Below are 114774 nucleotides of genomic sequence, written 5' to 3'. Positions count from 1 at the left end.
CGCCTGGCAGGCCGTAAACTGGCGATCCTGACCCTGCTAGGCGACCTGTGCAAGGGCCTTTTGCCGGTATTGCTCGCCCGCGCTGCCGGGCTGGACCTGCACGCGCAGGCCTGGGTGGGCATATGCGCAGTGCTGGGCCACCTGTTCCCCCTGTACTTCCGCTTCAAGGGCGGCAAGGGCGTGGCGACGGCTGCCGGCATGCTCATGGGCCTGTATTTCCCGGCCGCGCTGCTGGCCATCGGCGCCTGGCTGCTGACCTTCTACCTCACGCGCACCAGCTCACTGGCCGCACTGATTGCCACGCCACTCACCTTGCCATTGCTGGCCTGGCGCGAGCCCGAGGCCCTGCTGCCGATCAGCGTACTGACAGTGATGATCGTGTGGCGCCACCGCAACAACCTGCGCGACCTGTTTGCAGGGCGCGAACGGCACTTCTGAACCTTCGACGCGCTACCTTACAGCGGCGGCAACTGTTCCATCGGCCAGCGTGCCTGCACGCTGATCGCCAGGTCTTGCTGCTGCCCGGCCAGCAGGCGCTGGCAACCGGCGTAGGCGATCATCGCACCATTGTCGGTACAGAATTGCGGGCGCGCGTAGTACACGTTGCCCTTGATGCTACCGAGCATGTCCTCCAGAGACGCGCGCAGGGCCTTGTTGGCACTCACGCCACCCGCGATGACCAGCCGCTTGAGGCCGGTCTGCTTGAGCGCCCGCTTGCACTTGATGGTCAAAGTCTCCACCACCGCCTGCTGGAATGCCAGGGACAGGTCGCAACGGGTTTGCTCACTGTCGTCGCCAGCATTCTTGCATTGCTGCCAGGTGTTCAGGGCGAAGGTCTTGAGGCCACTGAAGCTGAATTCCAGGCCTGGCCGATCGGTCATTGGCCGCGGGAACACGAAGCGCCCAGGCACACCTTGCTCGGCCAGACGCGCGATTTCCGGACCGCCCGGGTAATTGAGGCCGATCAGCTTGGCGGTCTTGTCGAACGCTTCACCGGCAGCATCGTCCAGGCTTTCGCCCAACAGTTCGTACTGACCGATGCCATCGACCCGAACCAGCTGGGTATGGCCACCGGAAACCAACAAAGCGACGAACGGAAACTCGGGCGGGTTTTCTTCCAGCATGGGCGCCAGCAGGTGACCCTCCATGTGGTGCACACCGATCGCCGGGATGTCCCAGGCAAAGGCCAGCGCCTGGGCGCAGGAAGCGCCCACCAGCAAGGCGCCGACCAGGCCGGGGCCCGCGGTGTAGGCGATGGCGTCGATTTCGGTGGCAACGCAGCCTGCCTCGTCCAACACCTGGCGGATGAGCGGCAGCATGCGCTTGACGTGATCACGCGAGGCAAGCTCGGGCACCACGCCGCCGAAGAGGCGGTGCAGGTCGATCTGGCTGAACAGTGCATCGGCCAACAAACCGCGTTCACTGTCGTATAATGCGACGCCGGTTTCGTCGCAGGATGTTTCCAATCCCAGTACTAGCATGGGCTCGTCCCTTGTGGGGGCTGAATTCGAAGCCGCGCATGATAGTCCCCGTGTCGGGTGCCGACCAGCGGTTTTCGATCAGAGGCTTTGCATTCCGGCTTGCTAAGGGTTAACATCCGCAACCCTTGAAAACCGACGTTCTCCAGCACACCTTTGTTTTGCCAGGAGCACGTCTACCCCGGTAATGAATTAAGGTAGCCCTGGATGCCAGCCGTCAAAGTTAAAGAGAACGAACCCTTCGACGTAGCTCTGCGTCGTTTCAAGCGCTCCTGCGAAAAAGCCGGTGTACTGGCTGAAGTTCGTAGCCGCGAGTTTTACGAGAAGCCGACCGCAGAGCGTAAGCGCAAAGCAGCTGCTGCTGTTAAGCGTCACGCCAAGAAAGTTCAGCGCGAACAGCGCCGCGCCGTTCGTCTGTACTAATACAGGCGTTCAACGCAAAGCTTCTGCCCTGCCCGGCTAACCCCCGGGCGATGGCAGTGGTCGTTTCAAACTTGAGCAGCTAGCTCAAGGCCCTGCACAAGCTTCATGCGAACTGCATCATGGGCAACCTGCCTGAAACGTCAGAGCTGGTCCTCCTTGCTGTATGACCAGACGTGCACGTCCGACTGACGAGCCCTTAGGGGCTGGCGACGAGCACACATTCCCTCGCACTTCCCCAAGCAGCACTCGCCCCCTTCGGCGCGTGAGCGATTAGACTTGCCAGTTGCCAGATAACGAGACTGCCATGGCCGGGCTGATTCCCCAGAGTTTCATTGACGACCTGATCAACCGCCTCGACATCGTCGACGTGGTGAGTTCGCGCGTCCAGCTGAAAAAAACCGGCAAGAACTACTCCGCCTGCTGCCCGTTCCACAAAGAAAAAACCCCGTCCTTCACGGTCAGCCCCGACAAGCAGTTCTACTACTGCTTCGGCTGTGGCGCCGGTGGCAACGCCTTGGGCTTTGTCATGGACCACGACAACCTGGACTTCCCCCAGGCCGTCGAGGAACTGGCCCGCGCCGCCGGCATGGAAGTGCCCCGCGAGCAAGGCCGCCGCGACCAGAAGCCGCGCCAGCCCACTGACTCGCCACTGTACCCGCTACTGGACGCCGCCTCGGAGTTCTACCGCCAGGCCCTGCGCAGCCACCCGTCCCGCAAGGCAGCGGTGGACTACCTCAAGGGCCGTGGCCTGTCCGGGGAAATTGCCCGCGACTTCGGCCTGGGCTTTGCCCCACCCGGCTGGGACAACCTGCTCAAGCACCTGGGTGCCGACACCCTGCAGCAGAAGGTGATGATCGATGCCGGCCTGCTGATCGAGAACGCCGAGAGCGGCAAGCGCTACGACCGCTTCCGCGACCGGGTGATGTTCCCGATACGTGACAGCCGCGGGCGCATCATCGCCTTCGGTGGCCGGGTGCTCGGCGACGACAAGCCCAAGTACCTGAACTCCCCGGAAACCCCGGTGTTCCACAAGGGGCAGGAGCTGTACGGGCTGTACGAGGCGCGCAAGCACAACCGCAACCTCGACGAGATCATCGTCGTCGAGGGCTACATGGACGTCATCGCCCTGGCCCAGCAAGGCCTGCGCAATGCCGTGGCCACCCTTGGCACCGCCACCAGCGAAGAGCACCTCAAGCGCCTGTTCCGCGTGGTGCCCAGCGTGCTGTTCTGTTTTGACGGCGACCAGGCCGGGCGCAAGGCCGCCTGGCGCGCACTGGAATCGACATTGTCGAACCTGCAGGACGGCCGTCGCGCGCGCTTCCTGTTCCTGCCCGAAGGCGAAGACCCGGACAGCCTGGTGCGCGCCGAAGGTACCGACGCCTTCATGGCCCGTATCAACCAGCATTCCCAACCGCTGGCCGACTACTTCTTCGAGCAACTTGGCGTGGAAGCCGACCCGCGCTCGCTGGAAGGCAAGGCGCATATGGCGACCTTGGCCGCACCGTTGATCGAAAAGATCCCCGGCGCCAACCTGCGCCAGCTGATGCGCAACCGCCTGAAGGAAATCACCGGCCTCGATCCGCAGCAGGTCGAGCAGCTGGCGCAACAAGCGCCGGCGACCAGCAGCATGCCGGACTACGACCCTGGCTACGATTACGACGCTATGGCCAGCTACACCCCCGACTACGGCGACATGCCGCAGCACGACTATGCCCCCGCTCATCAGGAGCAGGCATGGAAACCCAACAAGGGGGGCAGCAAGAAGCCGTGGAGCGACAAACCCTGGGACAAGAACCGCAAGGGCGGCAAGCCCTGGCAACAACGCGACGAAGCACCTCCGCGCGTGCCAGCACCGGTCGAGCCACCGACCCTGGCCGCCCTGCGCACCCTGCTGCACCACCCACTGCTGGCCGGCAAGGTGGAAGATGCCAGCCACTTCGCCGACGAAGAACACCTGTACAGCCAGCTGCTGGTGGCATTGATCGAAGCCGCGCAGAAAAATCCTGGGCTAAGCTCAATGCAGTTGATCGCACGTTGGCATGGCACCGAACAGGGTCGCCTGCTACGGGCTCTGGCGGAAAAGGAATGGCTTATCGTGGCCGACAACCTTGAACAACAGTTTTTCGACACTATAACTAGCTTGTCCGCCCGCCAACGCGAGCGCAGCCTGGAACAACTGCTCAGGAAATCACGTCAAAGCGAATTGACCAGCGAGGAAAAAACCCAGCTCCTCGCCCTGCTGAGTCGAAATGTTCCCGCACAAACGCCGACCTCATCTGGCGCGTGAGGCCCATGCTCGGGTATAATCCTCGGCTTGTTTTTTGCCCGCCAAGACCTTCAGTGGATAGGGTGTTATGTCCGGAAAAGCGCAACAGCAGTCTCGTATCAAAGAGTTGATCACCCGCGGTCGTGAGCAGGGCTACCTGACTTACGCGGAGGTCAACGACCACCTGCCTGAGGATATTTCAGATCCGGAACAGGTGGAAGACATCATCCGCATGATCAACGACATGGGGATCAACGTATTCGAGAGTGCTCCGGATGCGGATGCCCTTCTGTTGGCGGAAGCCGACACCGATGAAGCCGCGGCCGAAGAAGCCGCTGCTGCATTGGCGGCAGTTGAAACCGATATCGGCCGCACGACCGACCCGGTGCGCATGTACATGCGCGAAATGGGTACTGTCGAGCTGCTGACCCGCGAAGGCGAGATCGAAATCGCCAAGCGTATCGAGGAAGGCATTCGTGAAGTCATGGGCGCCATCGCCCACTTCCCGGGCACTGTCGACTACATTCTCGGCGAATACGACCGCGTCACCACCGAGGGTGGCCGCCTGTCGGACGTTCTCAGCGGTTACATCGACCCTGACGACAACATTGCCGCGCCAACCGAAGAAGTGCCGATCCCAGGCGCCAAGGCCGCCGCGGCGAAGGAAGAGTCCGACGACGACGAAGAAGAATCCGAAAGCGGTGACGACGAGGAAGAGGCCGAGAGCGGCCCGGATCCGGTCGTCGCAGCCCAACGCTTCGGTGCGGTATCCGATCAGCTTCAGGCAACCTCCAAGGTCCTGAAGAAAAATGGTCGTAACCACAAGGAAAGCATCGAGGCCCTGCAGGCCCTGGCTGACCTGTTCATGCCGATCAAGCTGGTACCGAAGCAGTTCGAGGTACTGGTCGAGCGTGTCCGTGACGCCCTGAACCGTCTGCGACAGCAAGAACGCGCCATCATGCAGCTGTGCGTACGTGACGCCCGCATGCCGCGAGCCGACTTCCTGCGCATGTTTCCAAGCAACGAAACCGACCAGACCTGGAGCGGTGACCTGGCCAAGCGCAACACCAAGTGGGCTGCCGCCCTGGGTGAAAAGAACGCTGCCATCGTCGCTTGCCAACAGAAGCTGATCGACCTTGAGACCGAAACCGGCCTGACCGTTGCCGAGATCAAGGAAATCAACCGTCGCATGTCGATCGGTGAAGCCAAGGCCCGCCGCGCCAAGAAAGAAATGGTCGAGGCGAACCTGCGTCTGGTGATTTCCATCGCCAAGAAGTACACCAACCGTGGCCTGCAGTTCCTCGATTTGATCCAGGAAGGCAACATCGGTCTGATGAAAGCGGTGGACAAGTTCGAATACCGTCGCGGCTACAAGTTCTCGACCTATGCCACCTGGTGGATCCGTCAGGCGATCACCCGTTCGATCGCCGACCAGGCACGCACCATCCGCATTCCGGTGCACATGATCGAGACGATCAACAAGCTCAACCGTATTTCCCGCCAGATGCTGCAGGAAATGGGTCGCGAACCGACTCCGGAAGAGCTGGGCGAGCGCATGGAAATGCCTGAGGACAAGATCCGCAAGGTACTGAAGATCGCCAAAGAGCCGATCTCCATGGAAACCCCGATCGGTGACGACGAAGATTCGCACCTGGGCGACTTCATCGAGGACTCGACCATGCAGTCCCCGATCGACGTGGCCACGGTCGAAAGCCTCAAGGAAGCCACCCGTGACGTGCTCTCGGGCCTGACCGCACGTGAAGCCAAGGTGCTGCGCATGCGTTTCGGTATCGACATGAACACCGACCACACCCTCGAAGAGGTGGGTAAGCAGTTTGACGTAACGCGTGAGCGGATCCGTCAGATCGAAGCGAAGGCGTTGCGCAAGCTGCGCCACCCGACTCGCAGCGAGCACCTACGCTCCTTCCTCGACGAGTGATGACAAAACCCCGGCCCAGGCCGGGGTTTTTCTTTAGTGGCCCGTGACATAAAGCCCGCCTTCCGTTGCACACCTGCGGCAATGCCCGTCTACACTCGACTTCAGACCACCTGAGTGCGAGGCTGCCATGTCCTTGAAGCCGGCCATTCTGTTGCTGATCCTGATTTTGTGGAACACAACGGCCGGCGCCCTGACCCTGACAGATGAGGAGAACGCCTGGCTGGCTGCCCACCCGCAGCTGAAACTGGGCGTAGACGCCTCTTGGCCACCGTTCGAGTTTCGCGACCAGGAGGGCCGGTACCAGGGATTGGCCGCCGACTACATCGCCATGATCCAGCAGCGCCTGGGCGTGACGTTCAAACCGGTCGAACCCAGCAGCTGGACCGAGGTGCTGGCGCAGGCGCGGGAAAGCCGTATCGACCTGCTGCCCGGCATCATGTCCACCCCCGAACGCCAGGGCTTCCTGGCCTTCACTCGCCCGTACCTCGACTTCCCCATTGTGATCCTCGCGCACAAAGGCGGCGCACAACCGCGCAAGCTGGCTGACCTGTACGGCTTGAAAATTGCCGTGGTCGAGAACTACGCCCCGCACGAGTTGCTGCGTACCCACCACCCGGACCTCAACCTGGTTGCCCTGCCAAACGTCAGCTCCACGCTGCAAGCCCTGGCCACCGACCAAGTGGATGCCGTGGTCGGCGACCTCGCTTCCAGTATCTGGAGCCTGCGCCAACTCAAGCTCGACGGCCTCTACGTCAGCGGCGAAACGCCCTACCGCTACCAGTTGGCGATGGCCGTTCCCCGCGACAAGAGCGTGCTGGTCGGCATCCTCGACAAAGTGATGGCCGACATGAGCAGCAGCGAAATCAGCCAGATCCAGCAACATTGGGTGGGCAATGTGGTCGACCAGCGGATGTTCTGGTCCGACCTGCTGGTGTATGGCCTGCCAACGGTGCTGCTGCTGATGGCTGTGCTGGCAGTGGTCATTCGCATCAACCGCCGGCTCAGCTCGGAAATTTCCCGGCGCATCGCCCTTGAGCAAGAACTGCGCAGCAGCGAGTACCACTACCGCGGCCTGGTCGAGAGCCTGTCAGCCATCGCCTGGGAAGCCGATGCCAACGACTTCACCTACAGCTACGTTTCACCCCATGCCGAAGACCTGCTTGGCTACCCATTGAGCGACTGGCTCAGGCCCGGTTTCTGGCGCAGCATCCTGCACCCGGAGGACGCGCTCTGGGCTCAGGCCTACTGCGACAGCGAGACCGCAGCGGGGCGCGACCACAGCCTGGACTACCGGGTGATCCGGGCTGACGGTCAGCCCCTCTGGGTACGCAATATCGTCAGCATGATCGAGCACGGCCACCAGCCAGTGATGCGCGGGCTGATGATCGACATCAGCGAAACCAAGCGCACTGAGGACGCCCTGCGCCTGTCCGAACAGAAGTTCGCCTCGGTATTCCAGCAGTGCCCCGATATCTTGCTGATCGCTCGCCACAGCGATGGCTGCCTGCTGGAGGTGAACGAGGCTTTCGAAGAGCAGATCGGACTGCCCCCAGACCAGGTCATTGGCCGCACTGCCACCGACCTTGACCTGTGGGGCGTAGAGGGCAGTGGCCCGGTCCTGCTTGAAAGGTTGCACCAAGGTGGTATCCGTAACCTGGAAATGAGCTTCCGACGCAGCAACGGCCAACTGTTCACTGGCCTGACTTCGGCTGAAACCTTCGAACTGGACGGGACGCCCGCGCTGGTAGTGGCAGTACGCGACATCAGCCAGCTCAAGGAGACCCAGCAACAGCTGCAAACTTCGGAAGAAAAGTTCGCAAAGGCTTTCCACGCTTCGCCCGACGGCCTGCTGCTGTCGCGCCAGAGCGACGGTTTGCTGCTGGAGGTGAACGAAGGCTTCTGCCGCCTCACCGGCTACGACCTCAACCCAACCATCGACCAGACCTCGCTGGACCTGGGTATCTGGGTCGACCTCAACGAGCGCAAACGCCTGGTCGACCAGCTCAACCGCGACGGCTTCGTGCGCGACTTCACCTGTCATATCCGCCGCAGCGACGGGCAGATCCGACTGTGCGAGCTTTCCGCCCGGCCCCTGCCGATTACCGGCGTCGACTGCATGCTGACCATCGCCCGCGACATCACCGAGCGTCACCTGATGCAAGAAAAACTGCAGCTGGCCGCCACGGTGTTCGAGAACACTGCCGAAGGGGTGCTGATTACCGACATTGACCAACGCATCAGTGCCGTCAACCGTGCCTTCAGCGAAATCACCGGCTACAGCGAGATCGAGGCCCTCGGCCAGACCCCGCGCCTGCTCGCCTCTGGCCAGCACGACAGCGCTTTCTACCTGGCCATGTGGCACCAGCTTACCGCCGAGGGCCACTGGCAGGGCGAAATCTACAACAAGCGCAAGAACGGCGAACTTTACCCCAGCTGGCTGACCATCAGCGCCGTGCGCAACAGCGACCGCGAGATCACCCACTTCGTGGCGGTTTTTGCAGACATCTCCAGCATCAAGCACGCCCAGGCCAAACTCGACTATCAGGCCCACCACGACCCGCTGACCGGCCTGCCCAATCGCACCTTGTTCGAAAACCGGCTACAGGGCGTACTCACCTGTGCGCAGGTGTCCAACCGCCAGGGCGCAGTGCTGTTCCTGGACCTCGACCGCTTCAAGCACATCAACGACAGCCTTGGCCACCCGGTCGGCGACCTGCTGCTCAAGGGCATCGCCCAGCGCCTGAAAGAGCAGGTACGCGACGTTGATACCGTAGCCCGCCTGGGTGGCGACGAATTCATCATTCTGCTGCCCGGCTTGCACAAGCCCAGTGACGCCAGCACTATCGCCAACAAACTACTGGCCTGCTTCAACGCACCGTTCCAGGCCGGCGAGCATGAGTTTTTCACCAGCGCCAGCATCGGCATCAGTCTCTACCCACAGGATGGCACCGACGTCTCCACACTCATCCGCAACGCCGACGCCGCCATGTACCGCTCCAAGGCCAAAGGCCGCAACCGCGTCGAAGCCTACACCCGCGACCTCACCGCCCAGGCCAGCGAGCGCATCGCCCTGGAGCATGAGCTGCGCCGGGCCGTCGAACGCAACGAAATGAGCCTGTGCTTCCAGCCCAAGCTCAGCCTGAAGACCCAGAGCCTCGTGGGTGCCGAAGCGCTGATCCGCTGGAGCCACCCGACCTTTGGTGAGGTACCGCCGGAACACTTCATCCACTTGGCGGAAGAGAACGGCACCATCCTGCAGCTCGGCGACTGGGTACTGGAGCAAGCCTGCCGGCAGATGCAGGCCTGGAAGCAGCACTACGAACCCTTCGGCCCGCTGTCGATCAACCTCGCCGGCGCCCAGCTGCGCCACCCACACCTGGCACGGCGCATCGAACAACTGCTCAAGCACCATCAGCTGAAGGCCGGTGACCTGCAGCTGGAAATCACCGAGAACTTCATCATGAGCCAGGCAGAAGAGGCCCTGGCCGTGCTGTACCAACTGAAGAAACTCGGCGTACAGCTGGCCATCGATGACTTCGGCACCGGCTATTCCTCGCTCAGCTACCTCAAGCGCCTGCCGCTGGACATCCTCAAGATCGACAAGTCCTTCATCCGCGGCCTGCCCGACGATCCACACGACGCCGCCATTGCCCGGGCGATCATTGCCCTGGGCCGCAGCATGCAGTTGACCATCATTGCCGAAGGCGTTGAGAACCAGGCCCAGCAACGTTTTCTGGCGGCCGAGGGCTGCGAGCAGATCCAGGGCTACATCGTCAGCCTCCCGCTACCACCAGAGGAATTCGCGGCCGCGTTTCTTCGCATAGCACTATCGGATCTTTCAGATGGCACAGGTGCGAAACCCTCGTTATAATCCGCCCACTTACTGAGGGCCTATAGCTCAGTCGGTTAGAGCAGAGGACTCATAATCCTTTGGTCCACGGTTCGAGTCCGTGTGGGCCCACCAATAGAATCAAGGACTTAGCCTCACCTTTCGGGTGGGGCTTTTTCGTTTCTGGACCTTTCGTGTCTGTTTGGAGTCTATAGACCGTTTGGGTATAAAAACCGCCCCACCCTTTCCCTCCATCCAGCGCTGCCACCTACTGTTTCGTCACCCTGAAAATTCTGGCAACCTGCCATCTTCAACGGTGAGGGTGCTGGCATGACCGGTCTTGTTCTTGAGCTTCAAGCGGATGCGCTAGATGAAAGTGTTTCAGTCCTTAGCCTGCTCAGGAAGGCCAAAGTAGTCTCGGTGAAATTGGGGGTCACTACGATCAACGAGTGGCTGGAGCACGAGTTGAGTGGCTACCCGACACGCTCTTCTATCCCTGAGTATCGCCATGTCTTTGGACGCACGGTGTGTCACAACCCATACATAGGTTGGATTCCACTCGAAATTAGGAATCTGGAACACCAGAAGCTCTTGAGTGAGCGCTACCTTCATCAGCCGCTAAGCGAGCTCTGCCAATTTACCGATGCCAAGTCTTCCGGGAAATCCGTGCTCCTTTTTTTCCCAGCCCACATCGCTGCTGAGCTCAAAAGTGGCTCTGGCTTTGAGCCAGCCCTTGAGGTTGCGGTGAATTTGATCCACGGCGTCATTGCTACGGTTCGCAACAAGATTCTCGACTTTGCACTGGAACTCGAAAGGCAAGGCGTCCTAGGAGAAGGCATGACATTCACACCGAAAGAGAAAATGACCGCGAGCAACATTAACTACAGCATCAACATCGAAAACATGACGGGCTCGCAGCTCCAGCAGGGCACAACCAATTCGTCTCAATCCTACAACGCGCAGGGCACTGACCTGAGTGCGGTAGCGGCATTTGTTGAACGACTATTGCCTGCCATTGGTGAACTGAGCGACGCTACAGATCGCGAACAGGTCCAGAGTGACTTAGAGACGATCCGTAGTCAGCTAAAGGCGCCGAAGCCAAAAACTGGAATGATTCGGGAATGCTTAAACTCCGTCAGAACAGTTCTTGAAGGTGCGGCTGGGAATGTTGGCGCCACCTACTTACCTCAACTGACCGCCCTGCTCGCCTCAATTCCTTCCTGAGATTTCGGGGGTTCACAGCAGGCTGGGCACACGATTAGCTAAATGCCGCTGGTGGACAGAATAGTGGCAAATAGGTAGCTTTAACACGCTGCGCTAAATCGTGCCCACCGATAATCTTTGAGAAACAAGTATGAGCAAGCCAGGTGATGACCTTGAAAAAATCGTAGAGATCATTGAGCGCTCTACCTCACCTACGGCACGTATAGAGCAAAACGTATTTCTTCCGGTACTGACTTCAACACAAGGTCACACTGCTCAATGTGACATTGTAATAAGAAACGGACCACCTCATAGAGAGACGCTTACGATTGTAGAGGTTCAGGATCGAAACTCCAAAGTAGATATCAATACTTTTCGTGGCTGGCTAGGAAAAATTGACGATGTTGGTGCGCAGCACCTTATATGTGTTTCCAGAAAAGAATTTGCCTCAAGCATTAAAGAAAAAGCTGCTCAATCAGGCTCAAAGATATTTCTTGTAACCTTAAAAGATCTTTCACCAGAAAGCATTCCGCTCGACTTTATAAAGTTTATATTCCTTTATCAACATATAAACATTAAGCGCCTGAAAAACCTCAGAGCGTATGTTGGGCCAGGTCAAATTGAAAAACTAGGGCTAAAATCATTTCAATTTGAGCTTTCGGACAAATTGTGGTCTGTAGATAAAATAAATATAATATCACTATTAGAAATATGTCGAGACACAATCAAAAGAAGCCATGACTTACTTAGCGAGACCTCCATCAAGGATGCCGTGGGAAGCTTATCGTTTAGTCGCACCGGTGAAAACGCCCTTTATTATTGCCACAATAATGACTTTGTACGTATCGATCTGGATTGCGAGTTTGAGTGGGAATCCGAGCATGCTGAGATTCCAATGTCTGTCGCCTCCTATGAGCAAGATCAACATGGCGCATTGGCATGGCTTTTTGAGGTAACACATAATAGTAAAAGCGGTCCGGTCTCGATCAAAACTCCTGTAGTTAAGCTGCCTGACGGAAACTACAAACTTCTCGATAGCATTATAAACACTCAGTTTGAGTATACCTTTGACATTGTACCGAAGCCAAACGACTAACACGCCGCTCATCTATTTACGACTGCATTCCTAGCATCCTCAAATTATTTAGCACGGAGTAGCTTATGCCTATACAGCCAGAGACAACTTGGATCCACCTCCTAGCGGTCATAGGCGCTATAGCTGTAATGCTATATGGCATGAACATTGTCTATAAGCGCATGAAAGCAAAGGACCAAGGCTTTGGCCCTAATAGTTTAAAAGCGATTGGTGTGACCCTCTTCATTCCAGCAATACTGATTCTAGCTATAACTACTAATTTCCAATCTGAAACGTTGGCAGCCCTGCTAGGCACTGTCGCCGGTTATGTGCTGTCCACTAGCAAGCCCGAAGAGTAGGCGCATAACAAACGGTCTAAAGCAAATCACGCCCGCGACGGCTCAGTGTACGGCACCGCTCGCCGGGGGATGGCTGGCACGATGACGGCCGGGCGGGGGCGTCGTGCTGTTCGGCGCTCGATCCTCGGTAGGTCTCGATACTGCATTCCCGCGTTTCGCGCACCACAGCGGCATCACGGCGCTGCTCGGGGGTGAGGGGCAGTTCCTCGACCCAGCGTTTGCGTGCGGGGTCCAAGGCTTCCACAGGCTCGGGCTGAAGGTCGGGGTTGGGGATGTCGGGCGCATCAGTAGGCGGGCGCCACATTCGGGGGGAGAATTCGGGTTCGGGTGCTGGAGTCCGACCTGTGACTTCGATTGCTGGTGGCAGCTGTTCCTGACACGCATTTGCCAAGGCAAAAGCGACCCTGCGGGCCGCTTCCATGGGGCTGAGGGCAAAGTAGTTATTTTGCGTGTTATTCACCGCGTCGGGGTCTTCCTTGAAGGCAGGGGGCAGCAGTTTTGAAAGGCACTGGTTGATGAACAAATCCGGCCGCTCAGTGGCTACCTTGAACAACCAGTCGGCACCGAGCTTTTCATAGGTTTGTAAAATATCAAACGCCAAGCGCTCGGATATGAGCAAGCGCGAAGTACGATCAAGGCTGCCCTTTTTACGGCCACTGCCCGGCACTTTGCCTTGCCCTGGCGGTCTGCCTCGCGTGGCCATGTTAGTCACCCTCTAACGAAACAACGATAGCGGTCAGTTTGCCGTCCTCGTCGTACTTGCAATGCCCACTGGCCGGTGGTGCAGACTCTGGACGTGGCTGACTGGCTAGCCACAGCGACAGCGCCGCCATGGCGGCTCGGGCTGCCGCTACTTGGTCTTCTGTGTTGCTGAACGTTATGACGGCCATGGCTTACACCTCGTCGTTGCCGTACAGCTTGCGATTGATCCTGGCTGGCGCAACAGCAGGCGGCATGGGTGTGGTATCGCTTGGCACCATGCGAACGATCTGGCCCAACTCGTTGCGCTGGCAGTAGAGCGTGAAATTTCCACAATGGGCTGCACTCACGCGCCCGAACTCATCTCGATCAAACGATACCTCACGGGGCTTGGGCGTGACTGCCTTGGGTGTCGGTGGGATCTGCCTGAAGTCGTCGAAGCGCGGTTTGGGCTGCTGTTCAGCCAGCATCTGTTTCTGTGCGGCCAGTGCCTGGGCGACACGCTCTTCCACCGCCTGCTCGATCATGTTTTCGATGGCGCCGCCAATGCTCGAAGTTTCCACAGGGGCTGGGGCCTGTTGCTGTTCTCGCCGTTCAACTTGTCGAGCGATCAATTGCAGTCGCGGGGTGGTCATTTCAGTTTCTCCAACAAGCGCTCTAACTTCAATTGCTCACCGCCATGGAGCCCGACACCCGATGCCTTTTTTATCAAGTCATCCAGTTTGCGCAGCGACACTTCATCGGCGCCGGTCAGGACAAGTTTATCGCGGGCTTCTATTGCGGCCTGGATCAAGGAGTTACCTGTGTGTATATGGTCCATGGTGTTAACCCTCTGACAGTACAAGTTTGAGTGTCCGCACAGCTGCTTGCGCCACCGCTACACCGGCAGATGTTTCAGATACGATCTTTATCAACTGAAGGCCCGAGGTATCCGCTGGATCAAACACCACAGTCCGGTTTGCTGACGTGGCATAAGTCAGATGGTCGCCAGCGGCGTTATAAACGCTCTGGAAAGTAGAGCCGTCGATGGAGCATTGAATTCCGATTTTGGCGTCCGTCCAGGCGGCGGGCATACTGATACCGGCCAGTGTCAAGCCGGTTAAGTTTATCTGCTCGGACGCGCCATCAGCAGCGGTGCTTAATGAGATTGTCGCGGAGGTCCGGCTACTTGACTTGGGCCGTAATACGTTTGCCATGATTATTTCACCGTCGATTTGTTACGTTTCTGCCGTTTGAGCCATTTCGCTCTCTCACGGGCAAGCTGACTGTCAATCTTTCTTACTTTCTTGGATTGCATGTTAGCCCCTGCCACTAAGGCGAAGCAGTTCACGATAACGAGCCTGGAGCCTATCGTCGGATAACCAGGCCTTCCGATTGGTGCGCATCACACGTTCGCACTCGGCTATTTCCGCTGCCAAGCCACCACCGGTTGGAATCGAGTGAACACCGATGGCTTGCTTATAAAGCCCGAGTATGACTTCCTTTGTGTTTAGGGCCTTGACCCACCCCGTGGTAAATACATCTAAGGCTCGCTGTTCATGTAATGGTAGCGACTGAAAATAAGCGTCCACCATCTTCATGTTGGCTTGATAACTTTGACCCCACAGATTCTCAAGGTAAACATACGTCTTGGCCTTGGCCGCGTCGTTCGCCTTCACCACGGCTTCGAACTCGGCGTCGTTAAGGCTATCGGTCGGGTCGGAATTAGATGGAGCCATCCTTGGCGGGGTATTGCCACCATATTGTTGGGCCAGCTTACGACCCGCTTCACTGACCCACCAGCAACAATCGGATAAAAACTTGTCGCTAAAACCGTTATCGTGCGCGTAGTTTGCGAAGGCCTGAAACAGTGGGTCGTTAACGTGCTCGTATAAGTTGTATCGATGCCGTGGCGTTTGTTTGGCGGGTGGGTTTGTGATCGCATCTAAAAACCACTTCACCGCCTTTTGTGGATGGGTGATGTTGTGCCCGAGCTTTAAAAAATCCGCGCAGAAAACCGCCCCCAACTGGTTATAGGCTTGTGTGACTTGTGCAAGTGTGACACCGGGCGGCAAGGGCTGTCCGAAGACTAGCTGTCCCCCGCCGGTGTAGCTGTTAGTGGACTCGCGCAGCAGATCGAGTTCATTACCGCCAAAGTCCGGGGTTGGTGCAGGCGCCAGCGGCTGGCTATAAGGCTGAAGATCGCCAGCGCCGTACAGGTCGCCAGGGTCGTATAATTCGTTACTCATGACTCGCACCCGAAGTCTCGAAGAAGTGCGTCAGCGCCTTCATCCCCTAAATAGCGCTTCACATCCATGAAAGATTCTTCGCACATAAACAACCCAGCGCGGTGCATGATCATCTGAATCATGTGGTTCTTACCATGGAAGCGCATGTTAGGTTCCGCGATCAGGCTTTTAATGGCTTCGTCAATTTTATTTACGAACATGACGACGGCCTCAACAAGCAGATAGGAGTTTAGGGTGTGTTTATAGGTCGGCAATGGAAGTTTCATATCATTTGCCCTCGGCAATCAGCTTCAGCCGTTGCCAATATAGTGAGCACCGAGGGTGAACCCGCTCGCTTTGGATCGGAATACCCACTGGGCTTTTGGCTACTGTCAGCTCGATGGGCGCGAAACTGTTTTCCACCAGTCCACAGAACGCGCAGGCTTCGCGAGAGTTGATCAGTCGTCGAGTAACTAGGGTCTGGGCATCTTTGACATTGTCAGGTAATGCGGTGCAGATCAGCACATACTGGCCGGTAGTGTGGCGATATAAAATCGTCTCCCAGTTAAGAGCCAACTCCCGTTGCGTTGCTTCGCGGCGCAAGATGTTGGAAATTTCGGCCTTGTCGACTGTGACACCACGCCAAGCTAGACCGATTAATTGATCGAGCGGTCGGCGGATCGCCTGGACTTCGCGGGCCAGGCGTTGCATGGCGCGCAGGATGTCTTGAGTGTCCATATCACGAGGCCTTGAATGCGGCGTGCGCTTTCAGTTGCTCAACGGCCTTTTCTTTAGAAGAGGCTCCCTGCACCAACAGCACGTTATCAGAGATACGGCGGGCACAATATCCGTCGAGTTGCGAGAAGAAGACTTCGAAGTTGATCAGGGCTTCGGACCCGTCACTGATAATGCCCGGCAACTTGCGGTAGTCGAGCAGCACGGCGCTTATGAACGACTGAGAGGCTTCGAGGATCATCACATCGGCCACGGCAGATCTGTCGTCGTATACACAGACGATACGGTCCAGGGCATGGAGCCGGTGCGCAACAGAAAGCCAGAACGCGGACTCGGTCAGCAGTGCTGGGTCCGTGTCACGCGGCACGATGGCGCAGTGGCGGACAAAGCGATAGTCCTCAAAGTTGAGGCACTCGGGCGACAGTGGTTTGATTTTCTTGTTGGGGGTTTCAACGGCTACTTCTGGTGAAACATCGACCTTCGGCATTTGTGCGTACTCCGGTTGGATTTAACCGTAGTGTGCGCTTGGTGTTACGACGTTCAATAGTTGGCGGGCGTTAAGAAACTAACTTGTGGTCACAAGTAACCATGTTGTTGTAATACCTCGTGGACCTTCTTCCGGCAAGGCGCCTTCTCGATGTTGTAGCGAGCGCTGTAGCGGTTCAGGTGCGAGATAACTTTGCTAACCCGATAACAGGGTGCCACAGCGGCGAGGTCGGCGCGCAGGGTGGCACTGTCCAGCGCTTTCAGGATCAAGGCTTCGATGCTGGCCGAGCGGGCAGCACGGGCGTGTGCCGGGTTTGGCTGGGCGGCCTCAAGCGCCTGGAGTCGTGCCTGGAGCCGGGCTACCTCGCCCCGCGACCAGTCCAGTTCATCGAGCAAGGGCTTCGTGCGACCCCACAGCTCGCTGCCTAAGCGACGTTCGCGGTTCTGGTCGTCATAGGCGGTGGATGGTGTAGTCGTTTTCATTTCGTCATCGCCTCAAATATGCCCGCAGCGGGCCGCCGCTTGCGCCCACGACGCGTTTTCGTTCTTTTCCGCTCACACCCACAGGGGCTAGCGGCCCTCACCAACGTCACCTCATCGGGTGACAGCCAGAACTTCACCGACAGCCAGCCAGCGGCCAAGCGTGCACGCCGCATAAGCCGCATACGCTTGGCGTCCTTGCCCCGAGCCTTGAGCCTCGGCATCACCCGCAAGTAGTCAGTAGACAGCATCCGCTCAGCATCAGCCGAGCTCAGCACCGACACCACGGCACTCTGCCGCGCCAAAAGGAACTCTTTCATTTCACCACCTCGCTGCGGCGGGGGGATGAGTACTCATTCCACCGCCCCCATTTTTAAATAGACGCCTAATCAGACAGCCCGCGTCTAGCTCTGTAACCCTTACACCGCATGGCCTCCTTGCCGTTAAGTAGACAGTAGACATAGACCACCCATATACACGCAAAAAAGGCTTTGAATGATAGGTATGTATATATAGTGTCTATATGTCTATTTAAGAGAAAAAACCCATCTAGGCCGGGCATTCCAGAAGTAGACAACCCCCTGTCTATCTAACGTCTAGCGTCTCGTTAAAGAGCCCTGTTTGGCGCGCTTTTATCCAGCATCAGCGCTAGTAGCTGGTAGCCTTTACCACCCCGGCTCATCTTGGCTGGCAATAGCACGCCTTCGTCTTCCAGGGCCTTCATGACGGTGGCGCGCTCCTTGATATTTTCCTTGAACGCACGGCAGTAGTTCGTCAGATAGCTTTCCGGCAGCGCGCCCATTTTCTGGTGCACCGTGATGGTTTTTTCTTTCTTGAACAAGGCGAGCAGCGCGTTGCGCATCTTGCCTGCGGTGTCTGCCGCGCCACCACCCTCAGCCTCAAAGTGCGCGGCAAACCTAACCACGGCCCAGCGCACCAGACGTACCGCCCATGCAAAGCCCTCCGGTGTAACCTTCAATCCTTCACCGGTGAGCGCATGGAGCATGGCCACTTGCAGAACCTTTTCCGCGTACCGCCCCCATATACCGGGCAGATCCTGCGCCAGATCGGCGCCATATTGGCTTTCACACTTCCAGTCGGCGTAAAACGCCGGGTAGACATCCAGCACTCTCGGTTTTCCGAGCGTCGGCCCGTCCGTACCGGGGTCGAAGAACTCGACGAACTTTTCCGCTTGAATGGCCATCGCCCACTTCATCACTTCGGCGGGTAGTTCCGTGGTCGGTAAACCACTCCCCATCGGCGGCAGACCTTCCACCACAAACGGCAGGAACCGGTTGAGCAACCCGTCATCCGACGCCGCTGCATTGAGCAAACCGATGTTGCGCGTGACACCCGTTCCCACGGCTGAAAAGAACGCATATTCGAGCGGCGGCATGTCCTTCCCGCTCTTGTTGTGGCCGGTGTAGTCGATGGGCGCGATGTACGATTTTGTCGCCGCGTCATGCAGTTCCAAAAGCGTGGTCAGTTTGTTGTAGGCCGCCGACCCTTGCGCCGACCCCATCATGCCGATCAGTTCCTTGACCATTTCCTCGTTGGCCCACACGACTTGCGAAACCTTGGCGAACTTCCAGAGCATCCCCTCGGGCGACCCGAAACGGTTTGCGAAGTGCAGTACGGCGGGAAATACCTTTTTATCGTTAAGCTGTCTCAACGCTTCGGTGGCCAGCCCGATGGTGGCGCCTTTGCCGGATTCGGACGGGGCAAACAGCAACATCCAGAGATTGATCCGCAGATCACGCGGCAACCTGACGTTGCGTCCGATAAAGGCTTGAAAAAACAGCAGCGCACTGAATAGCGCAAAGGCTGGATGCACCCGAAAAGCATTATCCATCTGCCATCGCATGTAGGCTTTCATCACCGGCGGCGCGGTGTCGATGATCTGTTCAAGTTCGTCGTCAAATACTTGTTCCGGGTCATCGAGCAGAACTTTATCCACGTTGATGATCTGGCCGTACAACCTTTCGGTAAAGCCGGTGGGCTCGGGCTGCATATAGTCGGCGCCATAGGCCGCTGGATCGAACGTTACATCGGCGTCAACTTCTTCACGCTCTACCGCCTCTTCCACGAGGCGCCCGAGCACTTGGCGTTCATCCGGTGTAACCTCGCGATTCAATACGATTCTCGCATGAAAGTGCTGGAACTTTTGTGCGTCATCGGCAGCATGCCAAGCAAACCCGGCGTATTTATCATCGATGACCGCCAACGCCTTATGGGCGTCCGGCCCTTTGAAGTCGAGAAACAGAAAGTAGTGCGTGGAAGCGTTCATACATATAAACCCCCAGTGAATTTGAATTCAATCCACCGGGGGTTTATAATCAAGCCCCCAGTGGTGGTTGTGTCGGTGGTAATGCGCCGGATCAAGAGCCAATCACCTTTTTGAGAGCCCTTTCGTCAATATGCTGCGAAAGGGCTTTTTTATTCCCTGTCCGCTTCAAGCCTTGCCGCCTGTTCTTCATCGGGCACGCCAAGATAATCCAGCCATATCTTTGCCGGAACAATATAGATATCGTCTTGATCCTCGTTAAAAGCGTGCGGGAAGACGGGGTAAAGTAAATAGTTATCGCCATGGCAGGAGCAGGTAGCGGTGGCGTAGACGATATGGTCAACGTTTAAGTAATCGCCGTTAAGACTGCGCAGAAAAGTAGCCATTATTTATTCCTCCACCTTAAATGAGTTCGGCTTTTTTAGCCTTGGTGGAGGGAATGCCTTCTTTGGACAGCCGCTCGATTTCCGAGGCAGGGATACGCCGGTCAGCGCCGAATTGCACCCAAGCTACGTCGCCATTACGCATCAGTGCGTAAATCGAAGTGCGCGAAATTTCGAGTTTCTTGGCGGCACTGTTAGGGGAGTACAGAGCGGGAGTTTCGTAGGTAGCGGTCATGACTTATAACTCCAATAAATTGAAATTTATAAGTCGCCTCCAGCATTGCCGACTGCGGATACGCTTTTGAAAGGCCGTTGTCACCAACGGTGCGCTACCTATGGCCCCTAAACTACGCCGTTGATTGTGGTCGTCAATAGATATGGAAGTTCTCTAATGTGCGCAACCCGATTTAAACGGAGACGAATTAAAGTACCGGTAAATCCTGCCAATAACCAACTACTAAATGGCAGGACGCACCCGCGAAAAAGCTTTCACCGGTGAATTCTGCCAAGAAACCGCTGCCTATACCGCTTATCGAATGCTCACGACCTTGGACGGTTCACCGGACAGTAGCCCGTCCAAGTAGCGTGCCCACTTCTCTAGGTCGGCCTTCTTCTCGGGCAGATACGAATATCTGTCGTAGTGCTTGGCTTGCACACCGCTGCGACCGTGCGAAAGCAGCCAAGCACGACGCTCTTGGTTGACCTTCAACGACGCCAGATGGGTTTCGCAGGTCGCCCGTAGATTCCGCCAAGTGAAGCGACGGGTCTTGCCCTGCCCGGCCAGCAGGTCGCCCATGTCACCGAAGATTGATTGCAGGCTGCCGGGCGTGGCGGTGCGATCTCCGCGCAGGCTGAAGGGGCCAGGGGCGCCAGTACCTCGAAGCGCCAGCAGCGGCGCCAGTATCTCGGCCAAGCGTGCTGTCATCGGCAGCAAGTGCACCCGAGGCGGTGTGCCCTTCCCTCCTTTCAAATCGAGCAACTGCATCACCGGACCGTGCTCTGCATCGTCGTAGAAATCCGCCCAGGTGACGCGGGTGAGCATTTCGGTGCGCTGGCCTGCCAGATACAGCATGCTCTTGGCGATAGCACGGTGACGCTCGGGCAAGCCTTCGATGGCTTCGAGCACCGCTTTCAGCTCTACCTTGTCCAGCGCCCAGGTCTCGGCACGGTCGGCGCCTTCGATGGTGGGCACATCGCGCACCGGGTTGGCGGCCAGTCCGAACAGCACGGCATCGGCAGGGCGAAGGGGATTCAGGTCGAAGCCCAGGCCGAAGGCGAAGGCGGCTTGCAGGTAGGCTCGCAGCTTCGCAGTCTGCCGCAACTTGCCATTGGTGGCGCTGGCCGGGGTCAGCCGCTTACCCCGCCCCTTGTTGGCCACGGGTCGCGTCAGGCAGTGGCGCAGGATCGCAGATACGTCGGTAGGCTGAATTTCCTTGGCTGGCTTGGCCACCAGCTCAGGAAACGGCGCCAGCACATTGAGATTGAGCGAGCCCCGAACCTCCTTGGTGCTGGTCTTGCTGCGCCTGTCCATGTCGGCGGTGTAGGCATCGAGCAGCTGGGCAAAGGTGCCTTGACGGGCCCTTGCGGCTTCTGCCTGCTTCAGCACATCCAGCTGGGCAGCTTCCACCGCCAGTCGTGCCTGCTCTGCCTTGGTTTCCAACTCCACATGCTGGTGCAGGTCGGTGATGCCTTTCCGGTAGAGAGTGGTGTAATCCCTCGCTCTGTCGCGAGCTTCGGTGAGAGTCAAATCAGTCCTGCCGTCGATATCAAGACGCAATTGACGCTGCTTACCGTCAAGGGAATATCTGAAGAAGTAGGCAATGACCCCATGCGGCGAGGCGCGCAGGCGCAACCTACCTTCGCCACGGTTGCCGTCTTCGGTTTCCCACACGTCGCACTTAAGCTGCTTGGCTTTAGCTTTCGCCGCATCAACAGTCAGGTTCGTGAAAATGGCCATGGCCTTTTCTCCCGTGTCTGTACCGTGTCTATATAGAGCCCGGTCATGGGCACACATACATGCACATCTGTAAAACAAAGGATGGGCGCGGGTGCTTGATCTGCAAAGGAATTTTCTGGACTTAAAATCCGTCAGTGTCCGCTTATGTAGCATTGTTTGGGCCTCATAATCCTTTGGTCCACGGTTCGAGTCCGTGTGGGCCCACCAGATACGACAAAGCCGCGCGATTGCGCGGCTTTTTCATGCCCGCAAGAAATAAATGGGCAGGGGCGCGTACATCCAGCGCAGCGGCGCCGAGCGCATGACCTTGGAAGTAGCGCTGAAACGGTATCTCAGCGAAATCAGCCCACCAAGAAGCCGATCACCCAGCACGCCGATAATCGCGGAAAGGTGCCCTATCGATACTTCAAGCCAAACATCCTAGCTTGAGGATCGGACAATGAGCCGAATAGCCACCATTATCAGCTCACAAAATGAGCCGAATATGCTCGCTAATCGGCTCACAGATGAGCAAACCTATGAATGAACCTGGGCCTGCCCCGTGACAACGGACGCCAGGAAGCTGGCTACAGAGCCAACTGCCTCAAGCCTTTGCGTATTCGTTCGGTGCGCTCATCACTGGCGCGGCGCCTGGGGATAAACGAAGAAGGCCGCACCACTGCACGATCCAGTCCATCGGGCGAGGCCATCAACCATGGGCAACCCCATAAGAACCCTCCCAGCCTGCTCCACCATCCCCTCTGCCAACGTCCGCAAATGTACCGCTGTTGGTTAATCCCCTCCCGGACGCATCTCGACCTGCCGTGGGTTGTAGAAGGTCATGCCAGACGGAATATCCCGCGTAACCAACGACATCGCGCCAATCACCACGTCATCGCCAATGTCGATGCGATCAGCAACGATGCAACTGTTGGCGCCCATGCTCACGTTGTCACCAATGCGCAGTGCGTACTCCTGCAACCCCAGGGTCTTGATGCCAATCGAGCAGTTCTGCCGGATGAAGAAGTTGCGCCCGATGCTTACATACCGGGTAATGACCACCCCCGGCAGGTGCGCGATGCGCAGGCCGGGGGCAATCTGGGCGCCGATGTCGATGTCCACCCCATACTTGAGGTTGAGCCGCTGTTGCATGCGCCGGGCGTGACGCCGGGCAAGGCCGCCGCGGGCGTCGAGGTACTGGGCCAGGCGATAGGCGAAGAGGAAACGCAGTTTGTTGTCCTTGCGTGCGCGGCGCAGTACGTTGAACAGCAGGCTGATAGGGCGTCCGGGCTTTTTCTTGTTGGAGACTTCCAGTCGCCAGCATTCGAGCAGATGGTCGAGGTTCACGCTGAGGTTCCCGTTGGACTAGCACTTCATCATGCCGAATTAGTGCCGAAGACGCAGCCTTCGGACATGCACGGCCGTTCTCACCAAAAGTGCCAAGCCGACGCCGTCAACGGTGATCGACTGTACCTGGCCTTGCCCTGATTGGCACAGGCTGGCTAGGCTAGCGGGCCAACCGTAGAGACTCGCCATGTCGGATTCCCGCTCCATCACGCTGGATGAAATCGATCGCCAGCTGATCGCCCTGCTGCAGATCAACGCCCGCGAAAGCGTCGCCACCCTCGCCCGCCAGTTGGGCATCGCCCGCACCACCGTCAATTCGCGCCTGGAGCGGCTGGAGAAAAACAAGGTTATCTCCGGCTATGGCGTACGCCTGGGCCAGAGTGTGATAGGCGGCGGGTTGCAGGCGTATGTCGGGATCAAGGTGCAGCCGCGTTCCGGCAAGGACGTGGTGCGGCGCCTGAGTGCCATGGGCCAGGTGCAGCAGCTGTGTGCGGTAAGCGGCGAATTCGACTATGTGGCCTGGCTGCGTACGGACTCGCCCGAGCAGCTGGATCAGTTGCTCGACCAGATTGGCAGTGTCGACGGGGTGGAGAAAACCACCACGTCGATCATTCTCAGCAGCAAGGTGGACCGTGGACAGCCGCTTTGAACGGACTGGCGCTCGGGTGAGGTTAGCGGGCGTGGGTCAGTTCTAGATTTCACGGCAGGTGCCGGTTGTAGGAGCGGGTTTACCCGCGAATAGGACAGAGAATCTACCGACGCATTCGCGGGTGAACCTGCCCCTACAAAGGGCCAGGGCGGTTTCTGAACTACCTCGACCGCCTGCCTCGTCTTAATGAACATGAGCTTAATCATTACGACGAAACTAACTACATTCAGACAACACTCTGCACCTTAATAACGAACACCCCACTCCCTAAAATGACAGCCAGGCATCTCCTATACTCAGGCTCCGCTCCTCGCGCAGCCTCTCTGGCAAGGTCATTTCATGAACAAGAAGAACCGCCACCCCGCCGACGGCAAGAAGCCGATCACCATTTTCGGCCCGGACTTCCCTTTTGCTTTCGACGACTGGCTGGAACACCCGGCAGGCCTGGGCAGCATTCCGGCTGAGCGCCATGGGGAAGAGGTGGCCATTGTCGGTGCCGGTATCGCCGGCCTGGTAGCGGCCTACGAGCTGATGAAGCTGGGCCTCAAGCCGGTGGTGTACGAGGCTTCCAAGCTGGGCGGCCGGCTGCGCTCGCAAGCCTTCAATGGCACTGACGGGATCGTTGCCGAGCTGGGTGGCATGCGCTTCCCGGTGTCGTCCACCGCCTTCTACCACTACGTCGACAAGCTGGGCCTGGAAACCAAGCCCTTCCCCAACCCGCTGACCCCGGCTTCGGGCAGCACGGTGATCGACCTGGAAGGCCAGACCTACTACGCCGAGAAGCCCACCGACCTGCCGCAACTGTTTCATGAGGTGGCCGACGCCTGGGCCGATGCGCTGGAGAGCGGTGCGCAGTTCGCCGATATCCAACAGGCTATCCGCGACCGTGATGTACCGCGCCTGAAGGAACTCTGGAACAAGCTGGTGCCACTGTGGGACGACCGCACCTTCTACGACTTCGTCGCCACCTCGCGCTCTTTTGCCAAGCTGAGCTTCCAGCACCGAGAAGTGTTCGGCCAGGTCGGTTTCGGCACCGGCGGTTGGGACTCGGACTTCCCCAACTCGATGCTGGAAATCTTCCGCGTGGTGATGACCAACTGCGACGACCACCAGCATCTGGTGGTCGGGGGCGTGGAACAAGTGCCACAGGGCATCTGGCGCCACGTACCGGAACGCTGCGTGCATTGGCCGGAGGGCACCAGCCTGAGCACGCTGCATGGCGGCGCACCGCGTACCGGGGTCAAGCGCATTGCCCGCGCCGCCGATGGCCGCCTGGCGGTCACCGACAACTGGGGCGATACCCGCCACTACAGCGCAGTACTCGCCACCTGCCAAACCTGGTTGCTGACCACCCAGATCGACTGCGAGGAATCGCTGTTCTCGCAAAAGATGTGGATGGCCCTGGACCGTACCCGCTACATGCAGTCGTCGAAAACCTTCGTCATGGTCGACCGCCCGTTCTGGAAAGACAAGGACCCGGAAACCGGCCGTGACCTGCTGAGCATGACCCTCACCGACCGCCTCACCCGCGGCACTTACCTGTTCGACAACGGCAACGACAAGCCCGGGGTGATCTGCCTGTCGTACTCGTGGATGAGCGACGCGCTGAAGATGCTGCCGCACCCGGTGGAGAAGCGCGTACAACTGGCCTTGGATGCGCTGAAGAAGATCTACCCGAAGACCGATATCGCCGGGCACATCATCGGCGACCCGATCACGGTTTCCTGGGAGGCCGACCCGTACTTCCTCGGCGCCTTCAAAGGTGCGCTTCCGGGCCATTACCGCTACAACCAGCGCATGTACGCGCACTTCATGCAGCAGGACATGCCGGCGGAGCAGCGCGGTATCTTCATTGCCGGTGACGACGTGTCTTGGACCCCCGCCTGGGTTGAGGGCGCGGTGCAGACGTCGCTGAACGCGGTGTGGGGTATCATGAACCACTTTGGTGGCCACACCCACCCCGAAAACCCCGGCCCGGGCGATGTGTTCAACGAAATCGGGCCGATCGCCCTGGCGGATTGAGACAAGGAGGCACCATGCGCATCGCTCTGTACCAGGGCGCACCCAAGCCACTGGATGTGCCCGGCAACCTGCAACGGCTGCGCCACCAGGCGCAGTTGGCAGCCGAACGCGGCGCACAGTTGCTGGTGTGCCCGGAGATGTTCCTGACCGGCTACAACATCGGCCTGGCCCAGGTCGAGCGCCTGGCCGAGGCCGCCGATGGCCCGGCAGCCATGACCGTGGTAGAGATCGCCCAGGCGCACCGCATCGCCATTGTCTATGGCTACCCGGAGCGCGGCGACGACGGGGCGATCTGCAACAGCGTGCAGTTGATCGATGCGCATGGCCGCAGCCTGAGCAATTACCGCAAGACCCACCTGTTCGGTGAACTGGACCGCTCGATGTTCAGCCCAGGTGCCGACCACTTCCCGGTGGTGGAACTGGAAGGCTGGAAGGTTGGCCTGCTGATCTGCTACGACATCGAGTTCCCGGAGAACGCCCGACGCCTGGCGCTGGACGGCGCCGAGCTGATCCTGGTGCCGACGGCGAACATGACGCCGTACGACTTTACCTGCCAGGTGACCGTGAGGGCACGGGCGCAGGAAAACCAGTGCTACCTGGTATATGCCAACTACTGCGGCGCGGAAGACGAGATCGAGTATTGCGGGCAGAGCAGCATCATCGGCCCGGATGGCAGCTTGCTGGCCATGGCCGGGCGGGATGAGTGCCAGTTGTTGGCAGAGCTCGAACATGAGCGGGTGGTACAGGGGCGCAGGGCGTTTCCCTACCTGACCGATTTGCGCCAGGAGCTGCACCTGCGTAAAGGCTGACAGGGGCCGCTATGCGGCCCATTCGCGGGCACGCCCGCTCCCACGGGATCTGCGCTGCCTTTCATACCGGCGCCATACCCGCGAAAAGGCCGGGCCTGCAAACAAATCGGTTAGCATGGAGAGCAGCCACCGGAGCCCCCATGCCTGACGCCATCCGCCAACTCACCCTCGCCAACGGCTTGCAACTGACCCTGCGCCACGCCCCTCGCCTCAAGCGCTCGGCCGCCGCACTGCGGGTGCACGCGGGCAGCCACGACGCGCCTGCCAAATGGCCCGGTCTGGCGCACTTCCTCGAACACCTGTTCTTCCTCGGTACCCCGGGCTTCCCGCTGGAAGACGGCCTGATGCGCTACGTGCAAGCCCTGGGCGGCCAGGTCAACGCCAGCACGCGCGAACGCGCCACCGACTTTTTCTTCGAGGTGCCACCCAACGCGCTCGGTGGCGGTCTCGAGCGCCTGTGCCAAATGCTGGCAGAACCGGATCTGGGCATCGAACGCCAACGCCGTGAACGCGAAGTGATCCATGCCGAATTCATCGCCTGGTCGCGCAATCCAACGGCCCAACAGCAGTTCGCCTTGCTGCAGTCAGTGTCGGCCAAGCATCCACTGGGCGCTTTTCATGCTGGCAATCGATACACCCTGGCCTTGCACGACGCGGCTTTCCAGCAAGCGCTTGCGGGCTTTCATCAACGCTTCTACCAAGGCGGCCAGATCTGCCTGAGCCTTTGCGGTCCGCAGCCGCTGGATGAACTTGAACACCTTGCCCGGCAGCATGCCGAACTGTTCGCCGCAGGTGAGCGCGTGCCGCAAATGCCGCCGCCGCCACTGCCAGCAATCGCTAGCTCCCTGACCTTCACTCACCAAGGCCTCCCCAGCGGCGCCGAGCACGCCCTGGAACTGCTGATCGCTTACCTGGAGGACAGCCGCCCAGGTACCTGGCTGGGCGCGCTGCGCGAGCGTGGCTGGCTACAACGTTTCACAGCCGAAAGGCTGTATGCGTTCGCCGGTCAGCTGCTGTGGCACCTTGACCTGAAGCTCAGTGCCGACGCTTGCCCGGACGAAGCCAGCGCCCTGCTGCAAGGTTGGTTCAGGTTCATCCGTCAGGCCGACCGCGAACAGTTGAACCATCAATTCGGCTTACTGCAGCACAGCCGAGCGCACAGTGCCAGCGCGCTCGAGCTGGCCCGCCGGGACAGCACTGGCCAGCCGTTCGCCAAGCTGGATACCCAAGGGTTGCAGGCGCTTGGCGCCTTGCTGGAAAGCCTGCCAGGTGGCGACCATGGCGATTGGCAGCTTTTGCCAGTCGACCCATTGCTGATGGCTGACCTGCCCCATGCCAAGGCGCAGCCGCTGCCGGCAGCACTGAAGATCAGTGACCAGCTCCCGCCCGCGCGCCAATACGCTGCGCTGTACCTGCGCTGGCATGTACCTTCGCCGTTGCGCCAGCAGCTACAGCGTGTGCTGGAACTGGCCCTGGCACCGCTGCAGGAACGCTGTAACCGCGCCTCCGTGCAACTGCAGTACAGCAGCGCCGGAGAATACTGGCAGTTGCACTGCGCCGGCCTGCCAGCAGCAGTGCTGCGGGCAGTGGAACAAGCCTTGGCCTTGATGCTCAAGCCACCTGCCAGTTGCTGGCTGCCCTGCACGGCGCTGCCCCCGGCCCTTATCCCCATCAGGGCCCTGCTCAAGCAACTGCCAGACGCGGTACGGGGTAGCCTGCCCGCAGCGGTGCCTGCCTGCACGCTTACCCAGCAGCAACTCGACAGCCTGTGGCTGCACACCGAGTGGCATGGCATGGCCGCAGGCTTCGAGGATACCGCGCTAAAGGCCTTGGGCAATGCGCTGCAGCAGTGCCCTGGGCATGGCTCGCGACCTGGCCCCCTGCCAACCTGGGCAAACCACCGCTGGCAGCATGCCCAAGTGCCAGGCAGCGAACATGCCCTGCTGCTGTTCTGCCCGTTGCCGGCGGCAAAAGAGGCCGCGGGCCGCCTGTTAGCCCAATTGCTGCAAGGGCCGGTTTACCAGCGCCTGCGGGTAGACTTGCAACTCGGCTACGCGGTGTTCAGCGCCTTTCGTCAGGTCGAGGGGGTCGGTGGGCTGTTGTTTGGTGTGCAGTCCCCCCACACCGGTCAGGCACAGGTGCTCGACCACCTGCTCAGCCTGCTGCGCCATGGCGTCACCCTTGACCCGGCCGCTCGCCAGGCATTGGCTGGGCAATTCGACGAGCCCGCCATGGCCAATGCCGATGTCGCCGAATGGGCGTGGCAGACACACTTGGCCACACAAGCCGATCGGCTGGATGTGCTGCGCAGGTCTATCCTGACTACGCGGCAGACGGATCTGGACCACCTGCTGAGCGCCCTGCTCGACCCAGGTTCCGCTTGGCTATGTTTGGCCAACGCTGCCGCGCCAGACACTTCCTGGCAGGGCGAAAATCAATGATTATTACGCCAACTGCAACGGCGCTTCTCGAATAATTAACCTTCCGGTTCAAATTTTTCTTGTAAGATAGCGCAATCCCGTTTTCACGGAACTGCCAACGCATGGCGGTACCCAAGTAGTAGCTGAACAACCCAACCCTCATTCGGAAGGAGTAATTCCATGTGGACCAAACCTGCATACACTGACCTGCGTATCGGCTTCGAAGTCACCATGTACTTCGCTAACCGCTAAGCCAGGCTTAGGGTTTCACGCCTCGGCCTGCCGGGGCGTTTTCGTTTTTTCGATCCGGTTTCTGCATAGAGAGTGGCCATGTACATCCAGGTTCTCGGCTCCGCCGCCGGTGGCGGGTTCCCGCAGTGGAACTGCAACTGCGTCAACTGCAAGGGCTACCGCGATGGCACCCTGAAAGCCACGGCGCGCACCCAGTCATCCATCGCCCTGTCCGACGACGGTGTGCACTGGATATTGTGCAATGCCTCGCCCGACATCCGCGCCCAACTGCAGGCCTTTGCGCCGATGCAGCCGGCCCGGGCACTGCGCGACACCGGTATCAACGCCATCGTCCTGCTGGACAGCCAGATCGACCACACCACCGGCCTACTCAGCCTGCGCGAAGGCTGCCCGCATCAGGTGTGGTGCACGGACATGGTCCACCAGGACCTGACCACCGGTTTCCCGCTGTTCAACATGCTCAGCCACTGGAACGGTGGCCTGCAGTGGAACCGTATCGAGCTGGAAGGCAGCTTCGTGATCGACGCCTGCCCCAACCTCAAGTTCACCCCCTTCCCCCTGCGCAGCGCCGCGCCGCCTTATTCGCCACACCGCTTCGACCCGCACCCGGGCGATAACCTTGGTTTGATGGTCGAAGACACCCGCACCGGCGGCAAGCTGTTCTACGCCCCGGGCCTGGGCCAGGTAGACGAAAAGCTGCTGGCGATGATGCACGGTGCCGACTGCCTGCTGGTCGACGGCACCCTGTGGGAAGACGACGAAATGCAACGCCGTGGCGTGGGCACCCGCACCGGCCGCGAGATGGGTCACCTGGCCCAGAACGGCCCTGGCGGCATGCTGGAAGTGCTGGACGGTTTCCCGCGCCAGCGCAAAGTGCTTATCCACATCAACAACACCAACCCGATTCTCGATGAAAACTCACCCGAGCGCGCCGAAGTCCTGCGCCGGGGCGTCGAAGTTGCCTTCGATGGCATGAGCATCGAGTTGTAAAACAGTCTGTGAGGCGACACCAGACCCTGTGGGAGCGGGCATGCCCGCGAAAAAAGCCAACACGGTCGATGGCACCGGCTTCGCCGGTGTTCGCGGGCACGCCCGCTCCCACAAGGGAGAGGGATGTGCCAGGCCAGATAATCGTTCTACAGGAGCCAGCCGAATGAGCGACGCACTGCCAATGTCCCCTGCCGAATTCGAGCAGGCCCTGCGCGCCAAGGGCGCCTATTACCACATCCATCACCCGTACCACGTGGCGATGTACCAGGGGCGCGCCACCCGCGAGCAGATCCAGGGCTGGGTGGCCAACCGCTTCTATTACCAGGTCAACATCCCGATGAAGGATGCCGCGATCCTGGCCAACTGCCCGGACCGCGAAGTGCGCCGCGAGTGGATCCAGCGCCTGCTCGACCACGATGGTGCTCCCGGCGAGGATGGCGGCATCGAAGCCTGGCTGCGCCTGGGCCAGGCTGTCGGGCTGGACCCGGACCAATTGCGCTCGCAAGAACTGGTATTGCCAGGCGTGCGCTTTGCCGTGGACGCCTACGTCAACTTCGCCCGCCGCGCCAGCTGGCAGGAAGCCGCCAGCAGCTCGCTGACCGAGCTGTTCGCCCCACAAATCCACCAGTCACGCCTGGACAGCTGGCCGCAGCACTACCCGTGGATCGACCCCGCCGGCTATGAGTATTTCCGTACCCGCCTGGGCCAGGCGCGACGCGATGTGGAACACGGCCTGGCGATTACCCTGCAGCACTACACCACCCGTGCGGGCCAGGAGCGTATGCTGGAGATACTGCAGTTCAAGCTGGATATCCTCTGGAGTATGCTCGATGCCATGAGCATGGCCTACGAACTGAACCGCCCACCCTATCACTCCGTCACCCAGGAACGGGTGTGGCACAAGGGAATCACCCTATGAGTTTCGACCGTAACCAGGTACCCAACTGGCGCCCCGGCTACCGCTTCCAGTACGAGCCGGCGCAAAAGGGCCATGTGTTGCTGTACCCCGAAGGCATGATCAAGCTCAACGACAGCGCGAGCCTGATCGGTGGCCTGATCGACGGCCAGCGTGACGTGGCAGCGATCATCAGCGAACTCGAACAGCAATTCCCCGGTGTCCCGGAAGTGGCGGACGACATCGAGCAGTTCATGGAGGTGGCCCGTGCCGAACACTGGATCGTCCTCGCCTGAGTTGCCGCCCACGCCCGAGGTCGGCCTGCCGCTGTGGCTGCTGGCCGAGCTCACCTACCGCTGCCCGCTGCAGTGCCCTTACTGCTCCAACCCGCTGGACTTCGCCGCCCAGGGCCAGGAGCTGAGCACCGAACAGTGGTTCAAGGTCATGGCTGAAGCGCGGGAAATGGGTGCCGCACAAATCGGCTTTTCCGGCGGTGAACCGCTGGTACGCCAGGACCTTGCTCAACTGATCGCAGAGGCCCGCCGCCTGGGTTACTACACCAACCTGATCACCTCGGGCATTGGCCTGACCGAGGCGCGCATCGCCGACTTCAAGAAGGCCGGCCTGGACCATATCCAGATCAGCTTCCAGGCCAGCGACGAGCAGGTGAACAACCTGCTGGCCGGCTCGAAAAAGGCTTTTGCACAGAAGCTGGAAATGGCCCGCGCGGTGAAAGCCCATGGCTACCCGATGGTGCTCAACTTCGTCACCCATCGGCACAACATCGACAAGATCGACCGCATCATCGAGTTGTGCATTGCCCTGGAGGCCGACTTTGTCGAGCTCGCCACATGCCAGTTCTATGGCTGGGCGCACCTCAACCGCCTTGGGCTGCTGCCAACCCGCGCGCAGCTCGAGCGGGCAGAACGTATCACCAACGAATACCGGGACAAGCTCAAGGCCGAGGGCAACCCGTGCAAGCTTATTTTCGTTACCCCTGACTACTACGAAGAGCGCCCCAAGGCCTGCATGAACGGCTGGGGCAACCTGTTCCTCACCATCACCCCGGACGGTACCGCATTGCCCTGCCACGGCGCCCGCCAGCTGCCGGTGCAGTTTCCGAATGTACGCGACCACGACTTGCACCATATCTGGTATGAATCGTTCGGTTTCAACCGCTTCCGTGGCTATGAGTGGATGCGCGAACCGTGCCGCTCCTGCGACGAGAAAGAAAAGGACTTCGGCGGCTGTCGCTGCCAGGCCTTCATGCTGACCGGCGATGCCAGCAACGCCGACCCGGTGTGCGCCAAGTCGACCGAGCACGGCATCATCCTCAAGGCCCGCGAGGAGGCAGAAACCGCCCAGCTCGCGATCGAACAGATGACCTTCCGCAATGATCGAAACTCCCGTGTCATCGCCCGCGGCTGAATTCAGCGCGGCCCAGGCGGTTGCCGCCGGCACCGACTTCGCCGAACTCAAGGTCAGTGCCGACGGGCTGTTCTGGAACGAGTTCCGCCCAGCCGATGGAGCGTGCCGTATCTGGCACTGGCTGCACTACCAGGCCCGCTGCCTGACCCCGGACGGCTTCAGCGTACGCAGCCGGGTCTATGAGTACGGCGGCGGCAGCTTCTGCCTGGGTGGCGACGGGCTGGTGTTCGTCAACGAAAAGGATCAGCAGGTCTACACCCAGCCGCTGGACGATCTGTTACCACGTGCACTGACCCAGGATGCCCGCTGCCGCTATGGCGATGTGCAGTGGCACGACGGCCACGTGCTGGCCGTCGAAGAGCGCCATGCCGAGCAGGTAGAGCACCGCCTGGTCGCTTTGGGTGACAGCAGCCGCGAGGTGCTCGCCGAGGGCGCGGACTTCTACGCCTCGCCTGCCGTCAGTGCCGATGGCCAGCGCCTGGCGTGGATCGAATGGGACCGCCCGGCGCAGCCCTGGACCGTCACCCGGTTGATGTGCCGCGTGCGCGATGCCAGCGGCCACTGGGGACCGGCGCAATGTGTAGCCGCCGCCGAAGAATCGCTGCAACAACCACGCTTCGATGCCGAAGGTCGGCTCTACTGCCTGTCCGACCGCAATGGCTTCTGGCAACCCTGGGGTGAGGTCGATGGCCAATGGCGGGCGTTGCCTGCTGCACCGGCGGACCATGCTGCTGCGCCTTGGCAATTGGGCACCTGTACCTGGCTGGCACTGGGCCCGCAAAGCTACCTGGCCAGCTGGTTCGAAGACGGCTTCGGGCAATTGGGGCTGCGTGGTGAAGATGGCCGTATGGAGCGTTTCGCCAGTGCCTACACACGCTTTCGCAGCCTGGCCATGGACAGCGAACACCTGTATGCCATTGCCGCGTCGCCCATCAGCCCACCGGCAGTCATTGCCATTGACCGCTGCAACCATGAAGTACGCGTACTGGCCGGTGGTGCCGAAATACTGCCAGCAGGGCAAATCAGCCTACCGCAGCCGATCCACTACGGCAGTGGCGGCGAGCAGGCCCATGGTTTCTTCTACCCGCCAGCGCAGCCGCAAGGCGCCGCACCGCTGGTGGTGTTCATCCACGGCGGGCCAACCTCAGCCTGCTATCCCGTGCTCGACCCGCGCATCCAGTACTGGACCCAGCGTGGCTTTGCCGTGGCCGACCTCAATTACCGGGGCAGCACCGGCTATGGTCGGGAATACCGCAAGGCACTGCACCTGCGCTGGGGCGAAAGTGACGTGGCCGATGCCTGCGCGGCGGTCGAATACCTGGCTGCTCAAGGCCTGGTCGACAAGCACAAGGCGTTTATCCGCGGCGGTAGCGCCGGTGGCTACACCACCTTGTGCGCCTTGGCGTTCCATGACGTGTTCCGCGCTGGCGCCAGCCTCTATGGGGTCAGCGACCCGCTAGCCCTTGGCCGTGCCACGCACAAGTTCGAAGGGGATTACCTGGACTGGCTGATCGGCGACCCGCAGCGGGACGCTGAACGCTATCGCCAGCGCACGCCGCTGCTGCATGCGCAGCGCATCAAGGTGCCGGTGATTTTCTTCCAGGGTGAGCTGGATGCGGTGGTGGTGCCGGAGCAGACACGCGCCATGTTGGCGGCGCTACAGGCCAACGGGATCGACGCTGAAGGGCATTTTTATGCGCAGGAGCGGCACGGGTTCCGCAAGGCCGAGAACCTGGCGCATGCCTTGGAAGAAGAGTGGAAGTTCTATTGCCGGGTGTTGGCGCAGTAGTTCCAGGCGCCCCGAGCAGGAGCGACCTTGCGCTGCTCCTGCAGGGGCCAATCTCTGCCTGTATCAACGCTTGGCGATGATATACACCGCATGCACGATCCCCGGAATGTATCCCAGCAAGGTCAGCAGAATATTCAGCCAGAACGCCCCGCCAAACCCCACCTGCAGAAACACGCCCAGCGGTGGCAGAAGAATGGCGATGATGATGCGAATAAAGTCCATGCGAGTCTCTCCTGAAGGGTTACATCAAAGACTAGCTCCCGGCCGTAGAGGTTCCACAGGCAAAAAAAAACGCCCCGGGCCGAATGAAACAGGCCAGGGGCGATGCGCAGGAACGCCAGACGGTTCGTTGAATTCTTTGGCAGGCCGCTACGCCGGCACTTCGCGACGGGCCTGCTGCTGGGCATGCAGGCGGGCGAAAGCGCGCGCCAGGCGCAGCAGCATTTCGTCGATGTTGCCTTTGCTCACAGTCAGCGCCGGTGAAAAGCGCACTACATCCACTTGCGGCGCGTTGAGCAGCAGGCCTTCGTGCAGGGCCGCGGCCACCAGTTCGCGGGCCAGGTTTTCTTTCAGTTGCAGGGCCCATAACAGCCCGTGACCGCGCACTTCACCCTGACCATAGCGCCCGGTCAGGCGGCTCAGGCCTTCACGCAGGTGACGACCGTTGTCCTGGACCTGGGCCAGAAAGCCAGGTTCCAGCACGCTGTCCAGCACCGCCAGGCCGGCGGCGCACATCAGCGCGTTGCCGTGATGGCTGCCTTCCAGCTCACCAGGCTCGGCGCAGCATGCCTTGCCCCTCGCCAACAAGGCGGCCAGCGGCACACCGCCCCCCAGGCCCTTGCCCAAGGTAATGATGTCGGCACGCACGCCATAGAGCTCCTCGGCCAGCAGCGCACCACAGCGACCAATACCGGTCTGCACCTCATCAAGGATCAGCAGGATGCCCAGTTCGCGGCAGAGCGTTTCCACGCCCTTGAGGTATTCCTGAGTAGCGGGAATAACGCCCGCCTCGCCCTGTATCGGCTCGAGCATGATTGCCACGGTGCGTGAATCCACCTCGGCGTGCAGCGCCGCCAGGTCATTGAACGGCACCTTGCTGAAACCCGGCAGGCCAGGTTCGCAGCGATTGCACGGCAACGGGTCGGACGCGGACAGCGCGCCCAGGCTCCGGCCATGGCAGGCTTGGCTGGCAGTAATGATGTGATAGGCGCCATTGCGGTGCAGCTGGCCCCACTTGCGCGCCAGCTTGATCGCCCCTTCACAGGCCTCGGCACCGCTGTTGAGCAGGTAGGCCTGGTCACTGCCGGTACTCTGACACAGCCGGTTGACCAGTCCCAGCAGGCCACGGTTGTGGAAGCCCGAGCCCGGGTTGATCAAGGCCTGAGCCTGGTTGCCCAACGCTTTGACCAGCACGCTGGGGCTGTGGCCCAAGCTGTTGACCGCACCGCCCTGAGTGAAGTCCAGGTAGGCATGCCCTTCGTTGTCCCACAACCACGAGCCCTGGCCACGCACGAATACCTGCGCTGCACGTTCGGCGCCGGGCATCAGGCGCTCAGGCGACAGCTCAGACGCGTGCGGCACGATCACCGGCGCACGCTTGGGCTCGGCGACGGCGGCAGGAGCCGAGCGGCGCAGGTTGAACAGGTTCATCAGGGCTCCAACCAATCACGGTAAAGGGCAGCCACGGTGCGGTCTTGGTGCCGGCACTCGATATTTTGCCTTGCCTATCAAAAGTGTTTTTCATCCGGGGTAACAATCGACCGAATCATCGCTGTAACCCTTTGGAATACGGCGATAGACTAGGCTTCAGCAGGGTTTTCGACCATTTCGTTTTTCCAGCATTTTCGATAAGTGTTGCTTATGGATTTCCGCCAACTGCGTTATTTCGTCGCGGTGTACGAAGAAGGCCACGTAGGCCGTGCCGCCGAACGCCTGTCGCTGTCACAGCCGGCGCTTTCCCAGCAGATCCGCCAGTTGGAGCACAGCCTCGACCTGAGCCTGTTCGAGCGCAGCAACAAACGCTTGCTGCCGACCCTGGCTGCCCACACCTTGTACAACCATGCCCTGCCGTTGCTCGACGGCCTGCAGCGGGCCCACGAGGCCATGCGCAACTTCAAGGGCCAGTCGCTGCGCACCCTGGCTATCGGTGTATTGCAGACCGTGCGCCCAAGCCTGATACCGCAGCTGCTTGAACGGCTGCGCAAGGCTCAACCTCACCTGGTCGTGCAGATTTACGAGTTGTCGGGGTTGGAGATCGAACGGCGCCTGCTCAACGGCAACCTGGACATCGGCATCAGCTATTTGCCGCCGCGCCAGCCAGGGCTGCATGGCCTGCTGCTGTACGAAGACGAGCTGCAACTGGTCATACCCGATACCCACCCGCTGAAGGACTTCAAGAAGGTGTCCATCCGCCAAGCCGCCGAGTTGCCCATGCTGATGCTGGGCGAGGAGTTCCAGATCCGTCAGATCTGGCAGGCGCAGCTGGCCAGTCAGGGCCGACGGCCGCAGGTGCAGGCAGAGATGAACAATATGGCAGGGATTCTCGATAGCCTCGCGCACACAGCGCTGGCGACCATTCTGCCGGGGCGTGCCAAGGAGGCCGCCGAAGATGATCAAGGTCTGCTGTGGAAGCCGTTGAGCGAGCCGCGCGTGCCGTTGAAGGTCGGCCTGGTATTTCGCGATGCCCAGCGCCAGCAGGCCTCTGTGGAGCTGCTGCGCACGTTGCTGGAGGAAGAGACGGACGCTCGCCTGATGGGAGCATCACCGCTGGATGTGCTGGCCTGAAAAACACGCACGCAAAGAAAACCCCGCCGAAGCGGGGTTTTCCAGACTGTTTCCCTGTGACATCCGTATCGCCCCGCCATCCTGGCAGGTGGTCCTTCGTCGTCGTCCTTGATCTGTCCTTTGCGCTTCCTGCGCAACGTCCATGTGGTAAAGATTAACCGTGGATCCAATCTTAGAACAGTGGTGAAAAGTCACCACGTCGTGTAGGAAAAAGCTTACACAGGAGATTCATTCACAGATATGCGATGGCTGGGGCCGCTTCCACCTATCCAACTTAGGCGATACCTGTGGGAGCGGCCTTGCGTCGCGATTGGGCTGCGCAGCAGCCCCAAAAATCGATCAGAACTGCTCGGCTTCCAGCAGGTACAGCGACTCACTCCCCGCCTTCACCGAAGCCACCAGCGAATCCACCCGTGGCAGCAACCGCGCAAAGTAGAACCGCGCCGTCCCCAGCTTGCCCGAATAGAACGGCGCATCCCCCTCGCCCGCCAGCGCCGCCCGCGCCATCAGTGCCCACATGTAGCCATAGGCAACATAGCCAAAGGCATGCAGGTACTCGACCGAAGCCGCGCCAATTTCATTCGGGTTGCCCTTGGCCTGCTGCAATACCCACTCGGTCAAGCCGTCGAGCTGGTCGAGCGAAGCGCCCAGTGGCTTGGCGAATTCGTCCAGTTCGCTGCCTGCACCGGTAATGAACTGGCGAATCTCGTCAGAGAACAGCTTGTAGTATGCCCCGCCGCTGGCCACCACTTTACGCCCCATCAGGTCGAGGGCCTGGATGCCATTGGTACCCTCGTAGATCTGGGTAATGCGCACATCGCGCACCAACTGCTCCTGCCCCCACTCACGAATGTAACCATGCCCGCCGAATACCTGCTGGCCATGCACTGCGCACTCCAGGCCCAGGTCGGTGAGGAAGGCCTTGGCCACCGGCGTCAGCAGTGCCACCAGCTCTTCGCTGCGTTTGCGCACGCTGGCGTCTTCGCTGTACTTGGCACTGTCCAGTTGCATGGCCACGTAGGTGGAGAAAGCGCGGCCACCCTCGATCAGCGCCTTCATGGTCAAAAGCATGCGACGCACGTCCGGGTGGACGATGATCGGGTCGGCCGCCTTGTCCTTGGCTTGTGGGCCGGTCGGGGCACGGCTTTGCAGGCGATCGCGGGCGTACTCCACGGCGTTCTGGTAGGAGCGCTCGGCCGAAGCCAGGCCTTGAATGCCGACGCCCAGGCGCTCGTAGTTCATCATGGTGAACATGGCCGCCAGGCCTTTGTTCGGCTCACCGACGATGTAGCCGACAGCTTCGTCGAAGTTCATCACACAGGTAGCCGAAGCCTGGATGCCCATTTTGTGCTCGATCGAGCCGCAAGTGGCCGGGTTCCGTGCGCCGAGGCTACCGTCTTCATTGACCAGGAACTTCGGCACCAGGAACAGCGAAATCCCTTTCGGCCCCGCCGGTGCATCCGGCAACTTGGCCAGCACCAGATGGATGATGTTCTCGGTCAGGTCGTGTTCACCACCGGTGATGAAGATCTTGGTGCCGCTGACCTTGTAGCTGCCGTCAGCCTGGGGCTCGGCCTTGGTGCGGATGATGCCCAGGTCGGTGCCGGCATGCGGCTCGGTCAGGCACATGGAGCCGGCCCAAACGCCGGCATACATGTTCGGAAGGTATTTTTCCTTCAAGGCCTCGCTGGCGTGGGCGTTGATCGACAGGCAGGCGCCGGCGGTCAGCATCGGGTACAGGCCGAAGGCCAGGCTGGACGCGTTGACCATTTCCTCGACCTGGGCCGAGATGGCCTTGGGCATACCCATACCACCGAACAGCGGGTCGCCGCCCACGCCCACCCAGCCGCCTTCGGCGTAGGTGTTGTAGGCCTCGATGAAACCGGCTGGGGTGCGTACCGCGCCGTTGTCCCAATGGCAGCCCTCCTCGTCGGCGGCGCGGCTGAGAGGCGCAATGGTCCTGGCGGTGACCTTGCCGGCTTCTTCCAGCACGGCCATGGCCGTGTCGGCATCGACAACCTCGGCCAGCCCGGGCAACTGCGTCCACTGCTCGGCCACGTTGAAGACTTCATTCAGTACGAAGCGCATGTCGCGCAGCGGCGCTTTATAGTCAGCCATGACAACCTCTCGCTAGTCGGGTCGGGGCGGTCTCGGGGAACCGCGACACTGGGGTTACTGGCAGTGTAACCGAACAACTTTTGCGAGACATAGGGTCATCAATCGACTGCATAGTCTCATTCGGTCACGCCGTGCGCACTGCCCCACGCGGTGATTGTCGCCCATGCACCATGACACAATTGCGCCCCGCGCCTTTGGCACTGTAAAGCGCCTGGTCGGCGGATTTCAGCACCGCCTCGGGGTTGCGATGATCGGCCTGGCGCTCGGCCACGCCGATACTGATGGTGACCGAGACCGTGCCGCCGGCGCTGCCAGCCCGGCGCTGGCGCCCGGCGGTATCGTCCTGCGGGCGGTTGTGCTGATCGCGCAGGTGCATCACGTAATTGGCGATCACTTCACGCACGGCTTCCACATGCGGCACGCATTCCGCGGCGGTCTTGCCGGCGAACACCAGGGCGAACTCCTCCCCGCCATATCGGTAGGCACGGCCACCGCCGGTGACCTTGGACAAGCGGCTGGCGACCAACCGCAGCACCTGGTCCCCGACATCATGGCCGTGGGTGTCGTTGAATTTCTTGAAGTGGTCGACATCGGTCATGGCGATCACATAGTTACGCCCCAGGCGCTGCATGCGCTCGTTCAGCGCACGGCGCCCCGGCAGGCCAGTCAGCTCGTCACGGAAGGCCATCTGATAAGCCTCGTGCGCCACCGCTGCGGCGATCATCAGCATTACCTGGCTGCACATGATGTTCAAGGTAAACGGCAGGATGAAGGTTTGCGGCAGCATCCAGAAAATCCCCAGCAGACCGATCAACTGCGCGGCGTGCAGCGGCCGGGGTGCACGCAGGTACTGCACCACCAGCAGAATGAACACACCCAGGAACAGCGGGTAGACCATCTGGATCAGGCTCATCCAGTGGCCATGCAAAGCCGGCCAGCGGATCTCCGCCAACCAAGTCAGCAACGCCTCGGGGTAGCTTTGCTGGAGGGCCACCGCCACACTGCCCACGGCAAACAGCACCGCACCGCGGGCGACCAGGTCCTGCAGCAGGTGCGTACGCTCCTGCCAGGCGCCATACAGCCCGAACAGCGCCGGCAGTAACAGGCAGACAAGGTGGAAGATCACCGCGGCGTCCTCACGCACGCGGCCATGGTCACGGTAGAAGTCGGTCTGGGTATCGAGCAGGAAGTAGGCGATGTACACCGTCAGCATCAGGAACAGCTCACGCTGACGGCGGTAAACCGCGCAGTAGGTGCCACCCAGCAGCAGAACCAAGGTAGGCAGGACATTGAACAGCGATGTGAAAAAGACGCTGAGGTCTCTCACATAGGCTGCGGCGAGCCCTGCCAGCAACAAGAACAGCGACGGCAGGAAGTGGCTTGCGCGAACAGCGTTAAGACGAAACAAGGGTAATCTCCAACCCGGCAGATCAATAATGGCATTGTGCCCTCACTTCATCGGCACTGCACTGGAACAGTTGAATTTGCGGTTGGATGAACGAACTTCCGGCCGCCACGCGAGCCTTGTAGGAGCGGGTTTACCCGCGAATGCGGTGGTGGCGGCAACGGTGAACGGCGGGTGGAGATTGGCCAGCAGGCCCGGCCTCTTCGCGGGTGAACCCGCTCCTACACGACGGCCTGTGTCCAACCCCTGACGTGTGGCCACCACCGATCAGTGTGGTAGGAGCGGGTTTACCCGCGAATACGGTGGTGGCGGCAACGGTGAACGGCGGGTGGAGATTGGCCAGCAGGACCGGCCTCTTCGCGGGTGAACCCGCTCCTACACGACGGCCTGTGGCCAACCCCTGACGTGTGGCCACCACCGATCAATGTGGTAGGAGCGGGTTTACCCGCGAATACGGTGGCGGCGGCAACGGTGAACGGCGGGTGGAGATTGGCCAGCAGGACCGGCCTCTTCGCGGGTGAACCCGCTCCTACACGACAGCCTGTGGCCAACCCCTGATGTGTGGCCATCACCGATCAGTGTGGTAGGAGCGGGTTTACCCGCGAATACGGTGGTGGCGGTAACGGTGAACGGCGGGTGGAGATTGGCCAGCAGGACCGGCCTCTTCGCGGGTGAACCCGCTCCTACGAGGGACCACGCTGAACCTGAAGACAAAAAACCCGCCTGCCGGTCAGGGCAGGCGGGTTTTGGCTACAGCTCCAGTATCAGTACAACAGGCCGAAGTGCTCTTCGTCCATCGCCATCAGGTTGTTGGCGCCCGACAGCATGGTCGCCACATGGGTACGGGTACGCGGCAGGATGCGCTGGAAGTAGAAGCGGGCAGTCTGCAGCTTGGCGGTGTAGAACGCCTCCTCGCTGGTACCGGCTGCCAGTTTCTCGGCGGCCAGGCGGGCGATGTCGGCCCAGAAGTAGGCCAGGCAGGCATAGCCGGAGTACATCAGGTAATCGACCGAAGCCGCACCCACTTCTTCACGGTCCTTCATGGCAGCCATGCCCACTTTCATGGTCAGCTCGCCCCACTCCTTGTTGATGGCCGCCAGCGGTTCGACGAACTCCTTGACCGCTTCGTTACCTTCCTGCGCCTGGCAGAACTTGTGCACGATCTTGGTGAAGCCCTTCAGTGCTTCGCCCTGAGTCATCAGCACTTTACGACCGAGCAGGTCGAGGGCCTGAATACCGGTAGTGCCTTCGTACAGCATGGAGATACGGCTGTCGCGCACGTTCTGCTCCATGCCCCATTCGGCGATGAAGCCATGGCCGCCGTAGATCTGTACGCCGTGGTTGGCGGCTTCGAAGCCGACTTCGGTCATGAATGCCTTGGCGATCGGGGTCAGGAATGCCAGCAGGGCGTCAGCCTTCTTGCGCTCTTCTTCGTCCTGGCTGTACTTGACGATGTCCACCTGCTTGGCGGTGAAGTAAACCATCGCGCGGTTGCCTTCGGCGAAGGCCTTCATGGTCAGCAGCATGCGACGCACGTCCGGGTGGACGATGATCGGGTCCGCGGCCTTGTCCGGTGCTTTCGGGCCGGTCAGGGAACGCATCTGCAGGCGCTCACGGGCGTACTTCAGGCCACCCTGGAACGCCACCTCGGCGTGGGCCAGGCCTTGCAGCGCGGTCCCCAGACGAGCAGTGTTCATGAAGGTGAACATGCAGTTCAGGCCTTTGTTGGCTGGGCCGATCAGGTAGCCGGTGGCAGCATCGAAGTTCATGACGCAGGTAGCGTTACCGTGGATGCCCATCTTGTGTTCGATCGAGCCGCAGCTCACGCCGTTGCGCTCGCCCACGCCGCCCTCGGCGTTGGGCAGGAACTTCGGCACGATGAACAGCGAAATCCCCTTGGTACCGGCCGGTGCGTCCGGCAGGCGGGCCAGGACGATATGGACGATGTTGTCGGCCATGTCGTGCTCACCGGCCGAAATGAAGATCTTGGTGCCCGACACTTTGTAGCTGCCGTCGGCCTGTGGCTCGGCCTTGGTGCGTAGCATGCCCAGGTCGGTGCCGCAGTGCGGTTCGGTCAGGCACATGGTGCCGGTCCACTCGCCGGACACCAGCTTGGTCAGGTAGGTGTGCTGCTGCTCGGCAGTGCCATGCGCAGAAATAGTGTTCATCGCGCCATGCGACAGGCCTGGGTACATACCCCACGACCAGTTCGAGCCACCGACCATTTCGCTCAGGGCCAGGCCCAGCGACTCTGGCAGGCCTTGGCCGCCATGCTCGACGTCATGTGCCAGGCTCGGCCAGCCGCCTTCGACGAACTGCTGGTAGGCTTCCTTGAAGCCGGTTGGGGTTTTCACCCCCGATTCGCTCCAGGTGCAGCCTTCCTGGTCACCCACGCGGTTCAGCGGCGACAACACCTGCTCACAGAACTTCGCGCCTTCTTCAAGGATCGCGTCGACCATGTCGGGCGTGGCGTCCTGGCAGCCCGGCAGGCTCTGATAGTGCGCCTCATAGCCAAGCAGCTCGTCGCGAACGAAGCGGATATCACGCAAGGGGGCTTTGTAGTCAGGCATTGCGATGAACCTCTAGGTGAGTTCTGTGGGGTGACCCGCGCTTGGCGGAAGCCGATCAAACAGTTGTTTGAAACTTACGTTTAGCTCAGCTTTCTGTCAAGGATGGACTATGGTGCCATTTACGCCACGAAAAATGGCAAATACGCCAACGCTCGGCAAAACGCCTGTAGGAGCGGGCTCGCCCGCGGATGCGTCCAACCAAACCAGACTGCTGTCTGATCGGACGCATTCGCGGGCAAGCCCGCTCCTACAAGGGCAGGCGCTGAAATAGGGGATGACGCAAGTGTTCAGGCGTAGGTGTCGATGATCCGGCCAAGCATTTCGTCGGATGCCTTGGCGACCTTTGCGCCGAGTTCGACTTCGGTCTTGCCCACCGCCTGTTGCACGACACTGGTGGCCAAGTCCATCTGCTGGCTGCGGTCGACCGCGCGCAGGCGTTCGGCCTGAAAATCGCTGGACTGGCTAGTGGCGGTACGTTCGGCAGTGGTGTTGGCGATCTGGCTGGCGGCCTGATCGACGCGGTTCTGGCCGGTCTGGATTGCGCTCAGGCCCGCGTAGTAGGCGGAGCTACCGGTGATTTCCATGTCAGGACTCCATTGACGCTGGATGACGAACAGCCCCAATTAAAACAGGCTAGGGGCGAAAAGGCCCGTTTAAATCCCTAATGGCTCAATGCCAGTTGATAGGCCTTGGGTATTCCTGCTCTGGCCACTTCGCGGTTAAACCCGCGCCCACAACGGTATGCGTTCTCTCGTAGGAGCGGGTTTACCCGCGAAGAGGCCGGGCCCGCATCACACTAATCCAGCAGATCCAGCTGCAGATGCTCCGCCACCATGTCGGCACTGGCCTGCTTGAGCTTGGGCACCCGCCCCAGGCAAGGCGCCGGCAAGCGCTCTGCCAGGCTGGCCAGGTTCTCTTCCAGGCGTGAGGTGCGCGGCTCGATGATGTTTGCCACCCAACCCGCCAACTGCAGCCCATCACGCTCGATCGCTTCGGCGCTGAGCAAGGCATGGCTGATGCAACCCAAGCGCACGCCTACCACCAGAATCACCGGCAACCGCAGGGCAACGGCAAGGTCGGACAGGTTCTCCAGGCCCGACAGCGGTACGCGCCAGCCGCCGGCCCCCTCTATCAAGGTGAAGTCGGCATTTTGTTGCAGCACATTGCGCATCGCCGCGAGCAGTTCTGGTACAGCCAGCGTCACCCCTGCCTCGCGCGCCGCCACATGCGGGGCTATAGCAGGCTCGAAGGCAAACGGATTGACCTGCTCATAGGGCAGCTTGACCGTGCTTTCGTCGATCAGCGCCAGGGCATCGCTATTGCGCAAGCCTTTCGGCGTCATCGTGCAGCCCGAGGCCACCGGCTTGGCACCCAGCGTGCTCATGCCCTGCAAACGCGCCGCATGCAGCAGGCCGGCAGCGATGGTGGTCTTGCCGACATCGGTATCGGTACCCGCAATGAAAAAGGCCTGGCTCATCGTGCTCCCCTTACACCTGTGGCTTGCGCAACACACCATAGACCACTTGATAGGTGGCTGGCAGCCCCGCAGGCTGGCGAAATGCCTCATAGGCCTGCAACAGGCCCTGCATTCGCGCCCGGCCGGTGAGGCCGGAAGGTCGCCCAGGGTTCAGATTGTGCGCCCCCAACGCCTTCAGTTCGTGGGTCAGGCTGCGCACATCCGGGTAGTGCAGCACATGCGGGCACCGCTCCAGCTCAAGCTGTTCAAAACCGCTGGCTGCGCACAGGCGCTGATAGTCTTCGAAACGGCGGAAGCGGTTTACATGCACCAGGCCATCCACCGCCTGCCAGCTGGCGCGCAGTTCGTCGAGAGTGCCCACGCACAGGCTGCTGAAGGCCAGTACTCCACCTGGGCGCAGCACCCGCTGCGCCTCGGCCAGCACACTGGCGAACTGATCGCACCACTGCACCGCCAGGCTGGAAAACACCAGGTCGACACTGGCATCGCGCAGCGGCAGACGCTCGGCGTCGCCAACCACGTGATACTGCGCACCACCCTTTACATGACGGGCATGAAGCAACATGCCTTCGGCTATATCCACCGCCACGCCGCTGGCCTGGACGAAACGCTCGGCCAGCATGCGGCTGAAATGGCCGGTGCCACTGCCCAGGTCCAGCCATTGTGACGGCTGCAGGCCTGCCGGCAACTGCTCCAGCAGGCTCAGGCCTACAGCGCGCTGAAGGGCCGCCACGCTGTCGTAACTGGCCGCGGCGCGGGAGAACGAGGCCGCCACCTGGCGCTTGTCGGGCAATGCGCCGGGCAGGGTCGGACGGGAAAGGTCAGTCATCGCCACTCTCATGCAGAAAACTCTTGATGCCCGCCGCCAGCTCCTGCGGGTACTCCAGCAGGAACGCGTGGGAACTGTCTTCGACCAGGCCCACTTCTACATCGGGCAACAGCTCGCTCAACGCCTTTGCCGCCTCTGCCGGCACTAGCGCGTCGCTGCCGGCGAACAGGTGCAGCTGCGGGCCACCATAGGCCTGCAAGGCTTCACGGGTGTCCAGCTTGGCCAGCACTTCAAGGCCAGTGGCCAGGTACAACGGGTCGGTATCCGGCACACCGACACCCAGTTGGCGCAACAGGGTGCGCGGCTGCAGGGCGCCATCGCTGCACAAGGTACGGAAGCGCTTGAGGGTGACCTGGGTGTGGTTGCGGCAGCCGTCGAGGAAGGTGCCGAAGGTGTCTTCGGCCATGCCATGGGGCCAATCTGGCCGGGCCAGGAAGCTGGGGTTGCTGGCCAAGGTCAGCAGCCCGCAGCAGTGGTCGCCACGCTTGTGCGCCAGCGCGCTGGCCAACATGCCACCCATTGACCAGCCACCCAGCCAGACATCGTTGGGCAGCTTGCGGTCCAAATGATCGATCCAGGCCTGCACATCGCTGTGGGCCAGTTCTGGCAGGGGCATCAGCTCTACCTGCAGGCGGGCGTCCTGGGCTCGCAGGCTAGCGGCCAGCGGCTCCAGCGCAGCAGTTCCCAAGCCCCAGCCGGGCAATAGAACAAGTCGATTACGCATCGGCGTTCTCCAACTGTGGATAACACTCGGCCAATGCATTCAACAATAGCTGCACCTGCGCCTCGCTGTGTGCGGCGCTCAGGGTTACCCGCAGGCGTGCGCTGCCAGCCGGCACGGTGGGTGGGCGGATGGCCGTCACCAGCAAGCCGCGCTCACGCAGCAGGCGTGACAGGCGCAACGCCTGCGCACTGTCGCCGATGACGATGGGCTGGATCGGCGTCGGGCTGTCCATCAACTGCAGCCCCAGCTGCTGCGCGCCTTCTCGGAACTGGCGAATCAAGGCTGCCAGGTGCTCACGACGCCAGGTTTCGCGGCGCAGCAGCTCCAGGCTCTTGAGTGTGGCGCAGGCCAGCGCCGGTGGCTGGCTGGTGGTGTAGATATAGGGGCGGGCGAACTGTACCAGCGCCTCGATCAGCGCTTCGCTGCCAGCAACAAAGGCGCCCGCAGTGCCGCAAGCCTTGCCCAGCGTGCCGATCAGCACCGGTACGTCATCCACGCCCAGGCCAAAGTGCTCGACGATGCCGCCGCCCTGTGCGCCCAAGGTACCCAGGCCATGGGCATCGTCAACCATCAGCCAGGCTCCGCGGGCACGGGCGACATCAGCCAGCGCCGGCAGGTCGGCCAGGTCACCGTCCATGCTGAATACGCCATCGGTCACCACCAGGGTATTGCCGACTGCCTTGTCCAGGCGGCTGGCCAGGCTGGCCGGGTCGTTATGCAGGTAGCGGTTGAAGCGGGCACCACTGAGCAGCCCGCCATCCAGCAGCGAGGCATGGTTGAGGCGGTCTTGCAGTACCGTGTCGCCCTGCCCCACCAGCGCGGTGATGGCGCCCAGATTGGCCATATAGCCGGTGGAGAACAACAGGGCGCGCGGGCGGCCGGTGAGTTCAGCCAGTGCCTCTTCAACCTGATGGTGCGGGGTGCTGTGGCCAACCACCAGGTGCGAGGCACCACCACCCACACCCCAGCACTCGGCGCCGGCCTGCCAGGCGGCGATCACCTCGGGGTGGTTGGCCAGGCCCAGGTAGTCATTGCTGCAGAAGGCCAGCAACCGCTGGCCGTCGACCACCACTTCCGGCCCTTGCGGGCTTTCCAGCAATGGCCGCTGCCGATACAGGTCTGCGGCGCGCCGTTCGGCCAGGCGCGCTGCCAGGTCGAAAGCCATGTCAGGCTGTCGCGGCGTCGTAGAACATCTCGCTGCTGCGCTGCTCGACCAGCGCTTGCTCGATGGCTGCCTGGTGCACTTCGTCGGCGTGCTCTTCACGCGCTTCGGGCTTGATGCCCAGGCGTGCGAACAGCTGCATGTCCTTGTCGGCCTGGGGGTTGGCAGTGGTCAGCAGCTTTTCGCCGTAGAAGATCGAGTTGGCGCCCGCCATGAACGCCAGGGCCTGCATCTGCTCGTTCATCTGCTCGCGGCCGGCGGACAGGCGCACGTGAGACTTGGGCATGAGGATACGGGCCACGGCCAGCATACGGATAAAGTCGAACGGGTCGACGTCCTCTTCCTCAGCCAGCGGCGTGCCGGCCACCTTGACCAGCATGTTGATCGGCACCGACTCCGGGTGTTCCGGCAGGTTGGCCAGCTGGATCAGCAGGCCGGCGCGGTCATCCAGCGATTCACCCATGCCCAGAATGCCACCAGAGCAGATTTTCATCCCGGCATCGCGTACGTAGGCCAGGGTCTGCAGGCGCTCGCTGTAGGTACGTGTGGTGATGATACTGCCGTAGAACTCCGGCGAGGTGTCGAGGTTGTGGTTGTAGTAGTCCAGACCAGCGTGGGCCAGGGCCTTGGTCTGCTCCTGGTCGAGTTTGCCGAGGGTCATGCAGGTTTCCAGGCCCATGGCCTTGACGCCTTTGACCATCTCCAGCACGTAGGGCATGTCTTTGGCCGACGGGTGCTTCCACGCCGCCCCCATGCAGAAACGGGTAGAACCGATGGCTTTGGCGCGGGCAGCTTCTTCCAGCACCTTCTGCACTTCCATCAGCTTCTGTTTCTCCAGCCCGGTGTTGTAGTGGCCGGACTGCGGACAATATTTGCAATCTTCCGGGCAGGCGCCGGTCTTGATCGACAGCAAGGTCGAAACCTGCACGCGGTTGGGGTCGAAATGCGCGCGGTGCACGGTCTGCGCCTGGAACAGCAAGTCATTGAACGGTTGCTGGAACAGCGCCTTGACCTCGGCCAGGGACCAGTCGTGACGTGTTGTTGCAGTTGTGCTGGCGCTCATCGGCGTTTCCTTGTTTAGGCTGTAGCTGGCGCCGGGACAGGAAAGCCCGCCAGCGCATCACGGATAGCTCGCATAGTCATGGAAGGCCTATGAACTGTCAACTGCACTGGAAGCGACTGGTTTACAAGTGCTCACTTATTAATCAGAAGTGCTTGTTATGCGATGAACCTGCCGAGCAGCATTACCCGCTGTGCATCACCTGCGAACAGGCGCTGCCCTGGCTGGGTGATCAGTGCCGGCATTGCGCCCTGCCCTTGCCCATGGCCGGCTTGACCTGCGCCCCGTGTGGCCGCTGCTTGCCGGCCTTCGATCAGGTCATTGCCCTGTGGCATTTCGGCTTTCCGGTGGACACGTTGATCAGCCGTTTCAAGCACAATCGCCAATGGCCTTTGGGGCGCCTGATGGCTGAGCTGCTGGGGCAGGGGCTGCAGTATCGCTATGCCGAAGGGTTGCCTCGCCCTGACCTGCTGTTGCCTGTGCCTTTGGCCAGGCGTCGACTGCGCGAGCGGAGGTTCAACCAGGCAGGGATGCTTGGGCGGTGGTTGTCGTCGCACGTCGGGGTAACCTGCAACGAGCGTTTGCTGGCCCGCACCCGCGATACACCGGCACAGCAACATCTGGGCGCCAAGGCACGGCGGCGCAATTTGCGCCAGGCGTTCGCGGTAAAGGGCGAACTGGAAGGCAAGCATGTCGCCATCGTCGATGATGTGTTGACCACCGGTGCCACTGCGCAGGCTATCGCCCAGGCACTGCGCAAGGCAGGTGCGCGGCGGGTGGATGTGTATTGCCTGGCACGTACGCCCAAACCGGGGTATGTATGACCAGGCGCGACCTGCCCCTTTGTAAAGCACCTTTGTATACGGAATACCCATGTCCCTACCCCCCGTTCTCACCCAGCACATCGCCCGCCGCCCACAGCGCATCGCGCTGCTGCAGCACATTGCCGAACAAGGCTCGATCACCCGCGCCGCCAAGGCCGCGGGTATCAGCTACAAGGCGGCCTGGGATGCCATTGACGAGCTCAACAACCTGGCCAGCCAGCCCTTGGTCAAGCGCAGCACCGGTGGCCGCGGCGGTGGCGGTGCGCACTTGTCGGCGGAAGGCGAGCGGGTGTTGCGCCTGTACCAAAGGCTGCAGGCCCTACAGGCACAAATCCTTGAAGCCGCCGAAGAATCCGGCGACCTCGACCTGCTCGGGCGCCTGATGCTGCGCACCAGTGCGCGCAACCAGTTGCAGGGCCAGGTCAGCGGTCTGCGCCCTGAAGGCCGGTATGACCGCGTCAGCCTGGCATTGGGTGGCGGGCTGGAGATCGATGCGCTGATCACCCACGACAGCACGGCGCGCCTGGAGCTGACAGTGGGAACAACGGTGGTGGCGCTGCTCAAGGCCGGGTGGGTGCGCTTGTTGGCGGAGGGGGAAGAGGCCGAAGCGGGGAGCAATTGCCTTTGCACGAAGGTGGAGGAAGTGCTGGCAGAGGTCGATGGGCCCAGTGAAGTCAGGCTGGCGTTAGGCAACGGGCAGACCCTGTGTGCAATGGCTGATGCGCACTGGTTGGCTGCCCAGCAGGTCGTGGATGGCAGTGTGGTACGGGTGCAGTTTCACCCGTCTTATGTGTTGATCGGGGTTCCCGCATAGTCTGGCCGCGCGGTGCGCGGTTCGCGGGCTTGCCCGCTCCCACAGGGACCGCACCACCCGATGCATCTGGGCCGTAATGTGCGGGCACGCCCGCGAAGGGGCCGGCACCGATATAAAGCGGTACCATGTCCCCACGCCGCTTACCCTCCGGAGCCACCATGTCCCACCCCTTCGACACCCTCACCCCCGACCTGGTCCTGGACGCAGTGGAAAGCCTGGGCTTTCTCAGCGACGCTCGGGTGCTGGCGCTGAACAGCTACGAGAACCGCGTGTACCAGGTGGGCATCGAAGACGCGCAGCCGTTGATTGCCAAGTTCTACCGCCCAGGCCGCTGGAGCGATGCAGCCATCCTCGAAGAACACGCTTTCACGGCCGAACTCGCCGACTGCGAAGTCCCGGTGGTTGCGCCCATGCAGCACGATGACCGCACCTTGTTCGAACACAAGGGCTTCCGCTTCACGCTGTTCCCCCGTCGCGGCGGCCACGCCCCCGAACCTGGCAACCTCGACCAGTTGTATCGCCTGGGCCAGTTACTTGGCCGCCTGCATGCCGTGGGCGCCAGCAAGCCGTTCAAGCACCGTGAGGCACTGGCTGTGGACAACTTTGGCCACGCCTCGCTGAACACCTTGCTGGAGGGTAATTTTGTCCCACGTGAACTGCTGCCGGCGTTCGAGTCCGTGGCCCGCGATCTGCTCAAGCGGGTGGAGGACATCTACGCTCGCACACCACACCAGCTCATCCGCCTGCACGGCGACCTGCACCCCGGCAACCTGATGCACCGCGACGAGGTGTACCACGTGGTCGACCTCGACGATTGCCGCATGGGCCCAGCGGTGCAAGACCTGTGGATGATGCTGGCCGGCAACCGCGAGGAGCGCCTGGGGCAACTGGCCGAGCTGATCGACGGCTACAACGAGTTCCACGACTTCGACCCGCGCGAACTGGCCCTGATCGAGCCTCTGCGTGCCCTGCGCCAGCTGCACTATAGCGCCTGGCTGGCAAGGCGCTGGGACGACCCGGCATTCCCGCCCAGCTTCCCTTGGTTCGGCCAGCCACGCTACTGGGGCGACCAGATTCTCGCCTTGCGCGAACAGATGGCTGCGCTGGATGAAGCTCCGCTGAAATTGTTCTAGAAGCACGCCCGCCTCTGTCTACAATAGGCGTCGCTTTATTTAGCAACCTAAGCAAGGATTCTGCATGCACGCCGCAAACCCGCGTCGCGGGTACATACTGGGCTTGAGCGCCTACATCATCTGGGGCCTTTTCCCCCTCTACTTCAAGGCAATCCAGAGCGTCCCGGCGGTGGAGATCATTGTCCACCGGGTGCTCTGGTCAGCACTGTTCGGCTCGCTGCTGCTACTGGTGTGGAAACACCCCGGCTGGTGGCGTGAACTGCGCAACAACCCGCGCCGGCTGGGCATCCTGGCACTGAGCGGTGCCCTGATCGCCGGTAACTGGCTGACCTACGTGTGGTCGGTGAACAACGGCCGTATGCTCGAGGCCAGCCTGGGCTATTACATCAACCCGCTGATCAATGTACTGCTGGGCATGCTGATTCTTGGTGAGCGCCTGCGCCGCCTGCAATGGCTGGCGGTGGGCATGGCTGCCGTGGGTGTGGCGCAGCAGGTGTGGCAAGTGGGCAGCCTGCCGTGGGTGTCGCTGGTGCTGGCGTTGAGCTTCGGCTTCTATGGGCTGATCCGTAAGCAGGCGCCGGTGGCTGCGCTGCCCGGCCTGGTGGTGGAAACCTGGATGCTGGTACCGCTGGCCCTTGGCTGGCTGCTACTGCACCCGGCCGCGATGAGTGCCCAGGGCGCGTTCTATACCAGCAGCGAGGCGCTGTGGCTGATGGCGGCCGGGCCGGTAACGCTGGTGCCGCTGGTATGCTTCAACGCCGCCGCACGGCACCTGCCGTACACCACGCTGGGCTTCCTGCAGTACCTGGCGCCGACCTTGGTACTGTTGCAGGCCGTAGTGCTGTTCGATGAGCATTTGTCGTCGAGCACCCTGGCGGCCTTCATGTTCATCTGGGCAGGTTTGGCGATTTACAGCGTCGATGCATGGCTGAACTTGCGCAAACGTAGCTGATCAGAAAACGATCAAAACTCTGCAGGTCATGTAGCGCCTGGCCTGCAGAGACATCTCCATAGGTTATCCACACCCTCGTCCCCGCGCTTTGTGCACAAGCTGCTGATAATTGGGCATTTTTTGAGCAAAACAGTACAAGGCACGTGATACCTGGGCTGGAGAGGTACACCCCCAGGTTATCCACAGGGCCTTCCCCGTGATATCGGGATAACCGCAGGTGGCCGCTTCGCACCCCATCAAGACACAAGCGGCCTTGTGTCGCGATTGGGCCGCAAAGCGGCCCCGGCAATCGCTGATCAATCCTCTGCCCGCAGCTTCAACTCCACCATCAAGTCATCCGCCAGGCTCTCCAGCCGCTGCTGCAGTTCTTCCAGCGGCAAGGTCAACGGCAACGCCAGCAATGCGTCGGCGTGGAACAACGGCTCGCTGCTCATCGGCGCCGGCCGCACTTCTGTGGAAAACCGCTCGACGTTTACCTGCAGCTCAGCCAGCAAGCGGGTAATGTCCCGCACGATCCCCGGCCGGTCGTTACCCACCAGCTCCATGGCAATTGGCTTCCAGGTGCACGACGGCTCAATCCCGCTCTCGGCGATCAGCACGCGAATGTCATACCTGGCCAGCCCCTGCAGCGAGGCCACAAGCTCGGCGTAATTCTCTGCCGGCACCGCCACCCGCAGAATGCCAGCAAACTGCCCGGCCATACGCGACATGCGGCTTTCCAGCCAGTTACCACTGTGGTCGGCGATGCACTGGGCAATACGTTCGACCTGGCCGGCCTTGTCAGGGGCAATTACAGTCAGTACAAGATGATCCACAAGCCCTTCCTCGTGTCGGACCGCGCCGGGCGGCAGAAAATCGGGGGATCGAGTCAGTATAGGCAAGGCGCGGCAACCTGCCGCAGGGCAATCTGCACAGACAATCGTGTACTGTTTCAAGATTTATCTGGAACAATCCACCTGTTTTTTGCGAACATACCTACTCCCAGCGTGACCATACGCGACCAACGGGTCGCACAACGGCGCTTTTAGTCTGATTTTGCCCCGCCTACTGCTTCATGTAGTATCCCGTGGCGCGGACTACAAAACGTCGTTTGGATGTCTGCCAAGGCGCCTGTGAAAATACGCACACTGCCCGCCAGCCTGTCTGGCAGGCCGCACCCAGCCGCCCCCAAGCAACCCCGGGGGCATGCACTGGTGCCGTGTTTAGAGAAGCGCTACAGGCTTAATACAGAAGAGCGAAATAGCTGAGCAGAGTGAGGCAAGCAATGACTGGATACGTTCAAGTCGGTGGCCTTCAGGTCGCCAAGGTCCTGTACGACTTCGTGAACAACGAAGCCATCCCCGGGACCGGCATCGTCGCCGAGCAGTTCTGGGCGGGTGCAGAGAAGATCATCAATGACCTCGCTCCAAAGAACAAAGCCCTGCTCGCCAAGCGCGACGAGCTGCAAGCCAAGATCGACGCCTGGCACCAGGCACGCAAAGGCCAGGCCCACGACGCCGCAGCCTACAAAGCATTCCTCCAGGAAATCGGCTACCTGCTGCCACAAGCCGACGATTTCCAGGCCACCACCCAGAACGTGGACGAAGAAATCGCCCACATGGCCGGCCCACAACTGGTCGTTCCGGTGATGAACGCCCGCTTCGCCCTGAACGCCGCCAACGCTCGCTGGGGTTCGCTGTACGACGCCCTGTACGGCACCGACGCCATCAGCGATGAAGGCGGCGCCGAAAAAGGCCAGGGTTACAACAAGGTACGCGGCGACAAGGTCATCGCCTTCGCCCGCGCCTTCCTCGACGAAGCCGCGCCACTGGCCGCCGGCTCGCACGTTGACTCCACGGGCTACCGCATCGAAGGCGGCAAGCTGGTCGTTGCCTTGAAAGGCGGCAGCAACAGCGGCCTGCGCGACGATGCGCAACTGATCGGCTTCCACGGCGACGCCGCCGCACCCACTGCCGTGCTGCTCAAGCACAACGGCCTGCACTTCGAAATCCAGGTCGATGCCAGCACCCCCGTCGGCAGCACCGACGCCGCTGGCGTCAAAGACATCCTGATGGAGTCGGCACTGACCACCATCATGGACTGCGAAGACTCGGTTGCAGCCGTAGACGCTGACGACAAAGTCATCGTCTACCGCAACTGGCTGGGCTTGATGAAAGGCGACCTGGCCGAAAGCGTGAGCAAGGGTGGCAAAACCTTTACCCGCACCATGAACCCGGACCGCGAGTACGCGGCGCCTAACGGCGGCAGCGTGACCCTGCACGGTCGTTCGTTGCTGTTCGTGCGCAACGTTGGCCACCTGATGACCAACCCGGCGATCCTCGATGCCCAAGGCAACGAAATCCCCGAAGGTATCCAGGACGGGCTGTTCACCAACCTGATCGCCCTGCACAACCTCAACGGCAACACCAGACGCAAGAATACCCGCAGCGGCAGCGTGTATATCGTCAAGCCGAAGATGCACGGCCCTGAGGAAGTGGCCTTCGCCACCGAGATCTTCAGCCAGGTCGAAGACCTGCTGGGCATGCCGCGCAATACCGTCAAGGTCGGCATCATGGACGAGGAACGCCGTACCACGGTCAACCTCAAGTCCTGCATCAAGGCAGCCGCCGAGCGCGTGGTGTTCATCAACACCGGCTTCCTTGACCGCACTGGCGATGAAATCCACACCTCGATGGAAGCCGGCGCCGTGGTGCGCAAAGGTGCCATGAAGAACGAGAAGTGGATCGGCGCCTACGAAAACAACAACGTCGACGTTGGCCTGGCCACCGGCCTGCAAGGCCGTGCGCAGATCGGCAAAGGCATGTGGGCCATGCCTGACCTGATGGCCGCCATGCTCGAGCAGAAGATCGCCCACCCACTGGCCGGTGCCAACACCGCCTGGGTACCGTCGCCAACTGCCGCCACCCTGCACGCCCTGCACTACCACAAGGTGGACGTACAGGCGCGCCAGCGTGAACTGGCTTCACGTACCCCGGCGTCGGTGGACGACATTCTGGCCATCCCGCTGGCTGCCGACACCAACTGGTCGGCCGAAGAGATCCGCAACGAGCTGGACAACAACGCCCAAGGCATTCTCGGCTACGTGGTGCGCTGGATCGACCAGGGCGTGGGTTGCTCGAAGGTGCCGGACATCAACAACGTCGGCTTGATGGAAGACCGTGCCACCCTGCGCATCTCTGCCCAGCTGCTGGCCAACTGGCTGCGCCACGGCGTGGTCAGCCAGGAACAGGTGCTGGAAAGCCTCAAGCGCATGGCCGTGGTGGTCGATCAGCAGAACGCTGGCGACCCCCTGTACCGCCCGATGGCGCCGAACTTCGACGACAACGTGGCGTTCCAGGCGGCTGTGGAACTGGTAGTGGAAGGTGGCAAGCAACCGAACGGTTATACCGAGCCGGTACTGCACCGCCGTCGCCGCGAGTTCAAGGCGCGTAACGGGTTGTAAGCAGCATCTGCGCCAGGGGTGGGCCGTTTTACGGCCCCCCCCTGCGCATCATCCAATTTTCAGTTCTTTGTTCACCAGCTCCAACAGCTTGCCAAGATCCACCGGTTTGAGCAGGAAGTCCACCACCCCCAGGTGCATCACATCCACTGCCTCTTCCACATCGGTGTCGCCCGACACCACAATGATCGACAATGCCGCCCGCTCCGACGCACGAATCGTCCTGATCAAGTCCAATCCACTTTCAGGCTGCATGCGCAAATCGGTAATCATCAAGCCGATACGCTTCTGGTAGTGCAGATACAACCTGGCTTCCTCGGCCCCATCCGCCCCCACCGCATCGATGCCCCGGCTTTTCAGGTACAGGATCAGCGCCTCCCGGTTAACCGCGTTGTCATCCACCACCAGCACCAACGGTTTGGCTGCCACAGGCGCACTTTGGTTTATCACGGCCAAGGCCTCGCGCTCGGCGTCGCTCAGGATGTCGGTGTGCTCAGGCATGCTCATCTCGTCAAAAAAATTCCGCTTCAGCATTAGGACCGCATTACTCGCGTAACCCGTTTCGCCTTTCGTCGGGTCTTTGACAAGGGCGCTCATAGACTTACGTCCAATGGGCACCACCCCGCCGCAAGCCGACCATGGAGGCAGAGAACAACATGGCCGGTACCTATATATAGATATATATAGTTCGGCATAGCGATACGGTCAGTTTCATGAGCAAAAAGGACGCCTACAGCCAGGCGGGCAAGACAGCGGTACTGCAAAACATCCAAGGCACATTGCAGTTCCTGCAGCGCTTTCCGCCGTTCAATCAGATGGAGCACAGCCACCTGGCCTTCTTGGTCGAGCAGTGCCAGCTGCGCTTCTACGCCTGCGGTGAAAGCATCGTCAAACCTGCCGACGGGCCGGTCGAGCACTTCTACATCGTCAAGCAGGGCCGCGTGGTTGGCGAGCGCCAGCACCTGGCCAAACCAGGCGTCGAGACCACGTTCGAGATCACCAGCGGCGAGTGCTTCCCGCTGGCAGCCCTGCTGGGTGAGCGGGCAACCCGCACCGAGCACCTGGCCGGGGAAGACACCTTCTGCCTGCAACTGAACAAGGCCGCATTCATCCGCGTGTTCTCGATGTCTGATGTGTTTCGGGATTTTGCCCTGCGCGGTGTCAGCAGCCTGCTTGATCAGGTCAATCAGCAAGTACGCCAGCGCGCTGTGGAAACCCTCGGCACCCAGTACTCGCTGAACACCCCCCTGGGTGAACTGGCCATGCGTCACCCGGTGGTGTGCAGCGCCAATACCCCCCTGCGCGAAGCCGTGCGGCTGATGCACGAGCAACAGGTAGGCAGCATCGTGGTGGTCGACCCGCAGCGCTACCCCATCGGTATCTTCACCTTGCGCGACCTGCGCCAGGTGGTGGCGACAATAGATGCAGACCTGGGCGCCACCATCGACCGGCACATGACCGCAAAACCGTTCTACCTCCCACCCCAGGCCAGCGCCTTCGATGCCGCCATGGCAATGACCGAGCGGCATATTGCCCATGTATGCCTGGTGGAAAACCGGCGCCTGTGCGGCGTGGTTTCCGAGCGCGACCTGTTTTCCCTGCAACGGGTCGATCTGGTTCACCTGGCGCGCACCATACGCCATGCGCCACGCCTGGATACGCTGGTTTCACTGCGCGGCGAAATCAGCCAGCTTGTGGAACGCATGCTGGCCCATGGCGCATCGTCGACGCAGATCACCCAGATCATTACCTTGCTCAACGACCATACCGTGTGCCGGGTCATCGAACTGGCCTTGGCCGAACGTGGCGACCCAGGCGTGCCGTTCAGCTGGCTGTGCTTTGGCAGCGAAGGGCGACGCGAGCAGACCCTGCACACCGACCAGGACAACGGCATCCTCTTCGAAGCGGTCGACAGCGCCGAGGCCGACGCCATCCGCGCTCGCCTGCTGCCGCTGGCGCAATACATCAACCAGTGCCTGGCCCAGTGCGGTTTCACCCTGTGCATGGGTAACGTCATGGCCGGCAACCCCGAACTGTGCCTGTCGCGCAGCGAGTGGGCGCGGCGCTTTGCCGGGTTTGTTCGCGAAGCCAGCCCGGAGAACCTGCTGGGCTCGAGCATCTACTTCGACCTGCGTGTGGTGTGGGGCGACGAGCAAGGCTGCGAGCAGCTGCGCCAAGGCCTGCTGGCACAGGTAGCCGACAACCGCATCTTCCAGCGCATGATGGCTGACAACGCCCTGCGCCAACGCCCGCCGGTGGGCCGGTTGCGCGAGTTCGTGCTGACACGCCAGGGCAACGACAAGGCGGCGACCCTCGACCTCAAGGTCCAGGGCCTGACGCCCTTCGTGGATGGTGCCCGTTTGCTGGCCCTGGCCAATGGCATAGCTGCCTGCAATACCCTGGAGCGCCTGCGCCAACTGGTAGCCAAGGGCGTGATCGAACCGTTGGACGGCGCCGCCTATGAAGAGGCCTACCACTTCATCCAGCAAACCCGCATGCAGCAGCACCAGCGCCAGATACGCGACAACCTGCCTTACTCCAACCGGCTCGACCCGGACAGCCTCAACCACCTGGACCGGCGCATCCTGCGCGAGGCCCTGCGCCAGGCCCAGCGCCTGCAAAGCAGCCTGGCCTTGAGGTACCAGTTGTGAGCCTGTTCGCCTGGCTGCGCCCCAGCGCGCCCGAGCTGGACCACACCACACGCCAGCGCCTGGCCCGGTTGCCCAAGCCCGTACCGCTGGGGGTATGTACCCTGCGTGAGCAGCGCTGGGTGGTGCTGGACCTGGAAACCAGCGGGCTCAACCCCAACCGTGATCAGGTACTGTCGATCGGGGCGGTGGCCATCGAAGACGGTGCCATCGACTTTGCCCAGCAGTTCGAACGCACATTGCACCGGCCTTTGCAGAAGACCAACGCCAGCGTACTGATCCACGGTTTGGGCCCCAGCGCCCTGGCTGCCGGTTGCGACCCGGCCGAGGCCTTGCTGGATTTGCTCGATTTCATTGGCAACAGCCCGGTGCTGGCGTTTCACGCGCCATTCGACCAACGCATGCTGGCGCGTGCGCTGAAAGAGAGCCTGGGGTACCGCTTGCAGTCGCCGTTCCTCGATATCGCCGAGCTGGCGCCGATGCTCAACCCCGACACCGTGCTGCGCGAGGCCGGGCTGGATGACTGGGTAGCGCGGTTTGGCTTGCAGGTTGAAGAACGCCATCATGCCAGTGCCGATGCCCAGGTGACCGCAGAACTGGCGCTGATCCTGTTCAGCCAGGCCCGGCGCCAGCAGCTGGACAGCCCGCTGCAGCTGGAGCAACGGTTGCGCGGATGGCGACGGCGCAAGATGCAGAGTCATGGTTTGTAGGGATAGGCACTGAAAATTCCAAGGCATACCCTTCAGCCTTTTCCATGATGGCGATCCGATAAGCGTCCATTGCACCCACCCCCTCCCCTCTGCAACAATCGCGAATAATTATCGTTAGTTAATGCATTCGTTCCGGGGGGACGCTGCTTGTCTTCTGCACAAAGCCCACACGCCGATCTGGTCGGTGCGCTGTACCGCGACCACCGCGGCTGGCTGCTCGCCTGGCTGCAACGCAGCATGGCCTGCCGCCAACGTGCTGAAGACCTGAGCCAGGACACCTTCGTGCGCCTGCTTGGTCGTGAGCAACTGGACACACCCCGCGAACCCCGCGCGTTTCTGGCCGCCGTGGCCAAGGGGCTGATGTTCGACCACTTCCGCCGCGCCGCGCTGGAACAGGCCTACCTGGCCGAGCTGGCACTGATCCCTGAAGCCGAACAGCCCTCGCCAGAAATGCAGCACCTGATCCTTGAAGACCTCAAAGCCATCGACCGCCTGCTCGGCAAGCTGTCGAGCAAGGCTCGCGCGGCGTTTCTGCACAGCCGTCTGGACGGCATGGGCCATGCCGAAATTGCCGAGCGCCTTGGCGTTTCGGTATCGCGGGTGCGCCAGTACATCGCCCAAGGCATGCGCCAGTGCTACGTGGCCTTGTACGGGGAGCCGACGTGAGCAACCTCCCGGTTTCGTCCCGGGTCCTGGAAGCCGCGATTGCCTGGAAACTCAGCCTTGGCGACAGCAGCGGCACGCCTGATGAACGCAATGAATTCATGCGCTGGCATGCCGCCAGCGAAGAGCACGCACGTGCCTGGCGCCAGCTCGGCGCCATGGACCAACGCGTTAGCGCGGCGGCTGGCCCGGCACGCCAGGCGCTGCTGCAATCGCGCGCCAGCCTGCGGCGACGCATTGGCAAGGTTGGCGGCGGGCTGGCCGGCACATTTCTGCTCGGCGCGCTGCTGGCATGGGTCGGCGCCCCGTCGCTGGCACCCAGCTACTGGCTGGCCGACCAGCGCACCGCCACGGGTGAATTGCGCACCTTGCGCCTGGAAGACGGCACACTGCTGAGCCTGAACACCCACACCGCCGTGGACATCGACTACGCCGGCGCGCAACGGGTGATCGTGCTGCACCAGGGCGAAATCTCGGTCGAAACCGGCCACCAGGACCCGCGCCCGCTGCTGGTACGCACTGAAGACGGTCGCTTGCGGCCACTGGGCACGCGCTTCCTGGTGCGCCGCGAAGCCGGCGGTACGCGCCTGGAAGTGCTGCAAGCCTCGGTCGCCGCCATGCCGCATGACAGCGGCGACGAACAGGTGCTGCGCGAAGGCCAGCAGGTGTTGATGAACGCCAATGGCCTCGGCGAGGTTGGCACGGTGCCTGCCGGTGCCGATGCCTGGACCCGCGGCATGCTGGTGGTCGACAACGTACGCCTGGGCGACCTGCTCGCCACATTGGGCCAGTACCGCAGCGGCTACCTCGGGGTGGATGCCAAGGTCGCCGACCTGCGCGTGACCGGCAGCTTCCCGCTGACCAACACCGACCTGGCGCTGGCCTCGCTGGTGCCGGCGTTGCCGGTGAAGATCGAGCGGCATACCCAGTGGTGGGTAAACGTCACTTCCAAATAGGCCGGGCCTGCTGGCCAATCTCCACTAGCCGTTCAGCGTTGCTGCCACCACCGTATTCGCGGGTAAACCCGCTCCTACCACGGCGGTGGGCACACATCGCGGTCGTCGTAGGAGCGGGTTCACCCGCGAAGAGGCCGGGCCTGCTGGCCAATTTCCACCTGCCGTTCACCGTTGCCGCCACCACCGTATTCGCGGGTAAACCCGCTCCTACCACGGTGGTGGGCACACATCGGGGTCGTCGTAGGAGCGGGTTCACCCGCGAAGAGGCCGGGCCTGCTGGCCAATTTCCACTAGCCGTTCACCGTTGCCGCCGCCACCGTATTCGCGGGTAAACCCGCTCCTACCACGGTGGTGGACACACATCGCGGTCGTCGTAGGAGCGGGTTCACCCGCGAAGAGGCCGGTGCTGGCAAAATCCCATTAAATAATTCTCAATATTTTTCAGATTCACCCTGTCACTTTTCAGATCTCGCTCGGCAAGGAAGCAGCAAGCACTTACCCGTCGAGGAACCGCCGCATGTCCCGTGCCGTTGATCATATCCTGCGCCCCAGCCTGATGGCCCTGGCCATCGGCCTGGCTGCCCCGCTGACCAGCCCTGTCTTGTTCGCCGCCGAGCAATCCACGTCGCGCGCCTACAACCTGCCCAGCGCGCCACTGGCCACCACCCTCAACCAGATCGCCAGCCAGGCCGGCATTGCCTTGGCCATCGACCCGACACTGGTCAGCGGCCGCACCTCGGCCCCGGTCAGCGGCCAATACGACGGCCTGGGCGCCCTGCAAGCCGCCCTGAGCGGTACCGGCCTGCAGTTGCAGCAGAGCAGTGCGGGCAGCTACAGCCTGGTGGCCGTGCCGGATGGCACACTGGCCTTGCCGGAAACCACCGTGAATGCCACCAGCGCCAGCGAAAGCGCCTGGGGCCCGGTTGAAGGCTACGTGGCCAAGCGCACCGCTGCTGGCACCAAGACTGACACGGCACTTGTGGAAGTCCCCCGCTCCATCTCTGTCGCCACCCGCGAGCAAATGAAAGACCGCGGTGTACACAGCCTGGATGATGCAGTGCGCTACATGCCAGGCATCGTCTCCGCCAGCTTCGGCAGCGACACCCGTTATGACTGGATGCGCGTGCGCGGCTTCGAGCCAACGCAGTTCCTCGATGGCCTGCCGCTGCCCCGCGGCGTGTACGCCAACCCGAAAGCCGAAACCTGGAACCTCGACCGCCTCGCCCTGCTACGCGGCCCGGCCTCTTCGCTCTACGGCCAGACCCCACCTGGCGGCCTGCTGGACATGGTCAGCCGCCGCCCGCAAGCGGAAAGCGCTCACGAAATCGAGCTTCAATACGGCAGCGACAACCATCGCCAGATCAACTTCGCCAGCACCGGCAAGATCGACGATGAAGGTCGCTTTCTCTATGGCGTCAGTGGCGTTATCCGTGACAGTGGCACGCAAATTGACCACATTGACAACAAGCGCTACAACATTGCCCCAAGCCTGACCTGGAACATCGACGAAGACACGACGCTGACCTTCCTCACCCAGTTCACCCGTGACGATACCGGTGCCACCAGCCAGTTCCGGCCCATCCAGGGCACCAAGATCGACATGCCGTTCGGCAAGATCTCGCACCACAAGAACCTGGGTGACCCGGATTACGAGTTCTACGACCGCACTTACTACGCGCTGGGTTACGCCTTCGAACACCGCATCAATGACGTCTGGCAGTTCCGCCAGAACCTGCGCTACACCAAGTCGGACCTGTCGTTCCAGACCATCACCCCTGGCAGCTACAACAAGAGCTCGCCGCCGGTGCAGGATGATGGCACTGTCAGCCGCATGTCCACCAACACCGATGAAGACATCAGCCAGTTCGCGGTGGACAACAACTTCCAGGCGGACTTCGCTACCGGGGACATCGACCACACGCTGTTGATCGGCCTGGACCACCAGCGCATCAACACCAACTACCTGTCGATCTTCGACTTCAACGTGCCGGACAGCAACGTCAACAACCCGGTCTACGGGCTGCCGATCACTCGCCCGGATCGCTCGACCGCGTTTTACGACTACAACCAGAAAACCCGTCAGACCGGCCTGTATGTGCAGGACCAGATGGCGCTTGGTAACTGGCGCCTGACCCTGGGCGGTCGTGAAGACTGGGTGCACACCGGCACCAAGTTCTTCAACCAGGGCGATGCCACCAATACCCAGCGGGACAAGAAGTTCAGCGGCAACGCAGCCATCAGCTACGTGTTCGATTCGGGCTTCGTGCCGTACCTGTCCTATGCCGAGTCGTTCCAGCCGTCCAGCAATGCCAGTGTGTCGGCCTCGGACTCGTTCAAGCCCACCGAAGGCAAGCAGTGGGAGCTGGGCGTGAAGTATCAGCCGCCGGGGTCCAATACCCTGTTGTCGGCAGCCGTGTACGACCTGACTCAGAAAAACGTCTCGGTCACCAACACGGTCGGTGGTGTGACCATCACCAGCCAGACCGGTGAAGTGAAAGTCCGCGGCCTTGAGCTGGAAGCGGTTTCCGATGTGACCGACAACCTGAAGGTCATTGCCGCCTACACCCTGGCCAAGTCCGAGGTGCAGGACGGCGATTTCAAAGGTAACCGCCTGCAACTGATGCCTAACCAGCAAGCGTCCATCTGGGGCGACTACATCTGGCACTCGGGCGTACTCGACGGCTTCGGCATCGGCCTGGGCGCGCGTTATATCGGCAATACCTACGGCGACCAAGGCAATACCTACCTGGGCAAGGCCAAGGCCTACACCGTCTTCGATGGGTCGGTGCATTACGACCTGGGTCGCCTGAACGGCAGCCTGAAGGGCGCGTCGGTCGCGGTCACCGCCACCAACCTGCTGAACAAGGATTACCTCTCTACTTGTGACGCGTACTACTGCTACTACGGCGATGAGCGCAGCGTCGTCGCCAGCGCCACTTACAAGTTCTGAGTGAGCTGGGGCCGCCTTGCGGCCCCGGGTTCCAACCGACAACAATCGGTACCGTGATGAAGAGCCCCACCATTCGCCGCTGGTCCTTGATCCACACCTGGAGCAGCCTGGTCTGTACCCTGTTCCTGCTGTTGCTGGCAGTCACCGGCCTGCCGCTGATCTTCCACCACGAACTCGAACACCTGCTAGGCGACGCCCCTGAACTGCGTGAAATGCCGCCAGGCACCCCGCACCTCGACCTGCAGCAACTGGTGCTCAAGGCCGAACAACATCGCCCCGGCGAGGTCATGCAGTACTTCGGCTACGATGAAGACGAGCCCAACGGCGTGGTCGCCATTACCGCCGCCACCGCCGGCACCGACCCCAACCTGTCGCACACCTTCATGCTCGATGCACGCACCGGCGAGGCGGTGGCCATGCCGGCCGCCAATGGTGGATTCATGATGGTGATGCTGCGCCTGCATGTGGACATGTTCGCAGGCCTGCCGGGCAAGCTGCTGCTGGCCTTAATGGGCGTATTGTTCATTGTCGCGATTGTCTCCGGCACCGTGCTCTATGCGCCGTTCATGCGCCGCCTGGAATTCGGCACCGTACGCCACAAGAAATCCCGCCGCCTTCGCTGGCTCGACCTGCACAACCTGATTGGCGTGGTCACCCTGGCCTGGGCATTGACGGTGAGCGTGACCGGGGTAATCAGTGCCCTGTCCGACCTGGTCATCGCGGCCTGGCGCAACGACAGCCTGGCTGCGATGGTTGCCCCCTACCGCGACGCCCCGCCGCTCGTCGAGCGCGCCCCAGCCACTCGCCTGCTGGAAATTGCCGAGCAGGCCGCGCCCGGCATGCGCCCGGATTTCATTGCGTTTCCAGGCACGCGTTTCTCCAGCGAGCACCACTATGCGGTGTTCTTGAACGGTGCCACCCACCTGAGTTCGCACCTTTTCACGCCGGTACTGATCGATGCTCGCACCCTTGCAGTGACTGCCGTCGGCAACCGTCCCTGGTACATGGATGCCATGGGCCTGTCGCAGCCACTGCATTTCGGCGATTACGGCGGGCGACCGATGCAGATCCTCTGGGCGTTACTCGACGTGCTGACAATCATCGTGCTCGGCAGCGGCCTCTACCTGTGGTGGAGCAAACAGAGTAAACCCAGGGAGGCGCGCGCATGAGCCACAGGTCGCAACCCACTGCGCGCCTCTTCGCCTGGCCAGTGTTGATTGCCCTGCTTGGCTTCCTGGGCCTGTTCGCTGCGCTGCTCGGCGACGGTGGCTGGGACGTTCTGGCATGGGCCGGCCTGGGCCTGCCGGCCCTGCTGAGCCTGCGCGGGCTGCTCTGGCGTCGGGGGCGCTAGCCCGCTACCACCCCGCAACCGCAGGTATTGCCAAGCATGGGGTTTTCCTCAACCAAGGACCCGCCCCATGCGCCCCCTCGAACAACTGGAACAGGTCGACCGACAGATCGGTGACCTGCTCGACGGCCTTCCGACCCTCGACCTTCAACAATCCATCAACCCCGACACACGCACCTGGCTGCACGGCGAACTGGCCAGCTTCTGGACCACGGCCGATGAGCATGGTGAAACCCCCAGACAAAAGCTGCTGGCACTGCGCAAGGCGCTGATGCTGGCCGAGGTTGAGCTGCGCCTGGGCGACCAGACCTTGGCCAACGGGTCAGCCGAGCAGCTGTGGGCCTGCCTGGAACAACCGCTACCCTCGCAGCGCAGGCATCTTCCACTGGCCAGCAGGCCACAGGTCTACCGCGTGCTGCTGGAAGGCATCCGGCCCAACTGGCGCAGCTACCTGCCAGGCGCACTGATCATCGTTGCCGGTACCACCGAAGGCCCTATGCTCACGCCTCAGGATGCCGCAGGCGCTGCCTTGCTGTGCAGCCTGTCACAAGGCATAGAGGCCTTCGACTCCCTTGCCGCACTGCATTTGGAGCTTTGTGAACGCCTGGAAGCCCCCCTCCAGAGCAGACCTCTGCTGCAGCTGTACTCTGACGCGCAGGCAGACCGCGCTCGCCGGTCACAGCGCCTGCGCTATGACTGGTACGCCGATAGCCTGCTGGAGGCCCAGATCGACAGTGCGATAGAAGCCCAACGCCAACGCTTGAGTGACACCGGCTTGTGGAGCAACGCCTCACCCGACCAGCACACCCGAATACATAAAGCCCTGGCGCTATGGCACGAAGTCGGCGCCAAGCCCATCCTGCAAACACGCTACTCCCAATTGCTTGAGAAGCACCTGCCCAACTGGCTGCGCAATACATCTGCCCAAGGCCTGAGCCATATGATGCAGGCCATGCAAACGCTGGTGGCAATCGCCGAGCAGGCTGCTGCCCCGGGAGTGCTGAGCCTTGACGACTTCAAGCAACGCAATAGCCTGCTGGCCTGGGCCAACGCACGCCTTCGCGAACGCCTGAGCCATGACCTGGGATACGAAACAGATCCTCGCGAGATCAAGATCGTGGTCGTACGCGCCCGCCGCACGGGCGCCATCATGCATCCCTTCGCCCTCTCATCCTATGTCACCTATGCAGGCATGCGACGCGTGGGCCACGAGATGGTGGAGATGGTCGAGGAAATCAACACCCTCGAAGAGATAGCCCTCAAGAACTTGCCGTGGTTCGACACCGATTACTGGCTGACTGCCCGGGTGATCCATGCCCACGGCAAAGCCATGCCCGCCGGGCTCACGCCGCAGTATGTCAAGCACATGGTCCGGGAACTGAACGTGGGTGACAGCTACGCAAAGTACCTGCACACCCAACTCATCAGTTCCAGAGCAGGCAAATGGCGCCTGACTGCGCACATCAAGGTCAACCGGGCACGCATGCACGCTGAAGCAGTCAAGGCGCGCTACGCCGGACACTTTGGCGAAGACCCTTTCGAACATGGCTACAACTGGGTGCGCGCAGTGCTGGACCAACCACACAATGCCTTGCGTGCGCCAGTAGCAGGCTACCCGGTCACTGTTCGGCAGTTGAACATCATGGGCCATACCCTGCAGGGCGTGCTGCTGCTCAACAGCCTCCCCTACAAGTCTCCGGCATGCGTGCTGTACACCCCGGATGCTCCGGACCGCAGGGCCTGGCGCCGTTTTCGCACGACCCGCGAACTGCTTCGCACATTGCGCCAACAGCCCACGTTGAGAGCATACGTAGCCCAGCGCCTGCCATTGCTGCCTGCCGCCACGGTGCAGCGGCTGCTGGAGAAGGGTCGCATGAGCACACATTTGACGACACCCGAGATCCAGGACGACCTGTTCTTCGTCTACTACATGGCCGAGGCCCGGGCACTGATTGCCCAGGCCGACGCCGACAGCATGACGACCAGGGAAGTGAATACGGAATCGGTCATGGCGTTGAGCTGGCGCTTGCTGGACTTCATCAGCCTGCTGCTGCCGAACCGGGCGCTGCTGGTGCTGTCGATCGGCCGCATGGCAATCGATATCTGGGACGGCGCCGAGGCCTTCAAGCAAGAGGATGTCGAGGGGGTGATGCGGCATGCCTATCAGGCGCTTAGCCACCTCAACGATGCGGGTACCAGTTTCATGGGTTCCAGAGTGCTACGCCGATCCCTGCGCGGGATCCCCAAACCACCGCCACTGCCGCTGCCCGCACGCCTCCAGGTACAACCGGGCAGCGGCAGCCTGCGCTATCGCATAGACGGTATCTACGGTGAAGGTGTCTACGAGCAAAGCTCGGCGTTTGGCGGGCAATCGCTGTACTTCGTCAAGGACAACGACAACCGCTATTACCGGGTCAGCTTCGACGGCTACCGCTGGCGAGCCATCGACCCAGACCAGCCAGATGCCTATCTGCAGCAACCGCTCAAGCGCAAAGCCGACGGGCAGTGGGTCATCGACTCACCGGTGCTCTGGTACGACGGGCTGCCCGACCTGAAGCAATTACTGCAGGACTGCTATCTACAAACGCCTGTGGCCGGCCTGCCGGTAAACATCGAACAAGGGCTTTTTCAGGCTGACGATCAGCTGTACCTGGCGCTCGAGAACGGGCAGTTGCCTGTGCGCCGCCACCTGCTGCCGGATCATTACCACTTGCAGATTGCCATCGCCAGCGACGCCGGCGTGGTGCCGTGGGCGGTGCTGCGCCACGAAAACGGCCAGTGGCTGATACGCGTTCGCCAGGCAGGGCGCAGCAGTGACTGGCTGACACTGCCAGATCAACCACCGCCGGCCCACTGACAGCCGGAACCGGCGGCCTCAGTCGACCAGTTTTGGCAACAGCCGGTCCAGCCGCTGATGCAAGGCACTGCCAGTGGGCCAGTTGCGCAGCAGCCGTGCCCGGTCACGGGCATAGGCCGGGGCGAAGCTGAGCTGGGTGGCGTGCTGGCACATGGCATCGAGGTCGATCAGCGACCACTGGCCGTTGTGCCAGAACAGGTTATGGCCTTTGAAGTCGCCGTGGCTGATGCGCTCTCGAATCAGCTGCTGCATCACGTGCACCAAGGCATCCACCTGCTCCTCGGGCGCATCGCCGCTTTCGACGTAGGGCGCGAAGCATGCCGTCAGGTCCGGGCCGTCGACATACTCGGTGACCAGGTAAGCACGGCTGCGCAGGCCCAGCACCCGCTGTTCCAGCACCGCGAGGGGGCGTGGCGTGGCGATGTCGAGGAATTCCAGGCGGTGGCCTTCAATCCAGGAATGCCAGGCCCGGCTCGGGCGCCAGAAGCGCTTGAACCAATGTGCGGTGTTCTTGATGTTGTAGCGCTTGATCACCAACTGGCGACCATTGACCTCGATGCGCGCCACACTGGCAGCGCCACCGGTCTTGTACAAATGGCCCTTGTCGATCAGCGCATCGGCCTGCTCCAGTACAGGCTGCATGGCCTCGACCTCACTGCGGCGGATCGCCTGCAAGCCCGAGAGGGTGCGCTGGACGCTGAACAGGCTGCACTCGCGGCCAGCCTTGTCCAGATAGTCCTTCTGGCGCCAGTTGCGTACCTTGTCCACCTGTTTCTGCAGCGCTTCCAGCGGCAAGGCATGCTCGGCATTGGCCAGCAGGTAATGCACCAGCAGCTCTTCGATGAACGGCTCCAGGCGCTTGGGCAACTGGGCGAAGAACACCCCGAGGTTTTCCAGCACGCGTGGACGCGACAACTGCTGACCGGGTGTTTCCGCCCTGATGCCCGCACCGTCGATCAGGTACAGCTTGCCGGCATGGCGCAGCAGGTTGTCCAGGTGCAGGTCTTCCTGCCAAAGGCCTCGGGCGTGCATGTGCGCCACAGCCGTGAGCGCTTCGCCCAGTACCAGGTGCTGCTCGTCCGCCAGCACAGGCAGGTTTTCCACTGCGGCCCAGGCATCGGCCAGGCTTTGGGCACCGTCAAGGAACTCGAACAGCAGCCAGCCGCCCTCGCCTTCCTTGAGGCCGTCGGCCAGTAGCGTCGGTGTGGTCAGGCCTTGTTCGGCCAGCAACTTCACACCCTGCAGTTCGCGCTGGAAATGCCGCGCGGCGTTACCCCCAACCAGCAACTTCGCCAGCACCGGTGTGCCACGCCAGACACCAGCGCCCACATAACGCTGGCCCGGTAGTACGCGCAGCAGGCTGAGCAATTGCAAGTCGGCGCTGCCGGCGGCATCAACCAACGTGATACTCAGGGGCAGCGCTGGGCTGCGCCCGGCATCCTTCAGTTCAGACAAACGCATCAGCGGGCCTCTTTTTCACGACGGCGTTGCGTCAGCCGTTGCAGCCAGGTGTCGACCAGCGCGCCGTCAGCCGGCTGCCCCAGGTAGGTAGCCAGCAAAGTACGTACATCCTGCACGCGCCAGGCCTGCGCGCGGCGCAGCAGCGGTTCCAGGTCCTTGAGGCGGTCACGCATGCCGAACAGCAGCGGCCGGGTCTTTTCCAGGTCGATCAATTGCGCGTCCCAACCCTCGCGGCGTTGACGCAGGAAAATGTGCTTGGGGTAGAAGCAGCCATGCACCTGGCCGGCGCTGTGCAGGGTACGCGCCAGCTGACCGCAGGCCTGCAGGATGCCAGTGCGCTCGGCTTCACCCAACCGCGGCCACTGCGCCAGCAGGCTGTCGAGGTCGGCCCACTCGTCCAGAGCGCGGGTCATCAGGATGGCCCGGTGCTTGCCGCCCTGCTTGCGCTCGCCGTAGAACACCGCCTGCAATGCCGGAATGCGCAGCTTCTGGTAGCGACTGATGTTGCGGAATTCGCGGGCGAAGGTGGGCTCGCCGAACGGCCGGTGCAAGGTACGGGTCAGGTAGTCGCTCTGGCGCTTGAGGTAGTAGCCTTTGCCTTCGAGTTCCAGACGGAAGACGCTGCTCCAGCCACCACGGCCGGTGTTGGGTTCGTCCACAGCATCAAGCTGCAGTGCCCACAGCGCCTCGAAGTTGTCCAGGCCATGGCGCTTGAGCAGCGCGAGGTCCGCGCTGGCCAGGTAATCGGTCATTCCCTTCCCTCGAAAAAGCCCAGTACCCGATGAATGCGCTTCTTGTCACGCACATTCAGGCGGTCGCGGCCACGGTATTGCAGGTAGAAGCGCAAGCGCTGGGTAGCTGACAGGTGGTATTTGGCCACTTTGTCCAGGCATGCCAGGTCCTTGATCATCCGGTGGCGCCACATGAAACCGCGCCAGAAGTCGCCGGTGGGGCAGTCGATGAAGAATAGCGTGCCTTGGTCATCGACCAGCAGGTTGCGCCACTTCAGGTCGTTATGGGCAAAGCGGTGTTCGTGCATGACCCGGGTATGGCGCGCCAGCTGACGGCTGACATGGTCGACCCAGGCGCGGTCGGCCAAGCGCGCATCGTTGTGTTCGGCCAGGGCCGACAGGTCTTCGGTGTGCGGCAGTTCACGGGTGATCATCGCGCCACGGCCAAAGGCCAGGCCGTTGCGCTCCAGGCCCCAGGCCACGACTTCGGCAGTGGGGATACCCCATTTGGCGAACTGCTTGAGGTTTTGCCATTCGGCCTTGATGCGTGGCCGCCCCAGGTACCGGCGCATGTGCTTGCCGGCCCCGGTGTAGCGCTTGACGTAGTAGTTGATCCCGTCACGCTCGATGCGTACCACTTCACTGAGCGGGTCGCGGGTCAGCCGTTCGCCCTGGAGGGCGAACACCGCGTCGAGGCTGCCGAAGTCCGCCGCCAGGTGTTCGTACCCCGGCGCCAGTGTCCAACTCGCCATCAGAGTGCATCCCCATAGCGTTGCTTGCGATCGTAGAGTTTCTGGGCCTTGCGCTCCAGCCAGGCGAGCAGCGCGGCTTCGTCCTTCAGCACCTGCCGCAGCGGACGCTGGAAGTAACCACGCAGGAAGCGCAGCTTGTCGCGTTGGGTCAGGCCGATGTCCAGGGCCGAAAAGTACAGCGCAGCCAGGTCCTTGTCGCGCCAGCGGCGGCTGATTCTGGCACGGGTTTGCGCGCGGTGCAGGTCGATCACCGACAGCTTGAAGTCATCCGCCGTCACCGGGCGGTCGGTGTGCAGCAGGAAATGGCAGATGTAGCAATCGCGGTGGTTGACCCCGGCGCGGTGCATGCCGCCGGTCATCTTCGCCACCTCGGCGATAAGTGCACGCTTCAGGCGCGGCTCGGGCGGCTGTTTGACCCAGTCGATGCTGAAGTCTTCCAGGCTGATGGTCGGCGCCAGCTCTTCGGTGATGATGAACGAGTGCTGTGCCGCCGGGTTGCTGCCGCGCTCGCCGTAGGCGACTGCGGTCATGGTCGGCACGCCCACTTCATGCAGGCGTTGGATCGCCCGCCATTCCTGGCCGGCCCCGAGCACCGGCAACTTGGCGGTGAACAGGTTCTTGAAGATCTCGCCCCAGCCGATGCCATGGTGGATCTTGACGAAAAAGCCCTCGCCAGCCACTTCGGTGCGCAGCGTGCGGCGCCCTTCCAGCTCGCGATAGACCTCGCCTTGCAGCGCCTCCACGGCGTCGAAGGCATCACGCCCGGCCCACAGGCGTTTGAAGGGTTCGGCCAATATCAGCTTCATGCGGTCTTCTGCCCCAGGATCACGTCGGCAGCATGCTGCGGCATGCTGTACAGATCGGCGCTATCAGCAAATGCCAGGCCATTGCGCGACCAGCTGGCACGCGCCTGCGGGTCTTCGAGCATGCGCTGCAGATAGCCGTTGAGCTGGTCTTGTTCGAACGGCTCGTCCAGCACCAGGCCGCTGTCGGCCTCGGCAATGTAGTGGGCATAACCGCACACCTTGGACACCAGCACCGGCAAGCCGGCGACCAACGCTTCGAGCAGCACCGTACCGGTATTCTCGTTGTACGCCGGGTGAATCAGCAGGTCGGCGCCCAGCAGGAAGCGCGGGATGTCGCTGCGGCCCTTGAGGAACTGCACCTGGTCGCCCAGGCCCAGGGTAGCGCTTTGCAGCTGGAATACCTTGGGGTCGTCCTGGCCGATCACCATCAGCCTGGTGCGTTTGCGCAGGGCTGACGGCAGCGCGGCCAGTGCCTTGAGGCTGCGGTCCACGCCTTTGGTCTTGAAGCCTGAGCCAATCTGCACCAGCAGCAGGTCGTCATCCCCCAGGTTGAATTCCTTGCGGAACTCGGCGCGGATCTCGGCGGCATTGGCCGGCGCACGGCGATCCTGGGAAATGCCTGGCGGCAGCAGGTGGAAGCGTTCTACCGGGGTGCCGTAATGCTTGATGAACAGCGGCTGCTGCACTTCGGAAATCATCAGCACTTCGGTATGGGCGTCCTTGGCGAACACCGCACGCTCGTACTCGGCAAAGTGCCGGTAGCGGCCCCAGCGGCGGTACAGCCCACCGCGCAGGGTCTGTGCCTTGTCCTCGAAGCAGCCGTCGGCGGCGTAGTACACGTCCAGCCCTGGCATCTTGTTGAAGCCGATCAGGCGGTCGACCGGGCGCTTGGCCAGGTCGGCGGCCATCCAGGCGCTGAGCTTCTCGTTGCGGCGGTGGTTGAAGATCGCCTTCACCGGCGCCACCAGCACCTCGAAGCCCGGCGGAATGTCACCCTCCCAGATCAGCGTATACACACGGATCTGGTGACCCCGCTTCTGGCATTCCAGGGCAATGCGCATGAAGTCGCGCTGCAGCCCGCCGAAGGGGAAATATTTGTAAAGCACGAAAGCCAGTTGCATCAACGGACATCCTCAGCCAGCAGCAACGCGCTCAAGCGGCTCGCCACATGCTCGGGATTCAGGCGAGTGAAGCACAGCGGCCACTCGCGTTTCAGATCGAACCGGCGCAGGTCATCGGCGCTCGGTTTGTAGGTGCACTTCTTCTGCAGGCAGGGAGCGCAAGGCCAGTCACTGGCCTGGTGAATCTGGGTCCGTCCGTAGGCGCCAGTCAGGCCCGGATTGGTAGGGCCAAACAGCGAAAGGGTGGGCACATCGAGTGCCGCCGCCAGGTGGCCAAGGCCGGTATCGACCGCCACGCAGGCCTTTGCCGCCGCCAGAACACGAGCGACGCCGGCAAGGTTCAATTTGGGGAGCACCTGGCAGTTGTTCAAGCCTTGGGCAATTCGCTCGGCCCGCGCCTTCTCAGCCGGATTACCCCAGGGCAGGCGCACTTCCAGCTTGCGCCGGCCCATGCGCTCGGCCAGTTCGCGCCAGTAGGCTTCGGGCCAGTGCTTGGTCGCCCAGGTGGTGCCATGCAGGAATACCACATAGGGCGCAGCCGGCGGCAGTTGCAGGCGATCGAGGTCCAGGCCGTAGTTGCCGATGCCTTCCGGCAGATCGTAGGCCAGGGCCATGGCAAACAGCTGGCGTACCCGCTCCACCGCGTGCTGGCCGGTGGCAACCGACAGAGGCCGGTCGTAGAAGCGGCTGGCCCAGCCTTCGCGCGCCGAGTAGCGGTCCAGGCCGGCTACGGGTGCCTTCACGTAACGGGTCAACCAGGCCGACTTGACCAGGCCCTGGGCGTCGATCACAAGGTCATACTTGCGCTCGCGCACGCGCTGCTTGAACGCCTTCCACTCGCCACTCTTGATGGTTTGCCAGAGGTTCTTGCGCCAGCGACGGATCGCCACCGGGATGACCTGGTCGACCGCGGGGTGCCAACCGGGGATTTCGGCGAAGCCTTCTTCCACCACCCAATCGAAACGGATGCCGGGAATGGCATGGGCGGCATCGGTAAGCGCCGGCAGGGTGTGGATTACATCCCCCAGCGACGAGGTCTTGATGATCAGTACCCGCACTTAGTCGACCTCGGCCACGGTATCGATCAGGTCCGGTCCGCTGAGGCTGTGCAGGGCGGCGATCACTTTGCCCGGTTCCAGCAGACGCAGGCAATTGTAATGGCCGAAGCGACAGGTGCGGTCAAAGCACGGGCTGCACTCGATACCGGTGCGCACCACTTCCACCTGTTCGGCCAGCGGCGGGGTGAAGCCGGGTGAAGTCGAGCCGTACACCGCCACCAATGGACGGTTCAGCGCAGCGGCCACGTGCATCAGTCCGGAGTCGTTGGACACCACGGCATGGGCGCAGGACATCAGGTCGATGGCCTCGGCCAGCGAGGTCTCACCGGCCAGGTTGGACGACTCTTCACGGAGCCCCGGAATCAGCCGGTCGCGGATCTGCTCACCGACCGGGTGATCGTTCTTCGAGCCAAACAGCCACACTTGCCAGCCTTGGCGAATCATCGCATCGGCCACAGCGGCATAGTGCTCTGCCGGCCAGCGCTTGGCTTCGCCAAACTCGGCGCCAGGGCACAGCGCCAGTACCGGACGGTCCAGTTCCAGGCCGAACTTGGCCAGGGCGGCGTCACGGCTTTGCGCTTCGATCTGCAGGTTGGGGCGCGGGTATGGCTGCGGCAGCTCGGTGTCGGGCGCGTAAGCCAGGGCCATGAAGCGCTCGATCATCAGCGGGTAGCGGGCCTTGTCCAGCTTGCGCACATCGTTCAGCAGGCCGAAGCGCATTTCACCGCGCCAGCCGGTGCGTTTGGGAATGCCGGCAAAAAAGGGCACCAGCGCCGACTTGAGCGAATTGGGCAGCAGGATGGCCTGGTCGTACTGGCCGGCCAGGGACTTGCCGATGCGCCGCCGCGTGGCCAGCTCCAGCGCGCCGTGGCCGAGCGGGAAGCTCAAGGCCTGGCGCACTTCAGGCATGCGCTCGAGGATCGGCCGGCTCCATTCAGGGGCCAGCACGTCGATCACGCAGTCGGGGTGCTGCTGTTTCAGGCACTGGAACAGGGTCTGCGCCATCACCATGTCGCCGACCCAGCTGGGGCCAATGATCAGTATTCTCATGCTTAGTCCAGAAACGCTCGGGGAGGCTACAGGCTGCGGTACAGCCTGGCCTCCCCTCTTTATATTCAGGCTATGTGGCGGACAGTGTACCACTCACATGGCCTATTCGCGGGCAAGCCCGCTCCCACAGGGATTGCACACTGCTCAGGGCCTGTGCAGTACCTGTGGGAGCGGGCTTGCCCGCGAACAAGCCAACACGGTATCAGCTTAAACCCAACTCACCCCAGATCCGCCGCACTTCACGGCGTTCATCGGCAAACTGCGCCGCATCGATCACCCCGGCCTCCTTCTGCAGGGCCTGGCGGTGGGAGGCCGAGCGGAACGCCTTGTACACTTCACGCAACAGCACCGCGTCACTGGCCGGCATCAAGTTCGCCTGCTCCAGCTCTTCCAGAATGCGGATGTTATCGGTCCATCGAAGTATGGCCGGATGGTCATGGGACCAGGCCAAAGCGGCGTATTGCACCATAAATTCGATATCGACGATACCGCCGGCATCCTGCTTGATATCGAAGGGTACGCCGGCGTCGAAAGCGTTCGCCGCAGTACCGGCAGCCGTAGCCTTGGTACCGAGGTTGTCACGCATCTTGGCGCGCATTTCACTCACCTCGCCGCGCAGTTTTTCCAGGTCGCGGGCCTGGCCCAGTACCTTGGCGCGCACTCCTTCGAATGCCGCACCCACCTGCTTGCAACCCACCAGCACGCGGGCCCGCACCAGCGCCTGGTGCTCCCAGGTCCAGGCTTCGTTCTGCTGGTAGCGCTCGAAGGCGCCCAGCGAGCTGACCAGCAGGCCCGAGGCGCCGGACGGGCGCAGGCGCATATCCACGTCGTACAGTTGGCCCGAGTTGGTCTGGGTGGTCAGCAGGTGGATGATGCGCTGCCCCAGACGCGTGAAGAACTGCGCGCTGTCGATAGGCTTCGCACCGTCGGTTTCCGCCTGCGGATCGCCGTCATGGATGAAGACCAGGTCCAGGTCCGAACCGTGGCCTAGCTCCAGGCCGCCCATCTTGCCGTAACCGATGATGATGAAACCCGGGTCGCACAGGCTGCCGTCGCTGCGCTTGGGTTGGCCGTGGCGGGCCACGGTCTGGCGCCAGGCCAAGGCCAGCACCTGGTCGAGGATGGCTTCAGCCAGCCAGGTCAGGTAGTCGCTGACTTTCATCAACGGCAGGTTGCCGCTGATTTCCGAGGCAGCCACGCGCAGGCTGTGGGCCAGCTTGAAATGGCGCAGCGCCTCCATCTGCTGCTCCAGGTCGTCCTCGGGGATGCGCGTCAGGCGCTCGCGCAGCTCGCTGGCCAGTTCTGGCGCCAAGGGCGGGCTGAACAAGCGGCCCTCATTGAGCAGTTCGTCGAGCAGCAGCGGGTAAAGGGCAATCTGCTCGGCAATCCACGGGCTGGCGGCGCACAGCGTCAGCAAACGGCGCAAGGCACCGGGGTTTTCGGTCAGCAGTACCAGGTAGGCAGAACGCCTTGCCACAGCCTCGACCAATGGCAGCACCCGCTCAAGCACCAGGTCAGGGTTGTCATGCTCCACCGCCTGGGCCAACAGCCGTGGGATGAATGCGTCAAGTCGCTCACGGCCGATGCGCTGCATCGAGCGCAACTGCGGGCTGGAACGCAGCCCGGCCAGGCGCCTCAAGGCTTCGGCGGGTTGCTTGAAGCCAGCCTCTTGCAATTGCCGGCCAGCGGCTTCTTCATCCTGCGCCTGCTCCCACAACGGCGACCACTCGCCACCCACCACCAGTTCGCCTTCGCCGTCTTCATCATCCGGGTCGGCAATGACCTGGCGGAAATGCCAGTCGATACGGCCACGCCAGTACATCAACTGGTCGTGGAAGCTCTGCCAGTCGGCAAAACCGAGCACGTAGGCCACGCGTGCCTGATCGGTCTCACCTTCCGGCAACATTTGCGTCTGGCGGTCGGCAATGGCCTGGATCGCGTGCTCGGTGTACCGCAGGAACTCATAACCCTCGCGCAACTCGGCCACCACTGCTGGCGGCAGGTAGCCTTGGCCTTCCAGGGTGGCCAGCACCTTGAGCAACGGCCGCTGCTGCAGGCTGAGGTCACGCCCGCCGTGGATCAGCTGGAAGGCTTGGGCGATGAACTCTACTTCGCGAATACCACCGGCACCCAGCTTGATGTTCTCGGCCATGCCCTTGCGCCGCACTTCCTGCTGGATCAGCTGCTTCATGGTGCGCAGCGCTTCGATTGCGGAAAAGTCCAAGTAGCGGCGGTAAACGAACGGGCGCAGCATCTCCTGCAACTGCGCGCCGGCCGCCTGGTCGCCGGCCACCACTCGCGCCTTGATCATCGCGTAACGTTCCCAGTCACGGCCCTGGTCCTGGTAGTACTGCTCCAGTGCATTGAAGCTGAGCACCAGGGCACCCGCCGAACCATAGGGACGCAGGCGCATGTCAACGCGGAACACAAAGCCGTCGACGGTAACCGGGTCCAGTGCCTTGATCAGCCTTTGGCCCAGGCGCGTGAAGAACTCCTGGTTATCCAGCGAGCGCTTCACCCCTTCGGTTTCACCGCCCTCGGGGAAACCGAAGATCAGGTCGATGTCCGACGACAGGTTAAGCTCTACCGCTCCCAGCTTGCCCATGCCCAGCACCACCATGTGCTGCGGCTGGCCGCTGCGGTTGCCGATGGGCGTGCCGAATTGCTGGCAATGGCGCGGGTACAGCCATTGGTAGGCTTCGTCGATGGCCGCATCGGCAAGGTCCGACAGGTCACGGCAGGTTTCGCCAAGTTCCGCCTGACGGGTAATGTCGCGCCAGATAATGCGCAGCTGCTGGCGGTTGCGCGCGCGGCGCAGATTGCGCGCCAGCTCGTCCTCGCTCTGTGCCGCCTGGGCTGTTGCGGCGATTTGCCCGCGCAGCTCACCCGGGGCGTAACGCCGCTCCAGCTCGCCGCTGGCCAGCAGGGCGAACAGCATGGCGGGCTCGCGCTGGGCCAAACTGAGCACGAATTCACTGGCAGCAGCCACCTGATCGAACTGCTGCCGGTGCAGCGGGCTCCAGGCCTGCAGGTCGAGTTCGGGGTGGCCGGCCACGGCATCGCTGATGAACTGCTGGTTGCGAGTGACCAGCGGCTGCAAGGTGGCAGGCAGATCGGAGGGCAAAGGTAGGCGCATGGTCTATCCTTGATCGGCGTGAAATAGAGGGGAAAAAGCGGCCAAGGGGAAGCCGGACCACGGTTGGACTGTCGTACAAAAGTTGGAAATAGCTGAAAAAAACGAAAACTTGGCAACAAACATCAAGAACCACCCGTTCGCGACACAATGCCAACCAACATGAACGTTTTTCCTCACAAGCCAAGGTGCGACCAAACGTCGCACAAATGTAGTTTTACTACTACTCGTGTCGTGTAAAAGCATGAAATGCGAAAGCAAATGTAGTAAAACTACAACGCGCCGGAAGACACCCCGGTAATCCAAGAATTCACGACGTCTGCCCATAAGGCCAGTCGCAATCTCAGGCAATCGATTCTGGTTGCCTTTCCGCCCTGGAGCAAGCCATGCAAGACCTCGATCCAATCGAAACCCAGGAATGGCTGGATGCCCTGGAGTCGGTCCTCGACAAAGAAGGCGAAGACCGCGCTCATTACCTGATGACCCGTATGGGCGAGCTGGCCACCCGTAGTGGCTCCCAGCTGCCATATGCGATCACCACGCCATACCGCAACACCATCCCTGTCACCCACGAAGCACGCATGCCTGGCGACCTGTTCATGGAACGCCGCATTCGCTCGATGGTGCGTTGGAACGCGCTGGCCATGGTCATGCGTACCAACCTGAAAGACTCGGACCTGGGCGGACACATCTCTAGCTTCGCCTCCAGTGCCACCCTGTACGACATCGGCTTCAACTACTTCTTCCAGGCCCCTACCGAAGAACACGGCGGCGACCTGATCTTCTTCCAGGGCCACGCATCGCCAGGCGTCTACGCCCGTGCCTTCATGGAAGGCCGTATCAGCGAAGACCAGATGAACAACTTCCGCCAGGAAGTGGACGGCAACGGCCTGTCTTCGTACCCGCACCCATGGCTGATGCCTGACTTCTGGCAGTTCCCGACCGTTTCGATGGGTCTGGGCCCGATCCAGGCGATCTACCAGGCTCGCTTCATGAAGTACCTGGAAGCCCGTGGCTTCATCCCGGCCGGCAAGCAGAAGGTCTGGTGCTTCATGGGCGACGGTGAGTGCGACGAGCCGGAATCCCTGGGTGCAATCGCCCTGGCCGGCCGCGAGAAGCTGGACAACCTGATCTTCGTCATCAACTGCAACCTGCAGCGCCTCGACGGCCCGGTTCGCGGCAACGGCAAGATCATCCAGGAACTCGAAGGCGTGTTCCGTGGCGGTGGCTGGAACGTCAACAAAGTCGTCTGGGGCCGTTTCTGGGACCCACTGCTGGCCAAGGACACCAACGGTGCCCTGCAGCGCCGCATGGACGAAGTCATCGACGGCGAATACCAGAACTACAAAGCCAAAGACGGCGCGTACGTTCGCGAGCACTTCTTCAACACCCCGGAACTCAAGGCCATGGTCGAAGACCTGTCCGACGAAGAGATCTGGAAGCTCAACCGTGGCGGTCACGACCCGTACAAGGTCTACGCGGCGTATCACCAGGCTGTGAACCACAAGGAGCAGCCGACCGTCATCCTGGCCAAGACCATCAAGGGTTACGGCACCGGTGCTGGCGAAGCCAAGAACACCGCGCACAACACCAAGAAGGTCGACGTCGACAGCCTGCGTCACTTCCGTGACCGCTTCGACATCCCGGTCAAGGATGCCGACCTGGAGAACCTGCCGTTCTTCAAGCCGGAAGAAGGTTCTGCCGAAGCCAAGTACCTGGCCGAGCGCCGTGCTGCCCTGGGCGGTTTCGTGCCACAGCGCCGTGCCAAGAGCTTCAGCGTGCCGACCCCGCCACTGGAAACGCTGAAAGCGATCCTGGACGGCTCGGGCGACCGCGAAATCTCCACCACCATGGCCTTCGTGCGTATTCTGGCGCAACTGGTCAAGGACAAGGACATTGGCCAGCGCATCGTTCCGATCATCCCGGACGAAGCCCGTACCTTCGGTATGGAAGGCATGTTCCGCCAGTTGGGCATCTACTCGTCGGTCGGCCAGCTCTACGAGCCAGTCGATAAAGACCAGGTGATGTTCTACCGCGAAGACAAGAAGGGCCAGATCCTCGAGGAAGGCATCAACGAAGCCGGCGCCATGTCGTCGTTCATCGCTGCCGGTACCTCGTACAGCTGCCACAACCAGCCGATGCTGCCGTTCTACATCTTCTACTCGATGTTCGGTTTCCAGCGTATTGGCGACCTGGCCTGGGCCGCTGGCGACAGCCGCACCCGTGGCTTCCTGATCGGCGGTACCGCCGGCCGTACCACCCTCAACGGTGAAGGCCTGCAGCACGAAGACGGTCACAGCCACATGATGGCGGGCACCATCCCGAACTGCCGCACCTACGATCCGACCTACGGCTACGAGCTGGCGGTGATCATTCAGGACGGCATGAAGAAGATGACCGAAGAGCAACAGGACATCTTCTACTACATCACCGTGATGAACGAATCCTATCAGCAGCCAGCCATGCCGGCCGGTGTCGAGGAAGGCATCATCAAGGGCATGTACCTGCTGGAAGAGGACACCCGCGAAGCTGCACACCACGTACAGCTGATGGGCTCCGGTACCATCCTGCGCGAAGTCCGCGAAGCCGCGAAGATCCTGCGTGAAGAGTTCAACGTCGGTGCCGACGTGTGGAGCGTCACCAGCTTCAACGAACTGCGCCGCGACGGCCTGGCCGTGGAACGCGCCAACCGCCTGAAGCCTGGCCAGAAGCCACAGCAGACCTACGTCGAGCAGTGCCTGAACGGTCGCAAAGGCCCGGTCATCGCCTCTACCGACTACATGAAGCTGTTCGCCGAGCAGATTCGTCAGTGGGTACCGAGCAAAGAGTTCAAAGTCCTGGGTACCGACGGTTACGGTCGCAGCGACAGCCGCAAGAAGCTGCGTCACTTCTTCGAAGTCGACCGCCACTTCGTGGTGCTGGCTGCCCTGGAAGCCCTGGCTGACCGTGGCGAGATCGAACCCAAGGTTGTCGCAGACGCTATCGTCAAGTTCGGTATCGACCCGGACAAGCGCAACCCACTGGACTGCTGAGGAGTATTTTTAAGTGAGCGAACTCATTCGCGTACCTGACATCGGCAGCGGTGAAGGTGAAATCATCGAGCTGTTCGTCAAGGTCGGTGATCGTATCGAGGCTGACCAGAGCCTGCTGACCCTGGAGTCCGACAAGGCCTCCATGGAAATTCCGGCGCCCAAGGCTGGCGTCATCAAGGAACTGAAGGTCAAGCTGGGCGACCGCCTGAAAGAAGGCGACGAACTGCTGGTCCTGGAAGCCGAGGGCGCCGCTGCTGCGGCCCCTGAGGCTCCGGCTGCTGCCGCTGCTCCAGCTCAGGCTGCTGCGCCGGCTCCGGCCGCCGAAGCTGCCCCTGCTCCGGCAGCAGCCCCGGCTGCCGCCAGCGTGCAGGACATCCACGTGCCGGACATCGGTTCGTCGGGCAAGGCCAAGATCATCGAAGTGCTGGTCAAAGTCGGCGACACCGTCGAAGCCGACCAGTCGCTGATTACCCTGGAGTCCGACAAGGCTTCCATGGAAATCCCGTCGCCGGCCGCCGGCGTGGTCGAAGAAGTGCTTTGCAAGCTGGAAGACGAAGTCGGCACTGGCGACCTGATCTTCAAGCTGAAAGTGGCGGGTGCCGCCCCGGCTGCCGCGCCGGCACCGGCTGCTGCTCCTGCACCAGCCAAGGCTGAGGCTGCTCCGGCTGCCGCACCTGCCGCTGCAGCCCCGGCTGCTGCCCCTGCACCGGCTGCTACCGCACCGGCCGCTGGCAGCAATGCCAAGGTTCACGCAGGCCCTGCTGTTCGTCAGCTGGCCCGTGAATTCGGTGTCGAGCTGGGTGCAGTTGCTGCCACCGGCCCGCACGGTCGCATCCTGAAAGAAGACGTGCAGGTCTACGTCAAGGCCATGATGCAGAAGGCCAAGGAAGCGCCGGCAGCCGCCGGTGCGACCGGTGGTGCTGGCATCCCGCCGATCCCTGCCGTGGACTTCGGCAAGTTCGGTGAAGTGGAAGAAGTGGCCCTGACCCGCCTGATGCAGGTCGGTGCTGCCAACCTGCACCGCAGCTGGCTCAACGTGCCGCACGTGACCCAGTTCGACTCTGCCGACATCACCGAGCTGGAAGCCTTCCGCGTTGCGCAGAAGGCCGTGGCCGAGAAGGCTGGGGTGAAGCTGACCGTGCTGCCACTGCTGCTCAAGGCCTGCGCCTTCCTGCTCAAGGAACTGCCGGACTTCAACAGCTCGCTGGCGCCAAGCGGCAAGGCCATCATCCGCAAGAAGTACGTGCACATCGGCTTCGCCGTGGACACCCCGGACGGCCTGCTGGTCCCTGTGATCAAGAACGTCGACCAGAAGAGCCTGCTGCAACTGGCTGCCGAAGCCGCTGCACTGGCCGAGAAGGCGCGCACCAAGAAGCTGTCGGCTGACGAGATGCAAGGCGCTTGCTTCACCATCTCCAGCCTCGGCCACATTGGCGGCACCGGCTTCACGCCGATCGTCAATGCGCCGGAAGTGGCTATCCTGGGCGTCTCCAAGGCGACCATGCAGCCAGTCTGGGATGGCAAGGCCTTCCAGCCAAAGCTGATGCTGCCGCTGTCGCTGTCCTACGATCACCGTGTGATCAACGGCGCCGCCGCCGCGCGCTTCACCAAGCGCCTGGGCGACGTGCTGGGCGATATCCGCACCATGCTGCTGTAAGCCAGCACACTGCCCCTCCTTGCGAGGGGCAGTACCCTTTTCGAGCTGCCACGCTCGTACCTCAACCCCGTCGATTGGCGGGGCTTTTTTTGCCTGGGAAAAGCTGGGAGGGCTTCGCCCTCTTTTCGCGACACAAGGCCGCAAAGCGGCCCCAAAATCTCCAGCCAAACTACAGAATCGGCCACGTCAGCCGATAACCTGTCCACAGCATCAAGCATGGCCGCTTGCCAGCCCTCGGGACATGATGCAACCTTGCCAAATCCGCCGCAGCCACAAGGCAGCGTTCCCTCTTCAAGCGAGTCTTCGATGAAAAGCCAACCCGATGCCGCCAGCCGTGTGGCGGCCGAGGTCGTGACACAGTTACCCGTGCCCTCGCGGCTCGGCATGCTGCGTTTCGAAAGGCTCAACGAAGCCACCTGGGCCATGCTCTACCTTGACCCAGCCTGTGAGCGCCAGTTCGGCCTGAAAACCGGCGAGCTGTGTGCCCTGATTGACGCGCCCTACGCCAGCCTGATGGAACCCGAAGCACGCTACCGGCTGCACGACGAAATCCAGTTGCAACTGGCCCAGCGCGGCTACTATCGCGTGCGCTACACCCTGCACACACCGAGCACCTCGCTGCGCTTGCTGGAAGCGGGTGAAGCCTACAAGCAACACAACCGCCAGCTGTTGCGCGGCTACCTGAGCGTGCTCGACGACCAGCAGGAAGAGACCGGCGAACCCGGCGCCAGCGACCTGGAGTCACGCAACAACCGCCTGCAACTGGCCCTGCAACTGAACCAGCGCACGCAGCAAGAACAACTGGAGCACCTGGAGCGGGTGCGCGGCCAGCAGGACCTTATCCTGCGCCTCGCCCGCCATCGCTACAGCGCGGGCAACTCGCTGCTCGAAGCGGCCCAGCTGATCACCCAGAGCGCCTGCGAAATCTACAAGGTCGACAGCGCCAGCATCTGGCACCTGGAAGACCAACGCCTGGAACCGATCATCGCCTGGTACCGCGATGCACAGGAGCACCGCCAGCCCGAAGCCATCGATGCCAGCCGCTTCCCCGACTACCTGGATGCACTGCACGCAAGCCGCGCCATCGACGCTCACAACGCCGGCCACGACCCGCGCACCCGCGCCCTGGCGCAAAGCATGCGCCCGGAAAACAAGGCCATGCTCGACGCCAGCATCCGTGTCGATGGCCAGGTGATCGGCGTGTTGTGCCTGGAGCAAAGCGGCCAGCCAAGGGCCTGGCAGTCGGACGAGATTGCCTTTGCCGGTGAGCTGGCCGACCAGTTCGCCCAAGTGATCACAAACCACAAACGACGGGCCGCGGCCAGCGCCCTGCACCTGTTCCAGCGTGCGGTCGAGCAGAGCGCCAGCGCCTTCCTGCTGGTGAACCGCGACGGCCGGGTGGAGTACGTCAACCCCAGCTTCACCGCCATCACCCAGTACAGTACCGACGAAGTGCAGGGCCGCCAGCTGGGTGAGCTACCGGCACTGGAGAACCTCAGCGAACTGCTGTTCGACTCGCCGTCGAGCCTGGCCATGGGCAACAGTTGGCAGGGCGAGTTCAAGAGCCGGCGCAAAAACCTGGAGCCGTACTGGGGCCAGTTGTCGATTTCCAAGGTGTACGGTGACAACCGTGAGCTGACCCACTACATCGGCATCTACGAAGACGTCACCCAGACCAAGCTGGCCCAACAACGCATCGAGCGCCTGGCTTACACCGACAACCTCACCAACCTGGGCAACCGCCCGGCGTTCATCCGCAGCCTGGACGAGCGCTTCGCCCGCGATGGCGAAAGCTCGATGTGCCTGCTGCTGGTGGACATCGACAACTTCAAGCGCATCAACGACAGCCTTGGCCACCAGACCGGCGACAAGCTGCTGATCAGCCTGGCCAGGCGTCTGCGCAACAGCCTGCACAGCGGTGGCATCCTGGCGCGCTTTGCCAGTAACGAGTTCGCCGTGCTGCTCGACGACACCAGCCTTGAAGATGGCCAAGGCGTTGCCCAGCAGTTATTGTGCACCCTCGACAAGCCGATGTTCGTCGACAACCAGCTGATCAACGTCACCGCCTCGGTAGGCCTGGCCTGTGCACCGTTGCACGGCGTCGACCCGGCCAGCCTGATGAAGAATGCCGGCCTTGCATTGCACAAGGCCAAGGCCAACGGTAAACACCAGGTACAGGTGTTTACCGAAGTGCTCAACGCCGAAGCCAGCTACAAGCTGTTCGTCGAGAACAACCTGCGTCGTGCCCTGACCCAGAATGAGCTGGACGTGTTCTACCAGCCCAAGCTGTGCCTGCGCAGCGGTCGCCTGCTGGGCCTGGAAGCGCTGCTGCGCTGGAACCACCCCGAACGCGGCATGATCCGCCCGGACCAGTTCATCAGCGTGGCCGAGGAAACCGGCCTGATCATCCCTATCGGCAAATGGGTGGTGCGCCAGGCGTGCTGCATGAGCCAGCAACTGCGCAAGGCCGGCCTGGGCAACCTGCATGTAGCCATCAACCTGTCGCCCAAACAGTTCTCCGACCCGGACCTGGTGGCGTCGATCAGCACCATCCTCAAGGAAGAAGCCCTGCCCCCGCACCTGCTGGAGCTGGAGCTGACCGAAGGCCTGCTGCTGGAAGCCAGCGAAGACACCCACCGCCAGCTGGACGAACTGAAGGCCCTGGGCCTGACCTTGGCCATGGACGACTTCGGCACCGGTTATTCGTCGCTGAGCTACCTGAAGAAGTTTCCGATCGACATCCTCAAGATCGATCGCAGCTTCATCAACGAAATCCCCGACAACCAGGACGACATGGAAATCACCTCGGCGGTGGTGGCCATGGCCCACAACCTGAAGCTGAAGGTGGTGGCCGAAGGGATCGAGACGCCAGAGCAGCTGGCGTTCCTGCGCCGTCACCGCTGCGACGTGGGCCAGGGTTACCTGTTCGACCGGCCGATTCCCGGGCGCGAGCTGGCCGAACGGCTGAAGCGCTATCCGCGTGGCCCGGTGGCCTGACAGCTGCGTAATCCTCGGGCACTATAGAAGCCATTCGGGCCCTTTCGCGGGCACGCCCGCTCCCACAGGAAACCACAACCTTTGGAACCTGTGCTGTACCTGTGGCAGCGGGCATGCCCGCGAAGGCCCAAACCCCTACCCCACTGAATAAACACAGAGGAACGGTCATGGTCCTGCGTTCGGAAATCCTGGTGAACAAAAACGTCATGCCCACTGCGGAACAGGCCCTGCCTGGCCGCGACACGCCAATGAGCCTGCCCGAGTTCCACTACGTCTTCAAAGACACCCCACTGCTCGGCCCGTTCTTCGAAGGCGCCATCGACTTCGCCATCTTCGGCCTGGGCTGCTTCTGGGGCGCGGAGCGCCGCTTCTGGCAGCGTGAAGGTGTGGTCAGCACCGTTGTCGGCTACGCCGGCGGCTTCACCCCGCACCCTACCTACGAAGAAGTCTGCTCGGGCCTGACCGGCCACACCGAAGTGGTGCTGGTGGTGTTCGACAAGGACAAGGTCAGCTACCGCGAACTGCTGGCAATGTTCTGGGAGCTGCACAACCCCACCCAAGGTATGCGCCAGGGCAACGACATCGGCACCCAGTACCGCTCGGCCATCTACTGCACCAGCCCGGAACAGCTGGAACAGGCCAAGGCCAGCCGCGACGCCTTCCAGGCCGAACTGAGCAAGGCCGGCTTCGGTGAGATCACCACCGAAATCGACCAGGCACCGACCGTCTATTTCGCCGAGGCCTACCACCAGCAGTACCTGGCCAAGAACCCGGACGGCTACTGCGGCATCGGCGGCACCGGCGTGTGCCTGCCACCCAGCCTGCAAGGTAACTGAAGCATGAGCACGATGACCCTGTTCCACTCGCCGTTGTCGCCTTTCGTGCGCAAGGTCATGGTGGTGTTACACGAGACCGGCCAGCTTGAGCGTGTGCAGCTGCAGCCGGTGAACATCAGCCCGGTGAGCGGCGACCCGCAGCTCAACCTGGACAACCCGATCGGCAAGATCCCGGCCCTGCGCCTGGAAGACGGCACCGTGCTGCATGACAGCCGGGTGATTTGCGAGTACCTCGACATGCAGCACGTAGGCCTGCCGCTGCTGCCACGAGAAGGTTCGGCGCGCTGGCGGCGCATGACCTTGGTCTCACAGGCCGATGCGATCATGGATGCGGCGGTGTCGAGCCGTTATGAGAGCTTCCTGCGGCCAGAAGACAAGCGCTGGGATGGCTGGCTGCAGGCGCAGGGTGACAAGATCCGCCGGAGCCTGGCCAACCTTGAGGAGGAGCACTTGCCTGAGCTGATCTCCGGCTTCGACCTGGCGGCGATTGGCGTGGCCTGTGCGCTGGGCTATCTGGATCTGCGTCAGCCCGGGTTTGGCTGGCGCGAGCACCAGCCTGGGTTGGCGGCGTGGTATGCCGAGGTGGTCAAGCGGCCATCGATGGTCGCTACAGCGCCAGTGGCCTGACAGGGCCCCTTCGCGGGTAAACCCGCTCCTACAGGTTTTCCACAGTGTTCGCTATCTGTGGTGGGCTTGTGGGAGCGGGCGTGCCCGCGAAGGCCTCACCTCGGTATCACAGGAAACAACAGCCCGATCCTGAGCGCCAACCAGCGCCCGATCTCTCTATCCTCCCTCATGCCACCCTCCCCACACGCGCCCAGTCCAGCCGCCGGGTCAGCACCATGAACACCCCAAGCAAACCGAAACACAGCAACGACCCCATCAGCAGCGCATAGTCTTCGGCACTCAGCAGCCCGTAGAGCAGCGCGTACAACGCCGCCAACCCCGCTGCAAAACCCACTCCTCGCCCCAGGCTGCGCAACACATGGCTCAGGTAGAAACCGATCAGCAGCACACAGGCTGAAGCCGACAGCCCATACGCCAAACCAAAGCCAATGTGCTCGGACAACGACAGCAGCAACAGATAGAAGAACGCCAGCGCCACGCCCACCAAGATGTACTGCACCGGGTGCACACTCAGATTCTTCATTACCTCGAACAGGAAGAAACCGGCAAAGGTCAGGGCAATGAACAACAACGCGTATTTGATCGCCCGCTCGCTTTTCAGGTACTGGTCCACCGGGTCTATAAAACTCACGCCAAAGCTGCGCTCACTGAAATCCGTACACTGCCCGGCGTTAGCGCACTGGCGTATGGCATCCTCAAGGTTGGTGGCAAAGAACGAGGTTTGCCAATGGGCACTGAAGCCTTGAGCATCGATTTCGCGGCGGTTGGGCAAGTAATTGCCGACGAAGCTCGGGTGTGGCCAGTTGGCGCGCATGTCCATGCTGCTGGTACGGCCCACGGGTACCACGTGCAACTGGCCGGTACCTTGCAGCGCCAGGTCAAAGCCATAGCTGAACGTTCGCGCCTGTAACCCGTCCAGCCCCGGCAGGCTGGCGTGCACGCCGCCGCGCATCCAGTCGAGCTGGGTGCCGGGCTCGAACGGCACTTTTTGCTCGTCCATGCTCAGCTCCAGAGCACTTTCGATACCGCGGATATCACTGATGCCCACCACCAGGAACGGCTTGTCGAAGCGGTAGTCGTCAAAGTCCTTGTCGATGCCCCAATGCGCCGGGAGCTTGAAGCGGCCGCTGATACGACCTTTGGTGTGAAACAACCGGGCCTGGTAGATGCCGCGGGCGCGCAGTTCGGTGTCCACACCCAGGTCGGCGTCGAAGGTTTCCGGCAGGAAGTACAGGTGGCCGGTGATGGTGCTGGTTTCCTGGGTACGCTCACCGTCCTTTTCGATCCAGCGGCGCTGGTACTTGCGGTACGGCACCACCAGCAGCGGGCCGCTGAGTTGCTGATCGAAGCTGGTGCTCTGGGCGATATCGCGCAGCACACCGTCGCGCATGGCCTGGCGCTCGTCGATCAGGCCGTTGATCAGCAGCAGCGGGATGAGCAACAGCAACATCAGCATGGCGATCATGCCGAGTTTGAAACCGAGGGTCTTGTTCATGTGGCCTCCTGTGGCAGTGGGCGCAGTGTCTGCGCCTTGCGTGGAGGCTTTGTGGAGCGTGTGTGTGATTTATGTGTAATTGAGACTGCTGAGCAGCCCGGCTATCTCAGCTAATGCGCCGCAGCGGCAGCCACAACCGCACCCGTACCCCGCCATCGACGTTGTCCACCGCCAAGGCCCCGCCGTGCAGCTGCATCACCTCGGCCACGAAGTTCAGCCCCAGCCCGGTGCTCTTGCGCCCGCTACCGGGCCGCGGCAGCGAGTAGAACCGCTCGCTGACCCGCCCGATGGCATAGGCCGGTATCGCTTGCCCCTGGTTGAACACACTCAACGCCACGCGTTCGCCAGCGCGCTCCAGGTCGAACAGCAGCGTGCCCCCTTCCGGGGTGAAGTCCAGTGCGTTGTCGAGCAGGTTGGCCAACGCCTGGCGCATCAGGAACGGATCGCAAAGCAAGCGCAAAGTGGCAGGCACCCGCTGACGTACCTGCAAACGGGCGCCTTCGATACGCGCCGCATGGGCCAGCAGCAACTCATCGACCAACGCCGCCAGCGCCACCTGCTGCTCGTCCTCCAGCGCCTGCATCTGCTCGACCCTGGCCAGGTTGAGCAGCCGCTCGATCATCTGCTGCAAACGCTCGCTCTCGCGCTCGATATTGCCGGCAAAGCGCGCCCGCTGATCAGCGGGCATGTCCTCGCCCTGCAACAGCTCGGAAGCACCGCGGATGGCCGCCAGCGGGCTTTTCAGCTCGTGAGTCAGGGTGTGCACGTAGCGCTCGACATAGGCCTTGCCTTCCAGCTGGGTGCGCATGCGCTCCACTGCCTGTGCCAGGTTCGCCAGCTCGCCGCCCTTGTAATGCGGAAGCTCCGCACGCTCACCTTCGCTGACCGCCTGCGCATAACCTGCCAACTTGCGCAGCGAGCGCGCAAGCCACCACGACAGAGCCGCGCCGATCAGCAAGCCCAGGCCGATCAGCCCTAGCCCCAGGGTGAGCAGGCGCCGCTCGGAGCGGTCGATGTAGGGTTGCAATGAGCTATTGGGCTTGGCAACGGTGACAACGCCGATGATCTTGCCGTTGTCGATGATCGGCGCGCCAACGTGCATCACCGAGGTGCTTTCGTCGTTGGGGTCGCTGCGGGTGGAGCGGGCGCCATACTGGCCACGCAGGGTCAGCAGCACGTCATTCCACTGCGAGTAATCCTTGCCCAGGGCCTCGCCACTGGAGTCCAGCAACACGATGCCCTTGGCGTCAGTGACGTAGATGCGGTGGCTGACCTGGTTCTTGGCCAGCCCCCAGATCTGTGCGCCCGGGCTGCGCGAGCCGTAGGCCTCGAGCACCTCGGGCAGGCGGCCCTGGTTCAGGGTGCCGGCCTTGACGTCATCCCGCAGGATTTCTGCCAGCAGGTTGGCAGTGTCTACCAAGGTTTCTTCGGAAGATTGGCGCACTACCGGGCGAATCTGTTCGCGTACGGTATTGAGCAAGAAGTAACCGGCCAAACCGACGAACAGGAAGTACACCAGGAAGATGCGAATACCCAAGCGCATCAGGCGTGCTCCGGGCTATAGCTGTAACCGAGGCCGCGATGGGTCTGGATCGGCTCGGCATCACCCGCTACCTGGCGCAGTTTGGCGCGCAGGCTCTTGATATGGCTGTCGATGGTGCGCTCATAGCCCACGTCGGAGGCCACGCCCAAAGCGTCGAGCAGCTGTTCGCGGCTGAACACCCGCTGCGGTTGTTCGAGCAGGCATTGCAGCAAGCGGAACTCATGCCGGGTCAGCGTGAGCGGCTGGCTGCGGTAGGTAATCTGCATGCGTAGGGTGTCGAGCTGGAACAAGGTGGTTCCGCCGGCAGCCTCGGCCCTCGGAGCCATGCGTTTGAGGATCGCCCGAACGCGCGCTGCCACTTCACGAGGACTGAAAGGTTTTACCACGTAATCATCGGCGCCGATTTCCAGGCCTACTACGCGGTCGATTTCACCGTCCCGGGCGCTGAGAAACATCACCGGCACCTCGGTGAACCGGCGCAGCTGGCGACAGGTTTCGAAGCCACTGATGTCGGGCAGGCCGATGTCGAGGATGACCAGGTCGGCCGGCCGCTGGCGCTGCTGGTCGAGGGCGGCACTGCCCAGGGTTACCCACTCGGTGCTGTGACCGTCGGCCTGCAGGGCGTAGACCAGGGTGTCGGCGATGGCGGCTTCGTCTTCGACGATGAGGATATGGGGCATGGCGTTCGGCCTTGCGGTTTTGAAGGTTGGCACATCTCAGTGTAGGAGCGGGCTTGCCCGCGAACACCGGCGAAGCCGGTGCCTGACACCACATTATGTGTGTTCGCTACATTGTATTGCGCCCGCTTCAAATCAACAGCCTGGCTTGCCAGCAGTGAACTTCTTCGCCGGATTTACCGCCGCCTTGAACTCGCGCAGCGCCTTGGAACCCACCAGCAGCGGGTAGTTGAAGTTGCTGCGGTCCACCAGATTCACCTCGACGGTGCGCTTCACATCCCCCAGGCACAACTCCAGGTCGACCACCGGGCGCTTGGAGACCTCTGGCGCATCCCCTTCGTCCTCTTCATCGGCACGGCCCTTGATCTTGCTGATGCGCGAGACCTTGTGCTCGTACACCTTGCCGTCCGAGTCCTTGGTCGCCAGGCGGAAGCGCACCCACTCGTCGCCATCGCGGGTGAACAGCTCGATATCCTTGGCCGACAGCGACGCGGTGAAGGCGCCGGTGTCCATCTTGGCTTTCAGGGTTTCGCCCAGCTCGGGCAGGGCGATGTTCTCGTAACGGCCGTAGAGGGTGGGCTCGGCGGCCATTACCGGCAGCGCCAACAATGACAACAGGGCTAGCAGTGGTTTCACAGGCAGGCTTCCTTGAAAAGGGTCAGTGCTTAGACTGCACTGGCAAGATAGGTTCGCTTTCACAAGACTAAACAACATAACGTGAAACATTTGTTCCCGCCGCCGGGCATTGGACATTTGGCGTAGACGACCGCCCTGCTTATCATTGCCAACCGTTTATCTCCCACAACAAGAGTCTTTTTATGCGTCGCCTGCTGACCGGCATTCTCACTACCACCCTGCTGCTGCTCAATACTGTGGTATTGATCTGCCCGCTGCTGGTCTTCGCCCTGCTCAAGCTGGTGTTGCCAGGCCGTGGCCGCGACTACGCGTCGTGGGCGGTGATGTGGGTGGCCGAAACCTGGTCGGAAATCGACAAAGCCATCTTCGCCCTGTGCATCCCTACTCAGTGGGACATCCGCGGTGTGGAAAACCTGCGCAAGGACACCTCGTACCTGGCCGTGAGCAATCATCAGACCTGGGTCGACATCCCGGCGTTGATCGAAAGCCTCAACCGCCGTACACCGTTCTTCAAGTTCTTCCTGAAAAAGGAACTGATCTGGGTGCCGTTGCTGGGCCTGGCCTGGTGGGGGCTGGATTACCCGTTCATGAAGCGCTACAGCAAGGCGTTTCTGGAAAAGCACCCGGAGCTCAAGGGCAAGGACCTGGAAATCACCAAGGCGGCTTGCGAGCTGTTCAAGCGCCAGCCGGTGACCGTGGTCAATTACCTGGAGGGCACCCGGTTTACCGAAGCCAAGCGCCAGGAGCAGCAGTCGCCGTATCGCTACCTGCTCAAGCCCAAGGCGGGTGGTGTGGCGTTTGTGCTCGCGGCATTGGGCGAACAGCTGGATGCCCTGCTGGATGTGACCATCGTGTACCCCGGTAATAAGGCGCCGGGGTTCTGGGACCTGCTCAATGGCAGCATTAGCCGGGTGATTATCGACATTCAGGTGCGGGAGCTGGACCCGGCGTTGTGGGCGGGGGATTACGAGAATGATCCTGAGTTCAGGCAGACGGTACAGGCCTGGGTGAACCAGTTGTGGGTGGCGAAGGACCAGCGGATCGAGCAGCTGCGGGCGGAGATGGGCTGAGACCTTCTGCCGCCTGAACTGGCCCATTCGCGGGTGAACCCGCTCCTACAACCGCTTCATTCAGGCATGCGCTGCCCCTTGTAGGAGCGGGTTCACCCGCGAAGAGGCCGGACCTGCCATAGCCAGAATCCGATCAAAACCCAGGCTAATAATCAGCATAAGGATTACTTTTTTGTCTTCCCCCACCTAAGTGGATAAAAATCGACCACAGCACAACTACAAAAATGCCTGGATCGATCAATGGCCAACCCACCCAGCTCTAACCCCGCCCAGCTTCGCCGTGTTCTCGGCCTCCCCGCCCTGGTGTTCTTCGGCCTGGTGTACATGGTCCCGCTGACCATTTTCACCACCTACGGCATCGTCACCGAACTTACCGGTGGCCGCACCGCCGGCGCCTACCTGGTCACCCTGGTGGCCATGCTGTTCACCGCCGCGTCCTACAGCTTCATGGTCAAGCGCTTCCCGGTCGCGGGCTCGGCCTATTCCTACACCAACATGGCCTTCGGCCCCAATGTCGGCTTCCTGGCCGGCTGGTCGCTGTTGCTGGATTACCTGTTCCTGCCGATGATCAACTACCTGCTGATCGGCCTGTTTCTCAACATTGCGTTCCCCGCAGTGCCTGCCTGGGCCTTCGTGCTCGCATGCATCGCTTTGGTGACAGTGCTGAACGTGGTCGGTATCAACTCGGTGGCCGAGACCAGCAACCTGATCGTCGGCGCGCAGATCGTGTTCATTGGCGTGTTTGTCGCGCTGTCCTGCCAGACATTGGCTGGCCAGCCGCTCGACCTGCTGTCGCCGCTAATCGGCGATGGCAGCAAACCTGGCTTTGGCCACCTGATGGCTGGCGCAGCGGTGTTGTGCTTGTCGTTCCTGGGCTTCGACGCCGTATCGACCCTGGCCGAAGAATGCCGCGACGCACGCCGCGACGTGCCACGGGCGATCATCCTCACCACCCTGTTCGCCGGGTTGCTGTTCACCGTGCTGGCTTACGTCAGCCAGTTGGTGCTGCCAGGCAGCAGCTTCGCCAATGCCGATGCAGCGGCCAACGAAGTGATGTTCAAGGCTGGCGGGCAGTTTCTCACCAACTTCTTCACCGCTGCTTATGTGGCGGGCAGCCTGGGTTCGGCGCTGGCCTCGCAGGCCGCGGTGTCGCGCATCCTGTTCACCATGGGGCGTGACAACGTGCTGCCACGGCGCAGCTTTGGTTACCTGTCGCCGCGCTTTGGTACGCCGGTGTTCGCCATTGCGCTGGTGTCGGCGTTCTCGCTGCTGGCGCTGGTGATCGACCTGTCTACCCTCGCCTCGCTGATCAGCTTTGGTGCGCTGGTGGCGTTTTCGGCGGTGAACCTGGCGGTGGTGAAAACGCACCTGATGTATGATGCCTCGCAGCGCAACTTCAAAGGCCTGCTGAGCTATGGTCTGGTGCCGCTGGTAGGGCTGGGGTTGACCTTGTGGCTGTGGACCAGCCTGTCGGCGCTGACGCTGGTGATTGGCCTTTGCTGGTTTGCCTTGGGCCTTGCGTACCTGGCAGTTCTGACAGCAGGCTTCCGCCGCCCCGTCCGCCTGGTAGATTTCTCCGAAGCTGTCTGACCTGATGCAATTTCGCTTTTGTGGGGGCAGCCCTTTCGCGACGCAGGGCCGCCCCTACAGCACTCAGCCCATGGCTTGAGGGCTGTCGCTAGAATCCTCAGACCGAAGGCTGGGCCAATGGCGCTGGGGTAGTCCACAAACTCCCCAGATTCTGCAACAACGACCCGGCAATGCCCTGCTGCCCCAGATACTGCAGAATCAGTGGCGCAAACTGCCCGATCATCCCGGTATCCATCCCCAGCGCCTTGAACGCATTGTCCAGGTCGCTACGGTTTTCCACGTTGTTGCCCAGTGCGTTGCTCAACGCTGACTGGCTCTCGCTGTTCTTGCCGAGCAAATCCCCCAAACCACTCAACCCGCCCAGCGCATTTGCACCGGCCAGCAGGTCCAGGCCCGGCACCGCCTTGGTCAGTTGCCCATAGTCATCGCTGCTAAGGTTGTTGCGCGCCAGCCCCAGCATGGCTCCTGCTCCGCCTACCGCCTGTTCGGGGGTGATGTTCAGCTGGCTGCCCAGGGTGTTGAGCAGATTGGCCTGCGCTTCGGGTGCCTGTACCTGGCCCTGCTGTTGCTGGTTCTGCATGGCGGACACGGCGTTGGCGGCGTCGCTGAGGTTGAAGGCGAACACCGGGCTTGCAGCCAGGGTCATCAGGGTTGCCAGGGTGATTGCTTTCATCGGAAGGGACCTCGTTGGCCGGGATGGCCAAGTAAACGATTGCTTTGACTGATTGTTACAGGGTTTGTTCCGAACTGCCTGTCACCTGACAAATTTGCCAGTTGTGACCCTATGCACATTAGCGCAGATTGAGAGTCTCAAATCGTCTCAGAGGCATCAGAAAATGACGAGCAACGTGAGTAACGAGACAATAGCGCCGGCGGCGTCATGTACAAATGAGCAGCCAAGAATAACGGAGGACGGGATCACATTCTTTTATAAAAATCGTAACTTAGCAAGCTTCATATCTACAAATTACAGTGGTCGGATAGTAGCAGAACAAAACATAAAACTGGCGCAATTAGATCAAGCACAGACAGCCAAAATAATGTCGGTAGATCGAGCTAACTCCGTACTCGGCATAGGCCATGGCTCGATGAAATATTCACCCTATGGCTATATTGAAAGCGACAGCCTGTCAACATTACTCGCATTCAGCGGACAGCGCTTCGATAGGGTTCTCCAAGGATATGTATTGGGCAATGGCTATCGAACATACAACCCAAGACTACGGCGATTTACTAGCCCTGACACACTTAGCCCCTTTGAGGTCGGAGGATTGAATCCTTATGCATATTGTTTGAACGACCCTATCAACAATATCGATCCATCTGGGCACAAGGCATTCAATCTATCTAAGTCATTTAAAAATCTTTTTGGACGAAAAGCCAAAAAAATTGAACGTATCAATAATTACAATAAGTCTGCCACCGACTTCAACAACGAGCGCAAAGAGATGGGACTATTCGACCCATTTGACGAAGAAGGAAATCTTGATATTTATAGATTATATAGGAATAGAAATTTAATCAATAAAATGCCTTCAAAACCCAGCCAAACACTATCAGGAAAAGATAAGGCCTATGCCGCCAAGCATGAAAAAACCCTCGAAGATATCAGTAATGACCAAATCCCCTATTTGAAGCAATCGAAAGATCTAATAAAAGAGCATTCAATCGAATTAGATAAAATTGCAAAAGATGTAGAATACTGGAAGCCTTCGCAGGGTGCGCAACAAAATAGAAACATTCGAAGCACCGCATCCACGCCAGGCCACTTTTGGTTCAACAGCAAACGAACAGATAAGTACGACTAGCAAACTCATGTCAAGCCATTATCAATGAGAGCGTGCAACACTTAAGGCAGCGGCCCTTTCGCAGCGCAAGGCTGCATCTACAGTGCGCCAGTGCGGACTTTGATCAGTTATATATAAAAAAGCCCCTCAAATTGAGGGGCTCTTGTCAGACAACTGCTTTTTACGCAGCACCCCACATCTTGTGCGGGTCGATCACAAACTTCTTAGGCACACCCGCATCAAACTCGCCATACCCTTCCGGCGCCTGATCCAGGTTGATCACCTGCACACCTACAACCTCAGCAATGTTGATGCGGTCCCACATGATCGCCTGCATCAACTGGCGGTTGTATTTCATGGTCGGGGTCTGGCCGGTGTGGAAGCTGTGCGACTTGGCCCAGCCCAGGCCAAAGCGGATGCTCAGCGCGCCGATCTTGGCTGCAGCATCCACCGCGCCTGGGTCTTCGGTCACGTACAGGCCCGGGATACCGATGTTGCCGGCCACGCGGGTCACTTGCATCAGCGAGTTCAGCACGGTGGCCGGGGCCTCGTGCTTGGCACCTTCGTGGCCATGGCCACGGGCCTCGAAGCCGACGGCGTCGACGGCGCAGTCCACTTCCGGCTCGCCGAGGATGTCGACGATCTGCTCGTGCAGCGGGGTGTCCTTGGACAGGTCGACCACTTCGAAGCCTTGCGACTTGGCATGGGCCAGACGGGCCGGGTTGAGGTCACCGACGATCACGCAGGCGGCGCCCAGCAGGCGCGCCGAGGCCGCGGCGGCCAGGCCGACCGGGCCGGCACCAGCAACGTAGACAGTGCTGCCTGGGCCCACGCCAGCGGTTACGGCGCCGTGGTAGCCGGTGGGCAGGATGTCGGACAGGCAGGTCAGGTCACGGATCTTTTCCATGGCCTTGTCGCGCTCAGGCAGCTTCAGCAGGTTGAAGTCGGCGTATGGCACCAGCACGTATTCGGCCTGGCCGCCGGTCCAGTCGCCCATGTCGACGTAGCCGTAGGCACCGCCGGCACGGGCAGGGTTTACAGTGAGGCAGACACCGGTGTGCATCTCTTTGCAGGAGCGGCAGCGACCGCAGGCGACGTTGAACGGGACCGATACCAGGTCGCCGATCTGCATGCGCTCGACGTCGCGGCCCTTCTCGACGATTTCACCGGTGATTTCGTGGCCCAGGACCAGGCCGACCTGGGCAGTAGTGCGGCCACGGACCATGTGCTGGTCAGAACCGCAGATGTTGGTGGAGACCACCTTCAGGATGACGCCGTGTTCGATTTTCTTGCCGCGCGGGTCCTGCATTTTCGGGTAGTCGATGTGTTGCACTTCGACCTTGCCGGCGCCGAGATATACCACTCCACGATTGCCAGACATTGCTTGTACCTCGCTTGATTATTATTTATGCAGCGTTGGTTGAAGCACCGCCATCCGTGGGCGGCATGTACTACTGGAATGCAGGGAATTGTGGGCCGGATGGCGCCGGACGCACTGACTGGAAGCGACAGGGAGATGCCTTTTAGCGGCAGGGGTGTCGCTGGGGAGTATGGGCAAACAGAGAGGCGGCCTGTGCGGGCCTCTTCGCGGCTAAAGCCGCTCCTACGGGGGACCGCACCAACCCGAGGGCTGTGCTGTACCTGTAGGAGCGGCTTTAGCCGCGAAGAGGCCGGTACCGGTTACTACAGAACGACAGTCCGGTTGGCGTTCAGGAACACCCGCCGCTCGATGTGATAACCCACCGCCCGCGCCAATGTCAGGCATTCGATATCCCGCCCTTTGGCAATCAGGTCTTCGGGATAGTGACTGTGATCCACCACCTCGACACCCTGGGCAATGATCGGCCCTTCGTCCAGGTCGTTGTTGATGTAGTGCGCCGTGGCACCAACCATTTTCACGCCCTTGTTGTACGCCTGGTGATAAGGCTTGGCGCCTTTGAAACCCGGCAACAGCGAGTGATGAATATTGATCGCCCAACCATCCAGACGACGGCAAAGCTCGGGCGACAGTACCTGCATATAGCGGGCAAGAATGACCAGTTCAGCACCAGTCTCCTCGATCACCTGCAGCACCTTGCGCTCTTGCCCAGGCTTGTCCTTGGGGTCGAGGGCGAAGTGGTAGTAAGGGATCTTGTGCCACTGCGCCAGCGGTTCGAGATCAGGGTGGTTGGACACCACCGCGACCACATCCATGCCCAGTTGCCCAATACGCTGGCGATACAGCAGGTCATTCAGGCAATGGTCAGCCTTGGACACCATGATCACCACCTTGGGGCGGTGGTTGGGCGCGGTCAGCTCGAAAGCCATGCCGAACGCTTCGCTGCGCTCGGCGAGGCCGGCCCGGAAGCCTGCCTCGTCGAAATCGTCCGGCTGGCGGAACTCGACGCGAATGAAGAAGCGTCCCGACTGCCGGTCATCGAAGGAGTGGTGCTCCGTCACGTAGCAGCGCTGCTCGAAGAGGTAACGCGTCACCACGTCGACGGTGCCGAGCATGCTCGGGCAGTCGGCGGTGAGAATCCAGGTATCCGGTGCCCGACTCATGTTCTTGCTCCTTAGGCTTCGATGCTCAGGCCGTATTCGGCAGAAGCGTCCTGCAGCCACAGCCACCAGTAATCGGCGAAGCTGCGGCGAATCACCAGCTCCCAGGTGTCTTCTGCAGTGCGGCGGATCACCAGTTGCGACTTGGCGAACACGGTGCCCACAGCCTTGCCCACCGGGAAGTTGTTCGGGTGAACATCATAGCTGGTGGACTTCATCAGCACGTCGCGCACGTTCGGGCCGCGCAGTTCCAGCAGGCTTTGCCCGCCACTGACATTGACGACCTGAATGTGCTGGCCTTCAAGGGCCGCACGCAGCTTTTGCTCCGCTGCCAGCTCCTGGCCGCCGGGCACGATCAGCAGCCACTCATCTGGGCCGACCCATTGCAGCGACATGTCCTTGTTGGCGACCACAGTCAACGCCACGGGCAGCTCCAGGCCAAGGGCCTTGTGCACGCCGGCGGCGAATTCCGGGTTGTGGCCATCACCACGCAGGGTGAGGTGACCGAGGAACTTGCGTTCACGCAGGGTCACGCCTGCGTTCTTGCGGCCTTTGCCTACCAGGCTGGCCAGGTCGGCATGGTGCAGTGGCGACTGGGCTTTGGCCTCGGCGCCGGGGTTTTGCTGGAAGACGTTGATAGCGCTCATTTCTTACCTGCCTTGAATTCTGGATTCGACCACGATGCCTGCGGGAGACGGCCATCCTGTGGGAGCGGGCATGCCCGCGAATGCGATGTTGAATTCACCGCCCTCTTCGCGGGCACGCCCGCTCCCACAGAGACCTCATTCCACGCCTGGCACCGGTTGGACCGGGGGCCTTAGACGTTCTGCCGCTCACCCTTCGGATCGAAGAACACCGAAGACACGATCTCCGCCTCGATCACGCTGCCATCTGCCTGCGGCGAGTAGACACGCTCGCCCATGCGCTTGAGGCCGCCTTTGACCACACCCATGGCGAACGAGTAGCCCAGGGAGTTGGACGCGTAGCTGGAGGTGACGTGGCCGACCATGTCCATCGGGATTGGCTGTTTCGGGTCGAACACCAGTTGGGCGCCTTCCGGCAGCCACTTGGTCGGGTCGACCGGCTTCAGGCCCACCAGCTGCTTGCGGTTCTCACGTACGCAGTCTTCGCGGTTCATGCCACGCAGGCCGATCCACGAGAACGGCTTGTTGCGGCCAACGCACCAGCTCATGTTCAGGTCGTCCGGGTTCATCGAACCATCGGTGTCCTGGCCAACGATGATGAAGCCCTTTTCTGCACGCAGTACGTGCATGGTCTCGGTGCCGTACGGGGTCAGGTTGTACTTCTTGCCGACCTCGATGATCTGTTCCAGCACGCCCATCGCGTAGTTGGCCTGCACGTTCACTTCGTACGACAGCTCGCCGGTGAACGAGATACGGAACACGCGGGCCGGCACGCCACCGACGTTGCCTTCCTTCCAGGTCATGAACGGGAAAGCTTCCTTGTCCATGTCAATGTCGGTCAGCTCGCTCAGCAGCTTGCGGCTGTTAGGGCCGGACAGGGTCATGGTGGCCCAGTGGTCAGTGACCGAAGTGAAGTACACCTTCAGCTCTGGCCATTCGGTCTGGTGATACAGCTCCATCCACTGCAGCACGCGGGCAGCGCCGCCGGTGGTGGTGGTCATGATGAAGTGGTTGTCGCCGACGCAGGCGGTTACGCCGTCGTCGAAGACCATGCCGTCTTCCTTGCACATCAGGCCGTAGCGGGCCTTGCCCACGTCGAGCTTGGTCCAGGCGTTGGTGTAGATGCGGTTGAGGAATTCGCGCGCGTCCGGGCCCTGGATATCGATCTTGCCCAGGGTCGAGGCGTCCAGCAGGCCCACGCTGTCGCGCACGGCCTTGCATTCACGCGTGACGGCAGCATGGATGTCTTCGCCGGCTTTCGGGAAGTACCACGGGCGCTTCCACTGGCCGACGTCTTCGAACTCGGCGCCGTTCTTCACGTGCCAGGCATGCAGGGCAGTGAAGCGCACGGGCTCGAACAGGTGACCACAGTGACGGCCCGCTACCGCGCCGAAAGTGACCGGCGTGTAGTTGGGGCGGAACATGGTGGTGCCCATTTCCGGGATGGTGATGCCGATCGAACGGGCGGCGATGGCCAGGCCGTTGATGTTGCCCAATTTGCCCTGGTCGGTACCGAAGCCCAGCGCGGTGTAGCGCTTGACGTGCTCGACCGACTCGAAGCCTTCACGGGTGGCCAGCTCGATGCCGGCGGCGGTCACGTCGTTCTGCTGGTCGACGAACTGCTTCGGCCCCTTGGTGCCTTTGTCGTGTGGCACCAGGAACAGTGCCACAGTGGCCTCTTCCTTGCGCGCAACGGTTTTTGGCAGGGTGCCGACAGTGGCCTTGAAACCGGCCTCGGTAGCTGCGCGAACGCCGCCTTCGAAGCCATCGGCAATCACATCGCCCAAGGCATACACGCCGTTGATACCACCGACGCACTCGCGCTTCTGCGGGGCATCGCCCGGCACGAAGCCAAGGATATCGTCACGCCATACCGGGCGACCGCCCAGGTGCGAAGCCAGGTGCACGATCGGGCTGTAACCGCCCGAGGACGCGATCAGGTCGCACTCGAGGATTTCGCCTGGGCTGGTGACTTTGTGCGCCTGCACATCGATCGCCGCCACACGGGCACCGGTGACGTGCTTGCTGCCTTTGGCCTCGATCACGGCGCTGGAGGTGAGGATGCGAATGCCTTTGGCACGCGCTTCTTCAACCAGCGAGCCACGTGGGTTGTGGCGGGCGTCGGCGATGGCGACCACTTGCAGGCCTGCGTCGTGCCAGTCCAGCGCGGCGCGATAGGCGTGGTCGTTGTTGGTCGACAGTACCAGCTTGCGGCCCGGCGCCACGCCATAGCGGCGAACATAGGTGGAAACAGCACCGGCCAGCATGTTGCCCGGCACGTCGTTGTTGCCGTACACCAGCGGGCGCTCGTGGGCGCCGGCAGCCAGTACCACGCGCTTGGCGCGAACGCGGTGCACGCGGTGGCGAACCTGGCCGATCGGGGCGCGGTCGCCGAGGTGGTCGGTGAGGCGCTCGTGAATGGTCAGGAAGTTATGGTCGTGATAGCCGTTGACCGTGGCACGTGGCAGCAGGGTCACTTCCGGCAGGCCTTCCAGCTCTTTGACCACGGCGTTGACCCACTCGGCAGCAGGCTTGCCGTCGAGGGTTTCGCGGGTGTCGAGCAGGCTGCCGCCGAACTCTTCCTGCTCGTCAGCCAGGATCACGCGGGCACCGCTGCGCGCAGCGGCCAGTGCGGCAGCCAGGCCAGCAGGGCCGGCACCGACGATCAGCACGTCGCAGTGCCGGTTCATGTAGTCGTAGCTGTCAGGATCGTTCTGCAGCGGCGCACGGCCCAGGCCGGCGGCTTTACGGATGTACTTCTCGTAAGTCATCCAGAACGATTTGGGGTACATGAAGGTTTTGTAGTAGAAGCCCGGCGGCATCATGCTGCCGCCAACCTTGCCGAGGATGCCCATGACGTCGTTGTTGACGTTCGGCCAGCCGTTGGTGCTGGTGGCGACAAGGCCCGCGTACAGTGCCTGTTGGGTGGCGCGCACGTTGGGGATCTGGGTAGCTTCGCTGGAGCCGATCTGCAGGATGGCGTTCGGCTCTTCGGTACCGGCGGCGATGATGCCGCGTGGGCGCGAGTACTTGAAGCTACGGCCGACAATGTCGACGCCGTTGGCCAGCAACGCGGCGGCCAGGCTGTCACCGGCATAACCCTGGTAGGTCTTGCCGTTGAAGGTGAAGTTCAGGACCTTGCTGCGGTCGATACGGCCGCCGCTGGCGAGGCGATAGGTCTGGCTCATACTTTTTCCCCTTGGCCTTTGACGGTCGACGCGGCGCTGGTGGCTTTGCCGCTGGCGGTCACTTGCGGCTTCTCGCCAATCTTGTAGGTTTCCAGAATTTCGTAGGTCACGGTGTCACGGGTGACGTTGAAGTACTGGCGGCAGCCGGCAACGTGGTCCCACAGTTCATGGTGAATACCGCGCGGGTTGTCACGGTAGAACATGTAGGTACCCCACTCCTCGTCGGAGCAGGCGTTAGGGTCCAGCGGGCGGGCGATGTGCGCCTGGCCAGAGGCGTGGAACTCTTCTTCGGAGCGCAGCTCGCCGCAGTGGGGACAGAAAATATGCAACATGACGGTGTCTCCGGTTAGTGGGCGACGGCGGCGGCGCCGTGTTCGTCGATCAGTGCGCCGTTGTAGAAACGGTCCATGGAGAACGGCGCGGCCAGTGGGTGCATTTCGCCCTTGGCCAGGCTCGCGGCGAAGACGTTGCCCGAACCCGGGGTCGCCTTGAAGCCGCCAGTACCCCAACCGCAGTTGAAGAACATGTTCTTGACCGGGGTTTTGGTGATGATCGGGCAGGCGTCCGGCGAGGTGTCTACGATGCCGCCCCACTGGCGGTTCATGCGAACACGCGACAGGTTGGGGAACATCTCGACGATGGCCTGCAGGGTGTGCTCGATCACCGGGTACGAACCGCGCTGGCCGTAGCCGACCCAGCCGTCGATACCGGCACCGATCACCAGGTCGCCTTTGTCGGACTGGCTGATGTAGCCGTGTACGGCGTTGGACATGATCACGCTGTCGATGATCGGCTTGATCGGCTCGGATACCAGCGCTTGCAGCGGGTGCGATTCCAGCGGCAGGCGGAAGCCGGCCAGCTTGGCCATGTGCCCGGAGTTACCGGCGGTGACCACGCCGACGCGCTTGGCGCCGATGAAGCCTTTGTTGGTTTCCACACCGATGACCGCGCCGTTTTCCTTGCGGAAGCCGATCACTTCGGTTTGCTGAATCAGGTCGACGCCCAGGGCGTCGGCAGCGCGGGCGAAGCCCCAGGCCACGGCATCGTGACGGGCAACGCCGCCACGGCGCTGTACGGTGGCGCCGAGGATCGGGTAGCGGGTGTTCTTCGAGCAGTCCAGGTACGGGATTTCGGCCGCAACCTGGGCAGTGTTCAGCAGCTCGCCATCCACGCCGTTGAGGCGGTTGGCGCTGACCCGACGCTCGGAGTCACGCATGTCCTGCAGGGTGTGGCACAGGTTGTAAACGCCGCGCTGGGAGAACATCACGTTGTAGTTGAGGTCCTGGGACAGGCCCTCCCACAGCTTCATGGCGTGCTCGTACAGGTGCGCCGACTCGTCCCACAGGTAGTTTGAACGCACGATGGTGGTGTTACGGGCGGTGTTGCCGCCGCCCAGGTAGCCCTTCTCGATCACGGCGACGTTGGTGATGCCGTGCTCTTTGGCCAGGTAGTAGGCCGTGGCCAGGCCATGGCCGCCACCGCCGACAATGACCACGTCGTAAACCTTTTTAGGGGTTGGCGTGCGCCACATGCGCTGCCAGTTTTCGTGGTGGCTGAGGGAGTGCTTGAAAAGGCCGAAGCCCGAGTAACGTTGCATGGTGTGTGACTCCACTCAGCGGTAGACAGGGAAATCTGCGCACAGGGCCGCGACGTTCTTCGCCACATCGGCTTCGACGTCTGCGTCACCGAGGTTGTCGAGGATGTCGCAAATCCAGCCAGCCAGGGCCACGCACTGGGCGACCTTGAAGCCGCGGGTGGTGACGGCCGGGGTGCCGATACGCAGGCCCGAAGTGACGAACGGCGACTGCGGGTCGTTCGGCACGGCGTTCTTGTTGACGGTGATATGCGCACGACCCAGGGCGGCGTCGGCGTCTTTGCCAGTCAGGCCCTGACGGATCAGGCTGACCAGGAACAGGTGGTTGTCGGTGCCACCGGAAACCACATCGTAGCCACGGTCGATGAACACCTGGGCCATGGCCTGGGCGTTTTCGATCACTTGCTGCTGGTAGGCCTTGAATCCAGGCTCCAGCGCTTCCTTGAAGCACACCGCCTTGGCAGCGATCACGTGCATCAGCGGGCCACCCTGGGCACCCGGGAATACAGCGGCGTTCAGCTTTTTCTCGATCTCTTCGTTCGACTTGGCCAGGATCAGGCCGCCACGCGGACCGCGCAGGGTCTTGTGGGTGGTGGTGGTGACCACATCGGCGAACGGGATCGGGTTCGGGTACAGGCCAGCGGCAACCAGGCCGGCAACGTGGGCCATGTCGACGAACAGCAGTGCGCCCACCTTGTCGGCGATGGCGCGGAAGCGTGGGAAGTCGAGGGTCTTGGAGTAGGCCGAGAAACCGGCAACGATCATTTTCGGTTTGTGCTCGACCGCCAGGCGCTCGACTTCGTCGTAGTCGATCAGGCCGGTGTTGGTGTCGATGCCGTACTGGACTGCGTTGTACAGTTTGCCCGAGGACGACACCTTGGCGCCATGGGTCAGGTGACCGCCGTGGGCCAGGCTCATGCCCAGGATGGTGTCACCGGCTTGCAGCAGGGCCAGGTAGACCGCGCCGTTGGCCGACGAGCCGGAGTGCGGCTGGACGTTTGCGTAGTCGGCACCGAACAGCTGCTTGGCGCGCTCGATGGCCAGGGCTTCTACCTTGTCTACGTGCTCGCAGCCACCGTAGTAACGCTTGCCAGGGTAGCCTTCGGCGTACTTGTTGGTCAGGCCGCTGCCTTGGGCCTGCATGACGCGCTTGCTGGTGTAGTTCTCCGAGGCGATCAGCTCGATGTGATCTTCCTGGCGCTGTTCTTCGGCATTCATCGCCGCCAGCAGTGCATCGTCGTAACCCTGGATCTGGTCTTGCTTGCTGAACATTGTGTATCTCCCGGCAGCGATCGTTTTTTGTCGTGGGGCACTGTGGCCCTTTGTGGCGATGTTATGACTGGTGGGGCCGGGTCAGATGCCTGCGCACGCCTTGCAATGGCGCGTTTACGACATTCTCTTTGTGCCGCCCATGCGGGCCCCTTCGCGGGCGCGCCCGCTCCCACAGTGATTGGCGTTTGCAGGACCATTGTGGGAGCGGGCGCGCCCGCGAAGAGGCCGGCACAGTAATGAACAGAAATCGCTGCGCGGGTTGTATAGGCAAGTGCTGAATCGATGGTTTAGAGTGCTGATCTGCGTCGTTCACAGGACCGTGCCATGACAGACAAGAGCCAACAATTCGCCAGCGACAACTATTCCGGTATCTGCCCCGAAGCCTGGGCGGCGATGGAGAAAGCCAACCGCGGCCACGACCGCGCCTACGGCGACGACCAGTGGACCGAGCGTGCATCGGAGTACTTCCGCAATCTGTTCGAAACCGACTGCGAGGTGTTCTTTGCCTTCAACGGCACCGCGGCCAACTCCCTGGCCCTGGCATCGCTGTGCCAGAGCTATCACAGCGTGATCTGCTCCGAGACCGCCCACGTCGAAACCGACGAATGCGGTGCACCGGAGTTTTTCTCCAACGGCTCCAAGCTGCTGACGGCGGCCAGCGTCAACGGCAAGCTGACGCCACAGTCGATCCGCGAAGTGGCGCTCAAACGCCAGGATATCCACTACCCCAAGCCGCGCGTGGTGACCATTACCCAGGCTACCGAAGTAGGCACGGTGTACCGCCCCGACGAGCTGAAGGCGATCAGCGCCACCTGCAAGGAGCTGGGCCTGAACCTGCACATGGACGGCGCACGCTTTACCAATGCCTGTGCATTCCTGGGCTGCAGCCCGGCCGAACTGACCTGGAAGGCCGGCGTGGATGTGCTGTGCTTTGGCGGCACCAAGAACGGCATGGCGGTGGGCGAAGCGATTCTGTTCTTCAACCGCCAGCTGGCCGAAGACTTCGATTATCGCTGCAAGCAGGCCGGGCAACTGGCGTCGAAGATGCGCTTCTTGTCGGCGCCCTGGGTCGGGCTGCTGGAAGATGGCGCATGGTTACGCCATGGCAACCACGCCAATCATTGCGCGCAACTGCTGGCATCGCTGGTCAGTGACCTGCCGGGAGTAGAGCTGATGTTCCCGGTGGAGGCCAACGGGGTGTTCCTGCAAATGCCAGAGCACGCCATCGAGGCGCTGCGGGGCAAGGGCTGGCGCTTCTATACCTTTATCGGCAGCGGTGGCGCGCGCTTCATGTGCTCGTGGGATACCGAAGAAGCGCGGGTGCGTGAGCTGGCGGCGGATATCCGCGCGATCATTGGTGGCTGAGCGAGAGCCGGGGCCGCCTTGCGGCCCCTGCGATCTAGAGCTTGAACCCACCCATCTGCCGCGCCAGGTCATCAGCCAACCCACGCAACGCCTGGCACTCCTCGCGGCACCCTTGCACCTCCGCCGCCGTCTCACGCGCCAAATCGGAAATCCCCTGCACCGTCCGGTTTATTTCCTCGGTCACCGCCGACTGCTCCTCGGTAGCCGTGGCCACCTGATGGTTCATGTCGCTGATGTGCTCTACCTGGTCGGTAATCGCGCTCAGCGATGCCCCGGTGCGCTGGCTCGATTCCACGCCACTGCCGGTCGCCTGCTGCCCTGCCTGCATTGAACTCACCGCCGAACCAGCACCCAGCTTCAGGCGCTGGATCATCTGCTGCACTTCATCGGTGGACAGCTGTGTGCGCCGGGCCAGCGTACGTACTTCATCGGCCACCACAGCGAACCCGCGCCCCATCTCCCCTGCCCGCGCGGCCTCGATGGCAGCGTTCAACGCGAGCAGGTTGGTTTGCTCGGAAATGCTGCGGATTACCGCGAGCACTTCATCGACCGAAGCGACTTCGTCGGCCAGCTGGCTGACCGCATCGGCCGCCTTGCCGATGTCGCCCGACATGCCCTCGATGCCACGAATGGATCGTTGCACCACCTCGCGGGCCTGCAACGCCTCGTCTCGTGCCGACTGCGACGCCTGGGCCGCATCCCCGGCATTGCGGGCGATGTCCTGCACGGTCAGGCCCATCTCGTGTACAGCAGTGGCGACCATTTCGGTCATCTCCTGCTGGCGCCCGGAGCGCTCGGCGGTGTTGTCCACCACCTGGGTTACCTGCTCCACGGCCCGCCGCAGCCGCTCGGAGGTATTCAACACCTCGCCGATCAGGCTGCGTTGGCTGTCCAGGAAGCGGTTGAAACCACGGGCCAGGTCACCCAGCTCATCCTGACGCGAATCGTCCAGGCGGTGGCTGAGATCACCCGCTCCACCGCCAATCTGAACCAATGCGGCGGTAACGCGGCGGATCGGCCGCACCAGGCCACGCGCCAGCAGTACCACCAACAGCAGCGACACCAACGCGACGGCGCCACCGATCAGGCTGGTCAGCCAGACGGCCTGATGCATTTGCGCGTAAATTTCCGACTCTGGCACTTCGGCCACAAGGGTCCAGTTGAGGTCGCGCAGCGGCAGGCCCAGCGCCAGGTAGCGCTCACCGTCACGGCTGAAGCGGCTGCTACGCAGGCTCTCGCCTCCGGTCATGACGCCTTTGGCTGCGTCAGCGCCAAGCTGCTCGGCAAGCTGGCGCTTGCCACTGAAGGCAGCATCGGGATGCACCTGGATCAGGCCATCGTTGCGCACCAGGAACACCTTGCCGTGCTCGCCAAAGCTGAAGTCGTGGATCAGCTTCGATAACTCGGTCATACGCAGGCCCATGCCGGCCACACCCACCAGCTTGCCTTCCTTTTCCACGCGATAGTCGATGAACAGAGCCAGTTCGCCGGTGGCACCATCGATGTCGATGTTGATGAAGCGCTCGGCGCCGCTGTCGATGTAACCGTAAAACCACTTGTCCTTGGGGTTGCTGCGGCTGAGGGTGCGGTCCAGGCCGTTCTCGTTGTAGTAGTGGCCGGTTTCGGTCGAGGCGAACAGCGTAGTAAAGGCGTGGTTGCGCTGTTTGGCGGCGGCCAGGTATTCGATGAATTGGGGTGCCTGCGCGGGATCTTCACCGGCAGCAAGCCAGTCGCGCAGCAGGGTGTTACCGGCAATGTCCGCGGCAGCGACCAACGGTTGGCCCAGCATGCGCTCGATGTCGTTGCGGATGGCTTCGATGCTGGCTGGCAGGGCAGTGTCGACCAGGTAGCGGTCGGTGAGGCGGTTGAGCGCCACGGTGAAGATAATGACCACCACCAGGATGCTCGCCAGCAGGGCAGCGCCCATGCTGGTGATCAATTGCAACTGGATGCTCTTACGCCAGATACGCATGTCCCTACTCCCCCGCACATTATTGTTTTGCGGGAAGTGTATACACTTGCGTATCCAGTTAATCCAGTGATCTGAAGCAATCAGATGCCCCCTGTAGGAGCGGGTTTACCCGCGAATGCGATGTTGAAGCCACTGACGCATTCGCGGGTGAACCCGCTCCTACGGGGGGGGCGGTGTACGGGCTTATTGTTGAGCGATGGCCGCACGATGGCATCCACCGTGGCGTCGATCTGCGCTTGAGTTCGCGCAAGGGTCTGCTGATGCCTGTAGGAGCGGGTTTACCCGCGAATGCGGTGTTGAAGCCACTGACGCATTCGCGGGTGAACCCGCTCCTACGGGGGGACGGTGTAAGGCCTTATTGCTCAGCGATGGTCCGCACGATGGCATCCACCGTGGCGTCGATCTGCGCTTGAGTTCGCGCAAGGGTCTGCTGATGCTCTTTCTGCAGTTCAACCTGTTTGGAGCACAGGTTAAGGGCAGCCAGCACCAGCAGTTTGTCACCGATCAAGGTCGGGTACTGACGCTTGGTCTCGTTAAGGGCTTTGTTGAGCATCCGTACCGCCTGGGCCAGGGTTTCTTCCTGGCCTTCGGGCGCCTTGATCGAATAGTCGATGCCGAGGATCGACACGACATTGATCGGCTGCTCCTGCAGTCTCATGCGCCAACAACGCCCGCGCTGGCGCGCTCGACCAGAGCCTGGATGCGTGCTGCGGTAGCGCCGTTCTTCTCTTCCTGCTCCATCAGCGACAGCTGCAGGGTTTCGTTCTCTTCCTTGGCCTGGGCCAGTTCCTGGCCAAGGGCGGTGTTCTGCTCGATGAGTTGAGCGTTTTTCTGCATCAGGTCGCTGACCAGTTGCTCGATTTGATTCAGGGAAGCTTCCAGCATGGGTCTATCTCAGGTTGTTGCGAGGGGCACACACGATAAAGAAAAGTGCGCCCTATCGCCATTAAATATCGGATTCATAAGGTGTCGAACCCGCAGATTGACAGGGTAATCGACCCCTTGTTCCGACCTGGATCAACCGCCGGTCAGGAAAAGGTTCGCGGTTGCACCATTTTCCCCGGTCGCATTCAAGACTGGCCAGTCACGACCGATAGCCCGGCAAGTCATGTTTTGTCGCTCTTATCCCACTTGCCTGGATCCTCCTCTCCATGTCCCTACGCAACATGAATATCGCCCCGCGCGCGCTTCTCGGCTTCGCGCTCATCGGCCTGCTGATGCTCGGCCTTGGTATCTTCTCCCTGGTGCAGATGGGCAACATCCGCCAGGCGGGCGTTGCCATCGAGCAAGTCAGCGTGCCCAGCATCAAGATCCTCGACGAACTCACCGCGCTGAACCTGCGCATGCGCACGCTTTCCTACCGCCTGCTGCTCAACCGCGAGCCGGCAACCCAACGCGATACCCTCGATCTGCTGGACCAGCGCAACAGCCAGATCGACCGTGCACGCCAGGCCTATCTGCCAATGATCGTCGCCGCCGACGAACAGGCAGCATTCGACCAGTACGGTCAGTTGCTCAACCAGTACCGCCAGTTGGAATCGCGCATGCGCACACTGAGCCAGGCCGACCGCCTGGATGAATTGCGTGACCTGCTCAACCGCGACCTGCTGGCCAACTCCGAGCAGATCAACAAGGTCATGGACACCTTGGTACGCATCAACACTGACCAGACTCGCGCCACCAACGAAAAAGCCGCCAACCAGTATGCCGGCGCTTTCGCTCTGGTGATCGGCCTGCTGGTTGCCGCCACCGTACTGACCTTCGCCTGTGCTTTCCTGCTGACCCGCAGTATCGTCAAGCCGATCGAAGAAGCACTCAAATGCGCCGAGCAAGTCGCCGACGGCGACCTGACCCACGTCATCCGCGCAGAGGGCACCGACGAAGCCGCCCGGCTGTTGCGCGCCATGGCGCGCATGCAGGACAAGCTGCGCGACACCTTGCAGCAGATCGCCGGTTCCGCCACCCAGCTGGCCTCGGCGGCAGAAGAGTTGAATGCCGTCACCGACGAAAGTGCCCGTGGCCTGCAGCAGCAGAACAATGAGATTGAACAGGCCGCCACTGCAGTCACCGAAATGACCAGTGCGGTGGAAGAAGTGGCGCGCAATGCCGTGAGCACTTCAGAAGCCTCCAGTGAAGCCAGCCGCTCCACCGGTGATGGTCGTGACCTGGTGATGGAAACCGTGGGTGCGATCGAGCGCATGAGCGGTGATGTGCAGGCCACCGCCAAGCTGATTACCCACCTGGCCGAACAGTCGCGCGACATTGGCAAGGTGCTCGACGTGATCCGTGGCCTGGCCGACCAGACCAACCTGCTGGCGCTCAACGCAGCCATCGAAGCCGCGCGGGCCGGTGAAGCGGGCCGTGGTTTTGCCGTGGTCGCCGATGAAGTGCGGGCATTGGCCCATCGTACCCAACAGTCGACCAGCGAAATCGAGCGCATGATCGGCAGCATCCAGGGCGGTACGGAAGAGGCGGTAGAATCGATGCGCACCAGCACCGAGCGTGCGGAGTCGACACTGAACATCGCCCGGGGCGCAGGCATGGCACTGGACACCATCGCCGGCGCGGTGGCGCAGATCAACGAGCGCAACCTGGTGATTGCCAGTGCGGCCGAAGAGCAGGCCCAGGTAGCGCGGGAAGTGGACCGCAACCTGGTGAACATCAATGACCTGTCGGTGCAGAGTGCTACCGGGGCGCATCAGACCAGCGCGGCGAGTGCCGAGCTGTCGCGCCTGGCGGTAGACCTCAATGGCCTGGTAGCCCGGTTCCGCACCTAGAAGCATTCGCGGGCACGCCCGCTCCCACAAGGTTCACCGCAGTCCTGAAGATAGCGATGACCCTGTGGGAGCGGGCGTGCCCGCGAAGAATCCAGACTGGCCACTGGATCAGTAATCGATCCGCACATCCCCTTTCGGCACGCTGCAGCACGACAGGATGTAGCCCTCGGCTTCGTCCTCTTCGGTAATCCCGCCGTTGTGCTCCATCTCCACCTCGCCGCCCAGCTTGAGCACCTTGCAGGTGCCGCAGATGCCCATGCCGCAGGCTTTCGGGATCATCAGGCCAACCTTGGCTGCCGCCGCATGCACGGTCTCGCCCGGGGCGATGCGGATGCTCTTCTCGCTGCCGATGAACTCCACCAGATTGAGGTCGGAAACGTCCAGCTCAGGTGCATCGGCCGCCTGCTCGGCGTGCTCCACGGCATCGGCCTTGGCTTCCGCCGGCGTCGCGCCGAACGACTCCTCGTGGTAATTCGCCATGTCGAAACCGACCGCTTCGAGCAGGCGCTTGACCGCTGTCATGTACGGCGTCGGGCCGCAGCAGAACACCACGCGCTCCATGTAGTCCGGCGCGATCAGTTCCATCAGCCGCTGGTTCAGGTAACCGCGGTAACCCGCCCACGGCTCGCCCAGGCCGTGCTTTTCGCAAATGATGTGCAGGCTGAAGTTGGGGATGCGCGAAGCCATCTGCTCCAGCTCGCGGTGATAGATGATGTCCTTGGGCGAACGGGCGCTGTGCACGAACACCATGTCGACATTGGCGTTGGTGTCGTAGAACCAGCGCGCCATCGACATCACCGGGGTAATGCCCACGCCACCCGACAGGTACAGCACCTTGCCCGACGGGAAGTCGATGGCGTTGAACAGGCCCACAGGGCCGTGCACCGGCAGCTCGAGGCCTTCGTGCATGGTGTCGTGCAGGAAGTTCGACACCAGGCCACCCGGCACGCGCTTGACGGTGATCGAGAAGCTGTAGGGCACTGACGGCGAACTGGAGATGGTGTAGGACCGCATCACGGGCTTGCCTTCGATCTCCAGCTCCAGGGTGACGAACTGCCCTGGCTTGAAGAAGAACATGATCGGCTGGTCGGCCATGAAGCAGAAGGTGCGCACGTCCCAGGTCTCCTGGATGACCTTGACGCAGCGCACGATGTGGCGGCCGTTGGCCCAGGTCTGGGTAGTGACCGGATTGAGGAAGGTATCGGACATGTTCATCTCCAGCGGCCGACTATGGCCCTTTTCATGGCTGCGATAATGCGCAAGCTGAAGACGACGCACATTCCTGCCTGCGACATCGACGTGCTTATCGCGACCAGCCCCGTGGCACAAGGGCTGGCGCGTCGTTATTCAAATCGGCCATGTCGCCCATGGATACGGTTCGCGGCGTCTTCGGACGCACACTCCACGGCAAAAGAACTAGCTGTTTTATCTGAAGCAGCCTTGCGGCACCACAACAACGATTAGCCACCTTTTGCCGGCCGCATACGGCCCCGAGGAATACACGATGGACGTCACCGCAACCCTGAGCCTGGGCGATCCACTTGAACCTGCACGCAAGGCTACCGCCGAGATGTTGCAGACCCGCGAGCGCACCTACTCGCTGCCCCAGCCTTTCTACACCGACGAGCGTCTGTTCCAGATCGACATGCAGGAGATCTTCCATAAAGAATGGTTGATCGCCGGCATGACCTGCGAGATCCCGGCCAAGGGCAACTACATCACCCTGCAGATCGGCAAGAACCCGATCATTGTGGTGCGCGGTGCCGAAGGCAAGGTGCATGCCTTCCACAACGTCTGCCGCCACCGCGGTTCGCGCCTGTGCGTCAGCGAGAAAGGCAAGGTGGCCAAACTGGTGTGCCCATATCACCAGTGGACTTACGAGCTGGACGGCCGCCTGCTGTTCGCCGGCACCGAGATGGGTGCTGACTTCGATATGAGCCAGTACGGCCTCAAGCCCGTGAACGTGAAGGTTGCCGGCGGCTACATCTTCATCAGCCTGGCGGAAAACCCGCCTGCCATCGACGAGTTCCTGGCCACGCTGGACCATTACATGGAACCGTACGACATGGAGAACACCAAGGTGGCGGTGCAAACCACCTTGATGGAAAAGGCCAACTGGAAACTGGTGCTGGAAAACAACCGCGAGTGCTACCACTGCAACGGTTCGCACCCGGAACTGCTGCAAACCCTGCTGGAGTGGGACGACACCAACGACCCGCGCGCCAGCCAGGAATTCAAGGACCATGTGGCCGCCTCCGCCGCTGCCTGGGAAGCCGAGAAGATCCCGTACCTGCACAAGAGCCACGGCCTGCGTAACCGCATCGTGCGTATGCCGCTGCTCAAGGGCACCGTGTCGATGACCATGGACGGCAAGCAGGCCTGCCAGAAGCTGATGGGTCGCATCAAGAACCCGGACCTTGGCTCGATGCGCATCCTGCACCTGCCGCACTCGTGGAACCACTGCATGGGCGACCACATGATCGTGTTCACCGTGTGGCCGATCAGCGCCCAGGAGACCATGGTCACCACCAAGTGGCTGGTGCACAAGGATGCCGTCGAAGGTGTGGACTACAACCCCGAGAACATGCGCAAGGTGTGGGACGCCACCAACGACCAGGACCGCCGTCTGGCCGAAGAGAACCAGCGCGGGATCAACTCCACGGCGTACCAGCCTGGCCCGTATTCGAAGACTTACGAGTTTGGTGTGGTGAACTTCATTGACTGGTACAGCGGGCGGCTACTGAACAACCTGGGAGCAGAGCCTGCGCCGTATCTGAAGGAAGTGCAGGCGCAGTAACCCGTACCACCCACTGGCACGGCAAATTGCCGTGCCAGTGGGTTTATGGTCGCCTTATGTCCCGATTCGGAGACGGAGGCGGCGCACTGGGTTCAGTACCCCAGCGACGCCACGCATCCGCAGCTGCTCGACCTGCCGAAGCGATCCTGGCCCCGAGTGCCGTGCCTCTGCCCCACACGTACGAAGCCCCTTCGACAACCATGCGCATACCGGTGACTTCATAGAATGTCTCCCAGGCTACCCTTGCCCCCGACACTCCGGGCTGCCCCACCCCCCGCCATACAGCCTGTGCCGCCTCGGCGTTGGAGAACAAGCCACCGCTGATGTTCCCAATTGCGTTGCCCAACCCCAGGCGACGGCCGTGACTGGTCAGTACATTACCAATCCACCCTTGTTCGACTCCGCTCATTGCGGTGCTTGCAACCCCCATTCCTCCTGTGTAGAAAAGGCTCGTATTACCGATCCGGGATCTTAGGCTCGGCGCCGTATATTCCGTACCGGAATGCTGGCTTTGCAAGCGGGCTACCACGTTTCTGGCCGTTCGTGCGATAGCCCCGCCCAACGTCACCGAACTTGAAAACATGCTTATGCCACTGATCACCGGGCTAATCACGTCGACCTGGGGGCGGGCGAACCGGGCGAACCGGGTGGCCGGGGCGGCGCCACTGGGGTCGACCCGGTTGATCGGGTCGCCACCGCAATAGGCATAGGCATTCAGCCCACCCTCCGAGAAAGGGCTGAGTGAGTCGGCAGAGTGAAAGC

At 61.7% G+C, this 114774-nt stretch carries 98 protein-coding genes, 1 tRNA gene and 4 pseudogenes (2 of these 103 only partly in view); 46 read left to right on the top strand and 57 right to left on the bottom strand.

Annotated elements, in window-relative coordinates:
- Nucleotides 1-438 carry the 3' portion of a glycerol-3-phosphate 1-O-acyltransferase PlsY gene (gene plsY / locus AC3RCM_RS02275; RefSeq protein ID WP_014589441.1) on the top strand. 132 nt of this gene lie to the left of the window's left edge, so the window shows 438 of its 570 coding nt (coding positions 133-570); its start codon lies beyond the left edge, outside the window; the stop codon is at nt 436-438.
- A 17-nt stretch (nt 439-455) separates the two neighbouring features.
- Here the strand turns inward: plsY and tsaD are convergent, their stop codons facing one another.
- A complete protein-coding gene (gene tsaD / locus AC3RCM_RS02270) occupies nt 456-1481 on the bottom strand; it encodes a tRNA (adenosine(37)-N6)-threonylcarbamoyltransferase complex transferase subunit TsaD (protein ID WP_492629354.1) in 1026 nt (341 codons plus the stop codon).
- 204 nt (nt 1482-1685) lie between these two features.
- On the opposite strand from tsaD, the gene rpsU reads away from it, so the two are divergent.
- The 8 genes from rpsU (at nt 1686) to AC3RCM_RS02230 (ending at nt 12572) form a co-directional block, all read left to right on the top strand.
- On the top strand, nt 1686-1901 hold the full coding sequence (gene rpsU, locus AC3RCM_RS02265) for a 30S ribosomal protein S21 (protein ID WP_003255575.1): 216 nt from the start codon (nt 1686-1688) through the stop codon (nt 1899-1901).
- Between the two features lie 304 nt (nt 1902-2205).
- Nucleotides 2206-4188: a DNA primase gene (gene dnaG, locus AC3RCM_RS02260; protein WP_064491650.1), complete on the top strand. Its 1983-nt coding sequence runs from the start codon at nt 2206-2208 to the stop codon at nt 4186-4188.
- Between the two features lie 67 nt (nt 4189-4255).
- Nucleotides 4256-6106: an RNA polymerase sigma factor RpoD gene (gene rpoD / locus AC3RCM_RS02255; RefSeq protein ID WP_003255578.1), complete on the top strand. Its 1851-nt coding sequence runs from the start codon at nt 4256-4258 to the stop codon at nt 6104-6106.
- A gap of 127 nt (nt 6107-6233) precedes the next feature.
- Nucleotides 6234-9977: a bifunctional diguanylate cyclase/phosphodiesterase gene (locus AC3RCM_RS02250; protein ID WP_064491649.1), complete on the top strand. Its 3744-nt coding sequence runs from the start codon at nt 6234-6236 to the stop codon at nt 9975-9977.
- 16 nt (nt 9978-9993) lie between these two features.
- Nucleotides 9994-10070: transfer RNA gene (locus AC3RCM_RS02245), tRNA-Ile, on the top strand.
- 195 nt (nt 10071-10265) lie between these two features.
- Complete coding sequence (locus AC3RCM_RS02240; RefSeq protein ID WP_492629353.1) at nt 10266-11159, top strand: AbiTii domain-containing protein; 894 nt, start codon at nt 10266-10268, stop codon at nt 11157-11159.
- A 130-nt stretch (nt 11160-11289) separates the two neighbouring features.
- Entirely contained in the window at nt 11290-12234 is a 945-nt protein-coding gene (locus tag AC3RCM_RS02235) for a hypothetical protein (RefSeq protein ID WP_492629352.1), read from the top strand.
- 140 nt (nt 12235-12374) lie between these two features.
- Nucleotides 12375-12572 (top strand): hypothetical protein, encoded by a 198-nt coding sequence (locus AC3RCM_RS02230; RefSeq protein ID WP_492629351.1) that lies wholly within the window; start codon nt 12375-12377, stop codon nt 12570-12572.
- 16 nt (nt 12573-12588) lie between these two features.
- Here the strand turns inward: AC3RCM_RS02230 and AC3RCM_RS02225 are convergent, their stop codons facing one another.
- From AC3RCM_RS02225 to AC3RCM_RS02155, 15 genes are all read right to left on the bottom strand, one after another.
- Nucleotides 12589-13275 (bottom strand): hypothetical protein, encoded by a 687-nt coding sequence (locus AC3RCM_RS02225; RefSeq protein ID WP_492629350.1) that lies wholly within the window; start codon nt 13273-13275, stop codon nt 12589-12591.
- Between the two features lies 1 nt (nt 13276).
- On the bottom strand, nt 13277-13462 hold the full coding sequence (locus AC3RCM_RS02220) for a hypothetical protein (protein ID WP_492629349.1): 186 nt from the start codon (nt 13460-13462) through the stop codon (nt 13277-13279).
- 3 nt (nt 13463-13465) lie between these two features.
- Entirely contained in the window at nt 13466-13906 is a 441-nt protein-coding gene (locus tag AC3RCM_RS02215) for a hypothetical protein (protein WP_492629348.1), read from the bottom strand.
- On the bottom strand, nt 13903-14091 hold the full coding sequence (locus AC3RCM_RS02210; protein ID WP_492629347.1) for a hypothetical protein: 189 nt from the start codon (nt 14089-14091) through the stop codon (nt 13903-13905). Before AC3RCM_RS02210 ends, AC3RCM_RS02215 begins: the two co-directional genes overlap by 4 nt.
- Before the next feature lie 4 nt (nt 14092-14095).
- Nucleotides 14096-14467 carry a hypothetical protein gene (locus tag AC3RCM_RS02205; RefSeq protein ID WP_492629346.1) on the bottom strand — a complete coding sequence of 124 codons (372 nt, stop codon included), beginning with the start codon at nt 14465-14467 and terminating at the stop codon, nt 14096-14098.
- 102 nt (nt 14468-14569) lie between these two features.
- Nucleotides 14570-15499 carry a hypothetical protein gene (locus tag AC3RCM_RS02200; RefSeq protein WP_492629345.1) on the bottom strand — a complete coding sequence of 310 codons (930 nt, stop codon included), beginning with the start codon at nt 15497-15499 and terminating at the stop codon, nt 14570-14572.
- Nucleotides 15496-15765 carry a hypothetical protein gene (locus AC3RCM_RS02195; protein ID WP_492629344.1) on the bottom strand — a complete coding sequence of 90 codons (270 nt, stop codon included), beginning with the start codon at nt 15763-15765 and terminating at the stop codon, nt 15496-15498. The genes AC3RCM_RS02200 and AC3RCM_RS02195 overlap by 4 nt, the downstream gene beginning before the upstream one ends.
- Nucleotide 15766: 1 nt before the next feature.
- The gene (locus AC3RCM_RS02190; RefSeq protein WP_492629343.1) at nt 15767-16216 is read right to left on the bottom strand and encodes a hypothetical protein; all 450 of its coding nucleotides are present in this window, start codon (nt 16214-16216) and stop codon (nt 15767-15769) included.
- A 1-nt stretch (nt 16217) separates the two neighbouring features.
- Nucleotides 16218-16700 (bottom strand): hypothetical protein, encoded by a 483-nt coding sequence (locus AC3RCM_RS02185; RefSeq protein WP_492629342.1) that lies wholly within the window; start codon nt 16698-16700, stop codon nt 16218-16220.
- 89 nt (nt 16701-16789) lie between these two features.
- Nucleotides 16790-17182, bottom strand: coding sequence for a hypothetical protein (locus tag AC3RCM_RS02180; protein WP_492629341.1), 393 nt, complete (start codon nt 17180-17182; stop codon nt 16790-16792).
- Nucleotides 17179-17499, bottom strand: a complete 321-nt coding sequence (locus AC3RCM_RS02175; RefSeq protein WP_492629340.1) for a hypothetical protein — start codon at nt 17497-17499, stop codon at nt 17179-17181. Before AC3RCM_RS02175 ends, AC3RCM_RS02180 begins: the two co-directional genes overlap by 4 nt.
- A gap of 287 nt (nt 17500-17786) precedes the next feature.
- On the bottom strand, nt 17787-19466 hold the full coding sequence (locus AC3RCM_RS02170; RefSeq protein WP_492629339.1) for a YfjI family protein: 1680 nt from the start codon (nt 19464-19466) through the stop codon (nt 17787-17789).
- 149 nt (nt 19467-19615) lie between these two features.
- Complete coding sequence (locus AC3RCM_RS02165; RefSeq protein WP_492629338.1) at nt 19616-19849, bottom strand: hypothetical protein; 234 nt, start codon at nt 19847-19849, stop codon at nt 19616-19618.
- A gap of 16 nt (nt 19850-19865) precedes the next feature.
- The gene (locus AC3RCM_RS02160) at nt 19866-20081 is read right to left on the bottom strand and encodes a helix-turn-helix domain-containing protein (protein WP_492629337.1); all 216 of its coding nucleotides are present in this window, start codon (nt 20079-20081) and stop codon (nt 19866-19868) included.
- A gap of 294 nt (nt 20082-20375) precedes the next feature.
- Nucleotides 20376-21803, bottom strand: a complete 1428-nt coding sequence (locus AC3RCM_RS02155; protein WP_492629336.1) for a tyrosine-type recombinase/integrase — start codon at nt 21801-21803, stop codon at nt 20376-20378.
- A gap of 259 nt (nt 21804-22062) precedes the next feature.
- Here AC3RCM_RS02155 and AC3RCM_RS02150 point away from each other — a divergent pair.
- Nucleotides 22063-22181: pseudogene (locus tag AC3RCM_RS02150) on the top strand (site-specific integrase); the annotation flags it as partial.
- A 393-nt stretch (nt 22182-22574) separates the two neighbouring features.
- Here AC3RCM_RS02150 and AC3RCM_RS02145 read toward each other — a convergent pair.
- Nucleotides 22575-23129, bottom strand: a complete 555-nt coding sequence (locus AC3RCM_RS02145) for a serine acetyltransferase (protein WP_104886777.1) — start codon at nt 23127-23129, stop codon at nt 22575-22577.
- Between the two features lie 187 nt (nt 23130-23316).
- On the opposite strand from AC3RCM_RS02145, the gene AC3RCM_RS02140 reads away from it, so the two are divergent.
- The 10 genes from AC3RCM_RS02140 (at nt 23317) to AC3RCM_RS02095 (ending at nt 34383) form a co-directional block, all read left to right on the top strand.
- Nucleotides 23317-23778: an Lrp/AsnC family transcriptional regulator gene (locus AC3RCM_RS02140; RefSeq protein ID WP_003255583.1), complete on the top strand. Its 462-nt coding sequence runs from the start codon at nt 23317-23319 to the stop codon at nt 23776-23778.
- Between the two features lie 339 nt (nt 23779-24117).
- Nucleotides 24118-25800, top strand: coding sequence for a flavin monoamine oxidase family protein (locus AC3RCM_RS02135; RefSeq protein WP_064491647.1), 1683 nt, complete (start codon nt 24118-24120; stop codon nt 25798-25800).
- Nucleotides 25801-25814: 14 nt separating this feature from the next.
- Entirely contained in the window at nt 25815-26609 is a 795-nt protein-coding gene (locus tag AC3RCM_RS02130; RefSeq protein WP_492629335.1) for a carbon-nitrogen hydrolase family protein, read from the top strand.
- Between the two features lie 140 nt (nt 26610-26749).
- Complete coding sequence (pqqF, locus tag AC3RCM_RS02125; protein WP_492629334.1) at nt 26750-29050, top strand: pyrroloquinoline quinone biosynthesis protein PqqF; 2301 nt, start codon at nt 26750-26752, stop codon at nt 29048-29050.
- 159 nt (nt 29051-29209) lie between these two features.
- The gene (gene pqqA, locus AC3RCM_RS02120) at nt 29210-29281 is read left to right on the top strand and encodes a pyrroloquinoline quinone precursor peptide PqqA (protein ID WP_003243383.1); all 72 of its coding nucleotides are present in this window, start codon (nt 29210-29212) and stop codon (nt 29279-29281) included.
- Nucleotides 29282-29359: 78 nt separating this feature from the next.
- Nucleotides 29360-30271, top strand: coding sequence for a pyrroloquinoline quinone biosynthesis protein PqqB (gene pqqB / locus AC3RCM_RS02115; protein ID WP_010951729.1), 912 nt, complete (start codon nt 29360-29362; stop codon nt 30269-30271).
- A 163-nt stretch (nt 30272-30434) separates the two neighbouring features.
- Nucleotides 30435-31190, top strand: a complete 756-nt coding sequence (gene pqqC, locus AC3RCM_RS02110) for a pyrroloquinoline-quinone synthase PqqC (protein WP_003255592.1) — start codon at nt 30435-30437, stop codon at nt 31188-31190.
- Complete coding sequence (pqqD, locus tag AC3RCM_RS02105) at nt 31187-31462, top strand: pyrroloquinoline quinone biosynthesis peptide chaperone PqqD (protein WP_010951728.1); 276 nt, start codon at nt 31187-31189, stop codon at nt 31460-31462. Before pqqC ends, pqqD begins: the two co-directional genes overlap by 4 nt.
- A complete protein-coding gene (gene pqqE, locus AC3RCM_RS02100) occupies nt 31434-32594 on the top strand; it encodes a pyrroloquinoline quinone biosynthesis protein PqqE (protein WP_014860209.1) in 1161 nt (386 codons plus the stop codon). The genes pqqD and pqqE overlap by 29 nt, the downstream gene beginning before the upstream one ends.
- Complete coding sequence (locus AC3RCM_RS02095; protein ID WP_492629333.1) at nt 32560-34383, top strand: S9 family peptidase; 1824 nt, start codon at nt 32560-32562, stop codon at nt 34381-34383. Before pqqE ends, AC3RCM_RS02095 begins: the two co-directional genes overlap by 35 nt.
- Before the next feature lie 63 nt (nt 34384-34446).
- Here AC3RCM_RS02095 and AC3RCM_RS02090 read toward each other — a convergent pair whose 3' ends face one another.
- Complete coding sequence (locus tag AC3RCM_RS02090) at nt 34447-34605, bottom strand: YqaE/Pmp3 family membrane protein (RefSeq protein WP_003177654.1); 159 nt, start codon at nt 34603-34605, stop codon at nt 34447-34449.
- A gap of 147 nt (nt 34606-34752) precedes the next feature.
- Nucleotides 34753-36033: an aspartate aminotransferase family protein gene (locus tag AC3RCM_RS02085; protein WP_020191554.1), complete on the bottom strand. Its 1281-nt coding sequence runs from the start codon at nt 36031-36033 to the stop codon at nt 34753-34755.
- Nucleotides 36034-36243: 210 nt separating this feature from the next.
- On the opposite strand from AC3RCM_RS02085, the gene AC3RCM_RS02080 reads away from it, so the two are divergent.
- Nucleotides 36244-37167: a LysR family transcriptional regulator gene (locus AC3RCM_RS02080; RefSeq protein ID WP_010951723.1), complete on the top strand. Its 924-nt coding sequence runs from the start codon at nt 36244-36246 to the stop codon at nt 37165-37167.
- Between the two features lie 339 nt (nt 37168-37506).
- On the opposite strand, the gene AC3RCM_RS02075 is transcribed toward AC3RCM_RS02080, so the two are convergent.
- From AC3RCM_RS02075 to bioB, 9 genes are all read right to left on the bottom strand, one after another.
- The gene (locus AC3RCM_RS02075) at nt 37507-39285 is read right to left on the bottom strand and encodes an acyl-CoA dehydrogenase C-terminal domain-containing protein (protein ID WP_064491643.1); all 1779 of its coding nucleotides are present in this window, start codon (nt 39283-39285) and stop codon (nt 37507-37509) included.
- A 124-nt stretch (nt 39286-39409) separates the two neighbouring features.
- A complete protein-coding gene (locus tag AC3RCM_RS02070) occupies nt 39410-40693 on the bottom strand; it encodes a GGDEF domain-containing protein (protein WP_064491642.1) in 1284 nt (427 codons plus the stop codon).
- A 761-nt stretch (nt 40694-41454) separates the two neighbouring features.
- Nucleotides 41455-43260 (bottom strand): phenylacyl-CoA dehydrogenase, encoded by a 1806-nt coding sequence (locus AC3RCM_RS02065; protein ID WP_492629332.1) that lies wholly within the window; start codon nt 43258-43260, stop codon nt 41455-41457.
- Between the two features lie 287 nt (nt 43261-43547).
- Entirely contained in the window at nt 43548-43844 is a 297-nt protein-coding gene (locus tag AC3RCM_RS02060; protein WP_003255603.1) for a hypothetical protein, read from the bottom strand.
- 212 nt (nt 43845-44056) lie between these two features.
- On the bottom strand, nt 44057-44737 hold the full coding sequence (bioD, locus tag AC3RCM_RS02055) for a dethiobiotin synthase (RefSeq protein ID WP_003255605.1): 681 nt from the start codon (nt 44735-44737) through the stop codon (nt 44057-44059).
- Between the two features lie 10 nt (nt 44738-44747).
- Nucleotides 44748-45566, bottom strand: coding sequence for a malonyl-ACP O-methyltransferase BioC (bioC, locus tag AC3RCM_RS02050; RefSeq protein ID WP_064490770.1), 819 nt, complete (start codon nt 45564-45566; stop codon nt 44748-44750).
- A complete protein-coding gene (locus tag AC3RCM_RS02045) occupies nt 45559-46290 on the bottom strand; it encodes an alpha/beta fold hydrolase (RefSeq protein ID WP_064490769.1) in 732 nt (243 codons plus the stop codon). The genes bioC and AC3RCM_RS02045 overlap by 8 nt, the downstream gene beginning before the upstream one ends.
- Nucleotides 46283-47455 (bottom strand): 8-amino-7-oxononanoate synthase, encoded by a 1173-nt coding sequence (gene bioF / locus AC3RCM_RS02040; protein WP_492629331.1) that lies wholly within the window; start codon nt 47453-47455, stop codon nt 46283-46285. Before bioF ends, AC3RCM_RS02045 begins: the two co-directional genes overlap by 8 nt.
- Before the next feature lies 1 nt (nt 47456).
- Nucleotides 47457-48515, bottom strand: coding sequence for a biotin synthase BioB (bioB, locus tag AC3RCM_RS02035; protein ID WP_064490767.1), 1059 nt, complete (start codon nt 48513-48515; stop codon nt 47457-47459).
- Nucleotides 48516-48604: 89 nt separating this feature from the next.
- Between bioB and AC3RCM_RS02030 the strand changes: the two genes are divergently transcribed.
- The 4 genes from AC3RCM_RS02030 (at nt 48605) to rarD (ending at nt 52235) form a co-directional block, all read left to right on the top strand.
- Nucleotides 48605-49336, top strand: coding sequence for a ComFC family protein (locus AC3RCM_RS02030; RefSeq protein WP_336090718.1), 732 nt, complete (start codon nt 48605-48607; stop codon nt 49334-49336).
- Nucleotides 49337-49385: 49 nt separating this feature from the next.
- Nucleotides 49386-50150, top strand: coding sequence for a TOBE domain-containing protein (locus AC3RCM_RS02025; protein WP_104886792.1), 765 nt, complete (start codon nt 49386-49388; stop codon nt 50148-50150).
- 158 nt (nt 50151-50308) lie between these two features.
- The gene (locus AC3RCM_RS02020) at nt 50309-51283 is read left to right on the top strand and encodes a serine/threonine protein kinase (RefSeq protein WP_020192753.1); all 975 of its coding nucleotides are present in this window, start codon (nt 50309-50311) and stop codon (nt 51281-51283) included.
- Between the two features lie 64 nt (nt 51284-51347).
- Nucleotides 51348-52235, top strand: a complete 888-nt coding sequence (gene rarD, locus AC3RCM_RS02015; RefSeq protein ID WP_003255619.1) for an EamA family transporter RarD — start codon at nt 51348-51350, stop codon at nt 52233-52235.
- A gap of 296 nt (nt 52236-52531) precedes the next feature.
- Here rarD and AC3RCM_RS02010 read toward each other — a convergent pair whose 3' ends face one another.
- Nucleotides 52532-53050, bottom strand: a complete 519-nt coding sequence (locus tag AC3RCM_RS02010; protein ID WP_010951709.1) for a glycine cleavage system transcriptional repressor — start codon at nt 53048-53050, stop codon at nt 52532-52534.
- A gap of 449 nt (nt 53051-53499) precedes the next feature.
- On the opposite strand from AC3RCM_RS02010, the gene AC3RCM_RS02005 reads away from it, so the two are divergent.
- Entirely contained in the window at nt 53500-55677 is a 2178-nt protein-coding gene (locus AC3RCM_RS02005; RefSeq protein WP_492629330.1) for a malate synthase G, read from the top strand.
- A 48-nt stretch (nt 55678-55725) separates the two neighbouring features.
- Here the strand turns inward: AC3RCM_RS02005 and AC3RCM_RS02000 are convergent, their stop codons facing one another.
- Nucleotides 55726-56271 (bottom strand): response regulator, encoded by a 546-nt coding sequence (locus AC3RCM_RS02000; protein WP_064490762.1) that lies wholly within the window; start codon nt 56269-56271, stop codon nt 55726-55728.
- Nucleotides 56272-56387: 116 nt separating this feature from the next.
- Between AC3RCM_RS02000 and AC3RCM_RS01995 the strand changes: the two genes are divergently transcribed.
- From AC3RCM_RS01995 to AC3RCM_RS01960, 8 genes are all read left to right on the top strand, one after another.
- The gene (locus AC3RCM_RS01995; RefSeq protein ID WP_198748169.1) at nt 56388-58325 is read left to right on the top strand and encodes a putative nucleotidyltransferase substrate binding domain-containing protein; all 1938 of its coding nucleotides are present in this window, start codon (nt 56388-56390) and stop codon (nt 58323-58325) included.
- Nucleotides 58322-59032, top strand: a complete 711-nt coding sequence (locus tag AC3RCM_RS01990) for a 3'-5' exonuclease (protein ID WP_010951705.1) — start codon at nt 58322-58324, stop codon at nt 59030-59032. The genes AC3RCM_RS01995 and AC3RCM_RS01990 overlap by 4 nt, the downstream gene beginning before the upstream one ends.
- Nucleotides 59033-59179: 147 nt before the next feature.
- Entirely contained in the window at nt 59180-59698 is a 519-nt protein-coding gene (locus tag AC3RCM_RS01985) for an RNA polymerase sigma factor (RefSeq protein ID WP_010951704.1), read from the top strand.
- A complete protein-coding gene (locus AC3RCM_RS01980) occupies nt 59695-60651 on the top strand; it encodes a FecR domain-containing protein (RefSeq protein ID WP_020192758.1) in 957 nt (318 codons plus the stop codon). The genes AC3RCM_RS01985 and AC3RCM_RS01980 overlap by 4 nt, the downstream gene beginning before the upstream one ends.
- A gap of 517 nt (nt 60652-61168) precedes the next feature.
- Complete coding sequence (locus tag AC3RCM_RS01975; protein WP_492629329.1) at nt 61169-63601, top strand: TonB-dependent siderophore receptor; 2433 nt, start codon at nt 61169-61171, stop codon at nt 63599-63601.
- A 56-nt stretch (nt 63602-63657) separates the two neighbouring features.
- On the top strand, nt 63658-64770 hold the full coding sequence (locus AC3RCM_RS01970) for a PepSY-associated TM helix domain-containing protein (RefSeq protein ID WP_064492520.1): 1113 nt from the start codon (nt 63658-63660) through the stop codon (nt 64768-64770).
- Entirely contained in the window at nt 64767-64952 is a 186-nt protein-coding gene (locus tag AC3RCM_RS01965) for a hypothetical protein (RefSeq protein WP_019750253.1), read from the top strand. The genes AC3RCM_RS01970 and AC3RCM_RS01965 overlap by 4 nt, the downstream gene beginning before the upstream one ends.
- A gap of 67 nt (nt 64953-65019) precedes the next feature.
- A complete protein-coding gene (locus tag AC3RCM_RS01960; protein ID WP_492629328.1) occupies nt 65020-67806 on the top strand; it encodes a dermonecrotic toxin domain-containing protein in 2787 nt (928 codons plus the stop codon).
- 18 nt (nt 67807-67824) lie between these two features.
- Here AC3RCM_RS01960 and AC3RCM_RS01955 read toward each other — a convergent pair whose 3' ends face one another.
- From AC3RCM_RS01955 to glnE, 8 genes are all read right to left on the bottom strand, one after another.
- Nucleotides 67825-69267: a lipopolysaccharide kinase InaA family protein gene (locus AC3RCM_RS01955; protein ID WP_492629327.1), complete on the bottom strand. Its 1443-nt coding sequence runs from the start codon at nt 69265-69267 to the stop codon at nt 67825-67827.
- A complete protein-coding gene (locus AC3RCM_RS01950; protein ID WP_003255640.1) occupies nt 69267-70019 on the bottom strand; it encodes a lipopolysaccharide kinase InaA family protein in 753 nt (250 codons plus the stop codon). Before AC3RCM_RS01950 ends, AC3RCM_RS01955 begins: the two co-directional genes overlap by 1 nt.
- The gene (locus tag AC3RCM_RS01945; RefSeq protein WP_010951698.1) at nt 70016-70750 is read right to left on the bottom strand and encodes a lipopolysaccharide kinase InaA family protein; all 735 of its coding nucleotides are present in this window, start codon (nt 70748-70750) and stop codon (nt 70016-70018) included. Before AC3RCM_RS01945 ends, AC3RCM_RS01950 begins: the two co-directional genes overlap by 4 nt.
- Complete coding sequence (rfaP, locus tag AC3RCM_RS01940) at nt 70750-71556, bottom strand: lipopolysaccharide core heptose(I) kinase RfaP (RefSeq protein WP_492629326.1); 807 nt, start codon at nt 71554-71556, stop codon at nt 70750-70752. Before rfaP ends, AC3RCM_RS01945 begins: the two co-directional genes overlap by 1 nt.
- Nucleotides 71553-72677 carry a glycosyltransferase family 4 protein gene (locus AC3RCM_RS01935; RefSeq protein ID WP_003255647.1) on the bottom strand — a complete coding sequence of 375 codons (1125 nt, stop codon included), beginning with the start codon at nt 72675-72677 and terminating at the stop codon, nt 71553-71555. Before AC3RCM_RS01935 ends, rfaP begins: the two co-directional genes overlap by 4 nt.
- Complete coding sequence (gene waaC / locus AC3RCM_RS01930) at nt 72677-73735, bottom strand: lipopolysaccharide heptosyltransferase I (RefSeq protein WP_020193129.1); 1059 nt, start codon at nt 73733-73735, stop codon at nt 72677-72679. Before waaC ends, AC3RCM_RS01935 begins: the two co-directional genes overlap by 1 nt.
- Nucleotides 73736-74785: a lipopolysaccharide heptosyltransferase II gene (waaF, locus tag AC3RCM_RS01925; RefSeq protein ID WP_064492516.1), complete on the bottom strand. Its 1050-nt coding sequence runs from the start codon at nt 74783-74785 to the stop codon at nt 73736-73738. It lies immediately after the preceding gene.
- A gap of 202 nt (nt 74786-74987) precedes the next feature.
- Nucleotides 74988-77921, bottom strand: a complete 2934-nt coding sequence (gene glnE, locus AC3RCM_RS01920) for a bifunctional [glutamate--ammonia ligase]-adenylyl-L-tyrosine phosphorylase/[glutamate--ammonia-ligase] adenylyltransferase (protein WP_010951694.1) — start codon at nt 77919-77921, stop codon at nt 74988-74990.
- Between the two features lie 383 nt (nt 77922-78304).
- Here glnE and aceE point away from each other — a divergent pair, with 383 nt between their 5' ends.
- The 5 genes from aceE (at nt 78305) to AC3RCM_RS01895 (ending at nt 87067) form a co-directional block, all read left to right on the top strand.
- On the top strand, nt 78305-80950 hold the full coding sequence (gene aceE, locus AC3RCM_RS01915; protein WP_010951693.1) for a pyruvate dehydrogenase (acetyl-transferring), homodimeric type: 2646 nt from the start codon (nt 78305-78307) through the stop codon (nt 80948-80950).
- Between the two features lie 13 nt (nt 80951-80963).
- Nucleotides 80964-82607 carry a dihydrolipoyllysine-residue acetyltransferase gene (gene aceF, locus AC3RCM_RS01910; protein ID WP_064492515.1) on the top strand — a complete coding sequence of 548 codons (1644 nt, stop codon included), beginning with the start codon at nt 80964-80966 and terminating at the stop codon, nt 82605-82607.
- A 306-nt stretch (nt 82608-82913) separates the two neighbouring features.
- Nucleotides 82914-85604: a putative bifunctional diguanylate cyclase/phosphodiesterase gene (locus AC3RCM_RS01905; protein ID WP_492629325.1), complete on the top strand. Its 2691-nt coding sequence runs from the start codon at nt 82914-82916 to the stop codon at nt 85602-85604.
- Nucleotides 85605-85771: 167 nt separating this feature from the next.
- The gene (gene msrA / locus AC3RCM_RS01900; RefSeq protein WP_010951691.1) at nt 85772-86440 is read left to right on the top strand and encodes a peptide-methionine (S)-S-oxide reductase MsrA; all 669 of its coding nucleotides are present in this window, start codon (nt 85772-85774) and stop codon (nt 86438-86440) included.
- Between the two features lie 3 nt (nt 86441-86443).
- A complete protein-coding gene (locus tag AC3RCM_RS01895) occupies nt 86444-87067 on the top strand; it encodes a glutathione S-transferase (RefSeq protein WP_020192501.1) in 624 nt (207 codons plus the stop codon).
- 166 nt (nt 87068-87233) lie between these two features.
- Here the strand turns inward: AC3RCM_RS01895 and creD are convergent, their stop codons facing one another.
- From creD to rloA2, 4 genes are all read right to left on the bottom strand, one after another.
- Nucleotides 87234-88562, bottom strand: a complete 1329-nt coding sequence (creD, locus tag AC3RCM_RS01890; RefSeq protein WP_492629324.1) for a cell envelope integrity protein CreD — start codon at nt 88560-88562, stop codon at nt 87234-87236.
- 106 nt (nt 88563-88668) lie between these two features.
- Complete coding sequence (gene creC, locus AC3RCM_RS01885; protein WP_064492512.1) at nt 88669-90105, bottom strand: two-component system sensor histidine kinase CreC; 1437 nt, start codon at nt 90103-90105, stop codon at nt 88669-88671.
- Nucleotides 90105-90785 (bottom strand): two-component system response regulator CreB, encoded by a 681-nt coding sequence (gene creB, locus AC3RCM_RS01880; RefSeq protein WP_019437093.1) that lies wholly within the window; start codon nt 90783-90785, stop codon nt 90105-90107. The genes creC and creB overlap by 1 nt, the downstream gene beginning before the upstream one ends.
- Nucleotides 90786-90917: 132 nt before the next feature.
- A complete protein-coding gene (gene rloA2 / locus AC3RCM_RS01875; protein WP_014589395.1) occupies nt 90918-91418 on the bottom strand; it encodes a retropepsin-like aspartic peptidase RloA2 in 501 nt (166 codons plus the stop codon).
- Nucleotides 91419-91600: 182 nt separating this feature from the next.
- Here rloA2 and yihG point away from each other — a divergent pair, with 182 nt between their 5' ends.
- Nucleotides 91601-92488, top strand: a complete 888-nt coding sequence (gene yihG / locus AC3RCM_RS01870; RefSeq protein WP_014589394.1) for a 1-acylglycerol-3-phosphate O-acyltransferase, YihG family — start codon at nt 91601-91603, stop codon at nt 92486-92488.
- Between the two features lie 240 nt (nt 92489-92728).
- The gene (locus AC3RCM_RS01865; RefSeq protein ID WP_492629323.1) at nt 92729-94078 is read left to right on the top strand and encodes an APC family permease; all 1350 of its coding nucleotides are present in this window, start codon (nt 92729-92731) and stop codon (nt 94076-94078) included.
- A 97-nt stretch (nt 94079-94175) separates the two neighbouring features.
- Here AC3RCM_RS01865 and AC3RCM_RS01860 read toward each other — a convergent pair whose 3' ends face one another.
- Nucleotides 94176-94751: a DUF2780 domain-containing protein gene (locus AC3RCM_RS01860; protein ID WP_064490905.1), complete on the bottom strand. Its 576-nt coding sequence runs from the start codon at nt 94749-94751 to the stop codon at nt 94176-94178.
- Between the two features lie 175 nt (nt 94752-94926).
- Between AC3RCM_RS01860 and AC3RCM_RS01855 the strand changes: the two genes are divergently transcribed.
- Nucleotides 94927-95886 carry an RHS repeat-associated core domain-containing protein gene (locus AC3RCM_RS01855; protein WP_332873964.1) on the top strand — a complete coding sequence of 320 codons (960 nt, stop codon included), beginning with the start codon at nt 94927-94929 and terminating at the stop codon, nt 95884-95886.
- A gap of 160 nt (nt 95887-96046) precedes the next feature.
- Here AC3RCM_RS01855 and fdhA read toward each other — a convergent pair whose 3' ends face one another.
- From fdhA to AC3RCM_RS01820, 7 genes are all read right to left on the bottom strand, one after another.
- On the bottom strand, nt 96047-97246 hold the full coding sequence (fdhA, locus tag AC3RCM_RS01850; protein ID WP_011953256.1) for a formaldehyde dehydrogenase, glutathione-independent: 1200 nt from the start codon (nt 97244-97246) through the stop codon (nt 96047-96049).
- A gap of 302 nt (nt 97247-97548) precedes the next feature.
- Nucleotides 97549-98406: a formyltetrahydrofolate deformylase gene (gene purU, locus AC3RCM_RS01845; RefSeq protein WP_016714526.1), complete on the bottom strand. Its 858-nt coding sequence runs from the start codon at nt 98404-98406 to the stop codon at nt 97549-97551.
- 11 nt (nt 98407-98417) lie between these two features.
- Nucleotides 98418-99050, bottom strand: coding sequence for a sarcosine oxidase subunit gamma (locus tag AC3RCM_RS01840; RefSeq protein ID WP_003255677.1), 633 nt, complete (start codon nt 99048-99050; stop codon nt 98418-98420).
- A 170-nt stretch (nt 99051-99220) separates the two neighbouring features.
- Nucleotides 99221-102235: a sarcosine oxidase subunit alpha gene (locus AC3RCM_RS01835; protein WP_064490904.1), complete on the bottom strand. Its 3015-nt coding sequence runs from the start codon at nt 102233-102235 to the stop codon at nt 99221-99223.
- The gene (locus tag AC3RCM_RS01830) at nt 102232-102567 is read right to left on the bottom strand and encodes a sarcosine oxidase subunit delta (RefSeq protein ID WP_010951682.1); all 336 of its coding nucleotides are present in this window, start codon (nt 102565-102567) and stop codon (nt 102232-102234) included. Before AC3RCM_RS01830 ends, AC3RCM_RS01835 begins: the two co-directional genes overlap by 4 nt.
- A 14-nt stretch (nt 102568-102581) precedes the next feature.
- Nucleotides 102582-103832 carry a sarcosine oxidase subunit beta family protein gene (locus tag AC3RCM_RS01825; protein ID WP_003255680.1) on the bottom strand — a complete coding sequence of 417 codons (1251 nt, stop codon included), beginning with the start codon at nt 103830-103832 and terminating at the stop codon, nt 102582-102584.
- A gap of 15 nt (nt 103833-103847) precedes the next feature.
- Complete coding sequence (locus AC3RCM_RS01820; protein ID WP_003255681.1) at nt 103848-105101, bottom strand: serine hydroxymethyltransferase; 1254 nt, start codon at nt 105099-105101, stop codon at nt 103848-103850.
- A gap of 324 nt (nt 105102-105425) precedes the next feature.
- On the opposite strand from AC3RCM_RS01820, the gene AC3RCM_RS01815 reads away from it, so the two are divergent.
- Entirely contained in the window at nt 105426-106466 is a 1041-nt protein-coding gene (locus AC3RCM_RS01815) for a threonine aldolase family protein (RefSeq protein WP_047603169.1), read from the top strand.
- A gap of 34 nt (nt 106467-106500) precedes the next feature.
- Here AC3RCM_RS01815 and AC3RCM_RS01810 read toward each other — a convergent pair whose 3' ends face one another.
- From AC3RCM_RS01810 to AC3RCM_RS01790, 5 genes and pseudogenes are all read right to left on the bottom strand, one after another.
- Nucleotides 106501-107205 carry a methyl-accepting chemotaxis protein gene (locus tag AC3RCM_RS01810; protein ID WP_492629675.1) on the bottom strand — a complete coding sequence of 235 codons (705 nt, stop codon included), beginning with the start codon at nt 107203-107205 and terminating at the stop codon, nt 106501-106503.
- Between the two features lie 207 nt (nt 107206-107412).
- Nucleotides 107413-108255, bottom strand: a pseudogene (mcpH, locus tag AC3RCM_RS01805) (methyl-accepting chemotaxis protein McpH); the annotation flags it as partial.
- Nucleotides 108256-108638: 383 nt separating this feature from the next.
- A pseudogene (locus AC3RCM_RS01800) lies at nt 108639-108701 on the bottom strand (cell division protein ZapA); the annotation flags it as partial.
- 92 nt (nt 108702-108793) lie between these two features.
- On the bottom strand, nt 108794-109096 hold the full coding sequence (locus tag AC3RCM_RS01795) for a cell division protein ZapA (RefSeq protein ID WP_003255684.1): 303 nt from the start codon (nt 109094-109096) through the stop codon (nt 108794-108796).
- Nucleotides 109093-109323: a hypothetical protein gene (locus AC3RCM_RS01790; RefSeq protein ID WP_003255686.1), complete on the bottom strand. Its 231-nt coding sequence runs from the start codon at nt 109321-109323 to the stop codon at nt 109093-109095. The genes AC3RCM_RS01795 and AC3RCM_RS01790 overlap by 4 nt, the downstream gene beginning before the upstream one ends.
- A 266-nt stretch (nt 109324-109589) precedes the next feature.
- On the opposite strand from AC3RCM_RS01790, the pseudogene AC3RCM_RS01785 reads away from it, so the two are divergent.
- Both AC3RCM_RS01785 and AC3RCM_RS01780 read left to right on the top strand, forming a co-directional pair.
- Nucleotides 109590-110312 (top strand): annotated as a pseudogene (locus AC3RCM_RS01785) (MCP four helix bundle domain-containing protein); the annotation flags it as partial.
- A 30-nt stretch (nt 110313-110342) separates the two neighbouring features.
- A complete protein-coding gene (locus AC3RCM_RS01780; RefSeq protein WP_404943662.1) occupies nt 110343-111215 on the top strand; it encodes a methyl-accepting chemotaxis protein in 873 nt (290 codons plus the stop codon).
- A 108-nt stretch (nt 111216-111323) separates the two neighbouring features.
- On the opposite strand, the gene gbcB is transcribed toward AC3RCM_RS01780, so the two are convergent.
- A complete protein-coding gene (gene gbcB, locus AC3RCM_RS01775) occupies nt 111324-112424 on the bottom strand; it encodes a glycine betaine monooxygenase reductase subunit (protein ID WP_014589387.1) in 1101 nt (366 codons plus the stop codon).
- A 295-nt stretch (nt 112425-112719) separates the two neighbouring features.
- Between gbcB and gbca the strand changes: the two genes are divergently transcribed.
- Nucleotides 112720-114012, top strand: a complete 1293-nt coding sequence (gene gbca / locus AC3RCM_RS01770; protein ID WP_064490902.1) for a glycine betaine monooxygenase oxygenase subunit — start codon at nt 112720-112722, stop codon at nt 114010-114012.
- Between the two features lie 43 nt (nt 114013-114055).
- On the opposite strand, the gene AC3RCM_RS01765 is transcribed toward gbca, so the two are convergent.
- Nucleotides 114056-114774: the 3' portion of an RHS repeat-associated core domain-containing protein gene (locus tag AC3RCM_RS01765; RefSeq protein ID WP_269200235.1), read on the bottom strand. It continues 145 nt past the right edge of the window; 719 of the gene's 864 nt are visible here — the last part of the coding sequence; its start codon lies beyond the right edge, outside the window — the gene reads right to left on this strand; the stop codon is at nt 114056-114058.

The organism is Pseudomonas sp. GW823-FHT05G12 (assembly GCF_058795575.1).
Note: the sequence above shows the minus strand (reverse complement) of the source record. Positions and strands in the feature narration are given on the sequence as shown.

What these genes read in the sequence shown, in the direction of transcription:
- tsaD (WP_492629354.1), bottom strand. Translation starts at nt 1,481, where the DNA reads ATGCTAGTACTGGGATTGGAAACATCCTGCGACGAAACCGGCGTCGCA.
- rpsU (WP_003255575.1), top strand. Translation starts at nt 1,686, where the DNA reads ATGCCAGCCGTCAAAGTTAAAGAGAACGAACCCTTCGACGTAGCTCTG.
- dnaG (WP_064491650.1), top strand. Translation starts at nt 2,206, where the DNA reads ATGGCCGGGCTGATTCCCCAGAGTTTCATTGACGACCTGATCAACCGC.
- rpoD (WP_003255578.1), top strand. Translation starts at nt 4,256, where the DNA reads ATGTCCGGAAAAGCGCAACAGCAGTCTCGTATCAAAGAGTTGATCACC.
- AC3RCM_RS02250 (WP_064491649.1), top strand. Translation starts at nt 6,234, where the DNA reads ATGTCCTTGAAGCCGGCCATTCTGTTGCTGATCCTGATTTTGTGGAAC.
- AC3RCM_RS02240 (WP_492629353.1), top strand. Translation starts at nt 10,266, where the DNA reads ATGACCGGTCTTGTTCTTGAGCTTCAAGCGGATGCGCTAGATGAAAGT.
- AC3RCM_RS02235 (WP_492629352.1), top strand. Translation starts at nt 11,290, where the DNA reads ATGAGCAAGCCAGGTGATGACCTTGAAAAAATCGTAGAGATCATTGAG.
- AC3RCM_RS02230 (WP_492629351.1), top strand. Translation starts at nt 12,375, where the DNA reads ATGAACATTGTCTATAAGCGCATGAAAGCAAAGGACCAAGGCTTTGGC.
- AC3RCM_RS02225 (WP_492629350.1), bottom strand. Translation starts at nt 13,275, where the DNA reads ATGGCCACGCGAGGCAGACCGCCAGGGCAAGGCAAAGTGCCGGGCAGT.
- AC3RCM_RS02220 (WP_492629349.1), bottom strand. Translation starts at nt 13,462, where the DNA reads ATGGCCGTCATAACGTTCAGCAACACAGAAGACCAAGTAGCGGCAGCC.
- AC3RCM_RS02215 (WP_492629348.1), bottom strand. Translation starts at nt 13,906, where the DNA reads ATGACCACCCCGCGACTGCAATTGATCGCTCGACAAGTTGAACGGCGA.
- AC3RCM_RS02210 (WP_492629347.1), bottom strand. Translation starts at nt 14,091, where the DNA reads ATGGACCATATACACACAGGTAACTCCTTGATCCAGGCCGCAATAGAA.
- AC3RCM_RS02205 (WP_492629346.1), bottom strand. Translation starts at nt 14,467, where the DNA reads ATGGCAAACGTATTACGGCCCAAGTCAAGTAGCCGGACCTCCGCGACA.
- AC3RCM_RS02200 (WP_492629345.1), bottom strand. Translation starts at nt 15,499, where the DNA reads ATGAGTAACGAATTATACGACCCTGGCGACCTGTACGGCGCTGGCGAT.
- AC3RCM_RS02195 (WP_492629344.1), bottom strand. Translation starts at nt 15,765, where the DNA reads ATGAAACTTCCATTGCCGACCTATAAACACACCCTAAACTCCTATCTG.
- AC3RCM_RS02190 (WP_492629343.1), bottom strand. Translation starts at nt 16,216, where the DNA reads ATGGACACTCAAGACATCCTGCGCGCCATGCAACGCCTGGCCCGCGAA.
- AC3RCM_RS02185 (WP_492629342.1), bottom strand. Translation starts at nt 16,700, where the DNA reads ATGCCGAAGGTCGATGTTTCACCAGAAGTAGCCGTTGAAACCCCCAAC.
- AC3RCM_RS02180 (WP_492629341.1), bottom strand. Translation starts at nt 17,182, where the DNA reads ATGAAAACGACTACACCATCCACCGCCTATGACGACCAGAACCGCGAA.
- AC3RCM_RS02175 (WP_492629340.1), bottom strand. Translation starts at nt 17,499, where the DNA reads ATGAAAGAGTTCCTTTTGGCGCGGCAGAGTGCCGTGGTGTCGGTGCTG.
- AC3RCM_RS02170 (WP_492629339.1), bottom strand. Translation starts at nt 19,466, where the DNA reads ATGAACGCTTCCACGCACTACTTTCTGTTTCTCGACTTCAAAGGGCCG.
- AC3RCM_RS02165 (WP_492629338.1), bottom strand. Translation starts at nt 19,849, where the DNA reads ATGGCTACTTTTCTGCGCAGTCTTAACGGCGATTACTTAAACGTTGAC.
- AC3RCM_RS02160 (WP_492629337.1), bottom strand. Translation starts at nt 20,081, where the DNA reads ATGACCGCTACCTACGAAACTCCCGCTCTGTACTCCCCTAACAGTGCC.
- AC3RCM_RS02155 (WP_492629336.1), bottom strand. Translation starts at nt 21,803, where the DNA reads ATGGCCATTTTCACGAACCTGACTGTTGATGCGGCGAAAGCTAAAGCC.
- AC3RCM_RS02140 (WP_003255583.1), top strand. Translation starts at nt 23,317, where the DNA reads ATGTCGGATTCCCGCTCCATCACGCTGGATGAAATCGATCGCCAGCTG.
- AC3RCM_RS02135 (WP_064491647.1), top strand. Translation starts at nt 24,118, where the DNA reads ATGAACAAGAAGAACCGCCACCCCGCCGACGGCAAGAAGCCGATCACC.
- AC3RCM_RS02130 (WP_492629335.1), top strand. Translation starts at nt 25,815, where the DNA reads ATGCGCATCGCTCTGTACCAGGGCGCACCCAAGCCACTGGATGTGCCC.
- pqqF (WP_492629334.1), top strand. Translation starts at nt 26,750, where the DNA reads ATGCCTGACGCCATCCGCCAACTCACCCTCGCCAACGGCTTGCAACTG.
- pqqB (WP_010951729.1), top strand. Translation starts at nt 29,360, where the DNA reads ATGTACATCCAGGTTCTCGGCTCCGCCGCCGGTGGCGGGTTCCCGCAG.
- pqqC (WP_003255592.1), top strand. Translation starts at nt 30,435, where the DNA reads ATGAGCGACGCACTGCCAATGTCCCCTGCCGAATTCGAGCAGGCCCTG.
- pqqD (WP_010951728.1), top strand. Translation starts at nt 31,187, where the DNA reads ATGAGTTTCGACCGTAACCAGGTACCCAACTGGCGCCCCGGCTACCGC.
- AC3RCM_RS02095 (WP_492629333.1), top strand. Translation starts at nt 32,560, where the DNA reads ATGATCGAAACTCCCGTGTCATCGCCCGCGGCTGAATTCAGCGCGGCC.
- AC3RCM_RS02090 (WP_003177654.1), bottom strand. Translation starts at nt 34,605, where the DNA reads ATGGACTTTATTCGCATCATCATCGCCATTCTTCTGCCACCGCTGGGC.
- AC3RCM_RS02085 (WP_020191554.1), bottom strand. Translation starts at nt 36,033, where the DNA reads ATGAACCTGTTCAACCTGCGCCGCTCGGCTCCTGCCGCCGTCGCCGAG.
- AC3RCM_RS02080 (WP_010951723.1), top strand. Translation starts at nt 36,244, where the DNA reads ATGGATTTCCGCCAACTGCGTTATTTCGTCGCGGTGTACGAAGAAGGC.
- AC3RCM_RS02075 (WP_064491643.1), bottom strand. Translation starts at nt 39,285, where the DNA reads ATGGCTGACTATAAAGCGCCGCTGCGCGACATGCGCTTCGTACTGAAT.
- AC3RCM_RS02065 (WP_492629332.1), bottom strand. Translation starts at nt 43,260, where the DNA reads ATGCCTGACTACAAAGCCCCCTTGCGTGATATCCGCTTCGTTCGCGAC.
- AC3RCM_RS02060 (WP_003255603.1), bottom strand. Translation starts at nt 43,844, where the DNA reads ATGGAAATCACCGGTAGCTCCGCCTACTACGCGGGCCTGAGCGCAATC.
- bioD (WP_003255605.1), bottom strand. Translation starts at nt 44,737, where the DNA reads ATGAGCCAGGCCTTTTTCATTGCGGGTACCGATACCGATGTCGGCAAG.
- bioC (WP_064490770.1), bottom strand. Translation starts at nt 45,566, where the DNA reads ATGACTGACCTTTCCCGTCCGACCCTGCCCGGCGCATTGCCCGACAAG.
- AC3RCM_RS02045 (WP_064490769.1), bottom strand. Translation starts at nt 46,290, where the DNA reads ATGCGTAATCGACTTGTTCTATTGCCCGGCTGGGGCTTGGGAACTGCT.
- bioF (WP_492629331.1), bottom strand. Translation starts at nt 47,455, where the DNA reads ATGGCTTTCGACCTGGCAGCGCGCCTGGCCGAACGGCGCGCCGCAGAC.
- bioB (WP_064490767.1), bottom strand. Translation starts at nt 48,515, where the DNA reads ATGAGCGCCAGCACAACTGCAACAACACGTCACGACTGGTCCCTGGCC.
- AC3RCM_RS02030 (WP_336090718.1), top strand. Translation starts at nt 48,605, where the DNA reads ATGAACTGTCAACTGCACTGGAAGCGACTGGTTTACAAGTGCTCACTT.
- AC3RCM_RS02025 (WP_104886792.1), top strand. Translation starts at nt 49,386, where the DNA reads ATGTCCCTACCCCCCGTTCTCACCCAGCACATCGCCCGCCGCCCACAG.
- AC3RCM_RS02020 (WP_020192753.1), top strand. Translation starts at nt 50,309, where the DNA reads ATGTCCCACCCCTTCGACACCCTCACCCCCGACCTGGTCCTGGACGCA.
- rarD (WP_003255619.1), top strand. Translation starts at nt 51,348, where the DNA reads ATGCACGCCGCAAACCCGCGTCGCGGGTACATACTGGGCTTGAGCGCC.
- AC3RCM_RS02005 (WP_492629330.1), top strand. Translation starts at nt 53,500, where the DNA reads ATGACTGGATACGTTCAAGTCGGTGGCCTTCAGGTCGCCAAGGTCCTG.
- AC3RCM_RS02000 (WP_064490762.1), bottom strand. Translation starts at nt 56,271, where the DNA reads ATGAGCGCCCTTGTCAAAGACCCGACGAAAGGCGAAACGGGTTACGCG.
- AC3RCM_RS01995 (WP_198748169.1), top strand. Translation starts at nt 56,388, where the DNA reads ATGAGCAAAAAGGACGCCTACAGCCAGGCGGGCAAGACAGCGGTACTG.
- AC3RCM_RS01975 (WP_492629329.1), top strand. Translation starts at nt 61,169, where the DNA reads ATGTCCCGTGCCGTTGATCATATCCTGCGCCCCAGCCTGATGGCCCTG.
- AC3RCM_RS01970 (WP_064492520.1), top strand. Translation starts at nt 63,658, where the DNA reads ATGAAGAGCCCCACCATTCGCCGCTGGTCCTTGATCCACACCTGGAGC.
- AC3RCM_RS01965 (WP_019750253.1), top strand. Translation starts at nt 64,767, where the DNA reads ATGAGCCACAGGTCGCAACCCACTGCGCGCCTCTTCGCCTGGCCAGTG.
- AC3RCM_RS01960 (WP_492629328.1), top strand. Translation starts at nt 65,020, where the DNA reads ATGCGCCCCCTCGAACAACTGGAACAGGTCGACCGACAGATCGGTGAC.
- AC3RCM_RS01955 (WP_492629327.1), bottom strand. Translation starts at nt 69,267, where the DNA reads ATGCGTTTGTCTGAACTGAAGGATGCCGGGCGCAGCCCAGCGCTGCCC.
- AC3RCM_RS01950 (WP_003255640.1), bottom strand. Translation starts at nt 70,019, where the DNA reads ATGACCGATTACCTGGCCAGCGCGGACCTCGCGCTGCTCAAGCGCCAT.
- AC3RCM_RS01945 (WP_010951698.1), bottom strand. Translation starts at nt 70,750, where the DNA reads ATGGCGAGTTGGACACTGGCGCCGGGGTACGAACACCTGGCGGCGGAC.
- rfaP (WP_492629326.1), bottom strand. Translation starts at nt 71,556, where the DNA reads ATGAAGCTGATATTGGCCGAACCCTTCAAACGCCTGTGGGCCGGGCGT.
- AC3RCM_RS01935 (WP_003255647.1), bottom strand. Translation starts at nt 72,677, where the DNA reads ATGCAACTGGCTTTCGTGCTTTACAAATATTTCCCCTTCGGCGGGCTG.
- waaF (WP_064492516.1), bottom strand. Translation starts at nt 74,785, where the DNA reads ATGAGAATACTGATCATTGGCCCCAGCTGGGTCGGCGACATGGTGATG.
- glnE (WP_010951694.1), bottom strand. Translation starts at nt 77,921, where the DNA reads ATGCGCCTACCTTTGCCCTCCGATCTGCCTGCCACCTTGCAGCCGCTG.
- aceE (WP_010951693.1), top strand. Translation starts at nt 78,305, where the DNA reads ATGCAAGACCTCGATCCAATCGAAACCCAGGAATGGCTGGATGCCCTG.
- AC3RCM_RS01905 (WP_492629325.1), top strand. Translation starts at nt 82,914, where the DNA reads ATGAAAAGCCAACCCGATGCCGCCAGCCGTGTGGCGGCCGAGGTCGTG.
- msrA (WP_010951691.1), top strand. Translation starts at nt 85,772, where the DNA reads ATGGTCCTGCGTTCGGAAATCCTGGTGAACAAAAACGTCATGCCCACT.
- AC3RCM_RS01895 (WP_020192501.1), top strand. Translation starts at nt 86,444, where the DNA reads ATGAGCACGATGACCCTGTTCCACTCGCCGTTGTCGCCTTTCGTGCGC.
- creD (WP_492629324.1), bottom strand. Translation starts at nt 88,562, where the DNA reads ATGAACAAGACCCTCGGTTTCAAACTCGGCATGATCGCCATGCTGATG.
- creC (WP_064492512.1), bottom strand. Translation starts at nt 90,105, where the DNA reads ATGCGCTTGGGTATTCGCATCTTCCTGGTGTACTTCCTGTTCGTCGGT.
- creB (WP_019437093.1), bottom strand. Translation starts at nt 90,785, where the DNA reads ATGCCCCATATCCTCATCGTCGAAGACGAAGCCGCCATCGCCGACACC.
- yihG (WP_014589394.1), top strand. Translation starts at nt 91,601, where the DNA reads ATGCGTCGCCTGCTGACCGGCATTCTCACTACCACCCTGCTGCTGCTC.
- AC3RCM_RS01865 (WP_492629323.1), top strand. Translation starts at nt 92,729, where the DNA reads ATGGCCAACCCACCCAGCTCTAACCCCGCCCAGCTTCGCCGTGTTCTC.
- AC3RCM_RS01860 (WP_064490905.1), bottom strand. Translation starts at nt 94,751, where the DNA reads ATGAAAGCAATCACCCTGGCAACCCTGATGACCCTGGCTGCAAGCCCG.
- fdhA (WP_011953256.1), bottom strand. Translation starts at nt 97,246, where the DNA reads ATGTCTGGCAATCGTGGAGTGGTATATCTCGGCGCCGGCAAGGTCGAA.
- purU (WP_016714526.1), bottom strand. Translation starts at nt 98,406, where the DNA reads ATGAGTCGGGCACCGGATACCTGGATTCTCACCGCCGACTGCCCGAGC.
- AC3RCM_RS01840 (WP_003255677.1), bottom strand. Translation starts at nt 99,050, where the DNA reads ATGAGCGCTATCAACGTCTTCCAGCAAAACCCCGGCGCCGAGGCCAAA.
- AC3RCM_RS01835 (WP_064490904.1), bottom strand. Translation starts at nt 102,235, where the DNA reads ATGAGCCAGACCTATCGCCTCGCCAGCGGCGGCCGTATCGACCGCAGC.
- AC3RCM_RS01830 (WP_010951682.1), bottom strand. Translation starts at nt 102,567, where the DNA reads ATGTTGCATATTTTCTGTCCCCACTGCGGCGAGCTGCGCTCCGAAGAA.
- AC3RCM_RS01825 (WP_003255680.1), bottom strand. Translation starts at nt 103,832, where the DNA reads ATGCAACGTTACTCGGGCTTCGGCCTTTTCAAGCACTCCCTCAGCCAC.
- AC3RCM_RS01820 (WP_003255681.1), bottom strand. Translation starts at nt 105,101, where the DNA reads ATGTTCAGCAAGCAAGACCAGATCCAGGGTTACGACGATGCACTGCTG.
- AC3RCM_RS01815 (WP_047603169.1), top strand. Translation starts at nt 105,426, where the DNA reads ATGACAGACAAGAGCCAACAATTCGCCAGCGACAACTATTCCGGTATC.
- AC3RCM_RS01810 (WP_492629675.1), bottom strand. Translation starts at nt 107,205, where the DNA reads ATGGGCCTGACCGTGCAGGACATCGCCCGCAATGCCGGGGATGCGGCC.
- AC3RCM_RS01795 (WP_003255684.1), bottom strand. Translation starts at nt 109,096, where the DNA reads ATGAGACTGCAGGAGCAGCCGATCAATGTCGTGTCGATCCTCGGCATC.
- AC3RCM_RS01790 (WP_003255686.1), bottom strand. Translation starts at nt 109,323, where the DNA reads ATGCTGGAAGCTTCCCTGAATCAAATCGAGCAACTGGTCAGCGACCTG.
- AC3RCM_RS01780 (WP_404943662.1), top strand. Translation starts at nt 110,343, where the DNA reads ATGGCGCGCATGCAGGACAAGCTGCGCGACACCTTGCAGCAGATCGCC.
- gbcB (WP_014589387.1), bottom strand. Translation starts at nt 112,424, where the DNA reads ATGTCCGATACCTTCCTCAATCCGGTCACTACCCAGACCTGGGCCAAC.
- gbca (WP_064490902.1), top strand. Translation starts at nt 112,720, where the DNA reads ATGGACGTCACCGCAACCCTGAGCCTGGGCGATCCACTTGAACCTGCA.